74 protein-coding genes and 12 pseudogenes (2 of these 86 cut by a window edge) are annotated in these 115,343 nt (G+C 64.2%); 49 read left to right on the forward strand and 37 right to left on the reverse strand.

Going from position 1 to position 115,343, the window contains the following annotated elements; translation table 11 throughout:
* Window positions 1-916: pseudogene (locus KWO_RS00265) on the reverse strand (TonB-dependent receptor) (it extends 1,753 nt beyond the left edge of the window).
* 76 nt (window positions 917-992) lie between these two features.
* Between KWO_RS00265 and KWO_RS00270 the strand changes: the two are divergent.
* A complete protein-coding gene (locus tag KWO_RS00270; RefSeq protein ID WP_050560766.1) occupies window positions 993-2,177 on the forward strand; it encodes an ROK family protein in 1,185 nt (394 codons plus the stop codon).
* A gap of 144 nt (window positions 2,178-2,321) precedes the next feature.
* On the forward strand, window positions 2,322-4,514 hold the full coding sequence (avrBs2, locus tag KWO_RS00275) for a type III secretion system effector avirulence protein AvrBs2 (protein WP_026113119.1): 2,193 nt from the start codon (window positions 2,322-2,324) through the stop codon (window positions 4,512-4,514).
* A 333-nt stretch (window positions 4,515-4,847) separates the two neighbouring features.
* On the opposite strand, the gene KWO_RS00280 is transcribed toward avrBs2, so the two are convergent.
* Window positions 4,848-6,293: a ribonuclease H-like domain-containing protein gene (locus KWO_RS00280; protein ID WP_010375376.1), complete on the reverse strand. Its 1,446-nt coding sequence runs from the start codon at window positions 6,291-6,293 to the stop codon at window positions 4,848-4,850.
* A complete protein-coding gene (locus tag KWO_RS00285; RefSeq protein ID WP_010375377.1) occupies window positions 6,290-8,785 on the reverse strand; it encodes a DEAD/DEAH box helicase in 2,496 nt (831 codons plus the stop codon). Before KWO_RS00285 ends, KWO_RS00280 begins: the two co-directional genes overlap by 4 nt.
* A 177-nt stretch (window positions 8,786-8,962) precedes the next feature.
* Between KWO_RS00285 and trhA the strand changes: the two genes are divergently transcribed.
* On the forward strand, window positions 8,963-9,625 hold the full coding sequence (gene trhA / locus KWO_RS00290; protein ID WP_017113985.1) for a PAQR family membrane homeostasis protein TrhA: 663 nt from the start codon (window positions 8,963-8,965) through the stop codon (window positions 9,623-9,625).
* A 184-nt stretch (window positions 9,626-9,809) separates the two neighbouring features.
* Here the strand turns inward: trhA and KWO_RS23475 are convergent.
* From KWO_RS23475 to KWO_RS00310, 4 genes and pseudogenes are all read right to left on the reverse strand, one after another.
* Window positions 9,810-9,911: pseudogene (locus KWO_RS23475) on the reverse strand (ATP-grasp fold amidoligase family protein); the annotation flags it as partial.
* Between the two features lie 34 nt (window positions 9,912-9,945).
* Entirely contained in the window at window positions 9,946-11,343 is a 1,398-nt protein-coding gene (locus tag KWO_RS00300; protein ID WP_010375381.1) for an alginate export family protein, read from the reverse strand.
* A 5-nt stretch (window positions 11,344-11,348) separates the two neighbouring features.
* A complete protein-coding gene (locus KWO_RS00305; protein WP_010375383.1) occupies window positions 11,349-12,341 on the reverse strand; it encodes a VOC family protein in 993 nt (330 codons plus the stop codon).
* A 93-nt stretch (window positions 12,342-12,434) separates the two neighbouring features.
* Window positions 12,435-12,731, reverse strand: coding sequence for a XapX domain-containing protein (locus KWO_RS00310; protein ID WP_010375385.1), 297 nt, complete (start codon window positions 12,729-12,731; stop codon window positions 12,435-12,437).
* A gap of 546 nt (window positions 12,732-13,277) precedes the next feature.
* Between KWO_RS00310 and KWO_RS00315 the strand changes: the two genes are divergently transcribed.
* Window positions 13,278-13,982: a hypothetical protein gene (locus KWO_RS00315; RefSeq protein WP_017112498.1), complete on the forward strand. Its 705-nt coding sequence runs from the start codon at window positions 13,278-13,280 to the stop codon at window positions 13,980-13,982.
* A 204-nt stretch (window positions 13,983-14,186) separates the two neighbouring features.
* On the opposite strand, the pseudogene KWO_RS22790 reads toward KWO_RS00315, so the two are convergent.
* Window positions 14,187-14,803: pseudogene (locus tag KWO_RS22790) on the reverse strand (NAD(P)H-dependent oxidoreductase).
* Between KWO_RS22790 and KWO_RS22375 the strand changes: the two are divergent.
* A pseudogene (locus KWO_RS22375) lies at window positions 14,765-14,941 on the forward strand (SRPBCC family protein); the annotation flags it as partial. The pseudogenes KWO_RS22790 and KWO_RS22375 sit on opposite strands and share 39 nt — an antisense overlap.
* Before the next feature lie 300 nt (window positions 14,942-15,241).
* Here the strand turns inward: KWO_RS22375 and KWO_RS00325 are convergent.
* Entirely contained in the window at window positions 15,242-15,553 is a 312-nt protein-coding gene (locus KWO_RS00325; RefSeq protein WP_010364649.1) for a protealysin inhibitor emfourin, read from the reverse strand.
* Window positions 15,550-16,622 (reverse strand): annotated as a pseudogene (locus KWO_RS00330) (M4 family metallopeptidase). Before KWO_RS00330 ends, KWO_RS00325 begins: the two are co-directional and overlap by 4 nt.
* Before the next feature lie 178 nt (window positions 16,623-16,800).
* Here KWO_RS00330 and KWO_RS00335 point away from each other — a divergent pair.
* The 5 genes and pseudogenes from KWO_RS00335 to proP all read left to right on the forward strand — a co-directional run bounded on the left by KWO_RS00335 (window position 16,801) and on the right by proP (window position 21,695).
* Window positions 16,801-17,286 carry an NUDIX domain-containing protein gene (locus KWO_RS00335; protein WP_010364647.1) on the forward strand — a complete coding sequence of 162 codons (486 nt, stop codon included), beginning with the start codon at window positions 16,801-16,803 and terminating at the stop codon, window positions 17,284-17,286.
* Window positions 17,287-17,568: 282 nt separating this feature from the next.
* Window positions 17,569-18,704 (forward strand): annotated as a pseudogene (locus tag KWO_RS00340) (alpha/beta hydrolase).
* A gap of 103 nt (window positions 18,705-18,807) precedes the next feature.
* Window positions 18,808-19,206: a host attachment family protein gene (locus tag KWO_RS00345; protein ID WP_010364644.1), complete on the forward strand. Its 399-nt coding sequence runs from the start codon at window positions 18,808-18,810 to the stop codon at window positions 19,204-19,206.
* A 20-nt stretch (window positions 19,207-19,226) separates the two neighbouring features.
* Window positions 19,227-19,556, forward strand: coding sequence for a thioredoxin family protein (locus KWO_RS00350; RefSeq protein ID WP_010364642.1), 330 nt, complete (start codon window positions 19,227-19,229; stop codon window positions 19,554-19,556).
* Window positions 19,557-20,204: 648 nt separating this feature from the next.
* Complete coding sequence (gene proP / locus KWO_RS00360; RefSeq protein WP_010364635.1) at window positions 20,205-21,695, forward strand: glycine betaine/L-proline transporter ProP; 1,491 nt, start codon at window positions 20,205-20,207, stop codon at window positions 21,693-21,695.
* Between the two features lie 343 nt (window positions 21,696-22,038).
* Here proP and KWO_RS00365 read toward each other — a convergent pair whose 3' ends face one another.
* On the reverse strand, window positions 22,039-22,512 hold the full coding sequence (locus tag KWO_RS00365; protein ID WP_010364633.1) for an SRPBCC domain-containing protein: 474 nt from the start codon (window positions 22,510-22,512) through the stop codon (window positions 22,039-22,041).
* A gap of 169 nt (window positions 22,513-22,681) precedes the next feature.
* Between KWO_RS00365 and KWO_RS00370 the strand changes: the two genes are divergently transcribed.
* On the forward strand, window positions 22,682-23,476 hold the full coding sequence (locus KWO_RS00370) for an EcsC family protein (RefSeq protein ID WP_010375398.1): 795 nt from the start codon (window positions 22,682-22,684) through the stop codon (window positions 23,474-23,476).
* A 101-nt stretch (window positions 23,477-23,577) separates the two neighbouring features.
* Here the strand turns inward: KWO_RS00370 and KWO_RS00375 are convergent, their stop codons facing one another.
* Window positions 23,578-23,847: a hypothetical protein gene (locus tag KWO_RS00375; RefSeq protein WP_010375400.1), complete on the reverse strand. Its 270-nt coding sequence runs from the start codon at window positions 23,845-23,847 to the stop codon at window positions 23,578-23,580.
* Between the two features lie 221 nt (window positions 23,848-24,068).
* The gene (locus tag KWO_RS00380) at window positions 24,069-25,052 is read right to left on the reverse strand and encodes an IS5 family transposase (protein ID WP_017113471.1); all 984 of its coding nucleotides are present in this window, start codon (window positions 25,050-25,052) and stop codon (window positions 24,069-24,071) included.
* Between the two features lie 240 nt (window positions 25,053-25,292).
* Between KWO_RS00380 and KWO_RS00385 the strand changes: the two genes are divergently transcribed.
* The gene (locus KWO_RS00385) at window positions 25,293-25,940 is read left to right on the forward strand and encodes a DUF938 domain-containing protein (RefSeq protein WP_010379757.1); all 648 of its coding nucleotides are present in this window, start codon (window positions 25,293-25,295) and stop codon (window positions 25,938-25,940) included.
* 362 nt (window positions 25,941-26,302) lie between these two features.
* Here KWO_RS00385 and KWO_RS22795 read toward each other — a convergent pair.
* From KWO_RS22795 to KWO_RS00410, 4 genes and pseudogenes are all read right to left on the reverse strand, one after another.
* Window positions 26,303-26,761 (reverse strand): annotated as a pseudogene (locus tag KWO_RS22795) (PmbA/TldA family metallopeptidase); the annotation flags it as partial.
* Window positions 26,762-27,110: 349 nt separating this feature from the next.
* Window positions 27,111-27,500, reverse strand: coding sequence for a hypothetical protein (locus KWO_RS00400; protein ID WP_010379758.1), 390 nt, complete (start codon window positions 27,498-27,500; stop codon window positions 27,111-27,113).
* A 325-nt stretch (window positions 27,501-27,825) separates the two neighbouring features.
* Complete coding sequence (locus KWO_RS00405) at window positions 27,826-28,836, reverse strand: class 1 fructose-bisphosphatase (protein WP_010379759.1); 1,011 nt, start codon at window positions 28,834-28,836, stop codon at window positions 27,826-27,828.
* Between the two features lie 269 nt (window positions 28,837-29,105).
* Window positions 29,106-30,308, reverse strand: a complete 1,203-nt coding sequence (locus tag KWO_RS00410) for an amino acid aminotransferase (protein WP_010367069.1) — start codon at window positions 30,306-30,308, stop codon at window positions 29,106-29,108.
* Window positions 30,309-30,463: 155 nt separating this feature from the next.
* Between KWO_RS00410 and KWO_RS00415 the strand changes: the two genes are divergently transcribed.
* Window positions 30,464-32,602: a TonB-dependent receptor family protein gene (locus tag KWO_RS00415; RefSeq protein WP_017112434.1), complete on the forward strand. Its 2,139-nt coding sequence runs from the start codon at window positions 30,464-30,466 to the stop codon at window positions 32,600-32,602.
* 224 nt (window positions 32,603-32,826) lie between these two features.
* Entirely contained in the window at window positions 32,827-33,123 is a 297-nt protein-coding gene (locus KWO_RS00420) for a hypothetical protein (RefSeq protein ID WP_010379761.1), read from the forward strand.
* 418 nt (window positions 33,124-33,541) lie between these two features.
* On the opposite strand, the gene KWO_RS00425 is transcribed toward KWO_RS00420, so the two are convergent.
* Window positions 33,542-33,721 (reverse strand): hypothetical protein, encoded by a 180-nt coding sequence (locus KWO_RS00425; RefSeq protein WP_026112677.1) that lies wholly within the window; start codon window positions 33,719-33,721, stop codon window positions 33,542-33,544.
* 183 nt (window positions 33,722-33,904) lie between these two features.
* Between KWO_RS00425 and KWO_RS00430 the strand changes: the two genes are divergently transcribed.
* The gene (locus tag KWO_RS00430; RefSeq protein WP_256133518.1) at window positions 33,905-34,270 is read left to right on the forward strand and encodes a hypothetical protein; all 366 of its coding nucleotides are present in this window, start codon (window positions 33,905-33,907) and stop codon (window positions 34,268-34,270) included.
* Window positions 34,270-35,226 (forward strand): non-homologous end joining protein Ku, encoded by a 957-nt coding sequence (gene ku, locus KWO_RS00435; RefSeq protein WP_010379763.1) that lies wholly within the window; start codon window positions 34,270-34,272, stop codon window positions 35,224-35,226. Before KWO_RS00430 ends, ku begins: the two co-directional genes overlap by 1 nt.
* 100 nt (window positions 35,227-35,326) lie before the next feature.
* Here the strand turns inward: ku and lldD are convergent, their stop codons facing one another.
* The 4 genes and pseudogenes from lldD to KWO_RS00455 all read right to left on the reverse strand — a co-directional run.
* Window positions 35,327-36,493 (reverse strand): FMN-dependent L-lactate dehydrogenase LldD, encoded by a 1,167-nt coding sequence (lldD, locus tag KWO_RS00440; protein WP_017112436.1) that lies wholly within the window; start codon window positions 36,491-36,493, stop codon window positions 35,327-35,329.
* Between the two features lie 138 nt (window positions 36,494-36,631).
* The gene (locus KWO_RS00445) at window positions 36,632-38,149 is read right to left on the reverse strand and encodes a carotenoid oxygenase family protein (protein WP_010379766.1); all 1,518 of its coding nucleotides are present in this window, start codon (window positions 38,147-38,149) and stop codon (window positions 36,632-36,634) included.
* A 26-nt stretch (window positions 38,150-38,175) separates the two neighbouring features.
* Window positions 38,176-38,568: a DUF2141 domain-containing protein gene (locus tag KWO_RS00450; RefSeq protein ID WP_010379767.1), complete on the reverse strand. Its 393-nt coding sequence runs from the start codon at window positions 38,566-38,568 to the stop codon at window positions 38,176-38,178.
* Window positions 38,569-38,837: 269 nt separating this feature from the next.
* Window positions 38,838-40,924 (reverse strand): annotated as a pseudogene (locus KWO_RS00455) (winged helix-turn-helix domain-containing protein); the annotation flags it as partial.
* Window positions 40,925-41,834: 910 nt separating this feature from the next.
* On the opposite strand from KWO_RS00455, the gene KWO_RS00465 reads away from it, so the two are divergent.
* From KWO_RS00465 to KWO_RS00475, 3 genes and pseudogenes are all read left to right on the forward strand, one after another.
* Entirely contained in the window at window positions 41,835-42,188 is a 354-nt protein-coding gene (locus KWO_RS00465) for a hypothetical protein (protein ID WP_010379774.1), read from the forward strand.
* A 332-nt stretch (window positions 42,189-42,520) separates the two neighbouring features.
* Window positions 42,521-43,729, forward strand: a complete 1,209-nt coding sequence (fabV, locus tag KWO_RS00470) for an enoyl-ACP reductase FabV (protein WP_010379775.1) — start codon at window positions 42,521-42,523, stop codon at window positions 43,727-43,729.
* Between the two features lie 168 nt (window positions 43,730-43,897).
* Window positions 43,898-44,183, forward strand: a pseudogene (locus KWO_RS00475) (hypothetical protein).
* Window positions 44,184-44,359: 176 nt separating this feature from the next.
* Here the strand turns inward: KWO_RS00475 and KWO_RS00480 are convergent.
* Entirely contained in the window at window positions 44,360-45,382 is a 1,023-nt protein-coding gene (locus KWO_RS00480; protein ID WP_010367040.1) for a sugar kinase, read from the reverse strand.
* Between the two features lie 286 nt (window positions 45,383-45,668).
* On the opposite strand from KWO_RS00480, the gene KWO_RS00485 reads away from it, so the two are divergent.
* Entirely contained in the window at window positions 45,669-48,449 is a 2,781-nt protein-coding gene (locus KWO_RS00485) for a TonB-dependent receptor (protein WP_010379777.1), read from the forward strand.
* Between the two features lie 359 nt (window positions 48,450-48,808).
* Window positions 48,809-52,627 (forward strand): LamG-like jellyroll fold domain-containing protein, encoded by a 3,819-nt coding sequence (locus KWO_RS00490; RefSeq protein WP_017112439.1) that lies wholly within the window; start codon window positions 48,809-48,811, stop codon window positions 52,625-52,627.
* A gap of 36 nt (window positions 52,628-52,663) precedes the next feature.
* Here KWO_RS00490 and KWO_RS00495 read toward each other — a convergent pair.
* The 4 genes and pseudogenes from KWO_RS00495 to KWO_RS00505 form a co-directional block, all read right to left on the reverse strand.
* Window positions 52,664-53,778, reverse strand: a protein-coding gene (locus KWO_RS00495; protein WP_162832869.1) for an IS3 family transposase whose coding sequence is annotated in 2 segments (ribosomal slippage) — window positions 52,664-53,526 and window positions 53,526-53,778 — 1,116 coding nt in all. Because the reading frame shifts where the segments join, the coding sequence is not laid out codon by codon here.
* A 36-nt stretch (window positions 53,779-53,814) separates the two neighbouring features.
* On the reverse strand, window positions 53,815-54,936 hold the full coding sequence (locus KWO_RS22800; RefSeq protein WP_227479747.1) for a hemagglutinin repeat-containing protein: 1,122 nt from the start codon (window positions 54,934-54,936) through the stop codon (window positions 53,815-53,817).
* Window positions 54,827-61,141, reverse strand: a pseudogene (locus KWO_RS00500) (two-partner secretion domain-containing protein); the annotation flags it as partial. The pseudogene KWO_RS00500 and the gene KWO_RS22800, both read right to left, overlap by 110 nt.
* 20 nt (window positions 61,142-61,161) lie before the next feature.
* Window positions 61,162-62,904 carry a ShlB/FhaC/HecB family hemolysin secretion/activation protein gene (locus KWO_RS00505; protein WP_010379784.1) on the reverse strand — a complete coding sequence of 581 codons (1,743 nt, stop codon included), beginning with the start codon at window positions 62,902-62,904 and terminating at the stop codon, window positions 61,162-61,164.
* A gap of 990 nt (window positions 62,905-63,894) precedes the next feature.
* On the opposite strand from KWO_RS00505, the gene KWO_RS00515 reads away from it, so the two are divergent.
* The 5 genes from KWO_RS00515 to KWO_RS00535 all read left to right on the forward strand — a co-directional run bounded on the left by KWO_RS00515 (window position 63,895) and on the right by KWO_RS00535 (window position 74,439).
* The gene (locus tag KWO_RS00515; RefSeq protein WP_010379786.1) at window positions 63,895-67,011 is read left to right on the forward strand and encodes a maltotransferase domain-containing protein; all 3,117 of its coding nucleotides are present in this window, start codon (window positions 63,895-63,897) and stop codon (window positions 67,009-67,011) included.
* Window positions 67,008-70,358: a maltose alpha-D-glucosyltransferase gene (gene treS / locus KWO_RS00520; protein ID WP_010379787.1), complete on the forward strand. Its 3,351-nt coding sequence runs from the start codon at window positions 67,008-67,010 to the stop codon at window positions 70,356-70,358. The genes KWO_RS00515 and treS overlap by 4 nt, the downstream gene beginning before the upstream one ends.
* Before the next feature lie 11 nt (window positions 70,359-70,369).
* Window positions 70,370-72,553, forward strand: a complete 2,184-nt coding sequence (gene glgB / locus KWO_RS00525; RefSeq protein ID WP_010379788.1) for a 1,4-alpha-glucan branching protein GlgB — start codon at window positions 70,370-70,372, stop codon at window positions 72,551-72,553.
* A gap of 175 nt (window positions 72,554-72,728) precedes the next feature.
* Entirely contained in the window at window positions 72,729-73,223 is a 495-nt protein-coding gene (locus KWO_RS00530) for a metallophosphoesterase family protein (protein WP_017113223.1), read from the forward strand.
* Window positions 73,224-73,290: 67 nt separating this feature from the next.
* Window positions 73,291-74,439 (forward strand): aldo/keto reductase, encoded by a 1,149-nt coding sequence (locus tag KWO_RS00535; protein ID WP_010379790.1) that lies wholly within the window; start codon window positions 73,291-73,293, stop codon window positions 74,437-74,439.
* 50 nt (window positions 74,440-74,489) lie between these two features.
* On the opposite strand, the gene KWO_RS00540 is transcribed toward KWO_RS00535, so the two are convergent.
* On the reverse strand, window positions 74,490-76,112 hold the full coding sequence (locus KWO_RS00540) for a carboxylesterase/lipase family protein (RefSeq protein WP_010379791.1): 1,623 nt from the start codon (window positions 76,110-76,112) through the stop codon (window positions 74,490-74,492).
* A complete protein-coding gene (locus KWO_RS00545) occupies window positions 76,109-77,188 on the reverse strand; it encodes an alpha/beta hydrolase (protein ID WP_010379792.1) in 1,080 nt (359 codons plus the stop codon). Before KWO_RS00545 ends, KWO_RS00540 begins: the two co-directional genes overlap by 4 nt.
* A 139-nt stretch (window positions 77,189-77,327) precedes the next feature.
* On the opposite strand from KWO_RS00545, the gene KWO_RS00550 reads away from it, so the two are divergent.
* The 10 genes from KWO_RS00550 (at window position 77,328) to KWO_RS00595 (ending at window position 88,695) form a co-directional block, all read left to right on the forward strand.
* A complete protein-coding gene (locus KWO_RS00550; protein ID WP_010379793.1) occupies window positions 77,328-78,149 on the forward strand; it encodes a 2-keto-4-pentenoate hydratase in 822 nt (273 codons plus the stop codon).
* A gap of 37 nt (window positions 78,150-78,186) precedes the next feature.
* Window positions 78,187-79,185, forward strand: coding sequence for a TRAP transporter substrate-binding protein (locus KWO_RS00555; protein WP_010379794.1), 999 nt, complete (start codon window positions 78,187-78,189; stop codon window positions 79,183-79,185).
* A 10-nt stretch (window positions 79,186-79,195) separates the two neighbouring features.
* Window positions 79,196-79,717 carry a TRAP transporter small permease gene (locus KWO_RS00560; RefSeq protein ID WP_010379796.1) on the forward strand — a complete coding sequence of 174 codons (522 nt, stop codon included), beginning with the start codon at window positions 79,196-79,198 and terminating at the stop codon, window positions 79,715-79,717.
* Entirely contained in the window at window positions 79,717-81,003 is a 1,287-nt protein-coding gene (locus KWO_RS00565; RefSeq protein ID WP_010379797.1) for a TRAP transporter large permease, read from the forward strand. Before KWO_RS00560 ends, KWO_RS00565 begins: the two co-directional genes overlap by 1 nt.
* Window positions 81,004-81,198: 195 nt before the next feature.
* On the forward strand, window positions 81,199-82,782 hold the full coding sequence (locus tag KWO_RS00570; protein ID WP_017113220.1) for a family 43 glycosylhydrolase: 1,584 nt from the start codon (window positions 81,199-81,201) through the stop codon (window positions 82,780-82,782).
* Window positions 82,783-82,923: 141 nt separating this feature from the next.
* The gene (locus KWO_RS00575; protein ID WP_005989679.1) at window positions 82,924-83,982 is read left to right on the forward strand and encodes a LacI family DNA-binding transcriptional regulator; all 1,059 of its coding nucleotides are present in this window, start codon (window positions 82,924-82,926) and stop codon (window positions 83,980-83,982) included.
* A gap of 406 nt (window positions 83,983-84,388) precedes the next feature.
* On the forward strand, window positions 84,389-85,243 hold the full coding sequence (kduI, locus tag KWO_RS00580; protein ID WP_010379802.1) for a 5-dehydro-4-deoxy-D-glucuronate isomerase: 855 nt from the start codon (window positions 84,389-84,391) through the stop codon (window positions 85,241-85,243).
* Between the two features lie 191 nt (window positions 85,244-85,434).
* Window positions 85,435-86,190, forward strand: a complete 756-nt coding sequence (kduD, locus tag KWO_RS00585) for a 2-dehydro-3-deoxy-D-gluconate 5-dehydrogenase KduD (protein WP_010370777.1) — start codon at window positions 85,435-85,437, stop codon at window positions 86,188-86,190.
* Between the two features lie 284 nt (window positions 86,191-86,474).
* Window positions 86,475-87,131, forward strand: a complete 657-nt coding sequence (locus KWO_RS00590) for an RpiB/LacA/LacB family sugar-phosphate isomerase (protein WP_017113219.1) — start codon at window positions 86,475-86,477, stop codon at window positions 87,129-87,131.
* A 451-nt stretch (window positions 87,132-87,582) separates the two neighbouring features.
* On the forward strand, window positions 87,583-88,695 hold the full coding sequence (locus tag KWO_RS00595) for a GDSL-type esterase/lipase family protein (protein ID WP_010379805.1): 1,113 nt from the start codon (window positions 87,583-87,585) through the stop codon (window positions 88,693-88,695).
* A 215-nt stretch (window positions 88,696-88,910) separates the two neighbouring features.
* Here the strand turns inward: KWO_RS00595 and KWO_RS00600 are convergent, their stop codons facing one another.
* Both KWO_RS00600 and phhA read right to left on the reverse strand, forming a co-directional pair.
* A complete protein-coding gene (locus KWO_RS00600) occupies window positions 88,911-89,555 on the reverse strand; it encodes a DMP19 family protein (RefSeq protein ID WP_010370763.1) in 645 nt (214 codons plus the stop codon).
* Window positions 89,556-89,695: 140 nt separating this feature from the next.
* Complete coding sequence (phhA, locus tag KWO_RS00605) at window positions 89,696-90,586, reverse strand: phenylalanine 4-monooxygenase (RefSeq protein ID WP_010370761.1); 891 nt, start codon at window positions 90,584-90,586, stop codon at window positions 89,696-89,698.
* Between the two features lie 126 nt (window positions 90,587-90,712).
* Between phhA and KWO_RS00610 the strand changes: the two genes are divergently transcribed.
* Both KWO_RS00610 and KWO_RS00615 read left to right on the forward strand, forming a co-directional pair.
* Window positions 90,713-91,195, forward strand: coding sequence for an Lrp/AsnC family transcriptional regulator (locus KWO_RS00610; protein ID WP_010370758.1), 483 nt, complete (start codon window positions 90,713-90,715; stop codon window positions 91,193-91,195).
* A 293-nt stretch (window positions 91,196-91,488) separates the two neighbouring features.
* Window positions 91,489-93,701 (forward strand): annotated as a pseudogene (locus tag KWO_RS00615) (TonB-dependent siderophore receptor).
* A gap of 199 nt (window positions 93,702-93,900) precedes the next feature.
* Here KWO_RS00615 and KWO_RS00620 read toward each other — a convergent pair.
* Window positions 93,901-94,185 (reverse strand): hypothetical protein, encoded by a 285-nt coding sequence (locus KWO_RS00620; protein WP_010370755.1) that lies wholly within the window; start codon window positions 94,183-94,185, stop codon window positions 93,901-93,903.
* Window positions 94,186-94,622: 437 nt separating this feature from the next.
* Here KWO_RS00620 and KWO_RS00625 point away from each other — a divergent pair, with 437 nt between their 5' ends.
* Window positions 94,623-95,900 carry a lytic murein transglycosylase gene (locus tag KWO_RS00625; RefSeq protein WP_010379807.1) on the forward strand — a complete coding sequence of 426 codons (1,278 nt, stop codon included), beginning with the start codon at window positions 94,623-94,625 and terminating at the stop codon, window positions 95,898-95,900.
* A gap of 608 nt (window positions 95,901-96,508) precedes the next feature.
* Here KWO_RS00625 and KWO_RS00630 read toward each other — a convergent pair.
* Window positions 96,509-97,546, reverse strand: coding sequence for a patatin-like phospholipase family protein (locus KWO_RS00630; RefSeq protein WP_017113217.1), 1,038 nt, complete (start codon window positions 97,544-97,546; stop codon window positions 96,509-96,511).
* Between the two features lie 135 nt (window positions 97,547-97,681).
* On the opposite strand from KWO_RS00630, the gene KWO_RS00635 reads away from it, so the two are divergent.
* A complete protein-coding gene (locus KWO_RS00635) occupies window positions 97,682-99,094 on the forward strand; it encodes an amidohydrolase (protein ID WP_010370743.1) in 1,413 nt (470 codons plus the stop codon).
* A gap of 28 nt (window positions 99,095-99,122) precedes the next feature.
* Here KWO_RS00635 and KWO_RS00640 read toward each other — a convergent pair whose 3' ends face one another.
* Window positions 99,123-100,133 carry a TIGR00266 family protein gene (locus KWO_RS00640; RefSeq protein WP_010370738.1) on the reverse strand — a complete coding sequence of 337 codons (1,011 nt, stop codon included), beginning with the start codon at window positions 100,131-100,133 and terminating at the stop codon, window positions 99,123-99,125.
* Window positions 100,134-100,331: 198 nt separating this feature from the next.
* Window positions 100,332-101,177, reverse strand: coding sequence for an ABC transporter ATP-binding protein (locus tag KWO_RS00645; RefSeq protein WP_010379810.1), 846 nt, complete (start codon window positions 101,175-101,177; stop codon window positions 100,332-100,334).
* 146 nt (window positions 101,178-101,323) lie between these two features.
* Between KWO_RS00645 and KWO_RS00650 the strand changes: the two genes are divergently transcribed.
* The 4 genes from KWO_RS00650 to KWO_RS00665 all read left to right on the forward strand — a co-directional run bounded on the left by KWO_RS00650 (window position 101,324) and on the right by KWO_RS00665 (window position 105,169).
* The gene (locus KWO_RS00650) at window positions 101,324-102,529 is read left to right on the forward strand and encodes a DesA family fatty acid desaturase (protein ID WP_010379811.1); all 1,206 of its coding nucleotides are present in this window, start codon (window positions 101,324-101,326) and stop codon (window positions 102,527-102,529) included.
* A gap of 142 nt (window positions 102,530-102,671) precedes the next feature.
* Window positions 102,672-102,914 (forward strand): EF-hand domain-containing protein, encoded by a 243-nt coding sequence (locus tag KWO_RS23480; protein ID WP_425478880.1) that lies wholly within the window; start codon window positions 102,672-102,674, stop codon window positions 102,912-102,914.
* Window positions 102,915-102,962: 48 nt separating this feature from the next.
* A complete protein-coding gene (locus KWO_RS00660) occupies window positions 102,963-103,700 on the forward strand; it encodes an ATP-binding cassette domain-containing protein (protein ID WP_010379813.1) in 738 nt (245 codons plus the stop codon).
* A complete protein-coding gene (locus KWO_RS00665) occupies window positions 103,697-105,169 on the forward strand; it encodes an ABC transporter permease/substrate-binding protein (protein WP_010379814.1) in 1,473 nt (490 codons plus the stop codon). The genes KWO_RS00660 and KWO_RS00665 overlap by 4 nt, the downstream gene beginning before the upstream one ends.
* A gap of 274 nt (window positions 105,170-105,443) precedes the next feature.
* Here the strand turns inward: KWO_RS00665 and KWO_RS00670 are convergent, their stop codons facing one another.
* Complete coding sequence (locus KWO_RS00670) at window positions 105,444-106,625, reverse strand: aminotransferase class V-fold PLP-dependent enzyme (protein WP_010379815.1); 1,182 nt, start codon at window positions 106,623-106,625, stop codon at window positions 105,444-105,446.
* A 65-nt stretch (window positions 106,626-106,690) separates the two neighbouring features.
* Here KWO_RS00670 and egtB point away from each other — a divergent pair, with 65 nt between their 5' ends.
* The 3 genes and pseudogenes from egtB (at window position 106,691) to KWO_RS00685 (ending at window position 109,247) form a co-directional block, all read left to right on the forward strand.
* Window positions 106,691-107,980 carry an ergothioneine biosynthesis protein EgtB gene (gene egtB, locus KWO_RS00675; protein WP_017113554.1) on the forward strand — a complete coding sequence of 430 codons (1,290 nt, stop codon included), beginning with the start codon at window positions 106,691-106,693 and terminating at the stop codon, window positions 107,978-107,980.
* Window positions 107,977-108,963, forward strand: a complete 987-nt coding sequence (gene egtD / locus KWO_RS00680; protein ID WP_017113214.1) for an L-histidine N(alpha)-methyltransferase — start codon at window positions 107,977-107,979, stop codon at window positions 108,961-108,963. Before egtB ends, egtD begins: the two co-directional genes overlap by 4 nt.
* A 15-nt stretch (window positions 108,964-108,978) precedes the next feature.
* Window positions 108,979-109,247: pseudogene (locus KWO_RS00685) on the forward strand (DUF3253 domain-containing protein).
* A gap of 638 nt (window positions 109,248-109,885) precedes the next feature.
* Here the strand turns inward: KWO_RS00685 and KWO_RS00695 are convergent.
* A complete protein-coding gene (locus KWO_RS00695) occupies window positions 109,886-113,593 on the reverse strand; it encodes an indolepyruvate ferredoxin oxidoreductase family protein (RefSeq protein ID WP_017113213.1) in 3,708 nt (1,235 codons plus the stop codon).
* A 194-nt stretch (window positions 113,594-113,787) separates the two neighbouring features.
* Here KWO_RS00695 and KWO_RS00700 point away from each other — a divergent pair, with 194 nt between their 5' ends.
* Together KWO_RS00700 and KWO_RS00710 are read left to right on the forward strand one after the other, a co-directional pair.
* Window positions 113,788-114,423, forward strand: a complete 636-nt coding sequence (locus KWO_RS00700) for a tetratricopeptide repeat protein (RefSeq protein ID WP_017113212.1) — start codon at window positions 113,788-113,790, stop codon at window positions 114,421-114,423.
* A gap of 886 nt (window positions 114,424-115,309) precedes the next feature.
* Window positions 115,310-115,343, forward strand: partial view of an AEC family transporter gene (locus KWO_RS00710; protein WP_010370693.1) — the 5' end (the start) only. Its footprint extends 884 nt past the window's final position; 34 of the gene's 918 nt are visible here — the first part of the coding sequence; it begins with the start codon at window positions 115,310-115,312; its stop codon lies off the right edge, out of view.

Raw genomic sequence — 115,343 nt, forward strand, 5'->3', positions numbered from 1 at the left:
GCTGCCAATCCACGCGTGCGGTCACGCCGCGGCGTTCGCGCGTGTTGTCATAGTTGTACCAGCGCCGCTCGCTGGGCACTGCAGCGCCGGTGCCGCCATAGGCCACCGGTGCGCGCGTGCCATCGGCGTTGTACCAGTTCAGGGCGCCGCCGTTTTCCTGCTGCGGCACCGAAATGTCACGGCGCCAAACGCTGGCCGCACCCAGAAACGCAAACTCACCGTCACGCCCGAAGCGCTTGCCCCATTTCAGCTCGCCTTCGCCCATTGGCGTGCGGCCGCCATAGCGGCTCCCCATGAGGTTGGCGCCGCCTTTGGCCGAGGCGGTCAGCAGGCCATCGGGGCGGGCAAAGCCGCTCCCGGTGACCAGATTGGTGACACCACCGATCGCGCCGCCATCGTTTTCCGGCAGCAACGACTTCACCACGTCGATGCGGTCGACAAAGTTCGCCGGCAGCACATCCATCAGCGCCTGGCGGCTACCGATGTCGTTACTGGCAAACGCAAAGCCGTCGATCAGCATGCTGTTGTAGTTGCCGTTGAGGCCGCGCACCGTCACATAGCGCGGTTCGCCCTGGTACTCGACCGTGCTCACGCCGGTGACCCGGCGCAGCGCATCGCCCACATTGAAGTCAGGCAATTGCCCGATGCTGTCGGCGGCGACCGAATCCACGATGGTGGGCGCCGCCTGCTTGGTGGCGATGGCGCGCGTGTTCTGCGACTGGAACGGGTTGCGCACCTGCACCGTATCCATGGTCAGCGCGTCGGCTCCGCCGGACATGTCGGCAGCGGTGGACTGCCAGGGAAGCCAAGCGATCAAGGCCAGCCCCAGCGCAAGCGATAGCGCATGCGGATGCGGTGGGCCAGACAGGGCGGGGCGACGGGGGAGGGAATGGGGATAGGGATGCAACAGGCGCATGGCACGATACCAACGTCGGCTGGCCCCACCGTGGGGCCGCAGGCGGATTAAATTAAGCTGCTTAATTAAAACGATTATGACAACGACGGACGTTTCTCCCTGCAGCCCCTCTTTGTTCGCAAACGCAGCCATTCGTTCGCATTACCGCCGTCGCAGCGACGGGCAGGCCGCCAGCCCCCGCGAGCGCCTGCTGCTGGATCTGATCCGCCGTGCCGGGCAGTGCGAACGTTCGGATCTGCCGCGCGCCAGCGGGCTCAGCGTGCCCGGCATCAAGGGCATCGTCGACCCGCTCGTGGCACATGGCCTGCTGCAGTTGGGGCCCTCGTCGCGTCGCGGCCGCGGCCAACCCAGCGCGCAAGTGAGTCTGGTGCCGGGGTATGCATACAGCGTGGGGGTGTCGTTGATGGTCGATGGCATCGCGGTGGTGCTGATCGACTTCGCCGGGCAGGTCCGTGGCATGCGCCAGTTCACCGCCTTCCCGCTAACGTTGGCGGTGGTGCGTGCGCAACTGCCGGCATTGCTGGAGGCGTTGCTACTGGCGGCGGGCGTGGATCGGCAGCAGCTGTTCGGCGTCGGTCTCAGCATGACCGGGCCGCGCATCGGTGACGGCACCCGGGTCAATCCGCCCCTGTCGCTGGCAGCGGAATGGATGCAGGTGGAGCTGGACCGGTTTGTCGCCGGATGCCTGCAGCTCCCTGTCTGGATGGACAACGATGCCCATTGCGCCGCCTTGGCGGAAGCCGTGTATGGCATTGGCCGCCAATCACCGGATCTTGTGTATTTGTCGATCGCCGATGGCTTTGCTGCCGGCGTGATCGCTGCAGGCCACGTACGTCGCGGCGGGCACGGCAATGTGGGCGAACTGGGGCGCATCTCGGCCATTACCGGCATGGCGCGGCCAACACTGGAAAGCCTGCGTCAAGCGCTGGCGGCCGATGGCCACGTGCTACCGGACCTGCACACCATGCTGCAGCACTACGATGCAGCGTGGCCGCAAATCGACGCGTGGCTGGATGCGGTGCAACCGACGGTGACGCTTGCGGTGGCGGCAATCATTGCGTTGATCGATCCGCGTGTCATTGTTTTTGGCGCGCGCCTGCCAACCGATCTTGCGCACCGGTTGATCGCCCGCATTGCCTTCGAACCAGCGCCGCGACGTGGCGTTGCATTGCCGTATCCGGCGCTGAAAGTCGGGCAGGTGACGACCCACGCCAGCGTGCTGGGCGCGGCCATGCTGCCGTTCACGGAAACGCTGTTCTAGCAGGCGACATGCGCGCTGATGCGCGCGCCACGCGGTGCGAAACGCATCGAAACCAGGCATGCGTTGGCCGGCAGTACAGCGTGCGCACCGCAGGCAGCGTTTCGCATACAGGTGGCATATTTCGCCTCGGTTGCGAATTGTCATATGCCATGCGGTCTACTGGCCGCCCGCCGCGTTTTCGAGGTCATTATGCGTATAGGCCCTCTGCAACCGTCCGTCGCCCACACTGCCGCGCTGGAGATACCGACGCACACCAGTGCGAGCAGCCCGATGCAGGTGCCGCACATGCAGGGCGACACCCCGCCACTGCGGGAACGTCCGCGTCGCCGCGCCGGCAGCACACCTCCGCTGGTGCCATTGAACGACAGTGCGATGACCGGCAAGCCGGCCTTGGTGGCGCTCGACAGCGAATTCTCAGAGCAGCGCCTGGCCGAAGTGCAGGCGCGGCAGATCACCGTGCAGACACTGCAAGACAAGCTTGCTACGCATCTTGCGCAGGCCGGCACGGCGCTCACGCCCGACAGCATTGCCGCACGCTTCGCCGCCGGCACACTGGAGCCGGTGTATCTGGATACGGCTGCATTCAATGCCATGTCGCGCGGGTTGCCCGCACGCGCACGTGCGGCGGCCGGTCCCGTGCTGATCGATGCGCAGCAGGGTCGCATCATCTTCAATCTGCAGCGCGCGTTTGCGTCTGGCGACACCTTCAGCGACGCGGCGCTTACCGCGCTGGGCAAGGCGCTGGATCTACCCGGCCACGGGCTGGCAACGCCGGACTGGCTGCAGCCCGCCGCACGCACGCCGGCGGGGCGCAAAACCTTGGCGGTTCCACGGTATCGGGGACACCAGATCCCCGCCCAGGAAGGTGGCGCCGGGTTCTACAAGCCAGACGATCATCGTCTGCTTGAAGGCAAGACCAAGGAAGTCCAGGAGCACCTCAAGACCATCGTGCACGCGAACTATCTGCATGCCGACAGCACCAAGGCGATCGGCAAGGACGTCATGGTGCACCGTGGGTTGTACGACTTTCGCCATGGCATTCCGGAAAATTCGCTTTCTGCGATCGATAACGCGTATGCGAAGGGCTACCGCACCGTGGAGTTGGATGTCGAGGTGAGCGCAGACGGTGTACCGATGCTTTTCCACGACTTCACGGTGGGGCGAACCCTAGACCATCCCGATAATCGCCTGATCTCCGATATGCCGTACGCGGAATTACGCGATCAACCCATCGTGATTCGTAATCCCGTGGACGGTAATTTCGTCAAGACCGATCAACGCCTCGCCAGTATCGATCAGGTGCTGCGCCACGTGAGCGGGACCAAACCCGGCATGTCGGTCGTGCTGGACTGCAAGGAGAACACGCCTGAAGACGTCGCCTTGATGCTGCTGAGCCAACCGCAGATTATTCCGTTCACGGCAATCAAGGTGTATTCGAGCGCCTACAAGGGCGGATTCGATCAACTGTTTGCAAATCTCTGCAAGCGTCTGCAGATCAACCCGCTGCATTCCAGCGACGAACCGCGGCGGCGCAAGCTCAGAAACGATCTCAGCAAGATCAAGGTTGTGCCGATCCTGGACCAGTCCCACATCGAGAACCCGCAGATGCGCGCTGTCTTCCCCGGTGGCGACGGCGTCAGCGGATTGGCCGATACCGCAACGGGCTGGATGCAAAGCTGGAACGGCATGCATCCGGTGATCGCAGAAGTCACGGTTGCTCACCCGGACAGCAACGCCGGCAAGGCCATGCAGGAAGCCCGCGCACGTCTGCGGCAGCCAGGCTACGGTTACGAGGAGGCCGCATTCAGTGCTGCCTACCGTTTCGAAGACTTTTCGTTGGCGAAGTCTGATGGAGGGCGGCAATACTTCACGTGGGGGATGTTTGGCGAGATCAATCCGGTGAACGAAGACGGATTCGAGCCGAAACGCGGCACCGCCGGGACCTTTCGGGATCAGGGCGAGAGCGTGCTTACCGATGAGCCGAACGAAGAGGTGCTGGCATTGCGCGAAGACCGCACGTTGCCACGCGGACACACCGGCGTGGAGTTGAATGCTCCGCCCGGAACGACCATCGACACAAAGCGCGATGCGGCGCTTGCAAACTTGCGTCGCCAGGAGTTCGCCGCAAGCCAGCGGACGCTGGACAAGCAGAGCGTCGATGCAGTGCGTGAGGGCGCGCGCCTGGATCGCGGTGCCGCTGCGCAGCTGACGCCGGAAGCACGCGCGGCCATCGACACGCGTGCGGAATCGCTCGGCATGCTCACCGAGCGCTATCGCGGTGCGCCCGTGAGTCATTACCTCAACGAGCAGGCCAAGGATGGCAAGCTGGAGGAATGATGGCGGCGCAATGATGCGTTTGCTGACAGGCGCCGACCCGTCGCTGGCTTCGCCGGGGCGGCAGACCGGATCCAAAGCCAGCCGGGGCGGCGGAGAAGGCCGCGCCACCGACAGCTGCAAGTGCGAGGCTTTCTCTTGGGCGCTGTGTCCAGCACAACGGCGACGTCCGCACCGACGAGCCTTGTCATGCCGATGCGCGAGTGCCGGTGGTCCAGTGGGTTGCCACCGCTCGGCAGTCGCCGCTATTGCGATGTGCATGGCTGTGCGCGAGGACTGTGGTGTTCTGTTCGTCGCGCCAGCTGCTGCCCGCCTGCACCTCTGCATCCTGTCGTCCTACGGACTTTCTAGCAGCGGAATCACCTCCCGCTCCTGCGCGTCCACTGCCACCAGCCGTTGCATCAGTAGCGACAGCGTCACCACATCCTGGTGGTTGTGTTCTGCCACGCGGCGCAGGTTGCGCGCGCTGCCGCCGCGCAGGTAACTCAACCATGCGGCTGGCGCTTCGGAGCCGGGCAGGTCGTCTTCGCGCACAACGCGCAGCAGTTGCCGTTCGATGGTGGCCAGCTTGCAGTTCTCCCAGATGCCGCGATAGCGCCGGCGGGTAGGGAACAGCAGATCCACATGGTCCAGTGCAGAAATCGGTTCGCCACGGCGTGCCAGGCGGTAGCGTGTCTTCAGCAGCGGCGCGTCGTAGCAGCGGCCGTTGTAGCTGGAAAGCACGGTGCGCGGCGACAGCCAGGTGCGGAACAGATCGAGCATCGTGCCTTCGGCCGCCATCGTGGACATCATCAATTGACGCACGCGCAGGCCGCTGCCTTGCACGGCATCGACATACCAGTCGGCCACGCCGATCATGAAGGCGCGGGTACCGGTACCGCCGGCCAGGCCGGTGGTTTCGGTATCGAAAAACAGCAGGTCCATCGGGTCGACGGCATCGTCGCGTTTGGCGAAAGCCAGCGAGAGCGCCTCGGATGGAATCGCCCGCGGAAGGAACGCTTTGATCAGATGCAGGCCGGGTGCGATTTCGTTGCCAGGGAGATCCCGATCGGTGGATGGCGCACGGACTGGCGTGTGCGCCGCCACCGCGCGCTCGCGCAGGCCGATCATCTTGCGCAGGCCGGCGATATCGGTACGCCGTTGTGTCTGTGGTAGTCCCGACATCGATGCTGCCGATGTCCGCCAAGGACTTGCGCTAGTGGCATCCACACTGACGCTTTCACCGACACCGACATCCGACCGCACCGCCGATGTGTGCTGCACATCGTGCTCCACCCACGCAAATACCGATGCATCGCGCGCAGGCAGCGCCGAGGTGGGCGACTGCAAGGCGCGGCGCGTGCGTGTGGGCGCGCCGGTCTGCGCACGCGCGTCGTTAGAGCGACCGGAAACGGCGCCGTGACGTGCAGCCGCGCTATCTAGCGAAGGAGCGCGTGAACCAGATGACGCGGCGCTGGGGCTTGTTGCCCGCTGCGCACGCGTCGGCATCACCGCATCGTCCTTGTGCGCTGCAGGCGTGAGCCCGCCGACCTGACGGCGCAGCAACTGCAGGCGTTGCGCGCTGACACGCGGAGCATTGCCGGGCGCGGGCAACGTGCCCTGCGCGGCTGCGCCGGAAGCTGGCTGCGGCACCTCATCCACAAGCGCGGCACCCACGTCCTTCGCATCTACCGCCGCCGGGCCCTGCGGTACATCGCCACCATCAGCCATCACCGGCACAGGCGCATCCGCATGCCCAGCCTGACGCCGCAGCAAGCGCAGCCGGTCCGCACTCACACTCATGCAAGCACGTCCAGCGCCAGGTCGTCCTCCACCTGCGTGGCATGCCGCAGCGGTGCATCCGCATCGAACAACAATGCCAATACTGTCAATGCCAGCGACTTGGGCGACTCGCCTTTGCCTTCTTCGTGCGCGGCCAGCACCGGACCCACGCAGGCAGGGCAACCGGCGCTGCAATCGCACCGCCGTACCAACTCGTCCGCGCGCTGCAGCAACTCGGCCTGGCGCAGCCATAGCGGTTCGCTCAAGCCCACGCCGCCGGGGAAATTGTCGTACAGATACACCGTGGGCACAAAGGCCTGCTGCAATTCCACGGTAGCGGCATCGCCTGCTTCCACGCCGCGCAACTGCCCGCGCCCGGTCTGGTCGGCCACCGCAAACCACGCGCCGTCGCCATTGCCCACGGCCTTTTGCAGATCGCGCGCGTCGGCCATCACCGCCACCGTGGCCACCACATGCAGCGCATATGCAGCGCCCAGGAAACCATCCAACGCATCCTGCTTGGACGCGAACGCCTTGCCCAGTGTGGCCTGCGGCAACTGCCACCACACTGCGGTGGTGTGCAATTCCTGATCCGGCAGATTCACCGGCCCGTAGCCGATGTTTTCATGCGTGTAGTAACGAATCTTCTTGTAGCCGGAGACGCGCCGCACCACATGCACTTCGCCATGATGCGAGTCGCCGCGCCCGGCCACGCCGCCATCGAAGCGGTCCAGCACCTTCAACTTGGTGTAGTCGATGCTGTCGGTGTAGTAGTCCACATGCGTGCGCGTCACGTAGGCCTTGCGGCCTTCCCAGTCCAGCCGCTCCACCTGGTACGGCGTGCTCTGCACCATATGGATGGCGCCTTCGTACAAGGTCAGCGCAGCGGCCGAATAATCCACCTCGGCGATGATCTGCTGTTTGCCGTCGCTCTTGTCCACCACCACGAAGTTGCCATCGGCCACCGAGCGCAGGCTCACCGCGTTGGCCGGGTAGCTGTCGGCGATCCATTCCCAGCGGTCGCCTTCCTGATGGATCACTTCGCTTTCGGCCAAGGCTTCCAGGAATACCAGCGGGTCGATCGGTCCGAACGGTTCGCTGGCAATGAACGGCAATTCGAACGCAGCGCAACGAATGTGATCGAACAAAATCAGCGGTTGATCCGGCGCGGTGCGCGCATGTTCGGGCGAGGCATCGGCGAAGAAATCCGGGTGCCGCACTACGTATTGGTCCAACGGTTGCGAACTGGCAACCAGCACGCCTAGCGCCGGTTGCTGACGGCGCCCGGCGCGGCCGAAGCGTTGCCACGTGGCCGCCACGCTGCCGGGGTAACCGTTGAGGATCACCAGGTCCAGCGCGCCGATATCCACGCCCAGCTCCAGCGCGGAGGTGGAAATGATGCCGTCGATCGTGCCCGCACGCATCGCACGCTCCACCTCGCGCCGCTCGGTGGGCAGATAACCGCCGCGGTACGCGCGGATGCGTGGCGGCTTGCGCGGGTCGTGGTCGAAGATGTCCTTCAAGTATTTGGTCAGCACTTCCACCATCAAACGCGTCTGCGCGAACACCAGCGTCTTCAAGCCGCTCTTGATGGCGATGCGCGCAATGCGGTTGCTTTGCGAACGCGCCGACGCACGCAAGCCCAGATCTGCATTGACCACCGGCGGGTTCCACAACAGCACGTGCTTGTCGCCGGTGGGTGCGCCGGATTCGGTGATGGCATGCACCTGTTCTTCGATCAAGGCCTGCGCGTGCGCATGCGGGTTGCCGATGGTGGCCGAGCGCAGAATGAACTGAGGGTTGGCGCCGTAAAACGCGCAGATGCGCTTGAGCCGGCGCAGCACATTGGTGACGTGGCTGCCGAACACGCCGCGATAGGTGTGGATCTCGTCGATCACCACATAGCGCAGGTTCTCGAAGAACTGCGCCCACTTGGTGTGATGCGGCAGGATCGCCTGGTGCAGCATGTCCGGATTGCTCACCACGATGTCGCTATGCAGGCGGATCGCCTGGCGCGCATCGCCGGGCGTGTCGCCATCGAAGGTGAAGGCCTTGACGCCCAGCTCGCCGGCGCGATTCAACTCCAGCAGCTCGGCCACCTGATCCTGCGCCAGCGCCTTGGTCGGAAACAGGTACAGCGCCTTGGCACCGCTGGTCATCGCCGCACTTACCACCGGCAGCGTGTAGCACAGCGATTTGCCTGACGCGGTGGGCGTCACGATCGCCACATGCTCGCCGCGTTGGGTGGCCGCCCAGGCGTCGGCCTGATGGCTGTAGAGCTGGCTGATGCCGCGTGCGTGCAGTGCATCGGCCAATGCACTGGGCACATCGTCGGGGATCGGTGCGTAGCGGCCGTCGCGCCCGGGGATGGTGAAGCTGCCGGTGATGCGGTCGTGGTAGCGCCGTTCCAGGCGCTCGGTGAGCAGCGCCCCATCGCGGGTGGGCCGGCCGTCGGTGGTGGCCAGCGCGCGTTCGGCGGTTTCGGTGCGGGGAGCGAGGGCAAACGGAGGCATACGGCAAAGGCTCCCAAAGAGGGAGATCAAACGAAAAGGATGTCTCAGGGTATGAGACCGGCGCCGCCGCGCACAGCCTGCCTCACTGAGCGGATTCAGCAAGCCGGGTATCCTGTGCGCCCCACAGCGTCACGGCTGCCTTGCACGCTGTGGGATCCCCCACATCGAAGAAACGCCGTGCCCGTGTCCGCCAACGTCACTGATCCGCATTACAAGTCTGTCTCCGCCCGCCGTGCCGATATTGCGGTGCATGCCGCCGGCCTGTTCCTGGCCATCGTCGGGGGCGCCTGGATGGTGTGGCGCGCGCACGCCAGCCAGACCATGCTGCTGGCCACCTGCATCTATGCGCTGGGCCTGCTGGTGATGTTCGCCTGCTCGGCGGCCTACAACTTCGCCCCGCCGCAGCGCCAACCGATGCTGCGCAAGTTTGACCACGCCGGCATCTTCGTCATGATCGCCGGCTCCTACACGCCGTTTTTCCTGGTCGCGCTCGATGGCACCTGGCGCTGGGTGATGATCCTCAGCGTTTGGTGCGTGGCCTTGTTCGGCGTGTTTGCCAAGTTGTGCCTGCCCGGCATCGCCAAGGGCTTCTGGGTGGCGATTTATCTACTGCTGGGCTGGGCGGGCAGCTTGGTGGTCAACCAGATGATCGCCGGGCTGGACAGCGCGGTGCTCTGGCTCATCGTCGCCGGCGGCGCGTTCTACACCGTGGGCGTGGCGTTCTATGTGCGCAAATCCCTGGTCTACAACCGCGCCATCTGGCACGCCCATGTACTGGGCGGCGCGCTGTCGCATTGGTATGCCATCTGGCTGTGCCTGCGGCCATTGGGTGAAATGTAGGGCGCCGGCGCGATCCATCGCGCCAGCGACAAGTGCTCTCGCTGTTGCGTGACGCGGCATGCATCCGTGGCGCCGAGACCGGCCGCGCGTGATCCTTGGCGCCGATCTACGCCACAGCGCGTAGTTCTGGCCTGCTTACGCGCACTGCCAACCAGGCAGGTGTGCCACCGATGGAATGGGTAGGCGAACGCAGGTAGCCGAAGTCACTTGCCAGCATCTTGCTCAGTTCCAGCGCCTGCTCCAGCAGTTCTTGCGCACAAGGAGGCGCTCGCCAATCGCTCGCCAGGCACGGCAACGCCGCCGCGCGCTGCGGCGGCGAGCTACCACATGAACTTCATTTCGCAGCCAACGTAATGGCTGTCGTGACCGCCCGCCGCACGCACACTGTCGCCGGCCTGGTACTGCACTACTTCCAACGCGGTCTGCAGATGCGCGTTGAGCTTCCAGTCGCCACGCAGCTGCAGGTAATGGCCGGTCCAGCGCGTGCCGGTGCCCGCCGTTCCAGCCAGCGGAATGTCCGGTTGCACGTACACCGCATCGGCGGTGCGCTGGCGCCACAACAGCCCCACCGCCGCAGTGACGCTGAGTGTTGCGGTCGGTTGCACGGTGAGCATCGGTTTGACCAGCAGCAGGTTGGCGTAGCCCGTGTAGCCGGCCAGGTTGATGTACGCCCCATTCGGGAACAGCGGGTTGAAGGTCTCCACGCGGCCGTCGCCGGGATGACGGTCGCCGGACGCGGTATCCACCTGCAGGCCCAGGCGCCGAGTCAATGCGGTGGTATGCAAGGTATAGCCGGTCTTGATGCCCATGGCCCAGGCACGCGCACGGCTGCTGCCGACGCGTCCACGCTGCCCCATGGCCTCCACATCCCAATCCATCTGCCGATGCGCACCCGCAAAGCGCGCATCCAGGATGTGGCGACGTTCATCGCCGGATGCATCCACAAAACTGGCGGCGTCCTGTCGATACCGCGCGTAATACAGCGATAACTCGTTGGTGCCCAATACGTGGCGCTCCACACGCACGGTGTCGAAGCGAAGATGGTGGTTGGAAAAATCGTCGAAGTTGCGCGTGTTGGCGTACTGCGCGGGCTGACTGACGAAAGCGATCACGCGCCATGGGCCGGTTTCGTAGTCGACCCACGCCGCATCGAACGCCTGACGCACATTGGGCCCATCGCGCAGCGAGACAAAGCGCTGCAGGTCGAATGCAAACTCCTGCCGGCCCACGCGCCACTTCAATGCGCCGTTGCCCAACGGCGTGGTGTGGGCGAGGAACGCCATGCGCAAATCTGCGCGATTGGCATCGGCCGGCCCCTGCTGGCGTTGGTCGAAAGCACGCGCGTCTTCCACTTGGGTGAACAGCTGCCAGTGCTCTCCAACGCGCAGGTCAACATGCGCCTGCAGGCGCTGCAGCAGAGAGCTGTCGCGCGCACGGCCAATCCCCAGCGCCGACGCATGATTACTCTCAAAGCGTTCGCGCAGGTTGATGCCGAACGATGCGTAAGCCGCATCGCCGAGCGCCACAAACTTGAAACGATCGAACGGCTGTGTACGCAGCGCAGGATCGGCCAGCGGCGACCAATCTTCCTGCCAGCGATTGGATGCGATCTTGGGGTGCGCGGCTGCAGTGTCGCCGGCAGGCACCAGCGCTTGCGCGTAGGCTGCGGTGTGCGCGTAGACCAGCGCGATCAGCAGCAACGCCAGGCGTGCTGTCATGTCGATCAGAGCGGGGTATCGGCATGCAGCTCGGCGATATAGCCGCCGGGGAACCTCACCATCGCCGAGCGGCGGTGCGCACCCGCCACCGCAGGCACCAGTACCTTCGCCCCCGATGCGGTGGCCCGCGCAAGCGTCGCTTCCAGATCCTGCACCGCGTAGCCGGTGAGCTCGCGGCCGTAGGGGTACGGCAGGTGGCCATCGGTCACCAGCACGTGCACATCGCCGAAGCCGGAGCGGATGAGGATGCTGCGATAGGTATCGCCCGGCCGGCCGATCAGCACAGCGTCGGCCTCGCGGTCATCGCTAACCACCTTGCCGTGCGAGAACGCCAGCCATGCAGCGGTAAAGGCATCGGCACGGTCGCGCGAGACGTACACGCGATTTTCCGGAATGGTGGCCAGCGGCGCGTAGTGCGGTGCGGTGTCATGCCAATACAGCTGCATGGTGACGCCGCCCGGCCAGGCAATCACCGCGTCGCGGCCGATCGGATCCTTGAACGGTTCCACCAGCACTTCCGCCCCGGCAGCGCGCGCTGCGGCGATGGCCTGGTCCATGTCGGTTACCAGGTACCCGGTGCGTTCCAACCCGAACGGGTAGGGGATCGGCGTTCGGAAGCCGAACAACGACACCGTGCCGGCCTTGGTTTGCACCAGCTGCGAGCTGGTGCTGCTCGGCGTTGGCGTCACGGTGGCAATCACCTGACGGGTGCTTTGCCCTTCAAAGGTGGCTGCAAAGCTGCGCGCGAACGCATCGACATCGTCGGGTGCGACGTACACATGGGTGGTGTCGTATTGCGGGCCCACCGACACCGGCGGCGCCGCCTGCACGCATGCCGGCAGCAACAGGGCAGCAGACAGGCTCAGGGAGAGCATCAGGCGCATGGAAGTTCCTTGGAAAGTGGAGTGCTTAGGGCGCAGCCGCGCGCATGCGGCGCGCTGTTGCGTCAACGTGCTGGTGCTGCTGTGGCGGTCGCTGACAGCGACGCGCTCCAACATTGGGAATGGATGTCTGTGCAGCGATGGCGCGCCAACTTGCGCGTTGCACAGCAGATCGCATGTGCGCCATCGCCATGCATGCACGCAACGCGATCAGCCGTCGTGCCGCGCGTCTTGCGGTAGCGCAGCGCCATCAGCCTGCGTCGGTGGGCGCTGTGCCTTGGGCAGATGCCCAAACATATGCGGCGTGACCTGCTGCTGGAGCCATGACGTTTCGGTGTGGCTGCGTGTCAGCAGCTGGCGTGCCAGCGGCGGCAGCTGTTCGCCGATCAGGATGCCGAGCAGGCCGACCAACGCAACGATCGGCGGTGCCGGCGAGCGCACGTTGAGCAGGCTGTAGATTACGCCGACCAGCAGGCCGGCGGCGAGCGAGAGCAGATAGGGCTTCATGACGGGCTCCTGGCGTCCAGGCACGCCACGCCAGCGGCGGCGCCGTGCAGGCCTGCACCAGGCAGCCGCCGCCGCGCAAACAGCCGTGCACGACCGCAGGGCGGGGAAAGCACACAACCAGCCGGTGCTATGCGTTGCGTGGAGCAGTCGGACCATGTCATCGACGCGATCTCTCAAAAACGGGGAGCACTGGCCATGGCGTGTTGCGATGGCTGCGGTGTGCTCATGCTGGCCCCTTTGCTGCCAATCCAGAACACCGGGACGGGTCACCCCCCGATGACCCGAACGGGGGAGACGGGCAAGCATGCTGGCGATGCGTCAGCTGCAGCCGCCATCGCACCAGCGGGGCATGCTTGGCGTAGCACTGGTCTCAGCTGCCTCGGCGGCCCCGCCGACTACGCGAACACGGCGCTGCTGCCAAACACGCAGCCCGTTGCGGCGGTCTTGACCGCGTCATCGCTGCCACCCAAAGTGCAGGCTCCAAGGAGCAACGCAGCTGCGGCGATGTGCAACCCGGCACATCCCGCACGCCAACAGGACAGCCCTATGAAATTCGCCAGCATCGCGCTGACCGCACTCACTGCCGTGGCAGGCAGCAGCTGCACACATGCGTCGCCGCCTGCGCACTTAGCTGCAGCCATCACAGCCGCAGCCCACGCACGCACCGTCAGCGCCAGCGCTGCACCAGACAACGTGCCGCAGCCCGCGGTGACGCGCGCAGCGCCCACCCATGCCGACACCACACCGTATCTCTGCCAGCCCGGCACAGTTGCCTGCATCGCTGGCGGCCCGTTGCTGGCCAGCTCGCCGGCAGAAGCGCACTGGCTGATTGCCCACGGCTACCCATCGCCGGCCGAGCACGCACGCTTGAGCAAGATGGATCTGGCGCAGTTGCAGGCCGAATCGCAAGCGGGCAACCAGGCCGCCACAGTGCTCTACGGCACCACGACCGCGCTCAGCGGTCGCTTCTACAGTGGCGTGGCGATACTGAGGAAGGCCGCAGCCAGCGGAAATATCTACGCCTATTACGGGCTGTCCGAAGCCTACATCTGCGACACCCCGCAAAAGAATCTGGTCGACAGCGCAGCGTATCTGCGGCTTGCCTATCTGCTCGGCGATCGCAAGGCATCGGCCGCGATCGCACAAAGAGTCTTGAGCGATATCGAGAACGTCGTTGCAGACGAGCGTGCGGCAGTGCTGTACCAGATCTTTGCCAACTCCCCGCGTCCGTCTCCTCGGCCGTTTGAGTGATGTGTGGTGGTGGGCGACCCGGACGCGCGGCAGCATAGATTGCATGCGCCAACAGTAACGGTCATGCGGTGGCACGTCAGGACTAGAGCATGCATCATGCAAGCGACGTCATGACGTGCGAGCATCATCGGCAGCAGCCACGTAGGCACGCTGCGCAGCTGGGCAGACCTGCCAATCACAACGACGCAGCGCTGTAGCTTGGGGTCAGCTGGGTGCGCTACCAGCAAATGCTCTTGCGGCAAACAACCGCCCACCAATCGCACACGCTTTGTCGAAGTGAGATTGCGGAAAGCCCGCATCCGGCACTGTCAGCAACTCCGAGGTGCAAACCTGCGCATCGCAGAAATCGAAGATGCCGTGGTTGATCTGCGTCTCATTGCACCGAAGTAGCCGTGCTGCGCATAGGTGCGCTCGTCCGCACCGCCAATGGCCAGCATGTGCACATCAAGGTGCTGCAGCTTCTTCACGATCTTGCCATCCGGGCCTTCTTCAAACGCCTAGCCCAGCGTAAACATCCGATCGATCCGGCCTTTTAGCAGTGCAGGAAACAAGCACCAGTAAATCGGGAACACCAGCAGCAGCGCATCGGCGCCATCCAGCCGCGCGTGTTCAGCCGCCACATCTGGCGGCGGTGCAGGTTGCTGCTGAAACAGCGCGACGTCGGCCTGGGTAAAGCGCGGATCGAAGCCTTCCTGCGCCAGGTCGGCCAGCTCGACCGCGTGGTCAGCGGCGGCCTCCTCAAGTCCCGCGCTCACCTGCGCGGCAATGGCGTGCGTCAGCGAGCGCTGCCCGGCACCATGCTGACCACGGTGCAGCTGCATACGCTGCCGTGCGGTACCGATCTGCACGTGGCGCAGGAAGGCGTTCCCGAGCAGATTCCGCTGCATGCCTGTTATTTGGGCTGGCAGAATCCGTTGATGCTGCTGGCGCATCTGGTGGAAGCGCATCCAGAAAATTGACTGGGCGCCGCGCCGCGCGTGCTTGGTGCAGTGCAGCGATGAGGGAGGTGTCTTCAGACTGACCGCTGCGCTGCACGTCGCGCTAACGCGGTGGGCCCCACCATGCCTCACCAGCTGTGCAGCCCTAGAGCATCTAGGCAGCTTAAAGGGTGCAGGCATCCGCAGTTGGACCACATTCGCTTACCGACAGACACCGCGGACTGCGCGGTGTCTACGTTTGTGTCAGAGGTAAAGCGATACGTGGCACACGTGTCGCTGTAGAGCGATCCCTCCAAGCCACACTGCGGCAGTTAACCTACGCTACAGCGTGCCCTGCTTCCACAGCCGCACGATTTCGGCCGGGGCATGTTCTTCGGGGATGCGCAACGGCTCGCTGGCACCGTCCCACACGATGCTGAAATAGCGGCGGTCGCCACCAGCGGCCTGCGGGGTCGGCAGCGCGTGTGCCATGCACTGATCCAGCACACTGCGTAAGTGCAGCCGCTGCGCATCGTCCAGCGCGTCCATCGCCAGCTGGCGCTCGCGGCGCATGGCGGGAAACGCCGCCACGCCGCCTTCGCGTGCCAGGCGCAGGGTCACGCCTGTTTCCACCGGTGGCCGTTGCGGGCTCATGCGAGCACACCCACATCGCGCCAGGCTTGCTGCACGGCTGCGGTTTCGCTGCTGTTGGCGCCGTAGTCGGCGCTGGCCACCTTGACGGTCAGCGCAGCGAACGTAGCGAAGTCCGCGCCGGCGGCCAGTTCGCCGCCGGTGAGCGCGCGATACCAGATGCGCCCGGTTTTCTCCCACGCAGCACCGCCGATCGCGACCGCGGCGCGATAGAACGCGTGGTTGGGAATGCCGGAGTTGTAATGCACGCCGCCATCGTCCTCTTGCGTGTCGACATAGCCGGCCATGGTGGCCGGTTGCGGATCTTTGCCCAGGGCGGGATCATCATACGCGCTGCCAGGTGCCTGCATCGAGCGCAGGCCCACGCCCTTGATGCCAGGCATCAACAAGCCGGCGCCGATGATCCAGTCAGCCTGGTCGGCGCTCTGGTGCAGCGTGTATTGCTTGATCAGTACGCCGAACACGTCCGAAACCGATTCGTTCAATGCACCGGACTGGCCTTGATAGATCAGGTTGGCGGTGCGCTCGGTCACGCCGTGGCTGGTTCGTGACCGACCACATCGATGGCGATAGTGAAGCGGTTGAACACTTCGCCGTCGCCATCGCCGAACACCATTTGCTCGCTGTTCCAGAAGGCGTTGTCGTAGCCGCGCTCGTAATGCACGGTCCCGATCAACGGCATGCCCTTGGCATCGATCGAATTGCGTCCGTACACGGTCTGGAAGAAGTCGTGAGTGGCGCCCAGGTAGTCGTAGGCTTCAGTCACGGCCACGTCCTGCGTCGCCGCGGCACCTTCATCGCGCACCAGAGTGCCGCCGGGTAGGGCAGTGCCTTGCTGGGCATCGTAAATGCGTCGCTGCACCGCCTGGGCAGCCTGTTTTGCCTCGGCTTCTGCAGCTGGCGCATCGTCGCGCGCTAGCAGGCCGAGCGCGCGCTGCTGCCGGAGCTGCGCAGTGATTTGCCGCGACAGCGCCGCGCACTGGCGCGCATGCGTGGGCGCCGCCTGCGCCACGTGTTCGAGCAGATATTGCGGCAGAATCCCGGCGCGGCGCGGGTTGGCGAATGCGGACATGAGCGACCTCCACAATGGGCTTCGCCCGCGACTATGCGGGCGCCGACTTTAGGAATTCGTTAGCCGGCGCTGGATACTGCGTGCAGTGGGGATCGCGCGGGGTGCGTTCATTCCAGCTGCGACAGCGCCTGTGGAATTGACATTTGGCCGTCTATAAGTCGCATGCGCATGGTCGCTGATGGACCAGATCTGGGACACTGATGCGCCAGAGCCTGCGAGCGTTCCGATGCCGATGTCTTCCGAATTGCGTCCACGTGTTGGCTGTGGCGCCTTCATCCAGCGGGCCGATGGCCACCTGCTGCTGGTGCTGCGCGGGCGTGCGCCCGAGCAAGGCCACTGGGGCCTGCCCGGCGGCAAGGTGGACTGGATGGAAACGGTGGAACACGCGGTAGTGCGCGAAGTGCAGGAAGAAACCGGCCTGCACGTGCAGTTGCGAGGCGTGCTGTGCATCGTCAGCTACTTCGAGCCGGAGCTGACGCCGCAGCAGCATTGGGTCGCGCCGGTGTATGTGGCCGCGATCCGGGGCAGCGAGCATGCCGAGCGGCGCGAGCCGGAAGCGATCGCCGATATCGGTTGGTTCGCGCTGGACGCACTGCCGAAGCCGCTGACCACCTCCACGTTGCAGGCCTTGCAGCATCTGCCACCGACTGCGGCCGCCGGCTGAGCGCACGATGCACTTGATGCATGCATCCACCCGTCGGCAGGCGCAGGTCGGTGCCGGTGGTTGCGGAATCTCGATGTCCGCCTAGCGCTGGACGCGCATGCCCGCTGCGATCCCGAACGCTCACGCACGCTTGATGCGATGCTCCGATTGCACGCTGCGGTGTGCGTAGTTGCAGTATTTGCGTTACATCGCGTCGTTACATGCAACGCCGTTGTCTGCACGCGATGCCAGCCGGTCGCTGACGCTATCCTTGGCGGTTCGACTTGCCTGGGAGGGCATTGCATGACACGTCATTGGTTGAACAAAACGCTGGCGCTCACGTTGGCCTGTACCGCGTGCAGCATGCACGCAATCGCCGCCGAACCGGCACCACCGGCCGCTGCATCCGCCCCCGATGGCATCCGGCATGTGCCTGCCTTCGACCTGCCGGTGTCGGAGTATCTGAGCCCGGCTGCGCGTGCGCATGTGGCTGCCGACGTGGCCCGCGTCAATCCGCTGGACAAGGCCGATAACGCCAGCTTGCTCAAGCAATTACCGAGCATCCGCGCCGATACCGAGCGCTGGGCCGAGGGCGTGATTGCGCAGCTGCGCACGCGCTACGCGGTGGAGATCACGCCAGAAACCTGGAACGGTGTGCCGGTGCTGCGGGTGGAGCCGCGCACGCGCACACCCGAGCAGGCCAAGCGCATGTTGATCGAACTGCATGGCGGCAGCTTCGTGATGGGCAGCGCGGCATCGTTCGGATTGATGGAAGCCATTCCGCTGGCGGCGATGACCGGCATGACCGTGGTGGCGGTGGATTACCGGATGGGGCCCGAGCACCATTTCCCGGCCGCCAGCGAGGACGTGGCGGCGGTGTATCGCGCCGCGCTCAAGACCTACGCGCCCGAGCGCATCGGCCTGTTCGGCTGTTCGGCCGGCGGCGTGCTCACCGGCGAATCGCTGGCGTGGTTTGCCAAGGAAACGTTGCCGATGCCAGCGGCGGCCGGGCTGTTCTGCGCCGCAGGCGATGCGCGCTACCGCGGCGATTCGCGCACTGTGGTGGCGGCAGTAAACGATGCCTTGCTGCCGGACAAGGCCGGTGCGTTGCCGATCTGGGAAGACCTGTACTACGGCGACAATGTGGACTTCCACGATCCGCTGGTGTCGCCGGTGTTTTCCGATGCGGTGCTGCAGCAGTTCCCGCCAACGCTATTTCTCACCGCCACGCGTGCGGCCGAGCTGAGCAATGCCGCGTACACGCATGCGCGCCTGGTGGATCTGGGGCGCGAATCGGATCTGCATGTGTGGGATGGACTGGGCATGCCTTTCACCTCACCAACGCGCTGCCGGAGAGCCAGCAGGCGCTGGGGGTGGCCGCGCGTTTCTTCAGCAAGCACCTGGGTCTGCCGCCGCCGACGTTGGCTGCACCACGCTAACGCCACGCTGACATCGGCTAGGCGCGCTGCTTACATCTTCTCGCCTAGGTTGAGGCCGACTGGCGCTGCAGCTGCGGCGCCAACATTGATCAGGAGAAATCGGATGAGTCTGCAAATTCCTCAGGGTGCTTTGGTAGTCGTGGCCGACGGCGGCGAAGCGCGCTGGTTCACCAACACCGGCAACGAATCCAAGGTGGTGCTGCGCCAGCACGCGCGTACCGACGTGCAGAACGTCGACGACGATGGCCCGGCAGGGAAGGCGCCGCAGGATCTCACCGAGGCGGACCGCGACGAAATGACCTTCGCCAAGCAGCTCTCGCACGCCTTGAACGATGGCGCGCTGAAACACGAGTACACGCATCTGGTGCTGGTGGCCGACCCGACCACGCTGGGCCGCGTGCGCCCGCTGCTGCACAAGGAAACCCAGCAGCGTCTGGTGGGTGACCTGGCCAAGGATCTGACCAACCTGCCGCTGGAAGACATCCAGCGCGCCCTGTCGTAATCACGCGGAGTATCGAGACAATGGGGTTCGTTCGCGAGTACGCCACCCAGGCACCGGAACGCAGCGAGGTGGATAGACAGGCCGGGCTGCAAGTACTGGAATTCGGCATCGATTGGTGCGGCCACTGCATTGCCGCGCAACCGCTGCTGCAAAAGCTGTTGGGCGGATACGAGGCGATCGACTACCGCAAGATCGAAGATGGAAAAGGGCGGCCGCTGGGCCGCTCTTTTGGTGTCAAGTTGTGGCCCACGATCATCCTGCTGCGCGATGGCGAAGAACTGGCACGTGCCGTGCGGCCGCAGACGCGTGAGAATCTGCAGGACATGTTGTCGGTGCTGGACGCAGGCTGATTACCTCCTGTATTGCTGAGCTTGGCCTCGCGCTTGGACAGATGCATTGCTTCGTATTGCCGCACCTACGCAGAAGTTAAGCGTAGCCAAAGGAGCCTAGTGAGCATTGGTTAGGTGTGTGCGGACGGCGCGGCAGCGGCGGTACGCGAGCAGCGGAGTAGCGTTTCGAGCACTCGCCGCGCTCGACTCACAGCCGGTGCAGCAGTTGCCAGCCTTTCTGAAATAGGTCGACATGCCCGGCGTTATCGCTGATGCACTGACTGCTTCGATGCAGGCCGCACGCATCCATGACGGCACTGCGCACGCACACACAGAGCGGACGCGTCGGTGCACATCGTTTGCCAATGCATACAACGCAGCTGGACATACGGCCTTTTCCGGCACTGCACGCGGTCGCGCCTGCAATGATTTGCGTGCTGTAGTACCATAACGTGCCGATCAAGCCCCTGGGCATTGCCCACCCCTTGGTCGTCTGTCCTGCAGCGTCGCTGAATCCACGCGGCCGTCCGGGAATGCCTCCGGTGTCATCCAGTGCAATGCGTTGCCGTGCTTGCGTGATGTGCCGTGTCCTGTGCGTTGCCAGGGCGAGCGGGCAGCGATGGCCTGCGTCCGACGAGCAATCCGAGGCGCGACTTACGGAGACCACTTATGCACGATGCCCGCGCGATGCGTTCGCACTTTGGCTGGTTCAAACGCCGCCGCCAGCTGCAACTGGATGATGTCACCGTGGTGGACCGCGGCATGCTGCGCAAAGCCGTCGGCGCTGCGGCGCTGGGTAATGCGATGGAGTGGTTCGACTTCGGCGTGTACGGCTATCTAGCGGTGACGCTGGGCCAGGTATTCTTCCCGTCCAGCAACCCGACCGCGCAGTTGATCGCCACCTTTGCCACCTTCACCGTGGCCTTTCTGGTGCGGCCGATTGGCGGCATGGTATTCGGCCCGCTCGGCGACCGTTTCGGACGCCAGAAAGTCCTCGCAGCCACGATGATCATGATGGCGCTGGGCACCTTCAGCATCGGCCTGATTCCCGCCTACGAGCGCATTGGCCTGTGGGCGCCTGCATTGCTGTTGCTGGCGCGTTTGCTGCAGGGGTTTTCCACCGGCGGCGAATACGGCGGCGCGGCCACCTTCATTGCCGAATACGCCACCGACCGCAATCGCGGCCTGATGGGCAGCTGGCTGGAATTCGGCACGCTCGGCGGCTATATCGCCGGCGCAGCCACCGTCACCGTGTTGCACATGAGCGTCACCCCGGCGCAGATGCTCGACTGGGGCTGGCGCGTGCCATTCCTGATCGCCGGCCCGCTCGGCCTGCTCGGCCTGTACATGCGCATGAAGCTCGAAGAAACCCCGGCATTTCGCGCCTATACCGAACAATCCGAACAGCGCGAACGCCAGACCGCCGCGCAAGGCCTGATGACGCTGCTGCGCCTGCATTGGCCGCAACTGCTTAAGTGCGTGGGACTGGTGCTGGTGTTCAACGTCACCGACTACATGTTGCTGACCTACATGCCCAGCTATCTCAGCGTCACCGTGGGCTATGCCGAGAGCAAGGGCTTGTTGCTGATCATCCTGGTGATGCTTGTGATGATGCCGCTCAACATCGTCGGCGGTATGTTCAGCGACAAACTGGGCCGGCGGCCGATGATCATCGGCGCCTGCATTGCGCTGTTTGCGCTGGCAATTCCATGCCTGTTGCTGATCGGCAGCGGCAACGATGGGTTGATCTTCGCCGGGTTGATGCTGCTTGGTCTGGCGCTGGTGTGCTTCACCAGTTCGATGCCATCCACCTTGCCGGCGCTGTTCTACACGCCGGTGCGCTACAGCGCGTTGTCGATCGGCTTCAATGTTTCGGTGTCGTTGTTCGGTGGCACCACGCCATTGGTGACTGCCTGGTTGGTAGAGCGCACCGGCGACCCACTGGTGCCGGCGTACTACCTGATGGGTGCGGCGGCGGTTGGCCTGGTGACCATGTTGTGCGTGCGCGAAACCGCAGGATTGCCGCTACGCGGCTCGCCGCCGGCGGTGGCCAGCGATGCTGAAGCGCGTGCACTGTTGCAGGCCGACAGCCCGGTGACCGTGGATGCGCAGTTGCCGGTCAACACAGCATCATCGATGGGCCAACCGCGCACGGCGTGAGCGCTTGGCGTTTTTCGCACGACATGCGTCTGTTGCGACAGGCGCATTGTTGTGTTGTCGCAGTAACGGGTTACGTAGTGCGATACCCGATGCGGGCGATGGCGCTGTGCATCGCTGCCAACCGGAAGGCGGACCACGGCCGGAATCGTCGAAGATGGCGGCTAAAGAGCTAACGAAATGCCGCGAATAGCCGCTTGGCAGTTTACGCAGTAGTAGCCCTGTTGGCTGTTCTTGTTCGTCACACGCGCAATGGCTAGAAAGCTCGCTGTGTTTCAGGTCAAACACGCTGTTGCTGTGATCGACGCAGCGCGTTGAGCGATGCTGAAGCTCGCCGCAGCCGCCTTCAGCGCGCGCTGTGCGCATGCTGCTCCAGCAACTCGGGCATGCGCATATCGGCCGACGGCGCACCCTCGCCGGTTTCCACATAGCGTTTGAGGCTGCTGCCCAGAAAGAAGCGCCAACCACGCGCGCAGGCCTCCTTGCACGGCGAATCGCGGTAGCCGGACTGCACGAAATCGATCTGTGTGCCCTGGCTGGTGGGGCGCAGCTCGAAACGCATCACGGTGCCTTTCCAGGCGTCGGTATCGAGCATGTTGGAATCGTGGCAGCGCCAGCACACCAGTTGGTGATCGGCGCCTTCATCGATACTCAGTTCTACCCGCCAGCCCTGCCGGCTCCAATCCAGGCGCACCAGATCGTCGGCCAGGCTCACTTCGCGGGTCCACCAATACGCAAGCCGGCGGGGCTCGGACAATGCGGCAGCCACCACTTCGGGTGCGGCAGCAATGACGATGCTGTGGCGGATCTCGCGATTCATCTGGTGAGCATTCGCTGCCTGGACGCCGATGATCCAGTATTTTAACAGCCAATAGCGCTGCAGGCCCAGCAGTGTTCAGTTCGCTTGTGCGGCGCTCACATCGCGCTGGGTACCATCGCTCAAGTCCCAACCATGATGAGCAGGCATGACAACGCTTCCGATACCGGTGATGGACGCTGCCGCGCAGCGCGATTTGGCAACCGCCCACGCCTTGCTGGAAAACCCCGGCGTTGCGGCGCAATTGGCCAATGCGCTGGGTGCCCCGATCGAGAGTCTGATTACCAAGCGGCTCCCCAAGATGGTGACCCGCAGCATCGATGGCGTGACCCGCCGCGCGCTGCAGGTCGCAATGAAATCGGCGCTACTGAGTCTGCGTGGCAAGACCGATGCGCAGCAGCCTGCATCCACCGCGCGGCACACGCTGGCCGTGGCAGTGGCCGGCGGTGCAGGTGGCTTTTTCGGCCTGCCGGGCTTGATGGTGGAGCTGCCGGTGACCACCACGGTGATGCTGCGCTCCATCGCCGATATTGCCCGTGCAGAAGGCGAATCGCTGCACGAGCCGGAAACCGCGCTGGCCTGCCTGGAAGTGCTGGCACATGGCGGCCGCAGTGCCAGCGACGATGGCGCCGAATCGGGCTATTTCGCAGTCCGTGCGGCGATGGCGCAGCAACTGAGCGCTGCGGCCAGCTATGTGGCCGCGCACGGCTTCGCCAGCAAGGGCGCGCCAGCGCTGGTCTCGCTGGTGTCGCGCGTCGCGGCGAAGTTTTCGGTGAATGTGGGCGAAAAGCTGGCCGTGCAGGCCGTGCCGCTGGTCGGCGCGGTCAGTGGCGCCACGCTCAATACCGTGTTCATGCGCCACTTTCAGGCGATGGCGCGTGGGCATTTCATCGTGCGCCGGCTAGAGCGTCGCTTTGGCGAAGATGCGGTACGGCGTGCGTATGAGGCATTGTCGCCGCCGCGTTGAGGGCGATGCCTGGCACATGCGTTTCCCAGACGCGTGGTTGCGAGGCGAGGTCCTCGTTGCCTCGCCTCGCAACCACGTACGTCAGAGTCGTCGGCCGCGTGTCAGGGCGTATTCTTGCAGTCCCAGTAAGCAACGACATTGGGCCAATAACCGTTGCTTTGGCCTTGTCGGGCAACCACTCCCGTCAGCGCCAGCGATCTGGTTGCTGGATAAGTGGCCGTGCACGAGCTCCAGCCAGCATTCCACAGGTATTTGTAGACGGCCTTATTGGAAGGAGCGGTCGCGCTGGAGTTTGTATCATCCAGCACTGAACCGTAGACCGTGACATTGCCGAGCACTGCCGCGCTGGCAGGTGAAATGAAGCTGGACATCGCGGTAGTGGCGAGTGCGAAGAGAACAAGGGTCTTCCTAACGTTACGTCGGTTGCTGGTAGGCATGCTCAATCCCATCGTATTTAGTGAAGGACGTATCGAACTTAGGGATGGTCTGATCAACGCGACCGGAAAACGAAGCAACCGCATCCGCCGCGCTGAGGGCGCTCAAATCGCCGATTTTTTGCCGGTTTCGGCACGTTTGCGGGGTGTTGCCTGGATTACAGGCACAGCTTCCCCGCAGCAGGCATTAACGCTTTGCGCGTCAGCCACAGATTCGATAGTGCAAACAGCGTCAGCACCTGTGCGGTGTTCTTCGCCAAACCGCGATAGCGCACCTTGACGTAACCAAACTGACGCTTGATCACCCGAAACGGGTGTTCCACCTTCGCACGCAGGCTGGCTTTGGTGTGCTCCCAGCGCTTGGCCAACTTCAGTTCGCGCTTATTCTTGATCTGCTTCAGCTTCGAGGGCTTCTCCGCGATCAGGTAGCGCAGCGTGCGCTTGCCCTTCATCTCATCGCGCTTGTCCAGCCCGGTGTAGCCGCTGTCGCCGCTCACAGTGTCTTCCTTGCCGTGCAGCAGCTTGTGCGCCTGCGTGATGTCCGCTGCGTTGGCCGCCGTGCATTCCACGTGGTGCACCAGGCCCGACTCATCGTCCACCCCGATGTGCGCCTTCATCCCGAAGAAGTACTGGTTGCCCTTCTTGGTCTGGTGCATGTCCGGATCGCGCTCGCCATCCTTGTTCTTGGTCGAACTTGGCGCCGCAATGATCGTGGCATCCACGATCGTCCCGCCCCGCAGACTCTGCCCTTTACGCGACAGGTGCGCGTTGACCCGGTTGAACAGCTTGCGCGCCAAATCATGCCGCTCCAGCAAATGCCGGAAGTTGAGAATCGTCGTTTCATCCGGCACCTCATCCAGCCCGCCGATCTTCGCAAAACGGCGCATCGACACCGTGTCGTACAGTGCTTCTTCCGCCGATGGATCGCTCAGTGCGTACCACTGCTGCAAAAAGTGGATGCGCAGCATCGTCTCCAGCCGATACGGCTGTCGCCCCGGCTGCCCCGACTTCGGGTAGTGCGGTTCGATCAGTGCCAGCAGATCCTTCCACGGCACGACCTGGTCCATCTCGGCCAAGAACACCTCACGCCGCGTCCGCTTGCGCTTGCCGTTGTACTCCGCATCGCCGAAGGTCAGTTGCATCGTCGTTGTCCCGTTGCGTCTGTGTGATTGTCGCAGGATCAAGGGGAGTTGTTCAGAGTTTCCTTAGGGCTATTTTCTGTAGCGCGGCACTGTGGCATCGCATATCCGGCGACCGTTTCGCATGGCGGCCGGCGGCCGGCTGCCGATGCCAGGCGACCGCACGCCTGCAATGGTGCCCTGTCGCCACCCCATGGCCTTGAAGGCCGGCCGCAGTGCACACCAATCGCCCAGAGGTCATGCATGTCCAAGCCATTCTCGCCCGCATCCGCGCGCAATCGCGATCCGATCCTGCAAGTGCTGCTGCGCCACTTCGGTGACCGTCGCCATGTCCTGGAAATCGGCGCCGGCAGCGGTCAGCACGCGGTGCATTTCGCCGCCGCCATGCCGTGGTTGCAGTGGCAGGCCAGCGACCATCCGCAGCACTTGCCCGGTATACGGACGTGGCTGGACGAGGCGGCGCTTCCGAACGCGCCACCGCCTATTCCATTGCAGGCCGCGTTGACGCCCGCCCCCGGGCTTGCACCACCGCCCGGCTTGCCGGTGCTGCGTAACGGCCAGCGCGGCTTCGATGCGATCTACAGCGCCAATACCTTGCACATCATGGGCTGGCCGCAGGTGCAGGCCTTGTTTGCCGGCTTGCCGGCGGTGATGGCGCCCGATGCGGTGCTGGCGATCTACGGACCATTCAACCGCAACGGGCAATTCACCAGCGAGAGCAATCGTGACTTCGACGCGATGCTGCGCGAGCGCGACCCCGCATCGGGTATTCGCGATGCCGAAGCAGTGGATGCGTTGGCTGCATCGGTGGGATTGCAGCTGATCGACGACGTGGCATTGCCGGCGAACAATTATTGCCGGGTGTGGCGGCGTATGACGGCCACGAGTTGAATCACCGGCTTGCCGAGCGCAGCCGATGGAGAAGCAGCTGTCGATCATGCGAAGGCATGCAGCGTGTTCCTGCAGATAAACGCAGATTTGTCGGGTCAATGCCGGTGTGCAAAGAGTTGCTAGCCTTGCAGGAACCGGTAACGGCCTTGTGGCCGCGTGTGGTGTCCATGGAATGACAAGCCGACGCGTCTCCTGCAATTTCCAACGCGCGTGTTGAGATGCGATGCGGGAACGACGCCATCGTCAGGAGTGCCTGCTCTGGACCAACCCGCGATGCACATAGCCATGCGTTGCGTTGCCACGGCAGATTATTTCGTCCAGGAAAACGCCATCTGCAACCTTGCCTTGCGGAACTCGTTCACGTTCTTCTTGATCGGCGTCTTCCAGCTGACCTGCCTGGCCGGCGTCACTGGCGCCAATTGCACCGGCGCGCCGTCCAACCGCGCATTTGCTTTGGCAATGGCCACCGCCTGCAGCGTGGCGGTGCCCACGCCATCGCTGGTCAGCGTGTTGGTGGCCGCACAACCCCATGCGCCATCGGCCAGCACACGTACACCCACGCCGCTGGATTCGGCATTGACCACGTTCACCACCTGCGCCTCGCGCGTGATCACGAACTGACGCTAATAGCGCCCCACCCGCACATTGCAATAGCTGGCAGCTGCGGCCTTGGCGGTGGTGAGCGCGCTATCGGCCAGGCGCCGGTTGCGCGCGGCATCGGCCGGGGTGAGCAATTGGTCGGCTGCGATCAAGCGTGTGTGCGGCAGCAATAAGCCGGCGGCACCGATGCCGGACAAGGTGAGGAAGGTACGACGGTCCACGTGCGGTCTCTCCAATCGATGCGTGCAGCGCGAGAGGCGACGAGCGTTACCGCGCATACCGTGTGGTCAGTGCCGCTCGTTTTGATCCAGAAAATTTCTCGCCCTGCAAACCGTAATTAGGCTTGTAATAAGCGAACGCGAGCACGCGTGACTGGCGCGCATGTTGGCCCCGATGTCTACCAAGCTTTGGTCCGGCTGCAGAGACAGTTGCGCTTTAGCAGGGCGTGCGCTCTCTGAAGTGGGCAAGAAAACTCGGATGACACCCACGGATCACTTCGCTGCAAACGTCCGCATGCGCACTACCTGACAGTGTCCGCTTGAATGCTGAAGCCGGCACCTCAGCACAGTCTCAGTGCGTTGCGCTACGCCGGCGCCTCTGATCCAACAAATAGCCGAGTGCGCCGCCCACTGCGTTCGGCAGCAACGCGTATATCGGAATGAAGAGCAGCGCCAACGCCGACTGCGCATCGGCGTGCAAATCCAGCGTGGCATGCGCCCAGGCGAGCGCGCCGAAACCGATCAGGCACGGCACCAACAATGCAATCGGCCGCCGGTACAAGAAGCTGATGCCGAGCAGCGCGCCCCAGGCAATCGCATTGAACGCAACCAACAACAGCCAACCGCCTGCGCCGGTATCCGTATATTGCTGCAGCCACTCCAGCCCAAATGGCAAGCGTGCTGCATACGGCAACACCACGCCGGTGAGCACGAGCAGAAAGCGAGCACTCGCTAACGTCATACTCAGTTCCCCCAATTGTCGGCAAAAAGAAGACGCAGTATCCGATGCAGTGCGACAGCGCTGCCAGTATCGTTGGTCAAGTTGAGCTGTTAGCGATGAAAGTCGTTTGCAGCAACGATTGCAGTGGCCAGCGTGCAGGCCTGCCTGCACGGAGGTAGTCACTATATTCGGACGCTGTATTTCCAAGGCTGGTCCAGCGATGGAGTTGTCAGCCCCCGCCGCTTAATCGGCAACGCAGTCAGCCGGTGCCATAAACCAAGACACCCGCACTAGGCGGGTGTCTTGGTGGAATCGAGCTTGCGTACTGCTTGAGCTGCAACTGCTGTTACGCTTTATCCGCATCCAAGTGATACCGCGTCGCTTCAGCCACTTCGTTCTTCGAACCCAGGAACACTGGCACGCGCTGGTGCAGCTGTGTCGGTTGGATGTCGAGAATGCGTTCGCGTCCGGTGGTGGCGGCGCCGCCGGCTTGTTCCACCAGCATGCTCATCGGGTTGGCTTCGTACATCAGGCGCAGCTTGCCGGGCTTGGATGCGTCCCTCTTGTCCCAAGGGTAGATGAAGATGCCGCCGCGGGTGAGGATGCGGTGCACGTCGGCCACCATGCTGGCGATCCAGCGCATGTTGAACTCCTTGCCGCGCGTGCCGTCCTTGCCGGCCAGCAGGTCGCCGACATACGCCTGCATTGCCGGTTCCCAGTGGCGCTGGTTGGACATGTTGATGGCGTATTCGGCAGTGTCTTCGGGCACGCGCATGTTGGCCTGGGTCAGCAGGAAGCTGCCTTCTTCGCGCTCCAGCGTGAAGGCGTGGGTGCCGTGGCCCAGCGTGAGCACAAGCATGGTGCTGGGGCCGTAGATGCAGTAGCCGGCGGCCACCTGTTGGGTGCCCGGCTGCAGGAAGTGCTCGTCGCCCGGCTTTTCGGTGCCCTTGGGCGCGCGCAAGACCGAGAAGATCGTGCCCACCGACACGTTGACGTCGATGTTGGAACTGCCGTCCAAGGGATCGAACAACAACAGGAAATCGCCGCTGGGATATTGGTCGGGCACCGGTTGGCTGTGGTCCATTTCTTCGGACGCGCACGCGGCCAGATGGCCGCCCCAGGCGTTGGCTTCGAGCAGGATGTCGTTGCTGAGCACATCGAGCTTTTTCTGCGCCTCGCCCTGCACGTTGCCGGTGCCGGCATCGCCGAGCACACCGCCCAGGGCGCCCTTGCTCACGGCGATGGAGATGCGCTTGCAGGCGCGCGAGACGATGGTGATCAGCTGGCGCAATTCCGCATCGATACGGCCGGCGTGTTGCTCTTCGATCAGGAAGCGGGTCAGCGAGGGGCGCGACATGGAACGGGCAGCCTGTGTAGGAAGTGGGCCGCTATTGTCGCTATTGCAGCGTTAGATTTCGATCACTCGCTGCGCGGTTGCATCGCCGCTGATCGAATGTGTGTGGATAGCGCCTGTGCTGAGCGCGTGTCACGCGCCCAATCTGCATCCGACACGCGCTGCGCGGTCGGGGGCAGGAGATCAAATAACGAGCACAAAAAAACCGGGAGGCTTGCGCGCTCCCGGCTTTCTGACGCCGGCCGATATCGCCGATGACAGCTAGCGTTGACTCACACCCGGCTGACAGTGGCCACAGCCTGGGCCACGTAGTCCAGGTTGCGCTGGCTCAGTGCAGCCACGCAGATGCGCCCCGTACCGACGGCGTAGATCGCGAACTCGTCGCGCAGGCGGTCTACCTGGGTCTTGGTCAGGCCCGAGTAAGAGAACATGCCGGCCTGGCGTTGGATGAAGTCGAACTCCGGGGCGCCCAGCGTGGCGAGTTTTTCCACCAGCCCTGCGCGTAAGGAATGGATGCGCTCGCGCATTTCGGTCAGTTCCTGCTCCCACAGATCGCGCAGCTCCGGGCTGGTCAGCACGCCGGCCACCAAGGCGGCGCCGTGCGTGGACGGGCTGGAGTAGATGGTGCGGATGATGCGCTTGACCTGCGACTGCACCGCCTTGGCTTCGGCGGCAGTGGCCGAGACCACCGACAGCGCGCCCACGCGCTCGCCGTACAGCGAGAACGACTTGGAGTAGGAGCTGGCGACCACGTAGCTGTCGATGCCTTCGGCCGCCAGCAGACGCACCGCATACGCGTCGGCCTCGATGCCCTTGTCGAAGCCCTGGTAGGCGATGTCGACGAACGGGAACAGGTTGCGTTCCTTCAACAGGCCGGCCACCTGCTTCCACTGCTCTTTGCTCAGGTCGGCGCCGGTCGGGTTGTGGCAGCAGGCGTGCAGCAGCACCACGGTGCCCGGTTCGAGCTTGGCCAGATCGGCGAGCATGCCGTCGAAGTTCAGGCCATGGCTGGCGGCATCGAAATAGGTGTAATCCACAACCTCGAAGCCGGCCGCGCCGAACACCGCGCGATGGTTTTCCCAGCTGGGGTTGCTGATGGCGATAGTGGAGGTAGGCAGCAGCTTCTTGAGCAGGTCCGCACCGACGCGCAACGCGCCGCTGCCGCCGACGGTCTGCGAGGTCGCCACGCGGCCGGAAGTCACCAGCGCGGAGTCGGCGCCAAACAGCAGCTCCTGGGTGGCCTTGTCGTACGCGGCCAGGCCGTCGATGGGCAGGTAACCGCGCGGTTTGGCGTCCTGCGCGAGCTGCTGCTCGATCTTGTGCACGGCGCGCAACAGCGGGATGCGCCCGTTTTCGTCGTAATAGATGCCCACGCCCAGGTTGACCTTGTTGGGGCGGCTGTCGGCGTTGTAGGCCTCGGTCAGGCCCAGGATGGGGTCGCCTGGAACCTGTTCCACGTTTGCAAAGAAGGACACGGCATGACTCGCTGAAGGACGAAAGAGTGAGGGACTTCCGGGGAATGGCCGCTGCTGGGCCAAACCACTTCATCGTAGCAGCCCATGGCCGGCGTAGCATGCTTCGTTCCGTACGCAACAATGCGCGCGCAGTACGGATGAGGGACACTACGCCCATGCCCAGACTCACCTTGTTGGCCGCCGCCTGCGGCCTGTTCGCTATGAGCGCCACGCCGCTCGTCCTGGCCGCCGATCCGGCGCCGCCCGCCTCCACACCGATCCAGCGCTTGCCTGCCGTGCAGGTGGACGCTGCGCGCGTGCGCGGGGTGGAGGATTTCGATCTGCCGGCCTCGTTCACCGCGGTGTCTGCCGACGACGACGACCGCCGCGGCGCGCAGGTCTCCGAGTTGCTGGACGGCATCCCCGGCTTGGTGGCGCGCGACCGCCAGAACTACGCGCAGGACACCCAGCTGTCGATTCGCGGCTTCGGCGCGCGCTCCACCTTCGGTGTGCGCGGCGTGCGGCTGCTGGTCGATGGCATTCCGGCCAGCATGCCCGACGGCCAGGGCCAGCTGTCGCACTTCAACGTGCTGGGCGCCGAGCGGGTGGAGGTGCTGCGCGGGCCGTTTTCGGCGTTGTACGGCAATTCCTCCGGCGGCGTGCTGCAGTTGTGGAGCGCCGACGGCGCCCCAAACGACCCGTGGCGGCTGCGCGCTACCTATGGCAGCAACGCGACCGTCAACGTCGGCGCGCAATTGCTCGGCCAGCAGGGCGCGGTGCATTACAACCTGGCCGCCAATCATTTCGAAACCGACGGCTTCCGCGACCATAGCCGCGCCAAGCGCGACTCGGTCAATGCCAAGCTCGGTTTCGATCTGGCTGAGGGCCGCCGGCTGGACCTGGTGCTCAATTATCTGGATGCACCCGATGCACAAGATCCGCTCGGCCTGACCCGCGCGCAGTTCAATGCCAACCCGGCGCAGGCCACATCGGTGGCCACCCAGTTCAATACCCGCAAGTCGGTGCGCCAATCGCAGGCCGGCGCCATCTTCACCCAGCAATTCGACAACCAGACGTTGCGCTTGATGGCCTATGGCGGCCAGCGCAGCGTGGAGCAGTTCCTGGCGATTCCGGTGGCGGTGCAGCGCAACCCGCTGCATTCGGGCGGGGTGATCGATCTGGACAGCAATTACGAAGGCGCCGACGCGCGCTGGGCTTGGCAGGGCGAGGCGCTGGGCCGGCCCTTGCAGCTCACCGTCGGCACCAATGTCGACCGCCAGCGCCAGCACCGCACCGGTTACGAAAACTTTGTCGGCGACACACTCGGCGTCAAGGGCGCATTGCGCCGCAACCAGCGCGACCAGGTCGAGAACGTGGACCAGTTCGCGCAGCTGTGGTGGCAGTGGAGCGAGCGCTGGTCGGCGCTGCTGGGCGTGCGCCATAGTGAAGTGCGTTTCGAGTCGGACGACCACTACATTGTGGGCCGCAATCCCGACGACAGCGGCCAGCGCGATTATGCGGCGACCACGCCGGTGGTCGGCATCGTGTTCCGCGCCGACGAGGATCTACGCTTTTACGCCTCGGTTGGACGCGGTTTCGAAACGCCCACCTTCAACGAACTCGGTTACCGCAGCGATGGCGGCGCCGGCCTGGCGCTGGACCTGGGCGCGGCGACGAGCCGCAACTATGAAGTCGGCAGCAAGTGGCGTGCACAGAGCGGCGCGGCGGTAGAACTTGCGTTGTTCCGCGCTGACACCGACGACGAACTGGCAGTGGCCAGCAACACCAATGGGCGCAGCACTTATCGCAATATCGGCGCGACGCGGCGCCAGGGCGCAGAGCTCAGCTGGCAGCAACCGATCGGCGCCACGCAGCAGCTGCAGCTGGCCTATACCTTCGTCGACGCCACCGTACGCGATGGCTACCTCACCTGTGCCAGCAGCGGCTGCGCCACGCCCACCGCAGTGGTGGCCAGCGGATCGCGCCTGCCCGGCGTGCCGCGTCAGCAGCTGTTTGCGCGTTGGCTATGGCAGCCGGGGCAGTGGCAATTCGCCGCCGAATCGGTGGCCTCCGGCGCCACCGTGGTCAACGACCTGGCCACGGAGCGTGCACCCGGCTACGCGCTGGTCAATCTGGAAGCCTCGCGGCGCTGGACCACCACGCTCGGTGCATTGCGCACCTTCGCACGCATCGACAATGTGCTGGACCGGCAGTACGTGGGCTCGGTCATCGTCAACGACGGCAACGGCCGCTATGACGAACCCGGCCCGGACCGCACCTATACCGTGGGGCTGCAGTGGGATTTTGGCGGGTGAGCGTGTGGCGGCTGGGCGTTTGCAAAACGCGCATGCCGCTTGGTGACAATTGTCTCGCAACTCATCAGGCAAGCGTTTTTTGCGATTCAAACGGCGAGCGCGATTTGCTTACATTATTGATGCGCCCTCGGGCGCTATAAAGTGCCGTGGATAACGCGCATGTGTTCATCCGGTGGCGATAAGCCGCACGTAGTGTCTCTGCATCCACACGCCAGGCCACACCCATGGTCGTTGTCGATCACGCCCCAGCAGATTGGTTTCTCTTGCGCGATGACGATCGCTATTGGCTGGATATCAACTGCTCGATCTCAGCCGCCGGCTTCTCGATTCTGCTGGTATTGAACACAACCGAGCGTGCCGCCGTGCTGGCAGACCCACATGCTGCGTGCGCAACGGTAGCGGCCCAAGTTCAAGCCCGGCCACACGACTACGCCGCACGCGATAGCAGTGCGGCAGACGGCACCCGTGTGCTTGCGGTGGTACGCCAATGGCGTGCGGCAGGAAGTACGGCGGCCGGCTAGTGCGCTATTACGCGAGGCAAACGGTGATCGGGCGTGGAGCTAATCGCTGGATTGCCGCCGGGCGCTCCGACGTCGCTCTGCACTTGCCGGACGTCATCCTGATCGCGTCTAAGCAAATCAGCAGTGCGGCCAGATGTTGTCGAAGCGGAATGCTAGCCTCTGACACTCAGTCAAGGCATGGAGCGCGGTGATGATGGCTTGGAAACGAACGGTCGTTGTGGTGGCGATGGCAGCCAGTCTGCTGGTGTGCAACGCAGCGTGGGCAGACCACGTGGACATGCGCATCGTGCGCGATGATCCGGCCGGGCGTGAGCAAAGCGCACTGAGATCAGCAGCACCTGCTACGCAGCGACCTGACACCAGCCGGTTCGTCCTTCAACAACACGCTTCCAACGAGATACTTGCCAACCACATGCATTCAGTCGTCTGTCGTCGTTGACGGCGCGGTGCCTGGCTTCTTTGCCGGCGTCTGGCCATCGGCAGGAATCAGGCGCCCCGGTGCATCGCCGGCACCACGGTCTTCATAGTGTTCGGCGTCGCGCTTGCCGTGCTGCTCGCCTGGTTGGGTGGGCTGGTCGCGTAACGGGTCGCGGGACATGGCGTACTCCTGAAACAAGATGGAGTGGCAGTTCACCGCGCCTGCGGTGAAGAGCATGCAAATCGCAGAATGTGTGCGAATTTCTCACGCATGGCTCACGGCAGCGGCGTTACTGATGTCAGCCCCCATGCCGCACCGTGGAGCCGCTTTATGCGCCCCGAGGATCGTCGTCCCGACCGTCGTCTGCTCAGCGCCCTTGTCGAGCCCGCTCCGCCCACACGCGCGCATCGCAAATCGCGCGTGCCGGATACCGCTGGCGTGCCGCAGGATTTCCACTGCTACAGCCTGGCCGACTACCAGCGCCGCCGTCGGCGGGGTGGGCCAACCTGGCGCGATTTATCGCCGGCCTATGCATTCGCACGTATCACTCACGCCGCCGATTGGCCGCGCGGCGCCGATGCCAATTGCGAGCAGGCCCTGGCCGCGCAGTGGGACAGCATGCGTGGCGCATCGCGACTGGACTGGCCGCAGGTGCGCGACATTGTCGAGGACGCCTGGCTGGCGTTGGACCACATTCCCGAAGCAGCGATCCATGGAGCAGCGCACTGATGGCACGACCGATCTGGACCGGAACCCTTTCCTTCGGTTTGCTTAATGTGCCGGTATCGTTGATGTCGGGCGAGCGCAAGGTGGATCTGCATTTCCGCATGCTCGATTCACGTGACAAAAAGCCGATCCGCTTCGAGCGCGTCAATGCCGACACCGGCGACGAGGTGCCGTGGAAGGAGATCGTTAAGGCATTCGAATACGACAAGGGCAGCTACGTCATTGTCGAAGAGCAGGACATCCGCTCGGCCTCGCCGGAAAGCCATGAAACGGTGGAGGTGGAAACCTTTGTCGATGCGGCCGATATCGACCCGCGTTATTTCGAAAAGCCCTACATTCTGGTGCCTGGGAAAAAAGCCGAGAAAGGCTACGTGCTGCTGCGCGAAACCTTGCGCGATACCGGCAAGGTGGGGATCGCCAAAGTGGTCATCCGCACCCGCGAATATCTAGCGGCGGTGATGCCGCAGGGCCATGCCTTGATCCTGCTACTGCTGCGTTACCAACAGGAGGTGGTGGACCCGCAGGACTACAAACTGCCTGCCGGCGCGGTGGGTGAGTACCGCATCACGCCCAAGGAACAGGAGATGGCCAAGCAGCTGATCGAGTCGATGTCTGGCACGTGGCAGCCGGAGGATTACCACGACGAATTCCGCGGCAAGCTGGAAAAGATTTTACGCAAGCGTATTCAGGATAAGGGTGGCACGACCACGGTGGATGTGGAGCCGCCTCAGCACGAAGATGCCACCACCAATGTGGTGGATTTCATGTCGTTGCTGCAGAAGAGCCTGCAAGCGAATACGCGCACACCGGCCAAGAAGAACAGCGCCGACACGGCAGGCGCACCTGCAAAAAAGACCGCGGCCAAGAAGGCGGCAAAAAAAGCCGTCAAGAAGACCGCGAGCAAGGCGACCAAGAAGACCGCCACCAAGACGGCGGCGCCAAGGCGCAAGGCAGGGTAGGCAGGCTCGCAGAACGGACTGCATGCGTGGCATGCCCGCATATCGGCGCGCGCTTCACCGCCACTCACAGCAGTCGATTGCGCGCTACGTTTTAGCGGCTTTAAGGCGAGATCGCATCGGCCCGCTCGCGCGTCACCCGGCTCAATGCGTCGGCACTGATCTCAGCGATGGAATGCGTCCCGGTCAGCGTCATCGCCACGCGCATTTCCTTTTCGATCAGGGTCAGCAGGTTTTCCACGCCGGCCTGCCCGGCGGCCGCCAACGCGTAGACGAACGCGCGGCCCAGCAGCACCGCATCGGCACCCAGTGCGAGCATGCGCACCACATCCAGCCCGCTGCGGATGCCCGAATCGGCCAGAATCTTTAGCTCGCCCTTCACCGCATCGGCAATCGCCGGCAAGGCGCGCGCGCTGGACAGCACGCCGTCGAGCTGACGGCCGCCGTGGTTGGAGACCACGATGCCGTTGGCGCCGAAACGCACCGCATCGCGCGCGTCCTCTGGGTCCAGGATGCCCTTGATTACCATCGGCCCGGTCCAGAACTCGCGGATCCATTCCAGATCTTTCCAGGCAATGGACGGGTCAAAGTTGGCGCCCAGCCAGCCGATGTAATCCTGCAGGCCGGTGGGGCTGCCCCGATAGGCAGAAATATTGCCTAAATCATGCGGTTTGCCGAGCAGGCCCACATCCCACGCCCAGCGCGGATGCGTCACCGCCTGCAGTATGCGCCGCAGCGAGGCATTGGGCCCGCTCATGCCCGAATGCGCATCGCGGTAACGCGCGCCCGGTGTGGGCATGTCCACGGTGAACACCAGCGTGGTCACGCCCGCCGCCCTGGCGCGCTCCAGCGCATTGCGCATGAAGCCGCGGTCCTTGAGCACATACAGTTGGAACCACATCGGCCGCTCGATCGCCGGCGCCACTTCTTCGATCGGGCACACCGACACCGTGGACAGGGTGAACGGAATGCCGCGCGCGGCCGCCGCACGCGCGGCCTGCACTTCGCCGCGGCGTGCATACATGCCGGTGAGGCCGACCGGCGCCAAAGCCACCGGCATCGCCAAGGTTTCGCCGAACAGCTCGGTGCTCAGGCTCAGATCCGACATATTGCGCAGCACCCGCTGGCGCAGCGCGATATCGGCCAGATCCGAGACATTGCGCCGCAAGGTGTGCTCGGCATACGCGCCGCCATCGATGTAATGGAACAGGAAGGGCGGCAAGCGTGCTTCGGCGGCGGCGCGGTAGTCGGAAGCGGCGGAAATGATCATCGAAGACGGGACGGCAGCGGCGGGGAGCGGCCGAGTGTAAGACGATCCATACAAGACAGCACGGCACCGGGACCGCCAGTCAGCACTCTAGGTCCAGATTGGCTCGACGCAGTGCCATGCCCGTCGCTGTGCGCCCGCCTAGGCGGGCGCAAAATGCCCGTGAAACCCTAGCGGTAGCGCGTACGGGAGCCATGCCTGGGCCACCGGCCCGGCTTCGATATGTTGTGCGTCCAGCACCATCAGCCCGGTGCGGGCGCGGCGGGTGTCCAGCACGGTGCCGACCAACCAGCCATCGTCTGGGCGGTCGCTGCCGGGCCTGGGGACGAACACATGTTCCTCAGCCAGCACGTCCGGCCCGTAGCGATGCACCTGGCGGCGGTCGCGTTCCAGGTCATAGCCGGCCACGGCATTGAGAAACGGCGAGTTGTTGGGCCCATCGATGCATGGGGCATACAGGCGTGCGCCGGTGGTGGTCGGGGTGCGGCGGTCGTACAACGGCAATTCCAGGTTATCCACCGGATGCGGCTGCCAATGCGCGCGGCCGTTGCTCAGGTCCAGATGCAGACTGCGCAGTTGCACCTGTGATGGTGCGGCCGCCGGGTCGCCGTGCACGGCCGCACGCATTGGCGAGCGCGCCTGCTCCGGATCGTCGTACACGATGGCGCGCACCACGATGCGGTCGCGATGCGCATAGGCGTCGGCAAAGTGGTATGCCACCGCAAAGTCGGCTTCAAACCAGCGTGGTTGGTCCAACGCATCCTTGGGCACCACCGCAATCCGCGATGGCGCTTCGGGCGTAAAGCGCATTTTTTCGAAGAACGCGCCCTCGCCGTCCAGCCTGCGGTACGGCGCCATGACCAAAATCAAATGCCGATCTGTCATGGCAAAGCTGTGCATATAGCCGGGGGCGTCGGTGTGCAGCAACTGCACGTGACGCAACGTGGCATCTGCGCCCAGGTGCCAGAGCACCACGCCGCTGGCGCCTGCCGCATTGATTGAGCCGAAGTTCCATGCGCTGCCGTCGCGGTCGATCAATGGGTGTGCGGAAAACGGCATCGCAGCCAGATCGTCGCGCCAGGTCACCGGGCCGAGCGTGCGCAACGCATCCGGATCCAGCTCAATCGCCGATCCCGCTTCCCATAATGCGAACAACCGGCCATTGAGCATCGCCACCGAGGTATTGGCGGTGTTGACGTCGTCGTTATCGCGGGCCGGCTGCATGTCGGGCACGGAGGTGCCAGCGGCGCGATACAGAAAACGCCCGGCCTGCTGTTCCTGGGTGAATTTATGCGTAGCCACCATGCGCCCGAAGTGCTGTACCTGGGTGCCGCCCAGCTGCCAGCGATGCACCATGCCATCGCCATCGAACCAGTGTTCGTAGCGGAACCCGGCGCGCTCAGTCCAGGCCGGGCCATTGCGATACAGGCTGCCTGCCAGTCCTTCGGGAAGTTTGCCCTGCAGTGCTGTGGTGGTCGGCCCGAAGGTGGGGCTGGTCACGCTGCGCCAGCCCAGCAACCACGGCGTGCGTTGCAATTGAGTATGAAACGCCGCCGCTTCTGCGGCGTGTGCAGGCAGGCTGCGTAACAACGCCCAGCTGCCGAGCGCGGCGCTGCCGCTGGCGGCCAACAGGGATTGCAGAAAGCGACGACGGTGCATGGCAGTGCTCCTTTCGCGTGCCGGCGTCAGCGCATCTGCACGCTGATGCGCTTCCCGCTGGCCGGCAGGTCAAAGACGATCTCGTCGAAGCCAGGCTTGCGCATGCCGGTGGGGTTGTTGCTGAAGCCATACCCTTCCACCGGCACGCCGATCAGGTTGGTGTCCAGCTTACCGTTGGCGTTTTCGTCGTGATTGATCATCACGCCGTAACGGCCGGGCGGAAGATTCTTGAACTGGATGTGCGGTGTGCTGCTGGTGATCGGCAGCGTCTGCGCCTGCACCGGCGGCTGTGCACTGTCCAGTTGTGCGGCCGAGGCGATCACCGCGATGCGCAGCTTGCCTTGTTGCGAACGCAAACCGCTGACGTCCACGTTCAGGTCGGCGGCGTGCACGCCGGCGCTGCCAAGAGAATGCAGCAACGATATAGATGCGTGCAAGCATGCAACTCTCCTGGCAGCGATAGGGATGCGACGCGGTGGGACCGATCGTACTCAGCGTATCCACCTGGCTGCGCTGGCGGCCGTCGCAGATCGGACCGTGCGTGGCCGCCCACACCGTGCAGCAGCACGCCAGGTTGCATGTCGTGTGGGCCGAACCTGTGTGCAAGCAGAAGAAGCACTGCCTGGCATCCATGCGCGACGCCGCTGCCGTCTGCGCCGTCACCACACCAGCGGCAGCAGGCGCCGGCTCTGCGCCGCATACGCTGGGTAAGCCACCAGGAACGTGCAAAGAACTCGATCGCCGCAGTTGCGTGCCCTTCGCTTTTGGACAAGGTGCCCAGATTGTTGAGCGCATACGACAACTCCAGCTGCCAGCGCGGATCCTGCGGGGCTGCGCGTACCAGGTGTTCGCAAGCAGCAAGGTACTGCGACCAGTACTCGCGCGCTAACGGCAGCTGCTTGGCTTGATACGCCATATAGCCCAACCAATAGGCAGCCTGACCGGTTCGCATGCGCCTCCAGCATTTCGGGCGCCTGCATGCGCGCCTGTTCGGCAGTAGCGGCGGCACGCGTGAACGCGGCATGCGCCGCTTTCACCTTGCCCTGATTCATCAACACTTCGCCGGTGGTCCGCAGGGCGCGTGCGTGGTTGATCAGATCGCCGGTGTGCATGTCGGCACTGGGCAGATCCTCCAGATAACGCAGCGCACGGCTGCCCACGCTATCGAGCAATTTCAGATTGCCCACGGTGCGCAACTGCTCGGCCAGATCGCCCAGCATGTAGCCCACCAGTTGCTGTGCTCGATCGCGCCGCTGTTCGGCCACTTGCTGCGCCTGGCGTGCTTGCAGCCGAGCAGTAGCGAGGCGCTGGCCAGCACTACCAGCAGTGCGGCGGCGGCGTGCACGCTGCGGCGCTGGCGTTGCGAGCGTTCGCAGGCGCGCAGGATGGCATGATCCAGTGCGTCCAGATCCTGCGGCATGCGCCGCGCAGCTTCGCGTGCTTCGCTCAGCGGGCGGCCGCTATTGAGCAGATGATCGGTGCGCCGGCCTTCGGCGGCCCGGCGTTGTGCAGCCAGTTGCAACCGTTTGCGCGCCTGCAGCAGGCGGCGGTTTTCATGGATCCATTCGGCCGCGCGCGGCCATTGCCGCAACAAGGCTTCGTGCGCGACCGCAAAGCCCGGCTCGCCGGCCACCAGCTCGCTGACGAACAGGCGCGCATGCACGAACGCATCCACCAGCACGCGCGCTGCGCTGTTTGCCGGCAATGCCGACCACAGCGCACGCCGCGCGGTCACCGCATCGCTGTCGGGTGGATCACGCCAAACAGCGTCAGTACCTCGCCCAGCGCGGCCTGCGCATCGCCAGACAATGCGCGGAAGGTGTGCTCGGCATGATGCGCCGGCGCGCCTTCCAGCCCACCCAGGGCGGATATGCGGCAAACGTCAGCAGGCCGTCGTCGCTGCGTTGCGCGTGCAGGGCATGCAGGGCATGCAACAAGTGCTGCAGCAACGGCATCGCATCGGGCGGCGTGCGGTGGCGTCGCGCAACGCATCGTCCAGGCGGCCGGCGCTGTTGTGATCTTCTTCGAAGCGCAGCCCGGCCATTGCTGCCAGCGCGCGGATGATCTGGCCGATCTCGCCGTCGCGTGGCGGCAGCAGATCCACATGCCCATCGCCACGTTTGAGTTCAACGATGTCCGACAATACATCGATCAAGCGCGGATAAAAATCGCTGCGGGTCAGCATCAGCACCGCCACGTGCACGCTGCTGCACAGCGCCTGCAAGGCCGCAGCCGCTGGCACCGCTCACCAGCACCATCCCGCGCTGGCTGTGCACCTGCGCGCGCAACACACCCAGCACCTGCGCAATCGCATGGCTGCGGCCGAAGAACACGTCCGCATGCGCCGGATCGAATGCCTGCAGCCTCATGTACGGGTTGCCGTGCACCCACGCCTGCGTGCGGATCACTGCACCGCGGTAAGCGTCCGGAAACACCACCTTTGGAAGCAGCCGGTAGCCGCGCTTGCGGATGGTTCGATAAAGTGCGGCTGGAGGCTGTCGTCACCCAGCTTGCGGCGCAACTGGGCGATGGTCTTGAGCACCGGGTTGTCGCCGTCGAAGCTGCCGTGCCACACCTCGACCAACAACTGCTCGGCACTGACGACCTCACCGGCGCGCTCGGCCAGCGCGATCAGCACTCCATCATGCGCGGTTCCAGCGCGATGGTCTGGCCGTCGTCGATCAGCGTCAGCCGCTCCGGCTCCACCAGCAATGGCCCAAGGCGGAACCGCGGAACCGAGCCCAGCTGCATGACGCGCTCGCGTCGAAGAGACATCGCTGAGATACCGGTCGCACAACTGGAAGGGGCCTCGACAATCGCCAACAGGCGCGACCAAGCACGGCAGAAAAATAGCACAGCTCGCTGCCGCGTAAGGCGATTGTGGTCGCTGTTCGTCGCTGCGCACGCACGGCGCAGCAAGGTGTGCTCGGTATACGCGCCGCCATCGATGGAATGGAACAGGATGGGCGGCAAGCGTGCTTCGGCGGAGGCGTGCTAATCGGAAGCGGCCGAAACGATCATCGGCAACGGACAGCGGCGGTGGCCCTTGGATGTAAAGACAGGCGGCGAACGGGTGCCGCGATGATCGTTCAGCGGCCACAGCAAATGTTCGGCGCCGCGTCCCGGTCTGCTGCGGAGTGCGCCATGCGACCGATACCCAAGTCCCATTGCGCTGATCGTTGCCGCATCTGCAAAGTCAGGATGCTGAACTTTTCTTCGTCAAGCCGACACGCATTTCGGTCGAGGCATCACTTTTTCGCTGCTCGCCAGGGCATGGATTCGAAATCGTATTTTGATGGTGCCCCATCATTTGAATGAGGAGAAATAAAGTGCGTCGAATTGGACGTTTTTTTGGATCCAGCAGTTCTTCTTCAAGTTCTCGCCCGGCCGAAAACGACCAGCGCAGAGATGGAGATGCTGGCAGGCACGGCGCGGCTCCGACGTCAATCCGCGCCTTGCGGGATTGTCCAGCCGCCCTGTGTCGCCGCCTCCACGGGCGCTAAGCAACGAAGAGCATCGGAGCAATCGTGAAATTCAGAATGAGATACTCCCAAATCTGATCAATATAAGAGACCAATGTGCGAATAATCCCGCACTCGGGCGCACGTATCAGAGAGCCGTCGAAGGCGTGCAGAATGCGCAAGGTCGACTTGCAGGTGATACCAGGACTAGATCCAGAGATGAGTTGGCTAAAATTCTGGCGAAATGCAGGAGAGACCTCGAAGCTTTCACTAGAACGCAGTATCAGGCTGTCGAAGCTGAACAATCCTATAGGGGAGGGGAGAGCACCCTGCTTGGATCCCAGGCGCAAATCGCTCCCAATGTGATGGCGGAAGCGATGAATATATTGTACGGGTATCAGACGGTGATAAACCCGGTGCAAATGAATGAATGGCATAGGACGCAGGTGGGAAATCTACTCAAAGATATTAGCGATAACAAACCGGTAAGTCATGCAGCGGTCTATAATGCCTATCAGGTTAGGCATGATCCCCGTGCATTGATCGAAATACTTCTTGCGCACGTGTCGCGCGGCTAATGGCCTGCCACTCATCCACCGAGCCCCTGCAAGCGTGGATGGCACCGCAAGACGCCGCAGCCGACAATGCGCTGCCGCCTGCTGGCTGAGCCAGCAGGCGGCATGTGCTGGGTCTGGGTACTCACGCCGGTGGATGGCGGCTCACGGGCCGCCATGCATGGCGCTGTGCGGCAGGGGGACACCTGACGCACTGTGGGGAGCGTTGTCGTGGATGGCTCTAATGCTCGTCTGCCACGACTGCGGCACGCCTTTTTTTCGGCAGCACCGGGCCTCCCCAATACCTCGTCCAGGCACTAAGATGCCGCCAGCATCTTGCTGACCAGGAGTTCCCGTTGATCATCCATCCCAAAGTGCGCGGCTTCATCTGCACCACCACGCATCCGCTTGGCTGCGAGCGCAATGTGCTCGAGCAGATCGCCGCAACGCGTGCGCGCGGCGTCCGCAATGACGGCCCCAAGAAAGTGCTGGTGATCGGCGCGTCCAGCGGCTATGGCCTGGCCTCGCGCATCACCGCCGCCTTCGGGTTCGGTGCGGACACGCTGGGCGTGTTCTTCGAAAAGCCCGGCACCGCGACCAAGGCCGGCACCGCCGGCTGGTACAACGCCGCCGCGTTCGACAAACATGCCAAGGCCGCCGGGCTGTATAGCAAGTCGATCAATGGCGATGCGTTTTCTGATGCGGCGCGTGCGCAGGTCATCGAGCTGATCAAGAATGAAATGGGCGGCCAGGTCGACCTGGTGGTGTATTCGCTGGCCTCGCCGGTGCGCAAGCTGCCGGGCAGCGGCGAAGTGAAGCGCTCGGCGCTCAAGCCGATCGGTGAGACCTACACCGCCACCGCCATCGACACCAACAAGGACACCATCATCCAGGCCTCGATCGAGCCGGCCAGCGCGCAGGAGATCGAGGACACCATCACCGTGATGGGCGGGCAGGATTGGGAACTGTGGATCGACGCGCTGGAAGGCGCCGGTGTGCTTGCCAATGGCGCCCGCAGCGTGGCCTTCAGCTATATCGGCACCGAAATCACCTGGCCGATCTACTGGCATGGCGCACTCGGCAAGGCCAAGGTCGATCTGGACCACACCGCGCAGCGCTTGAACGCGCGCCTGGCCAAGCACGGTGGCGGCGCCAATGTGGCGGTGCTCAAGTCGGTGGTCACCCAGGCCAGCGCCGCCATTCCGATGATGCCGCTGTACATTTCCATGGTCTACAAGATCATGAAAGAGAAGGGCTTGCACGAAGGCACCATCGAACAGTTGGATCGCTTGTTCCGCGAGCGCCTGTACCGCGAAGACGGCCAGCCGGCCCAAGTAGACGACGAAAACCGCCTGCGTCTGGACGACTGGGAATTGCGCGATGACGTGCAGGACGCCTGCAAGGCGCTATGGCCGCAGGTCACCACCGAAAACCTATTCGCGCTCACCGACTACGCTGGCTACAAGCACGAGTTCCTCAAGCTGTTCGGCTTCGAGCGCACCGATGTGGATTACGACGCCGATGTGGCGACGGATGTCAGCTTCGATTGCATCGAGTTGGCTTGATTGCCGGGGTTAGAGATTGGGGATTCGGGATTCGCAAGAGCGGTGGGATTGCCGCATCGCTGATCTTCGGCAGCCCCGAACGGTTTGCGGCAAGGACAAGCGGCACGCGATGCTGGTTGCCCTTGCTGTGACGAATCCCCACTTCCTAATCCCGAATCTCTGCCTCCAATGGACAAACTCGTCGCCCATCTTGTCCTGACCTTTCTGGTCACTGGCGTCTGCGCGTGCTCTTGCGGTTATCCTTGTGCACGGTGCGCTTAAAATACCCGTCAATCTTGTGATCACCACGGCTGTGATGTGCGCCGTGGTGATGCAGGACGGCTCGGCACCGCCGTGGCAAAACGCGTTGTTGATTGCGGCGTTTTTCAGCGTTCCGGCATCGGTCTGCGTGGTGCTGGTGAGCACCCCACTGGCATGGATTATCAACAAACGCCGCGCACGCAGGCCGGCTTGAAACCGTGAGCGCTGCAAGCAAAACCTAGCGAGCATCTGCCCACTGCCCGCAGGCCACGCAACAGCGTGTTAGCTAAGTACACCGTGCTCTCTGATCAACAACTCTAGAAAAAGTGCCGAAAGCCAGCGCTCTCAGCTTTTACGATTTCCCAATCCCGATTCCCAATTCCCGGCCTTTCACCGCTTCACATCAAACCGCGCATCGCCCACGCACGCCTGCACATCGGCCACCGAAAGCGGATTGAAATCGCCCGGAATCGAATGCTTCAAACAGCCGGCGGCCAGGCCGAAGCGCACCGTGTCTTCTAGCGACCAGCCTTCGATCAGGCCGTGCAGCACGCCGGCCGCAAACGCGTCGCCGCCGCCAATGCGGTCGATGATGTAGGTGAGTTCTTCGATGGGTGCACGCGCCACCGCGCCTTCGCGTGGCACCAGCATCGCGCCCAGGCTGTGGTGGTCCACGTTATGCGCCACGCGCTGCGTGCACGCCATCAACTGCAACTGCGGGAAGGCGGCGAAGGCTTGCTGCGCGGCCGCTTCCACGCGCGCTTCCAGCGTGTCCTGCGCAAACTCTCCGCCCAGCACCACGCCGATGTCGCGGTAATCGGCAAACACCACATCCGCGCAGGCAAACAACTGATGCAGGATGCCGCGCGCATCGCCTTGCCAGCGTTGCCACAACTTCGGCCGATAATTGCCGTCGAACGATACCTTCACCCCGGCCGCACGCGCGGCACGCGCCGCCGCCAACGTGGCCTGCGCAACATCGGCACCCAACGCCGGGCTCACGCCGGACAAGTGCAGCCACTGCACGCCTTCAAGCAGACGCGGCCAGTCGTAGGCATCGGCCGGTGCCAGCGCAAACGCCGAATCGGCGCGGTCGTAGATCACTTCGCTGGGGCGATGGATGGCACCGGTAGTCAAGAAATACAGGCCCATGCGGCCATCCACACGCCGCACGTGGCGGGTATCCACGGCATGCCGGCGCAATTCGCCTAGCACCGCCGCACCGAGTGGGTTGTCCGCAACCGTGCTGACCATGGCCACTTCATGGCCGAAATGCGCCAGCGACACGCCGACATTCGCTTCTGCACCACCGCAGTGCACGTCCAGCCGAGGCTGCTGCAACAACAGCGCGTGACCAGGCGCCCCAAGGCGCAGCAATAACTCACCAAAACACAGGATACGGGCACGGCTCATGCGGCAATTACCTCGGCTGGGTGATCCGTGGCGGAGTGGGGGCGCCGCCACGCATCGAGATGACCATCGGTGTCATTGTGGCCGGCGTGAATTGCTGGCTACCACGGGCATGATGCGACGTGAGGTGACGGCTTGCACCCCTTTTTCGGAAATTTGGTGGCGTTTTGTGCTGCGCTGCAAGATGTTACAGGGCGATTCAGCTGGTAACGTCGTTTTGACCAACGGTGTCATTTCCGCTCGCAACCCGCTAATTCACATTGTTTATGGACCCTTGGGAGGGGAGGACATGCAATTTCGGACCACCAACCGGAAGACACCGGTTACCTTGCTCGCACTGTCGATCGGCCTGGTGCTGAGCGGCCACGTTGCCGCACAAGAAGCTGCCCCATCGCCGGCCGAGCCCGCAGTGGACCTGGACACCGTCACGGTGACCGGTTACCGCGCCAGCGTTGAGAAGGCGCTGGACATCAAGCGCGGCGAAGCCGGCGTAGTCGATGCCATTGTCGCCGAGGACATTGGCAAGTTCCCCGACCTCAACCTGGCCGAGTCGCTGCAGCGTATCCCCGGCGTGGTGATCACCCGCGATGCCGGCGAAGGCCGGGCCATTACCGTGCGTGGTCTGGGCCCGGAGTTCACCCGCGTGCGCATCAACGGCATGGAAGCGCTCACCACCGTGGGCGCCGGCGACCAAAGCGGCGGCACCAACCGCGGCCGTGGCTTCGACTTCAACGTGTTCGCCTCGGACCTGTTCTCGCAGCTGATCGCACGCAAGACCGCCTCGGCCGATGTAGAAGAAGGTTCGCTGGGTGCCACTGTCGACCTGCGCACTGCGCGCCCGTTCGACTACAACGGCTTCACCTTCGCCGCCAGCACCCAGGCGGCTTACAACGCCATGGCCGAGAAGGCCAACCCGCGTGTGGCCGCGTTGATCGCCAATACCTGGGCAGACAACACCTTTGGCGCCTTGCTGTCGGTGGCCTATACCGAGCGGCAGGTGCTGGAAGAAGGCTCCAACACCGGCCGCTGGGCCAATGGTCCGAGCAACGGTAACTTCAGTGCAGCATCGCCCTACGCCGCCGCGCGCTCGGCCGACGTGTACCACCCGCGATTCCCTCGCTATGTGCAGCTGGAACACGACCAGCAACGCCTGGGCGTGACCGGGTCGTTGCAGTGGAAGCCCACCGACCGCACCACCGTCTCGCTGGATGCGCTGTATTCCAAGATCGACGCCACGCGCGATGAGCACTATATCGAGGCGATCTCCTTCAGCCGCGCTCGCGACAGCGGCACGCCGCGTCGTGCCGATCGCGACGGCAAGCCGGCTACCATTGTGCGCAACGGCGAGATCCGCAACAACGCGCTGGTGTACGGCGAATTCGACAACGTCGATATTCGCTCGGAAAACCGCCACGACGAATGGAATACCGAATTCAAGCAGGTCAGCCTGGATCTGGAGCACCGCTTCAACGATGCCTTCTCCGTGTCTGGTCGTGTCGGTACCTCGCGCTCGGCGCACGAGAACCCGGTGCAGACCACCATCATCATGGACAAGTACGACGTCGACGGGTACAGCTACGACTATCGTGGCAACAACCGCGCGCCGGTGCTGAACTACGGCATCGACCCGACCAACCCCGCCGGTTGGGAACTGGCCGAAATCCGCCTGCGTCCGCAGACCGTCGACAACGATTTCGATACCGCGCAGATCGACTTCAACTGGAACATCAGCCCCGGCTTCCGCCTCAAGGGTGGCGTGCTGGCCAAGAACTACACCTTCAGCACGGTTGAACTGCGTCGCGCCAGCGAAGTGTCGGTGCCGACCTTTGCCAACGGCAGCCGCATCGTGCCGTCGGACCTGACCGAACAAGCTGGTCTCAAGGGCATCAATGGCAGCCCGTCCAACTGGGTCATTCCCAATCTGGATGCAGTGGCCGACCAGCTTGGCATCTACAGCAACAGCGGCACCTTCGCCGTGGCGCCGCGTGCCAACAACACCCGCAGTGTTGAAGAAAAAGACCGCGGCGTCTGGCTGATGGGCGAGTTCTCCACCGACCTGGGTTCCATCCCGCTGTCGGGTAACTTCGGCGTGCGCTATGTACGCACTGAGCAGGAGTCCTCCGGCTATGCGTTGATCAACAACGCACCGGCGCTGACCACGGTGGGCCGCAAGTACAACAACACGCTGCCCTCGTTCAACCTGGTGGCCGAGCTCGCGCCCGACCTGTTGCTGCGCCTGGGTGCGGCCAAGGTGATGTCGCGTCCCGGCCTGGGCAGCCTCACGCCTGGCGTGACCGTGGCCGTGGCCGGTGGCGCACGCACCGTCTCCGGCGGCAACCCGGATCTGGATCCGATCGAAGCCACCAATGTCGATCTTGGCCTGGAGTGGTACTTCAACGAAGGCGCGATGCTGGGTGTCGGTGTGTTCTACAAGGACATCGAAAGCTTCATCCAGACCGCGCGCGAAGTTCGCCCGTATTCCAGCAGTGGCCTGCCGGCTGCGTTGCTGGATGGCACCGGCGCCAGCGTCAACGACGATTTCACTTTCAGCATTCCGTTGAATACACCCGGCGGCGAGTTGAAGGGCGTGGAAGCGAACTATGTCCAGCCGTTTACGTTCCTGCCGGGCAAGTGGGCAAACCTGGGCGTGCAACTGAACTACACCTGGGTCGATTCGCAGATCCAGTACCTGTCCAGCACCGGCACACCGGTGATGAAAAACGATCTGACCGGGCTGTCGCGCTCCTCGTGGAATGCAACCTTGTTCTACGAAGGCGAGACCTTCGCCGGCCGTATCTCGGCCACCAATCGCGACGATTACCTGACCCAGGCCCCAGGCACGGAAGCAGGATTCAACGTGGATGGCGTGCACGGCATGACCGGCACCACCATGATCGACGCCTCGCTGCGCTACAAGATCAGCAAGCAGCTGGAGCTGAGCCTGGAGGGCATCAACCTCACCAACGAAGCGTCCGACGAATGGGTGTCGTCGCCGCAAACCGGTGAGTTGCCGCTGCAGTACACCGAAACCGGCCGTCAGTATTTGCTGGGCCTGCGCTACAAGTTCTAACAGGTGTCTGCCCGCTACGCACATCGCGTAGCGGGCGTGATCCCACGCTTCAACGCATTCGCACGGCGCGTTGCTGATCACGTAGTTCTGCACGCGATGCAGTGATGTGCGTTGCAGCCCGCCCGCACCACGCATCGCCTTGATCGCCAGCATGCAGACGTTGGCGATCACTACGCGACGCACGCGCAGACAGGCACCGCGTAGTCTATACAGACCATCGCTGCGCCGGGCAAGACAGGTGGCAGACCCCGGCCGGCGTGGGGCTGCCAACGCCATGCAGTATCGAATATTCGCCGCGCGGTGACCCCGTGCGGCGATGCTTTTTGAGGAGTCAGGCAGTGAGCGTGTTGAAGGCTTGGATGGGTGTGCTGTTACTGATAGCGCTGCCGGTGAGTGCGGTCGCTGCCGATGCACCGGAGTTGTTGTTCCGCGTCTCGGCCGACCGCAGTCTGGAAGCCGATGTCGCCCGCGGCGATGGCGTGCCCAACTTCCGCGACAAGATCGCGCTGGTGCCCACAGGCAAACGCGGCAACGCCATCGAATGGGCCGACGACGGCGTGCTGTCGTGGAATGCGCCCGGCAACCTCTACACCCAGCGCGGCACGCTCAGCTTCTTCTGGCGTTCGCGTTACCCGGTCGGCGAAGCGCCGTTCGTGATCTTCCGCGTTGGCTACGCCGACCACACCAGCTGGGACATGGCCTGGCTGCGCATCGACTGGAACGGCCACGGCTTCGATGCCTTCGTCACCGACGCCAACCTCGCGCGCACCCGTGTCTCCTTCAAGCTCGACAAGAACCCGGCCGCCAGCGACTGGACCCACATTGCGTTTGCCTGGGACGAAACCCGCGGCGTGCGCCTGTATGTCGATGGCAAGGAAGCCGCACGCGTGGATTGCGGCCAAGCCTGCGCCAACGGTGGCGCGCTCGACTTCGACGCCGCACTCGATCAGTTCGGCCTCGCCGGCCGCGTGATGTCGCCGCATCAAGTGCAGAGCCGCTACAACTTCCTGCGCGGCAGCGACTTCGACGAGATCCGCATTTACGACCGCATGCTCGACAGCGCGGGCGCCAGCGCACTCGCACGCCTGCAGGAACCCACCACCGCACCCGCCACGCCTGCGGATGCGCAATACGCCGCCTTCCTGCATCGCTACGGCTGGGACAACGGCCACGCACCGCCTGCACTCACCGCGCCGGTCACCCGCATCCGCAAGGTTGAATTCAGTGATGCGCGCGATCTCAAGCAATGGATGTGGAAGGCCACCGACGGCATCGCCGAAACCACCTGGCCCGGCGTCTACAACCGCTCGCGGCTACCGGGGCGCAACGACTACTTCCAACTGCCCGACTGGAACACCTACGTTGAAGGCGGCAAGGCGCTCGACCTCACCCTGCCGGACGAGCCCTTCAACCGCATCGAACTACGCGGCGCCGCCTACGGCCAGGCCACCTACGCCGCGCCCAATGCACAGCTGCAACCCTTGTTCGCACGCCAGCAAGGCGTGGTGCGCAGCGTCGACCAATTTGAAGAACGCCGCGGCGGCACGCTGCGCTTTGCCAACACCGCGCAGGAAACCCCCATCCAGGAAATCTGGGCCTACGACGTGCAGCCGGGCGAAGTCCCCAAAGGCAGCGTGCAACTCAGCTATACCGTGCGCAGCGACATCCAGCCCGACTACGACAACCTCGCCGAGCTGCGCGCTGTCATCGCCGGCCGCTACCCAGCGAGCGAGCGCCAGACCGTCATCGCACTGCCCACCAAGGCGCCGGCCCGCAAGCGCCCCAGCGACAAGGCCGCAGCCAACATCACGCAGCACCCCATCGTGCACATCCTGGTGCCCTCCAGCCTGGGCAATCCGCCGCCGGATCAAGCGCTGATGCGCAGCTGGTCCTACGGCTGGGAAAACATGCACGACGGCCTGGACGGCATCGCCATCACCTTGCCGGCGCTGAACCTGCCGGCCACCCACAACGGCAGCATCCCGCTCAATATCCGCATCAAGGACCCCATCTGGCCCGCACGCGACATGATCGATGTCTCGGTCGCCGTCGCCCCCGGCCAGGCCCGCACGCTGTGGCTGGACCTGCGCGACAGAATCCTCAGCAACGAAAGCCTGATGCTCAGCATCGCCGCCGCCGCGCCAGGCTTTAACGCCAACGTGCTCGACGGCACCCAATTGCAGCTGGTGTTCAAACCGCGCGCCGAGGCCATCAAGGAACACATCGCCGACCGCTTCAACCAGGTCAAGGACAACTGGGGCTTCCTGGTCGAAGAACACACCACCTCCAAGCGTCAGCTGCTCTACAAACGGCTAGATGCCGACATCACCGACCTATTACGTGTCTACCCGGACAACGCGCTTGGCCGCCAATACTGGAACGACATCAGCTACGGCAACCAGAGCGAGTTGCCCGTCGATATGCCGACCGTGCCCAAGGGCGTGCCTGCCTGGGCGTTCTGGCAGCTGGAAGACCTCAAGGCCACGCGCCGCTACATCCGCTGGTGGATCGAGCAGCGCCAGGTGGCCTACGGCGATTTCGGCGGCGGCATTTCCGACGACTCGGATCTGGTGCAGCAATTTCCCGGCGTCGCGCTGATGGGCGTGGACCCGGACATCATCAACGCCTCCATGCTGGCGCTGTCCGATGCCAACTACCGCAATGGCATGTTCACCAACGGCCTGTCCACCATCGAGACCGACGAGCTGCATTCCTACGAGGAAGGCATCAACATCAACAGCGCCCTGCTGTATCTCAACTGGGGCGACCCGCGCACCGTCGAGCGCCTGATGCAAACCGTCAAAGCCTTCGACGCCATCATCCAGGTCAACCCGCAGGGCCACCTGCTGTTCGCCAGTAACTGGTTCGGCGGCCGCAAGGTTTACCGCGAACCCAACTGGCAATGGCAAAAACCGTACTCCTTCCCCATCGTGCACCCGGCCATCCTGCTGGGTGGCTATAACGCCGACCCCAACAGCCGCCGCATCGTCACCGGATTAGCCGACGGCTACCTCGCCCATGCCTACACCAATACCAAGGGCAACTGGGCCCTGCCCAACGAGATCAACTGGCAAACCGGCAAAACCCGCGGCGGCGAACTCTTCGAAGGCAGCGGCGGCGCCGACACCTTGCACACCTTCTGGGCCGCCTACCGCTTCACCTGCGAAGACCGCTATCTCAAACCGATTAACTACCGCGTCGCCAACAGCGGCCCCAATGGCCTGTCGCTGCTCAACGAAAACTTCCTCGACGTCATGGGCAAGCGCAATGACTGGGCCAGCAAGTTAATCGACGCCGCAAACAAAGACGACGGCAGCGCCCCGGACTTCCCGCACTTTGTTGCCTGGGAACAAACTGGCAACCTCGATTATCTCGCCAGCATTTACCGCAGCGAAGCAAGAGAGAAGCTGCAGAACTTCTACATGAACACCGAAGGCCACTGGTGGAGCAATCGCGTCGAATCCCCCACCGTCAACCTACAACGCGCACGCCTTGGCGGCGTTGCTCTCAAGCGCAATCAAACCTACCCCGGGCACACCGTGAGCTGGCGCTTCGCCGACCCAGAAGCCGCCACCCAAGTGGCCATCGCCATCCCCGCGCCACAGCAAGACCGCTTCACCGTCATTGCCTACAACACCTCCAGCAAACCTCAGCGCGCAAGCATGACCGGCTGGAACGTCGCCCCAGGCCAATGGCGCATCACCCAGGGCGTGGACCGCGACGGCGAAGGCAAGATCGACAGCACCGGCACCACGCGCGAGGTGGCTTTCGAAAAAAGCGCTTCCCTCGATATCGATTTCCCCGCAAGCCGCACCACAATCTTGCAGTTCGAGCGCATCGCAGCCACCACCCCGGTCGAACTACGCCCGGACCTTGGCATCGGCCACGGCGACGTACGCGTGACCGCAGACGCCATCGAAGTGACAGTGCACAGCCTCGGGCATGCTGATGCACCAGCTGGGTTTGTGGTGCTGGAGGATGCACGTGGGGAGGAGCTGGCGCGGGCAGGGTTTCCGGCGCTTGCCGCGCCGCGCGATTTGACGCCTAGAACGGCGGTTGTGCGGTTGGCGGTGCCGTCTGCTAGTACTGGCAAGGACGCGCGTTTGCGTCTGGTAACGGAAGGCGAGGTTGCTGAGGTGACTCAACGTAACAACATGCTGGCGGTACCGAAAAAGTAGGCAACGGGCTCAAGCGGTGAGTCGTAAGCTCCCCCGTCAAGCAGTCACTTTAAAAGTAGAACTTCCGGCGTGTTGGTTGCGGTACTCGACAGGCGCCAGCCCGCCGAGTGAATCGTGTGGTCTTTCTTCGTTGTAGTCGATCATCCACCAATGCGCGGCCTCGCGAACATCATCGAGTCGGGTGAACAGGTGCTGGTCGAGCACTTCCTCGCGAAAAGTGCGGTTGAAACGCTCGATGAAAGCGTTCTGGTTCGGTTTGCCGGGCTGGATGTATCGGATCGCCACGCCATTGATCTTTAGCCAGCTGGTCAATGCTTCGCCCAGGAACTCGGGCCCGTTGTCGGAACGCACGACCTGCGGCAGGCCACGGTCGTGCTTGATCTGCTCGAACACGCGCACCAGACGATGCGAGTTGATCGACGTATCCACCTCGATGTGGAGCACCTCGCGGTTGAAGTCGTCGACCACGTTGAAGGTGCGGAAGCGCCGGCCGCACGCCAAGGCGTCGCTCATGAAGTCGACCGACCAGACGGTGTCAGGCAACCTCGGGACATACAGCGCGACACGCTCGCGCTTCGGAAGACGCCGCTTCGCAGCGCGGCGCAGGTTGAGCCGCATGGCCTTATATACGCGATAGATTCTTTTCGGGTTCCAGTCAGGACGCACCCTGCGTAGCACGTCGCTGCATTTCCAGAAGCCGCGACTCGGTCGATCTTCGACGACACGTGCGATCGCCGCAATCAACTCGGCATCGCGCACTGTCCAGTCGAGCGGTGGCGCATACCACGCCGCACGCGCAAGCCCGACGCATGTACAGGACCGACGCAGTGGCCGCGCGTGCACCTCGATCAGGTACCGCACGGCCTCGCGCTTGCGCGCCGGCCCTAGAGTTTTTTTGCGATGAGATCCTTCATGGCCGCGTTGTCGAGCGCCAACTCGGCGTACATCCGCTTGAGCTTGGCGTTCTCGGACTCGAGCTCCTTGACCCGCCGCAACTCCGAAGCCTCCAGGCCTCCGTCCTTGCTCTTCCACTGGTAGTACGTCGCTGTGCTGATACCGACCTGGCGACAGATGTCCTTGACGGACACGCCGGCGTCGGCCTGCTTAAGCGTCGCGACGATCTGCGTCTCGGTGAACTTTGATGTGCGCATAGAACCTCCTGGCTGAGGAAACAATGCCAGAAAGATCTACTTATGCGGTGTCTGCCAGGTGGGGGAGCTTACGCTCTTGCTGGAGTAGCCCGCACTCGCACCTTGCGCGCCGCTGCCCTGGTTCTGCCATGACCAGCTGCTGCCCTGGTTGGTCGTCGGCGGCGTTTGTGTCTTGGCGCCGTCCTTGCCGTCGCTGCCGCCGGCGGCATAACCGCCCGAGAGGCTGATGCCGGTGGCTTTGTAGTTGTTGGTATTGGTGATGTCGCTGACTGTCAGCGTGCCGGTCTGCAGGCGGTTGACGCCGGCATCCACCGCCGCCTGGGTGCTGGCGATCACGCCGCCCTTCAGATCGGTGTTGCCACCCACGCGCAGGTTGAAGCCGCCATCGCCGGCCTGGATGCCGCTCTGCTCGGTGACGCTGGCAAAGTCGCCATTGACCTTGTTGCTGCTGTAGCTGGCGCTGGCACTGAAGCCGATGCCGAAGGTGACGCTGCCGCCCACCGCCTTGTCCTTGCTGGCGTAGGTGCTGGTGTCCTGCAGGCTCTCGATGTTGAGGTTGCCGCCGATGTCGGCCAGCACCGTGTTGGCCGAGAGCACCGCGCCTTTCAGGGTGGTGTCGTTGCCGCTGATCAGGGTGGCGGTGTTGCCTGCCGACAGCTGGCTGTTGCGCTGGGTGACATCCATACCATCGGCCTTGCCGCGCGATCCGCTGGCACTGGCGGTCACGCCGGCGGCAAAGCCGTCTGCGCCATAAGTGATCGCCACGCCAACGGCTGCACTCTTGCTCTTGCTGGTGCTGTGTTGCTCGAACGTGTCCTGGGCCGCTTCCAAGGTGATGTTGTTGTCCGCAGCCAGCAGCAGGTTGTTGCCGGCCTTGATGTTGCTGCCGCGCACCAGGATGTTGCTGTCTTCGCCACCCCCGGTGGCGATCAGGTTGACGTTGCCGCCGGCCTGCAGGGTGGAGCCCTTGGAGGTGGCGCTGCGCTGCTTGGTCTCGCTCTCGCTCTGGCTGCCGCCCACGGTGACGGCGATGCTGACATTGGCCGCTTGTGCGGTACAGCGTGTAGGCCAGGTTGGTGATATCGGCGTTGTGGGTGAGCCCGCTGATGCCCAGGTCGCCGCCGGCCGCGATGCGTGCGTATTCGTTACGCAAGGCATCGGTGCCGATGCGCATTGCACCGCCGGCATGGATCACGGCTTCCGGACCCGCGCCCGGCTGCAGCACGTCTTCGACGATGGTGCGGGTGGCCATGCGATAGCGTTCGTTGTCGCCCAGCTCACCGCCGCCGGTGCCCTGCGGATTCAGCAGGATGTGATCGGGATCGGTATAGGCCCACTGCGCCCACAGCTGCACGCAGTTGGTGGTGCAGGTGCCGTAGGCGTTGGAATACCGGAGCGTGTCGCTGGCATAGTGAAACGCGGGCGAGCCGGGTTGGAGTTGCGACACCTCGACGAACGGATCGTCAGCGCCGACGGCCACTTGATCGGGGTTGGCCTGGTTGTCCTGGCGTCCGATGTAGTAGAGGGTCAGCGTGCCCGATTGCGGGTTCAGGCGCGAGCGCTGGCCGGTGGCACTGTACAAGGCGCCGCGTTCAAAAAAATAGGCGCTGGTCTGTGGAGTGACGCGGATGACCGCGCGCCGCACGTGATACCCATCCGGGGTGATGTAGGGACTGTCTTCCAGGATGTCATCAGGGTTGAGGTAGTAGATCTCGCTGGCGCTGTAATGGCTGGTGGAGCGGATATCGGACCTGCCGTTCGGGCCATTGTTGCGCCAGCTCGGCTGATCCAGGCGCACCGGTGCCAATGTAGTGGTGGTCTGGGTGACCACGACGTTCTGGCGGATGTTGTTGATGGTGGTGGCGTGTAGATCGAGATCGCCGGCTACCTCGATGGTGGAACCGAGGTTGTCGATCTGACGCGCGATGCCGGTGGCCAGGCGATTGCCATCCAGCGTGCCACCGATGGCAGCGTCGCCATCGCTATAGATCAAGCCACGATCGGTATTGCTGAGCTGGCCGACGCCCAGGTCCAAGCGGTCGCGCGCCGCCACGGTGGCGACACGGGTGACGCCGGCGATGGTTTCGGCACGGTTGAGCAAGTTGCCTGCGGCAATCGCAACGTGGTCGCCGTAAATGCGCCCGGTGCCCACGTTGTCCAGCGTGGCTGCTTGCAGATGGGTGAGGCCACCGTCGATCAGGCCGCGGTTGACCAACTGGCCGCCGGTCGCAATGTGGGTAATGCCTTGGCTGGTGATCTGCCCGTTGACGGCGTTGTCGACGTTGCGTGCCGCAAGATCGATGTTGCCGGCACGCAGGACGCCCTGATTGGCGATGTCGCCGTCGGTATGGATGGCGAGCGTGCCATTGGCGATCATTTCGCCGGTGTTGGTCAGGCCCTCGCGCAGGGTCAGGGTGAGATCGCTCTGCGACTGGACCTGTCCATCGCCGCTCAGGTTGCGCGCGGTGAGGCTCTGGTTGCCGTCCGAGCGCAGCAGCCCTGCGGTATTGGCAACCGCATCGGCACGCATGTCCAAGCTGCCGCCAGACGAAATCTGGCCGCCGGTATTGTTGAGCGAGGTGGTCACCTGCAAATTGCCTGCGCCGTCGGTGACGACTTGTCCCTGACGGTTGTCCAGCGCCTGCGTTTGCAACTGCAGCTGGCCTGCTTGCAGGCCGAGCGGGTTTGCGCCGTTGCGCGTGTTGCGGTTGTCTACGCTGGATGCGTTCAAGGTCAACAAGCCGCCGGCAGCGACCAGGCCGCCCTGGTTGTCGAGCGCACCTGCCAACGTGAGGTTGACGGCCTGGCTGCCCTGCACTCGGCCGCCAGCGTTGTTCAGCGCCGCTGCGGTGAGGGCAAGGTTGCCTGCCGCACTCAATACACCGGCGCCGCTGTTATCGACACTGCTCACAGCTACGCGTGCATCGCCTTGGGCGAACACCGCGCCGCCGCGATTGTCCAGCGCGCCGCCGTCCACCTGCAGGCCTCCGCCAGCCAGGATGCCGCCATTGGCACCTGAACCGGTGTTGGTGATGGATTGGCCATTGGTCTGCAGCAGCAATGCAGCCTTCGATTGCAGTCGCCCGCCTGCGTTATTGAGCGCTCCGCTGCGCACATCGAGTGCGCCGACTTGGCTGCCAATGGTGCCGCTGGTGTTGTCCAGCTGCTGTGCCCGCGTGTCGACCACGACGTTACCGCCGATGATGTTGCCGGCGCGGTTGGACAGACCGGCGCTTTCCAGACGCAAGGCATTGGTGGCCTGGATGGCGCCATTGTTGTTGCCGATCGCAGTGTCGGTGATTACCGAGAGGTCGGTGCCTGCAACGACGGTGCCTGCTGTGTTGTCGAGTGTGCCGGCCTCAAGCTCCAGCTTTCCAACGCTGGACACCACGCCTTGAGCGCGGTTATCGAGCACGCCGTCCACGTCCAGCTGCAACACGCCACCGGCCGCATGCAAGGTGCCGGCCTGGTTGTCGACGCTGGCGGCGGTGATGCGCCCGTCGCCGCCAAGCAGGATCTTGCCTTGCTGGTTCTGCAGCGCCCGCGCAATGGTCAGCGACGACTGCCCGCTGCCGGCAGCCTGCACCGTGCCTTGGGTGTTGATGAGATTCTGCGTGTCCAGCGCCAACAGCCCGTTGCCGCCAATGGTGCCGCCGCGATTGTTCAGCGTGCCGGAGACGTCGAGTTTGAGGAGCTGGTCTCCGCTGGCCGACAGTTGCCCGCCCGCCGTGGTGAGGTTGCCGGTGGCGACCATGATGGTGCGTGCCGAGGTGCTGGCATTGGTCAGGTCGGTGTTCTGCCCGGTCACGCGCAGCGTGCCGTTGCTGATGATCTTGCCGCCAGTGCCGGCGAGTGTCTGCGCGGCGATCTGCAGTTGCCCGATGCCAGCATGTTGGATGGTGCCTAGCGTGTTGTCGAGCAGGGTGCTGCTCAGCAACAGGTCGCCATTGCCGGCAAGTGTGCCGCCCGCGTTGTTCAACGCGTTGGCCTGGACACTGCTGGCGCCGGTGCCGCTGGCGACGATGCGCCCGCCGCGGTTGTCCAGTGTTTGCACCTGCAGATCCATGCGATCGGCGCCGATGGTGGCTTCACGGTGGTCGACATCGGTTGCTGTCAAGGACAGCGCACCGCTGCTGGCGATGGTGCCTTTGCTGCCATCCACACGGCCGGCGACGATGTCCATGCCTTGCGTGCCGGAGTGGCTGAGCGTGCCTTGCTGGTTGATGAGATGGTCTGCGCCAACGTACAAGGTCGCGCTGTTGCTGGCGATGCGACCACCGGTATTGTCCAGTTGCCCGGTGACATCGAGACGGCTGTCGGCGGTGCCGGCGGCACTGAGCGTACCGGTGCGGTTGGAGAGGGCGCCTGCTTGCAACGCGAGCGCGCCATTACCGGCGATGGTGCCGCCGTCGTTATCCAATGCACCAGTGACATGCAGATGCATAATGTCGTTGCCGGTGGCGCTCAGAATGCCGCCGGCGGTACGCAAACTATCCGCGCTGATGTCGATACGCTGCGCCTGCGTGGTGCTGCCGAGGCCTAGATCGAGCGCGCCGCCGCGCAGTTGCAAGTTGCCCAGGCTGAGCACCTTGCCGCCAGCGCCTTGTAGCGCATCGGCCGTTACGGTCAGTGCACCGCTGCCGGCATGCTCGATGGCGCCGGCACGGTTATCCAGTGTGGATGCGCTGACGTTGAGGTCACCGCTGGTCGCGAGGCGGCCACCTTGGCTGTTGTCCAACACGGTGGCTGCACGGACCTGCAGCGCCGCGCCGTTGGCTGCGAGAATATTTCCGCCGCGATTGAGTAGGCTGCCAGCCTGCAGCAGGACTGCAGCATTGCCGGAGATGGTGCCGGCGCTGTTGTCCAGGGTGCCGCCCACGGTCACGCTTGCGGCCTGGCTACCTGCTGCCAGGACCGAGCCACCCTGATTGCCAAACGATCCAGCGTTGATGGTGATGCCGGCATTGCTGGCAAGGCTGCCGGCACGGTTGTCCAGGTGATCGCGCACGCTCAACAGCAAGGCCTGATTGCCCTGCGAGACGAGGCTGCCGCCGGCGGTGCTGAGCGCATTGGCGTCGATGCGGATCTGCTGTGCAGAGGTGCTGCCTGCGGCGAGATCGATGTTGCCGCCTGTCACCGTCAATTCGCCGTTGCTGATCAGACGGCCACCGCGTCCTTCAAGCGCGTCGGCAGCGATGCTCAGCAGGCCGGTGCCGGCGTGTTGAATCTGGCCACCGGCATTGCCGAGCGTGCCGGCGCGCAGGGTCAGATCGCCATTGCTGGCGATGCTGCCGTTATCGCCATTGTCCAGACGACCGGCAACCTGCAGCGTAGCGGCCTGTGGCCCGGTCGACAGCAGCGCGCCGCCGCGGTTATCGAACGTGTCGGCCTGCAAGGTTAGCTGCGTGGCGCTCACTGCAGCATTGCGATGATCCACCGTACCCGCGCGCCAGGTGAGCGCGCCCAAGGTAGCGATGCTGCCACCGGCGCCGGACCAGTCTTGCGCGGCCAGTGTCAGCCCCTGCGTGCCCGCGTGCTCGATGCGGCCGGCCGCGTTGACGACACTCTGCGCATCGAGCTGCAGTGCTGCGGCATTGCTGGCGAGCACGCCCTGCGTGTTGTCCAGTAAGCCACGCACCTGCATGGCCAGGGCGCCAACACCGCTATGACGCAACTCGCCACTGCGATTGCTTAACGACTGCGTGTCCAATCGCAATGCATTTGCCACGCTGAGACGGCCGGCATCGTTCACCAATGCGCCAAGCTGCAGATCTGCGTCGCCATAGACATTGAGCGTGCCGGCACGGTTGAGCAGATCGCCGCGTGCGCTCAGTGCGGCCACGCCGAGCCGGCCGCCGCTGTTGTCCAGGCCATTGGCCGCCGACAGCGACACGTCGCCGCCCGCGGTGATGCGACCGCCATCGTTGTCCAGAAGACCTGCGATCGTCAGCGCGCCAGCCGCCAGCGGTGCAACTATTGGAGCCTGGCCGCTTGAAGGAGGCGTGACGCTGCCGCTTCCTCCATTGCTACCGTTATTATCGAGCGTTCCGTTTCCGGTGTTGCCGCCTGTTCCGGGTGTTGTCCCGCCACTGGTCGGCACAGTGGCAACCGCACCAAGGCTGCCGTCTGCGCGGTTGGTGACGCTGCCAGCAGTCATACCCAGCGCCTGGAGACCGGTTTGCTCGATGTTGCCGCCCTGGTTGCGTGCCGATGACGCATCGACCTGCAGCCGCTGCGCATTCAAGGTGCCGCCACTGTTGTCCAGATCGGCTGGCGTGGTGAGGTGCAACTCGCGCTTGGCACTGAGCGTGCCGGCGTTGGCGATGCCGCCACTGGCCGCGACGCGGGTGTCCTGCTGCGACTGCAATGTGCCGGTATTTTCAAGCCGTCCGTCGACCGTGACTTCCAATTCGCCGGCGCGCGCGCCGATGTTGCCGGCGTTGCGCACGCCGACGCCATTTTCATTGCCGACCAGCCAGATCTTGTTGGCGAACATGCCGCCAAGCGCGCCCACATCTAGTGCGAAAGTGGGGGCCGGGCCGCTGGCAGCCTGCGGCGTGACACGGGCCTGGTCTGCACTGACCACGTTGTTGCCCAGGCTTGCCTGCAGCTGGTTGGCCCAGATGCCGGCATTGACCTGCAGCGAGCGGGTGATTAGATCGGTGTAGTCTGCACTGCTGGTATCCAGGCCAGCACCAGCGACCTGGATGGAGCCGCCATTAACTCGATAACCTTCCAGCGCGCCGTTGGACAGGATCGGCGTGCCGGTGGTCAGCGTCACCCGGCTGGCGTTGAGGAATCCGCCGCCATCGACCTGGATGCCGGCAGGATTGGCGATGATCACCTCGGCACGCTGGCCGGCGACTTCGACATAGCCATTGAGTCGACTGGCCGGCCCATTGACCTCGTTGAGGATGACCCGCGCGCTGCCGGTGGCCAGCCACGGATTGCCCTGCACCCAGCCGCCCAATTGGGTCTGGGTCTGACTGCGGGCGTTGTTGAGAATGGCCCCTTCGCGGCCCACATCGAACTGCGAGTAGCGGTTGCGCGAGATGCCTGCGGCAGAGGGCGTGGTGATGTTGACCAGCGGCACGCCGTTGGGCGCGGTCATGACCGTCGGGCGCTCGCTTCCGGGCGCTGCGGGATCGGCGACGATGCGCCCAGCCGACTGCGCCTGTGCGGCGCCGACCAGGCTGACAAAGCCGAGCGCGCAGAGCATGGCGAAGCGCAGCGGTGCGATCGTGGCGTGATGCGCGCGGGGAGCACTGGCACCTGTACTGCCAGCTGGAGCACGTACCAGCTCCGACGCCACTTGCCAGACGCGCAGTGCGCGGTTGAAGACCAGACGGTAGACGCGATTCATGTCACTAATCCTTGTGGATGTTAATAACGCCAGGACAGGCTGAAGCCGAAGGTGGTGTAGTCGGTCGGGAAATTGGCCGGTTTTTCGAGTGCGGACCCTACAAAGGTGTCCAGCGAAAAATGCTGCCAGCCACCGCGCAGGCCCAGACTCATGCCGGCCAAGTAATCGCCGGCCTGAAAGCGCGTGGATTGACCGCCGATGTGCCCGTAATCGGCACCCAGATACGCCTCCAGACCGCCGCCGACCGCCAGGCCGATGTCATTGCGGAGTGACCAGCCGCGATCACCGCTCAAGGTCGTCTCGCCATCGAAACCACGCACGGTGAAGCGCCCGCCGATCGCGAAGCTATCCTGCGGTGCCATCGGTGTGCGATTCCATTGCGCGCGCCAGGACGCGCTGTAGCGCAGGCGCTGATTGCCAAGCTGAAACGGCACTGTCAGCTGTGCATCGGCCACGATGAGCTTGATACGCGAGGTGCCCTCCAGCGGGATCGACGGATCGAACGCGTGGGCGAGTTCTTCCGGAGCGCGTAAAGCGTTGAATGCACCGGTGCCGCGCCGATAAGCCAGGCTGGCGTCTAACGTGATCTTGCCGAGAAACTGGCGATGGTTCAGGCCCAACTCCCAACCGGCGGTGCGGCGCCGTTGCACCTGGATCTCGGTATCGTCGATTGCGCTCGTCGACTGCCGCCACCAACCGCGGCCATAGGCCCCCAACTTGATGGCCGCGTTGCGGAACAACAGGCGGTCGATGCGCGCTTCTGCATTGCGGCTACGCCCGCTGTAATCGTAGGTTTCGATGGCACCGGCAACGGTCTGGCTGTAATCGTAGGAACTTGCAGTCGCGCCGAACAACCAATAGCCGTATGGAATGTCGTAGTGCACGGTCCAGCTGTCGGTGTCTTTGCCGGCGCCGTTGAACACGCCTTTGCCGACGCTGACGTAGAACAACTCGTTGAGACCGAGCGGATTATCCAGCGAGAGCGTGCCGTTGGCCTGCAGTTTGCCGGTCGCATCGCTACCGGCATCGTCCAGGCTCAGGCTGGCGCGGATGCGTGAACGTTGCTGCCAGGCGATGGCCAGATCGCTGTCGCCTGGCCCTGTGCCGCTACCTGCGGCGGGCGCAATCTGGATATCTGCGGTGACCGTCGGCACGCGCTGGAAGTTTTCCAGGCCTTGCTCGATGTCGCGCAGGTTGAGCAGCTCACCACGACGTGCTGGCACTGCATTGGCAATCGCTGCACGCGCCGAGTCAGGCGCGCTGAAGCGCGCGGTGTGCAGACGCCCTGGTACCAGCGACAGCGTCAGCGTGCCGCCGGTGAGGTCCTGCGGGGCCGCCAGTACCCGCGTGGTGACGTAGCCGCGCGCAATCACCGCGTTCTGAACCCGCTTCATCACCAGATTGATGCCGTCGGTGCCGAGACAGTGCCCGGTTGCCGGATCATCCTTGGTGTTGGCCGAGGTCAACGCCCAACGAAAGTCGTCCGCGCCGGGACCATCAAGCACGATGCGCTCGATCAGGAAACAGGGCGTTTCGTTTTTGGGCAAACGTTCGATGCCGTCGTCTGGGGCACGTTCGAGGCGCACGTCCGGCCGCGCTTCCTGTTGTTCACGCAAGACGCGCTCACGTTCCTGCTGGCGCAATAGTTCTTGCGCTGCAGGGTCATTGATCTGTTGAGCCGAGACCTGTTGTGTGGCGCCCGCGATAAGCACAGCACACCACGTGGCGCGCAAGCGCACCTTTCCCTTTATGCCGCTATCCATTTGTAAATGACCGCCTGACTCGTAACAGCTATCAGCGACGCTGACGCGCCACCCCTAACGATATTTTAATGGGCAGGACCCGCTGTGGCTGTAGGGGGAATCCCTACGTGCTGGCCAGAAAGAACTGGTTCCAGTCGATGAACGACAGAGGATGTATGTCCCTAAGGGTGCAACAAGCGCGGTTTATATTTAGAAATATACCGAGATTAAAAAAGAGGTCGGGGTTCTAAGTAAATTAGAAGCCTTTTTAAAAAAGCCATAGAGATAATTTTTATTTTTGGTGCAGCAACTTGAAGGGACTACGACGGTGAAAGCAGAGGCTGCCGGACCCCAGCTCGAAGATGTTGCGTCCTTGGAATGAACGCCGCGCGTGCAGCGCCTGAGCGTCGTGGCTTCTTGTGTAACGTCACGGCTTGTTGAGTCGAGTGGTATCAGCCCGTGCAGCAGCCGATGTCGTCGCTTACATCGTGTCTGTCGTCACTGCTGGGCGCAGGAAGTGCTATGGGGCGCGCACCGGCATGTGGAGGTATGGCTGCCATGCGCATCCAAGAAACATCGCTGAGCCCGCAGCCACAGTCTGCATCGCCACCTGATTCAACGTGCACCAATGCAGTGCTTGCACGACATGCTTGCGGTGGCGCTTGTCACGCGACGGTGCATGCGATGGCTGGCGGCAAGCCTTCGTGCTCTGCTGACGCCACCACAGCCGCGCTTGTTTGATTTTCGTCAATTCCACCGACACATGAAATTCGCAGTGGGGATGTTTGACTGCATCGGTCAAGAATCGTTGCGGAGTTGCGCATGAGTGCAGTCACGGGTGGCAAGGGCGGTCGGGTGTCTTGCCGGCAAGCGGCAATACGGCAAGGTTCGGTACATGTAGGTGGTGCGGCGTGTAGCGAGCGGGGGCTTGCGTCACTGCTACATGACAAGCGTGCGCTGGCTTGCCACGTAACGGTGCGCTTGCGCGCCGCTGCCTGCTGAGGGGGCGCCATGCGGATCTGTGTTCTCAACGAAGCAACCAAGACATCTACCGGGCTGGAGCAGCGCTGCGTGGCGGCGCGTGAGGCTGGCTGCGATTACGTGGTAATGCCGGCGCCCTTCGAGCGCGACGCGGAAGGTCGCTTAGTCGAGCCCTCGGCTGGCGCCGATACGCATGCCGAGCGCCTGCAGGAGGCGGTGCAGGCGGCGCGGCGTGCAGGCGTGAAGCTGTTGATCGATGTGCGTCTAGACGAAGTCGGGGGTGCCAGCGCAGTGGTGCGCGACAACCCGCAGTGGTTCCGGGCGCGTAGCACGGCGGTGCCGGATCCGCGTCAGCCGCGTGCCACGCCGGAAGTGGCGGAGGCCCGTTTCGCCTATGCGCAAGAAGGTGCGGCGCTGGTGGAGTGGTGGAGCGCGCGCTTGTTGGAGTGGGTCGGGCAGGGCGTCGGTGGTTTCCGTCTGTTGCAGCCGCAGCAGGTGCCGGTGCAGCGGTGGCGCGAGTTGATCGCTCTGGTGCATGCACAGGCGCCGGAGGTGGTATTTGCCGCGTGGACGCCAGGATTGGGGCTGGAGGCGTTGCAGCAGCTGGCCGGTGCCGGGTTCGACGCGGCGTTCTCGTCGCTCGCCTGGTGGGACGGCCGCGGCAGCTGGTTCTTCGACGAAGACACCGCGTTGCGTGCGCTGGGGAGTCAGGTCGTTGCGGTGCTGGATGCGCCCGACGGCAAGCGTGCTGCAGCGCCGGAGCAGCATTGGCAACTGGCGTTGGCGCTGGGCGGTGCCTGGTTGCTGGACGATGCGCAGTTGGATGCATTGCCGCTGTCGATGCGCGCAACCGATGGCCTGCCCACCAGCAATGCCGGCATGCGGCTTCGCCCCCTGCTGCGTGAGGCGACCGGGCTCACTGCCGTGGCAGTCGAGCCGCTGGGTGGCTTGCCCTCCTTGTTATTTATCAATGGCGCCACGCGCCACGTGGTGCCGGTGCCGGCCTCTGATTTGCTGCGGCTGCTCGGCGATGCTGAAGCCTTGGTGGCCCAAGACGGGCGCAGCCTGTCCGGCGCCACGCTGGATGCGCTGGAGCCGGGCGAGGTGCGCGTGTACCGCAGCGTGCCGGCGCGGCATGTGCTGGCGGTGCCACGCATGCGCCCGCGCGCGCAGACGGCCGGTGCCTGGCCGCGTGTGTGCATCGAGTCGGTCACGCCGTCGGTGGATAACGGCCGTTTTCCGGTCAAGCGCACCGTGGGCGACCGCATCTGCGTGGAGGCTGACGCGTTTTGCGATGGTCACGACCGCATTGCGGTGGCGGTGCTGTGGCGCCCGGCCGATGCCAAGACCTGGGCCAGCGCGCCGATGCGTGCGCTGGGCAACGACCGCTGGCGTACCGAGTTCCCGTTGGAGCGCATCGGCACCTATGAATTCCGTGTCGAGGCTTGGCGCGATGTCTTTGCCACCTTGCATGCGGATCTGGAAAAGAAGCGCGCCGCCAATACGGTGTTGCCGGTCGATGTGCAGGAAGCGGTCGCGGTCGTGCAGGCCGCCCAGGCACGCAGCGAGGGCACGCTCGCTGAGCGCTTGCAATCAATACTTACACGCATCGGTGCGCAGAGTGAACCCTTGCAGCAGCTGGCCATCGTGCTGGAGCCGGACACCGCGCAGGCAATGGCGCTGGCCGACGACAAGCCGTTCCGCTCTGAATATCCGGTCACCTTCCGGGTCGAATCGGAACGCCGCGCGGCGCACTTCGCCAGTTGGTACGAGTTGTTTCCGCGCTCGCAGAGCGGTGATGTCAACCGGCATGGCACCTTTGACGATGTGATCAAACGGCTGTCGCATATCCGCGCGATGAACTTCGACGTGTTGTACATGCCACCGATCCACCCGATCGGTTTGAACAACCGCAAGGGCCGCAATAATTCGGTCACGGCGGTGGAGGGCGAGCCGGGCAGCCCATACGCGATTGGCGCAACCGATGGCGGTCATACCGAAGTCCATGCCGAACTCGGTGGGCTGGAAGGTTTCCGTCGTTTGATCCAGGCAGCACGCGCGCAGGGACTGGAGGTGGCGCTGGATTTTGCGATTCAGTGCGCGCCGGACCATCCGTGGTTGAAGGAACACAAAGACTGGTTCACCTGGCGCGCGGATGGCTCGATTCCGTACGCAGAAAACCCGCCCAAGAAATACCAGGACATCGTCAACGTCGATTTTTACGCCAGCGGCGCGGTGCCGGATTTGTGGAACACACTGCGCGACGCAGTGCTGTTCTGGGTCAATGAAGGCGTCACGCTGTTCCGCGTCGATAACCCGCACACCAAGCCGTTCCCGTTCTGGGAGTGGCTGATTGCCGATGTGCGCGGGCGCCGCCCGGACGTGGTGTTCCTTTCGGAAGCCTTTACCCGGCCGAAGATGATGTACCGCCTGGCCAAGTGCGGTTTTTCGCAGTCGTACACCTATTTCACCTGGCGCAACCACAAGCACGAGCTGCAGGCGTACGTGGAGGAGTTGAACGAAGGCGTGCCGCGCGAATGTTTCCGCCCGCATTTCTTCGTCAATACGCCGGATATCAATCCGCTGTTCCTGCAGACCAATGGGCGTAACGGGCACCTGATCCGCGCGGCACTGGCGACCACGCTCTCAGGCTTGTGGGGCATGTATCAGGGCTTCGAACTGTGCGAAGCCACGCCGTTGGCGCCTGGCAAGGAAGAGTATCTGGACTCGGAAAAATTCCAGTTACGTGCCTGGCCTGAGCGTGCGCCCGGCGACATCGTCGACGAGATCACCCGCTTCAATCAGCTGCGCCGCATGCATCCAGAGCTGCAGTCGCACCTGGGCACGCGCTTCTACCAGGCGCATAACGACCAGGTGCTGTATTACGGCAAGTTCGTGGATGCCGGCTACCTGTCGCGTAGCCGCAGCATGGTGTTGGTGGCAATCAATCTTGACCCGCATGCCGGGCAGGACGCCGATATCGAAATCCCGTTGTGGGAACTGGGCCTGCCCGATCACGCCAGCGTTGCCGTGGACGATCTGTGGGACGGGCACCGCTTCGAGTGGCATGGCAAGAATCAACACATCCGTCTAGAGGCAACGCGACCGTTCGCGTTATGGCGCATCCGCGCAGGAGAGGTCGCATGAATGCAGTGGCATCGTTACAAGCCGACGCGGAGCAATCCGCTGTGGTCGCCGACCAGCTTTGGTACAAGGACGCGATCATTTACCAAGTGCACGTCAAGTCGTTCTTCGACTCCAACGACGATGGCATCGGCGATTTTCCGGGGCTGATTTCCAAGTTGGATTACATCGCCGAACTCGGCGTGGACACCATCTGGTTGCTGCCGTTTTACCCCAGCCCGCGCCGTGACGACGGCTACGACATTGCCGAATATATGGCGGTGCATCCGGATTACGGCAGCATCGAAGATTTCGAGCAATTGGTGGCGCAGGCGCATGCACGTGGCATCCGCATAGTCACCGAACTGGTAATCAACCACACCTCCGATCAGCATCCGTGGTTTCAGCGAGCACGCAACGCGCCGGCCGGCTCGCCCGAGCGAGACTTCTACGTGTGGTCGGACACCGACCAGGAATACGAAGGCACGCGGATCATTTTCTGCGATACCGAAAAATCCAACTGGACCTGGGACCCGGTGGCTGGGCAGTACTTCTGGCATCGTTTCTATTCGCATCAGCCGGATCTGAACTTCGACAACCCGGCAGTGCTGGAAGCAGTGTTGGAGGTGATGCGCTTCTGGCTGGATCGCGGTGTCGACGGCCTGCGTCTGGACGCAGTGCCGTACTTGATCGAACGTTCCGGCACCTCCAACGAAAACCTGCCGGAAACGCACGCGATTTTGCGCAAGATCCGCGCCACCCTGGATGCCGAGTACCCGGACCGCATGCTGCTGGCCGAAGCCAACATGTGGCCGGAAGACACCCAGCAATACTTCGGCCAGAACGCCGACGAATGCCACATGGCGTTCCACTTCCCGCTGATGCCGCGCATGTACATGGCGATCGCGCGCGAAGACCGCTTTCCCATCACCGACATCATGCGGCAGACCCCGGAGATTCCGGGGAGTTGCCAGTGGGCAATCTTCCTGCGCAACCATGATGAGTTGACGCTGGAAATGGTCACCGATTCGGAACGCGATTATCTGTGGCAGACCTACGCCGCCGATCGCCGCGCGCGTATCAATCTCGGCATTCGGCGGCGCCTGGCGCCGCTGCTTGAGCGCGACCGCCGCCGTATCGAGTTGATGACCTCGTTGCTGCTGACCATGCCCGGCACGCCGGTGCTGTATTACGGCGACGAAATCGGTATGGGCGACAACATCCATCTGGGCGACCGCGATGGTGTGCGCACGCCGATGCAGTGGTCGATCGATCGCAACGGCGGTTTCTCGCGCGCCGATCCCGCACAACTGGTGCTGCCGCCAGTGATGGACCCGCTGTACGGCTTCCAGGCGGTGAATGTGGAAGCGCAGATCCGCGACCAGCATTCGCTGCTGACCTGGACCCGCCGCGTGCTCAGCGTGCGCAAGCGCTACCAGGCCTTCGGCCGTGGCGCGCTGCGCTTTCTGTACCCCGGCAACCGCCGCATGCTGGCCTACCTGCGCTGCTATCAGGACGAAACCGTGCTGTGCGTGGCCAACCTCTCGCACACGCTGCAGGCGGTGGAGCTGGATCTGTCCGAGTTCGAAGGCCGCGTGCCGGTGGACATCATCGGCGGTGGCAGCTTTCCGCCGATCGGCCGGTTGACCTACCTGCTCACGGTGCCGCCGTTCGGCTTCTATGCGTTCCAACTGGTGAGCGAAGGCACCTTGCCGGATTGGCATGTGCCTAGCCCGGTGCCGTTGCCGGACTACCGCACGCTGGTGCTGCGTAGCGATGCGGATGAAAGCGCCGCGCTGCTGCCGCATCTGCCTACCTTGGAAGGGGAAATTTTGCCGGCGTGGTTGTCGGCACGGCGCTGGTTCTCGGCCAAGGATCAGGCACTGCGCAGCGTGCGCATCGCGCGCCGCACACCGCTACCGGGCGATGAGCCGATGACGCTGCTGGAGTTGGAGGTGGAGCTGGAAGACGGCCGCCACGAGCGCTACATGCTGCCGGTGGGCATCGTGTGGGAACGCGAGCAGCCCAGCACGCTGGCCGAGCAGCTGGCGCTGGCGCGCGTGCGTCAAGGCCGCGAGGTGGGCTATCTCACCGATGCGTTCGCGCTCAAGGCCATGGTGCGCGGCGTGATCGATGCGTTGCGTAACAATGCAGCGCTGGACTTCCGCGATGGCGACGAGGCATCGCAACAAGGCCAGGTGCGTTTCGAAGCCACCCCGGCGCTGGCAACACTGGATATTCCGCAAGACCCGGAAATCCGCTGGTTGTCGGCCGAACAGAGCAACAGTTCGCTGGTGGTCGCCGACAAAGCCGTGTTCAAGCTGCTGCGGCATGTTGCCGTGGGCGCGAACCCGGAGATCGAGATCGGCCGTCGTTTGACCGAAATGGGCTACGCCAACGCCGCGCCGCTGCTGGGCAGCGTGAGCCGCGTGGATGGACAGGGCACGATCACGACCATCGCGTTGTTGCAGGGCTTTATCCGCAATCAAGGCGATGCCTGGCGTTGGACGCTGGATCATCTGGCGCGCAGCTTCGACGAATACGCCACCGCGCAGACCGACGAAGCGCGTGCCGAAGCCGTCGCTGGCTACGACGCGTTTGCCGCTGTGGTCGGCAAACGCCTGGCCGAGTTGCATGAAGCACTCTCGCGCGACACCGAGGATGCCGATTTCGCACCGCAACGGATCGACCTGCCTACCGCCAACGATGTGGTCGCCGGTGTGGGACGTCAGGTCGAAGAGATGTGGGATACCGTCAATGCACGCCTGGCCGGCAGCGAAGACAGCACTGAACGCGAGGCGCTGGAAGCAGTGCTGGCCGAGCGCCCGCAGCTGGATGCCTTGCTCGCCAAGGCGCCGAGTGTCTTGGCCGACTCGCTGCTCACGCGCGTGCATGGCGATTTCCATCTGGGCCAGATCCTGGTTGCCTTCGACGATGTGGTGCTGATCGACTTCGAAGGCGAGCCGGCCAAGCCGCTGGCCGAACGCCGCGCCAAGGCCAGCCCGCTGCGTGATGTGGCCGGCTTCCTGCGCTCGCTCGATTACGCCAGCGAAGTGTCGGCACGCGGCGAGGAGGGCACCGCCGCCCGTGCGGGCGTGGGTGTGGACACGCATCTGGACGAATTTCTGGTGCAGTTCCGCCGCCGCTCCACAGAGGCCTTCCTGGACGCTTACCATGCCGTGCTCGACGCCAGCGCCCATCCGTGGATTGCGCCGGCGGCGTTCAACGCAGCCACCTTGCTGTTCCTGGTGGAAAAGGCTTGCTACGAAGTGCGTTATGAGGCCGCTAATCGTCCGGGTTGGTTCATGGTGCCGATCGAAGGCTTGCGACGCATCCTGCAACGCGCACGCGCCGGTGCAGGGGACACATGATGAGTGGAGTAATGACAGCAGTGAGTAATCGATGGGATCCCGGCGTGGTACGCGCCCTGGCCGAGGCACGCCACGGCGATGCATTCGCCGTTTTGGGCGCACACCCAACTGACAGCGGGCGCGTCTTGCGCACCTATCTGCCTGGCGCCGAGCGCGTCAGTGCGGTGCTCGAGGACGGACAGGTGGTTCTGCTGGACGCCGGTCCCGAGCCGGGCCTGTTCTCCGGTGATTTGCCGGCGCAGGGCCGGTATCGGCTGCGCATCGGCTGGCCCGGTGGCGAGCAGGAGACTGCCGACCCGTACGCGTTCGGTCCGCAACTCAGCGACTTCGACCTGCATCTGATCAGCGAAGGCCACCATCTGCAGCTGGCCGACGCACTGGGCGCCAACGTGGTCGAGGTGGATGGCGTCCGCGGTACGCGGTTCGCGGTGTGGGCGCCGAATGCCTCACGCGTGGCGGTCGTGGGCGATTTCAATAGCTGGGATGCGCGGCGCCACCCGATGCGGCTGCGGCATCAGTCCGGCGTGTGGGAGTTGTTCGTGCCCGACGTCGGCCCCGGCGCGCATTACAAGTATCAGCTGCGTGGCCCGCATGGGCACGAGTTGCCGGCCAAGGCCGACCCGGTGGCCCGCCGCGCAGAGCTTGCGCCGGGTACTGCTTCCATTGTGGCCGATCCAACGCCGCACCAATGGAGCGACGACGGCTGGATGGCGACGCGTGCGCGGCGTCAGGCGCATGACGCACCGATGAGCATCTACGAGATGCATGCCGGCTCGTGGTTGCGCGAAGAAGGCGTGGATCTGGACTGGGATGGCCTGGCCGATCGCCTGATTCCGTATGTGGCCGATATGGGCTTTACGCATGTCGAGTTGATGCCGGTGACCGAGCATCCGTTCGGCGGCTCGTGGGGCTATCAGCCGCTGGGCTTGTTCGCGCCTACTGCGCGCTTCGGCACGCCCGATGGTTTCGCACGCTTTGTCGACCGCTGCCACCGCGAAGGCATCGGCGTCATCGTCGATTGGGTGCCGGCGCATTTTCCCACCGACGCGCACGGCCTGGCGCATTTCGACGGCACCGCGCTGTACGAACATGCCGACCCGCGCGAAGGCTTCCATCGCGACTGGAACACGCTGATCTACAACCATGGCCGCCGTGAGGTGTCCGGGTTCCTGATCGCCAGCGCGATGGAATTTCTGCAGCGCTACCACGTCGATGGTCTGCGCGTGGATGCGGTGGCTTCGATGCTGTATCGCGATTACAGCCGTAACGCCGGCGAGTGGGTGCCCAACATCCACGGCGGGCGCGAGAACTATGAGACCATCGCGTTCCTGCGCCGGCTCAATGAGGTGGTGCGCGAGCACACGCCTGGCGCAGTGATGATTGCCGAAGAATCCACCGCGTTTCCTGGCGTGACTGCCGATGTCGCGCATGGCGGTCTGGGCTTCCACTACAAGTGGAACATGGGCTGGATGCACGACACCCTGCATTACGCCGGGTTGGATCCGATCTATCGCCGTTACCACCATGGCGAACTGACTTTCAGCATGGTCTACGCGTATTCGGAGCGCTTCGTGTTACCGATTTCGCACGACGAAGTGGTGCACGGCAAGGGCTCCTTGCTCGGCCGCATGCCGGGCGACGATTGGCAGCGCTTCGCCAATCTGCGTGCGTATCTGGGTTTCATGTTCACCCATCCGGGCCGCAAGTTGCTGTTCATGGGTTGCGAGTTCGGCCAGCCAACTGAGTGGAACCATGACAGCGGTCTGCCATGGCACTTGTTGGACGACCCACGCCACCGCGGCGTGCAGACACTGGTACGCGATTTGAACCGGCTGTATGTCGAATACCCGGCACTGCATGTGCACGACGACGATCCGTCTGGGTTCGCGTGGGTGGTGGGCGACGATGCCGGCAACAGCGTGCTGGCATTCCTGCGCAAGGGCAAACGCGGCGATTCGCCGGTGCTGGTGGTGATCAACTTCACCCCAGTCGTGCAGCACGGCTATCGCATCGGCGTGCCACAAGGCGGCCAGTGGCGCGAGGTGTTCAATAGCGACGCCGGCATTTATGGCGGTGCGAACATGGGCAATGGCGGCATCGTCACCGCAGAGCCACAGTCCATGCACGGCCACGCGCACTCGGTGCCGCTGTTGTTGCCACCGCTGGGCGTCATCGTGCTCACGCCGTACGGCTGACGCGTCCTGCACATCCAACCGGGCAACTCGCCCGGTTGGATGCGGCAGCTAACTCATGCATCAAGCCATCGTTGGCAAGTTGCCTCATGCGCCCCGCATCGATTGCATACCGGGTGTCGTCATTCGACCATGACGAAGCTGATGTCTCCTGGTCGAGACGGTTGCAACAGGTCAGATGGTCGTGCTCAAACGAGATAATGGCGAGATGGGCACTGGCACGCGTATCGGGGTGATCTCCGACACGCATGGGCTGCTCCGGCCGCAGGCGCTTGCCGCGCTCGATGGTTGCACGCAGATCATCCATGCCGGCGATGTGGGCAAGCCCGACGTGCTTGAGGCGTTGCGTGCACTGGCACCGCTGCATGTCATCGCAGGCAATATCGACGACAAGCCCTGGGCCGCGGGTTTGCCGCAGACGCTGGATCTGCAGATCGATGGTGTGCGCATCCATGTGCTGCACGATCTGAAAACACTGGCGCCGCAGGTGCAGGCCGACGTCATCATCAGTGGTCATTCGCACAAGCCGCTGGTGCACGCGCGCAACGGGGTGCTGTACATCAATCCAGGCAGTGCCGGCCCACGCCGCTTCAGTCTGCCGATCAGCGTGGCCATGCTATGGCTGGGCGATGGTGTGCCACGCGCGCAATTGCAGCAGTTAGCGGTGGGCTGAGTCCGCTGACTTGGCATGCACACCGGCGGGGCCATGCTAGTGGACCACGTTGTTCCAAGGAATCGCCATGAATACACGTCGCCAATTTCTTTCCGCTGCCGCTGCCGGCACTGCGGCATTGGCCGCTGCGCCGTTGATGGCGCAATCGTCAGCACCTGGCAGCGTGATGCCGACGCGCGGAAAAACCGATGCGAGCGCATTGCCGACCAATCCCGTCCTCAAGGGCGAACGCTACCGGCCACGCAGTCGTCTTGGATTTGGTGGCGTTGCGATCGGTAACGGGTTTGCGCCAGCGAGCGACGCACAGGGTGAGCAGACATTGGCAGCCGTGTGGGAATCGGGCGTGCGCTATTTCGATACGTCGCCGTGGTACGGGCTGGGCTTGTCCGAGCGACGCACCGGCCATCATCTGCACACTCATCCGGCCGACGATTACGTGTTGTCGACCAAGGTCGGGCGCCTGCTCACCGCCACCGACAAACCGCCAAAGACGATGTGGCAGCAGCCCTCGCCATTCGACTATCGCTACGACTACAGCGCCTCCGGTGTGCGGCGCTCGATTGAAGATAGCCTGCAGCGTCTGGGCGTGTCGCAGATCGACATCGCGTACATCCACGACCTGTCACCGGAGAACGAAAAAGACCTGGGCATGCCGTGGGAGCAGCGTTTCGCCGAGGCAGTGAAGGGCGCCATGCCGGAGCTGACCAAGATGCGCAAGGAGGGCTTGATCAAGGCCTGGGGCTTTGGCGTCAATCGCCCGGAGCCGGCATTGCGGGCAATCGAAGAAGCCGACCCCGACATCTTCCTGCTGGCCTGCCAATACTCGCTGCTCGATCATGCGCAGGCGTTGCATGACACCTTCCCGAAGATCGCAAAACACGGTGCCTCGGTGGTGGTCGGTGCACCGTTGTTGGCTGGCTATCTGGCCGGGCGCGAGCGTTATCTCTACGACGGCACCATCCCGAAGTGGGCACCAGCCAAGCGGCAGAAAGCGCTGGCCATTTGCGACAGGCATGGTGTGGATCTCCGCACGGTGTCGCTGCAATTTGCCGCTGCGCCGCAGGTGGTGTCGGCCGTCATCCCCGGCGCGCGCACGGCCGAGCAGGCGCACGCCAATGCGGCGTCGATGCGGGTGGCCATTCCATCGGCAGTGTGGGAAGAGCTCAAGCGCGAAGGCGTGATCGAGGCAGATGCGCCGGTGCCTGCTGCGCGCTGACCTGTGAGGCCGCGCGCAGCCATGCAAGGTGTTCATGCATTGCCAAGCAATCAGAACGTTCCGCGTTGAATAAACGGCGCTTGTTGATACAACAAGCGCTCACCGCCGCGCGGATCCAATTCCAAGCGGCTTGGCGTATCGAACACCAGTGTTTCGCGCCGCTTCAACGAGTACGTCTGCCAGTGTGGCGCACCGCGACGATTGGGGTCGCCATGCCACGCAAATGCAATCAGCGCTTCGCTCATCTGCTCGGCCATGCGTTGTGCATCGGCGCTGTCGCCGGTGCGCGAACCGGGCTGGCGTATGTTGTCGAACACCAGCGGAATATCCAGCGTGTGAAAGGCGCCGAACTTGCCGCCATCCAGTGGCGAGCCCCAATCCAGTTGGTAGGCCCAGGTAGGTGCATCCTGCCGCGCACGCGCTTCGGCCTCTTCGACAGCGCCGCGCCACGAGCGACCGGCCGTGGTGGCTGCGAAGAACACCTGGGACGGCGTGTACTGCGGATAGAGCCGCCGGTATTCGGCAATGACCACCTGCGGCAATAGATCCACGTATTGCTGCGCTTCCAGCTTGGCCGGCAACTCGTCCCAGCTCAACGCGAAGTTTTTTGCATCGTTGCCGAGAAAGCCGCGTGTTTCATCGCGCGTATTGCCGATCACCATCGGAATACGTGCCGATTGCAGCGGCGCGGTGGGCCAGAACGGATGCACCGGCACGTTGCGCGCATCCAGCACCGGGCCGAGATACAGCGCGCTGTTTTCCACCCGCGACGGGTCGCGGACTTGCGCGGCTGCCAGCAGCTGCGCCACCGGCAGCGTGCGCAGGCGTGCGATCTCGCCTGGCGACACCTTCAACGCATCCAGCAGCAGCTGCGCGCGCTGGGTGGCTGCACGCGGGCCGGCCACGGTGACTTGTTGCCCGCTCATGGTCCAGGCGCGATGGAACAGTCCGCGTGCGGCGGGCATCGCCATCAGCGTGGCGATTTTGGCGCCACCGCCGGATTGCCCGAACACGGTGACGTTGCCGGCATCGCCGCCGAATTCGGCCGCATGCTGGCGTACCCACTGCAGCGCCTGGACCAGGTCCAACTGCCCGGCATTGCCGGAGTCGGCAAAACTGGCATCGCCCAACTGCGCCAACGACAAATAGCCGAACAGATTGAGCCGGTGATTGACGGTGATCACCACCACGTCGCCGCGCTTGCACAGGCGCACGCCATCGTAGAGCGGGTCGCTGCCAGACCCGGTGGTGTAGCCGCCGCCATGGATATAGAACAGCACCGGCCGCTTGCCGCCATCGCGCAGACCGGGCGTCCACACATTGAGGAACAAGCAGTTCTCGCTGGTGGGTTCGCTGGCTTTGAGCTGTGGCGCGGCCGCACCGAAACCGTTGGCATCGCGCACGTCTTGCCACGGTGTTTCCTGCAGCGGTGCCTGGAAGCGCCGCGCGGCGGTATCGCCGCCATACGGAATGCCCTTGAATACGCAGATGCCCTGATCGCGATAGCCGCGCAGTGCGCCGCTACGCACGCGTGCCAGTGGCGCGCTGTCGTCGCGTGGCGGCGGCGGTGTGGCCGCGACAGCGAAGCCGGGAAGTGTTGCCGCAGCAGTGGCGAGCAGGCCGCCGCGCAGCAGGGTGCGGCGTCGGGTGTCGGGGGAGGCCTGCATTGTCATCGCGCCACCTCCTGCTTCGCGGGCGCAGCTGGCGATGCGGGTTTAGATACAGACGGCTGCGGCTTGGTGACATGCGCAATCCAGGCTTGCGCCAGCTGCGGCCACGCGGCCACGGTAAGGCCGGTGCCGCTGGCGGTACCGAAACCATGGCCACCCTGCGGGAACACGTGCAGCTCGCTCGGCACCCCGGCGCGCAGCAGCGCGTCGTGCATTAGCAGGCTGTTGCGCACCGACACCACAGTGTCGTCCTGCGCATGCAGCAGAAAGGTGGGCGGCGTGCGTGCATCCACATGCAACTGTGGCGAATAGGCCTGTACCTGCGCCTGGCTCGGCGCGCTGCCGATCAGGCGATCGCGCGAGCCCATATGCGCGTTGGCGCTATCCATGTCGATGACCGGGTAGATCAGGAGCTGGAAGTCCGGTCGCGCGCTCAGCGCATCGGCCGCGTCGACCTGCGGATACACCTGCGCGGCGTAACGCGTGCCAAGGCTCGCGGCGACATGGCCGCCGGCCGAAAAGCCCATCACGCCCACGCGCTGCGCATCGATGCCATAGCGGGCCGCATTGGCGCGGATCAGTCGCAACGCACGTTGCGCATCGGCCAGCGGCACGTCGGCGCCGTTGGGATGGCCTTCGCCCGGCAGCCGGTAGCGCAGCACGAACAAGGTGATGCCGGCCGTACCGACAAAGCTGGGCACCAGCGCGCTGCCTTCGTTGTCCAGCACGATGCGCTGATAGCCGCCGCCGGGCGTGACCAGCAGGGCAGTGCCATTGGGCCGCTTGGGCCGATAGACCACCAGATACGGCGCGCTGACCTGCTGGATGTAGCGATCCGGCTGCGCCGGGTCGCTGCTGCGATCGACGATGCGCTGCGGTTGCGGCAATGCCGTGTCCCCCGGCGCCAACGGCGTGGGCCATAGGGCGATCCGGCTGGCCTGTTCGGCGGCGGTGTCGCCACTGGGTCGCTCGGCGGCCTGCGTGGTGCCGGCCAGCGTGCCGAACACAAGCATGACCAGGCCGCGCCGTGCAGCACGCGAAAACGCAGCAAGAACGCGCAGATGGCGTGTCTGTTTCATTCACCCCTCCCAGGGCCACTTCGCCACCGCGACCACAATTGCCGCAGTGCACATTGCCAATGACACCGGTTTACCATATACAGCACACCGTGCCGCTGTCGATTGGCAGTGCAACAAAACACCTATCGGGGAGACACCCTTGAGCAACGACGCCGCCACTCAGCCATCGTCCACATCCACGCTGTCCGACATCGCCCAGCGCTTTGTGGAGGCACGCCGTGCAGGGGCATCGCTGCCCGACTTTCCCGGGCAGATCCCCGACGATCTGGTCACCGCCTACCAAGTGCAGGACATCGCCATCAGCCAATGGCACGACCAGGTGGTCGGCTGGAAGGTGGGCTATATCGCTGCCGAGCGCCGCGATGCCTCCGGCGACGAGCGTCTGCTCGGGCCGATCTTCTCGCAGAAAGTCTGGAATGCTACCGGTGGAACAACCGAGTTCCCGGTCTTTGTCGGCGGCTTCGGTGCGGTGGAAGCCGAATACGTGCTGGTGCTCGGCGCCGATGCCCCGGCCGAGCAGACCCACTTCACCCCGGAGCAGGCCGCGCAGCTGCCGGCCACGCTGTTCATCGGTGTGGAAATCGCAAGCAGCCCGCTGGCGACCATCAACCAGTTGGGTCCGCGGGTGGTGATTTCCGACTTCGGCAACAACAACGGCTTGATTCTGGGACCGGAAGTGACCGATTGGCTGGCACGCGACGAGGCGGCGCTGACGGCCGAAACCTTGATCGACGACCAGGTGGTTGGCACCGGCGGCGCCACCACACTGCCCGGCGGCCTGCGCGCGGCCTACGCATTTGCGCTCAGCCGTTCGGCACAGCGCGGGCGTCCGCTCAAGCGCGGTGATCTCATTGCCACCGGCAATGCCACCGGTATCCATGACATCGAAGTGGGGCAGCGTGCCCTGATTCGCTTCGCCGGCATCGGCGATATTTCCTGTACGGCTGTGTCCGCCAGTTAACGGCGGTCCCCGTGACCAGACGCTTGGGAGGGCGCCAATGATCACACGCAGACATTTTCTCGGTGCCGGGCTCGGTGCCGCCGCCGCTGCCCCCTGGTTGGGTGCCGGCGCCACCACGCCGATTCCCGGCGGGCAGTTGCTGACCGCCACCGACGTGCACGTTGGCGACTATCCCACCGTGGAAGCGGTGCGCTGGTTCGGCAAGCAGCTCGAAGAGCGCACCAACGGCCGGCTCAAGTTGCGCCAGTACCACTCCGGCCAGCTGGGCCGCGAGTCGGAGGCGATCGACATGGCGCGTTTCGGCGCCATCGACATCACCCGCGTGTATTCGGGCGCGTTGAACAACACCTTCCCGCTCACCCAGGCGCTGTGCCTGCCGTATGTGTTCGACTCGGTGCCGCATCTGCGTCGCGCCATCGACGGACATGTCGGCGACAGCGTGTTGCGCAGCTTTGAGCAGCGCGATCTGGTGGGTCTTGCCATCTACGATTCGGGCGCACGCTGCTTCTACAACACCAAGCATCCGCTGCACCGCCCGGAAGATCTCAAGGGCCTGAAACTGCGGGTCGCCTCGTCGGACATCTTCCTCAAGTTGATGCGCATGCTGGGTGCCAACCCGACGCCGATGTCACTGGGCGAAACGTTTTCGGCGATGGAAACGCACATGATCGACGGTGCGGAAAACAATATGCGCAGCTTCCAGTCCAGCCGGCATTTCGAAGCCGCGCATTACTGGTCGCAGAGCGAGCATTCCTACGCGCCGGACATCCTGGTGATGTCGCGCAAGAGTTTCGAATCGCTGAGCCCGGCCGACCGTGGCCTGGTGGTGGAACTGGCGCGTGCGTCGGTGCCGGTGATGCGCAACATGTGGGATGCCTCCGAGACAGTCGCGCGCAAACAGGTGATCGACTACGGCGTGAAGCTCAACCAGGTCGACATGCCGGCGTTCCGCGCCGCCGCCGCTCCACTGCTGGCCGAATACCGCAAGCAGCCGGAGATCGAAGCGCTGTACCGCCGCATCCGCGATTTTGCCTAGAGGTGATTCAATGACCGAACCCGAGACCCTCGCCGTCCCGGTCGCGCCGTTGCAGCGCGCGCTGGACCGCGTTTCCGATATCGCCGTTGGCGTGGCCTCGCTGGCGCTGCTGGGCCTGGTGGTCGTGCAGGGCTGGCAGGTGTTCACCCGCTACGTGCTCAACGACTCGCCCAGCTGGACCGAGCCGGTGACCTTGTTGTTGCTGAGCACCGCACTGAGCCTGGGCGCGGCGGCCGGCGTGCACACCAACCGCCATTTCGGCTTCTATCTGCTGGGCGAACATGTGCCGCCGCTGATGCGCAAGATTTTTGAAGTGATTCGCCCGCTGATGATCATGTCCATCGGTGCGGTGCTGGCGTGGTGGAGCGCGGTGCTGCTGATCAATGGGCTGGATATCAAGATGGCCGGCGCGCAGATGCCGCAGAGCATCAACTACTTGCCGCTATCGATCGGTGGTGCGCTGATGGTGGTGTTCGCCTTGTTCAAGTTGTGGCGTGTGCTGCGCCCGGTCCATGTCGGAGGAGTGCGCTGATGGGCATCGCCATGTTGTTGGGAACCTTCGTGGTGCTGCTGCTGATCGGCGTGCCGGTGGCTTACGCTTTGGGCGCGGCCGCACTGGCCACGCTGCTGTATCTGGACCTGCCCACGGTGGTGCTGGTGCAGCAGATTTCGGCCGGCAGCGGCTCGGCGTCGTTGATTGCGATTCCGCTGTTTATCTTCGCCGGCGAGTTGATGCTGCGCGGTGGCATTTCCGAACGCTTGATCGCGTTGGCCGCCTCGTTGGTGGGGCGTGTGCGCGGCGGTCTGGGTCAGGTCAGCGTGTTGTCGTCGCTGTTCTTCGGCGGCGTCTCCGGCTCGGCAATTGCCGATGTCTCGGCGGTCGGCGGCACCATGATTCCGCAGATGATCAAACGCGGCTACGACCGCGATTACGCGGTGAACGTGAGCATGACCGCTGCGCTGGTGGCGCTGCTGGTGCCGCCTTCGCACAACCTGATCCTGTTCTCCGCGGCGGCCGGTGGCGGCTTGTCGATTGCCGATCTGTTTGCAGCCGGCATCTTCCCCGCGTTGTTGATGACCGCCGCGATGATGGTCACCGGCTATGCAGTGGCGCGTCATCGCGGCTACGGCACCGAGCCGTTCCCCGGCTGGCGTGCCGTGGCGCTGCGCTTGATCGGTGCGTTGCCGGGCCTGGGCTTGGTGGCGTTGATCTTCATCGGTATTCGCGCCGGCATCTTCACCGCGGTGGAGAGCGCCGCCATTGCGGTGGTGTACGCGTTGATCGTCACCGCATTGCTGTACCGGCAATTGCGCTGGGCCGAGTTCTTCGCCGCGGTGACGCACGCGGCGCGCACCACCGGCGTGATTCTGTTCGTGATCGCCACCGCCGCGGTATTCGGCTGGCTGCTGGCGTATTTGCAGGTGCCTGCGGCAGCGGTGAAGTTCCTGCAAGCCATTGCCGACAGCAAGAACATGGTGTTGTTGATGATCGTGGTGATGCTGCTGTTGCTGGGCATGTTCATGGACCTGGCACCGAAGATCCTGATCTGCACGCCGATCTTCCTGCCGGTGGTCAAAGCATATGGCATCGACCCGATCCACTTCGGTCTGGTGATGGTGTTGGCCGGCGGTATCGGCCTGATCACCCCGCCGATCGGCTCGGTGCTGTTCATCGGCACCTCCATCGGGCAGATCACCATCGCGCAAAGCATGCGCTCCATCTGGCCGTTCTGGCTGGCGGCGTTGTGCGTGCTGTTGATCGTGTCGTTTTTCCCCGAATTGTCGCTGTGGTTGCCGCGCGCCCTGCGCGCCGGATGACCTGAGCGACTGCATGACTTGCAGGCGAGTGATCGCTACGGCGCGCCGCGTCGTAGCGATCACTCCCGACTACACGCGGTGCCTTGCGAATGCGTCAGGCACCGCTGCCGGCGGACACGTTCTGCCGCATCTGGTTAACCGGTGGCATTAACCGCCGCTCGTGGTAACGCCCGACATCCGGGATCAGGAGAAAGCATGCGTGTGCGTACCACTTCATCCAGATGGCGTTGGCTGCTTGCTGGCGGGTTGCTGCTGTGCGCCGGCCTGAGTGCTGCGGCGGACTGGAAGCGCGGCATCGAACACCAGCGCATTGCCGACCAGGGCGATGGCACCTTTCTCAATCCGGTGCTGGCCGGCGACCACCCCGACCCATCGGTGCTCAAGGATGGCGACGACTACTACCTCACGCTGTCTTCGTTCGATGCGTACCCGGGCCTGCCGATCTGGCACTCGCGCGATCTGGTCAACTGGCAGCCGCTAGGCCACGCCATCACCCAGAACGTCGGCGCAATCTGGGCGCCCGATCTGATCAAGCACGGTAAGCGTTACTACATTTATTTTCCGGCGCGGCGCGGCGACCAGGGCGAGCGCAGCAACTTCGTGGTCTGGGCCGACAACATCAAGGGCCCGTGGAGCGCGCCGATCGACATTGGCCTGGGCAAGTACATCGACCCCGGCCATGCGGTGGGCGAAGACGGCAAGCGCTATCTGTTCCTGAGCGGTGGCGATTACGTGCAGCTGTCCGACGACGGCTTCAAGGTGGTCGGCAGCCCCAAGCACGTTTATGACGGCTGGAAATACCCGGAAAGCTGGGATGTGGAAGGCTACGCCCAGGAAGGCCCCAAGATCACCCGCCACAACGGCTGGTACTACATGACCACCGCCGTGGGCGGCACCGCCGGCCCGCCGACCGGGCACATGGTGATCACCGCGCGCGCGCGCTCCATCCATGGCCCTTGGCAGAACGCGCCCAACAACCCCATCACGCGCACCAACAGTGCCGACGAGCCATGGTGGTCGCGCGGCCACGCCACCCTGGTGGAAGGCACCGACACGCGTTGGTGGATGCTCTACCACGGCTACGAACACGGCTATTGGACGCTGGGCCGCCAGGCCTTGCTCGACCCCATCGAGTGGACCGCGGACGGCTGGTTCGTCGCCAAGGGCGGCGACCTGGGCACCCGGCTGAAAAAACCCAGCGGCCAAGCGTTGCAGCATGGGATGGCGTTGTCGGACGACTTCCGCGCCGCCACGCTCAGCCCGCAGTGGGCGTTCTTCAACCCGGCCGCCGACGAAGCCAAGCGGCTGCAGGTGGGCGATGGCGTGCTGCGTCTGCAGGGCAAGGGCACCGCCCCGCGCAATGCCTCGCCGCTGACGGTGATCGCCACCGACCCGGCCTACCAGTTCGAGGTGCAGATGACCGTAGCACCGGGCGGGCAGGGTGGGGCGCTGCTGTTTTACAGCGACAAGCTCTACGCCGGCGTCGGCAGCAATGGCGAAAACTTCGTCATGCACCGCTATGGCGAAGAACGCCCGGGCACGCTGGCGCCCAGCACCAACGGCGGCACGCTGTGGCTGCGCGTCACCAACAACCGCCACATCGTCACCATTCACAGCAGCAGCGACGGCAAGACGTGGACCAAGTACCCGGTGCAGATGGAAGTGTCCGGTTACCACCACAACGTGGCCGGCAAGTTCCTGGCCCTGAAGCCGGCGCTGTACGCCGCCGGCACGGGCCAGGTGGAATTCCGTAACTTCCGCTACCGCGCCCTGGACTGATCGTTCTGCATCGGCGGGCATGGCGTGGCGCTGCCCGCTGTGGCAGGCCCGACCTGGCGCAACCGGTGCAGCGGCAGGCGTCGCTCAGGTCTACCGCCCCCGGGGCCGGTAGAATCCAATCAACTTCACTGGTTGACCGCTATGCCCGCCCGCAAGATGCCTGAAGAGGGAATGCCCGGCCTGCCGAAGGGCAAGGTCGCGACGATCAACGACATCGCGCGCATGTCGGGCGTGTCCAAGAAGACCGTCTCGCGGATCATCAACAATTCGCCGCTGGTGCGGCAGGACACCCGCGAGAAGGTCGAGGCGCTGATGCGTGAGGTCGGCTACGCGCCGGATCCGCTCGCGCGCGGGCTGGCGTTCCGGCGCTCGTTCCTGATCGGCATGGTCTACGACAACCCCACCGCGCAATACATCGTGGACATGCAATACGGCGCGCTGGACGCGCTGCGTGGCTCCAGTTTCGAGCTGGTGGTGCACCCCTGCGACAGCCGCAGCCCCGGCTACATCGAAGGCGTGCGCCGCTTCGCCCAAGCGCAGAAGCTGCATGGAGTGATCCTGGTGCCGCGTGCCTCCGAAGACCAGGCGCTGGCCGACATGCTGGCCGAGATCGGCTGCCGCTACACGCGCATCGCTTCGATCGCGCTGGACACCACTTCGCAGACAGTGATCACCCACGACCGCGACGGCGCCGCCGAAGCAGCCGATTACCTGCTCTCGCTCGGCCACCGCGACATCGCCCTGGTCACCGGCCCCAGCGCCTACCGCTCCTCGATCGAGCGCACCTCCGGCTTTGCCGACGCGCTGACCCGGCGTGGCATCGAACTGCCGCCGGAGCGTATTGTGGAGGCCGGCTACACCTTCGAATCCGGTGTGGCCGCGGCCGAAAAGCTGCTGCTGGGCAAGAAGCGCCCCACCGCCATCTTCACCGGTAACGACGAAATGGCCGCCGGTATATACAAGGTCGCCCTGCGCGCCGGCATCAACATCCCGCGCCAACTTTCGGTCATCGGCTACGACGACAGCTCGCTGGCCTCGCGCCTGTGGCCGCCGCTGACCTCGGTGCGCCGCCACACCCGCGACACCGGCCGTACTGCCGCCGCAATGCTGATCCAGCCCGACAACGCCCCTCAGCTGCCCACCGCCAGCGTGCGGCCGCACCTGATCGTCAGAGATTCCTGCCAACCGCCGGAGGATTGAGCACGTAAAGCCCTCCCACTCGGGAGCGCGCGCAGCCGCGTACCCTCATCCGGCCTGCGCGCCACCTTCTCCCGACGGGGGAAGGAATCAAAGCCCCTCGCCCGACGGGAGAGGGGTAAGGGTACGGCGGCAGACCGCCATTTGAGAACGCTCAGCCGTGATCTCAGAAGGAGGCGCATATAAGCGGCCACCCGACCAACCAAGCCGCGCTCCCAACACAGCGCGCAGCCTCGTACCCTCGTCCGGCGCTTGCGCGCCACCTTCTTCCGGCGGGAGAAGGAAGCAGGGGGCCCATCAGCCCCCCATCCCAACTATCGTGCACTGCGCAATGACACCGGTTAACCAGAGCCGGTAGACTACCCCCGTGCAAGCCCATGTTCCCCCTCGCTTGCCTCGGAGATGTGCCATGTCCCTGTACTGCAAAACGCATTACGCCACCCATCCCGGCGCCATCAAGGGCGCCAGCAACGATGAGCTGCGCGAGCTCTACCTGCTCGACGGCCTGTTCGTCGACGATGCGGTGACGCTCAAATACACCCACTACGAGCGCTTCGTGCTCGGTGGTGCCGCGCCGTTGGGCAAGACGCTGGACCTGCCTAAACAAACCGAGCCCGCCTCTGCCGCCGGGCATCCGTTTCTGGAGCGTCGCGAGCTGGGCATTCTCAACGTCGGCGCAGGTACCGGCACGGTGACCGTGGACGGCACCGCCTACACGCTGGAGCCGAAGGACGGCCTGTACGTGGCGATGGGCAGCACCGATATCAGTTTCGCGTCCGACGATGCCACCAACCCGGCCAAGTTCTATCTCGCATCTACCCCTGCGCATGCGCGCTTTGAGACCAAGCAGCTCTCAATTAAGGATGCGGTGGCACTGGAGCGCGGCGCGCTGGAAACCAGCAACGAGCGCACCATTTACCAGTACATCGTGCCGGCCACCTGCCAGTCGTCGCAGCTGTTGCTCGGCCTGACCGTGCTCAAGCCCGGCAGCGTCTGGAACACCATGCCGCCGCATCTGCACGACCGCCGCAGCGAGGTGTATTTCTATTTCGACCTGGGCGCCAACGACCGCGTCTATCACTTCATGGGCGAGCCCGACGCGCAGCGCCATATCGTGATCCAGAACAACGAAGCGGTGGTGTCGCCGCCGTGGTCCATCCACATGGGTGCCGGCACCAGCAACTACGCCTTCATCTGGGCGATGGGCGGCGAAAACCTGGATTACACCGACATGCATGTGCTGGATATCTGCCAGCTCAAGTAAGGCCTGCAGCAACGCGCCTGCACCGACGCGGCCGGCAGTCGTCATGACGCCGCTGTGTTCAAGCCGGCGCCAACAACGCCAGCGAGATTCAGACGGGCGCCGGCGCTGCATCAATTCGTACAACGCACTCGGCCGCGCACTGCGCGGCTTACTCAGCACACCACGGCACATCCAGCAGGAGCGATAAGGTAATGAGCAATCCGTTCAGTCTCGAAGGCAAGGTCGCACTGGTCACCGGTGCCAACACGGGCTTGGGGCAGGGCATCGCGTTGGCGTTGGCCGAGGCGGGCGCCGACATCGCCGCCGCCGGCATCCAGGCACCCATCGAGACCGAAGAAAAGGTCAAGGCGCTGGGCCGTCGCTTTATCGCCATCGAAGCCAACCTGATCAGCATCGAGCCGGTGCAGCGCATCATCGACGAGACCATCGCCGGCCTCGGCGGGCTGGATATCCTGGTCAACAACGCCGGCCTGATCCGTCGCACCGATGCAGTGGATTTCAGCGAGCAGGATTGGGACGACGTGCTCAACGTCAATCTGAAGTCGGCGTTCTTCATGGCGCAGGCGGCGGGCCGACATTTCATCGCGCAGGGCCGCGGCAAGATCATCAATATCGCCTCCATGCTGTCGTTCCAGGGTGGCATCCGCGTGCCGTCTTACACCGCCAGCAAGTCTGGCATCGCCGGCATCACCCGCCTGCTTGCCAACGAATGGGCCAGCAAGGGCGTGACCACCAACGCCATTGCGCCGGGCTACATGGCCACCGACAACACCGCGCAGTTGCGCGCCGACGAAGACCGTAACAAGTCGATCCTGGACCGCATTCCCGCCGCGCGCTGGGGTGTGCCGGCCGACCTCGGCGGCACTGCGGTGTTCCTGGCCAGCAGCGCTTCGGACTACGTGAATGGCGCGATCATTCCGGTCGATGGTGGTTGGTTGGCGCGCTGAGTCAACGCGCTTAGCCGAGTGCATTGCAGCACTCCTCCTCCCTCCGGAACCTTGGGCCCTTTATGGGGCGAAGGTGCCTGAAAGGCGGATGAGAGTCGGCGACGACGCATCAACCAGATGCGCACTTCCTCTCCTGCAATTGCTCTTCCGTTCTGCATCAGCGCGTTGGCCGCTTCAGCAAACAACACGCGCGCAGTCCAAAAAGACCGGCAACCCAACGCACGCATCATCGCTATCTAGCAACAACTTTTTAAAAAACTTCCCCAACCAATCGGAGCATTCCCATGAAAATCGCACTCATGAATGAGTTTAGTCAGGCCGCCAAGAACCCGGTGATCCTGCAGCAACTCAACGACGTCGCCAGCGAGCAAGGCCACAGCGTATTCAATGTTGGCATGGACGGCGACAACGACCATCGCCTGACCTACATCCACCTGGGCATCGTCGCCAGCCTGCTGCTGAACTCCAAGGCGGTCGACTTCGTGGTCGCCGGTTGCGGCACCGGCCAGGGCGCGATGATGTCGCTCAACGCGCACCCGGGCGTGTTCTGCGGGTACTGCATCGAGCCGACCGACGCGTACCTGTTCGCCCAGGTCAATAACGGCAACGCGCTGTCGCTGGCATTCGCCAAGGGCTACGGCTGGGGCGCGGAAATCAACGTGCGCTACATCTTCGAAAAGGCCTTCAGCGGCGAGCGCGGTCTGGGCTACCCGGCCGAGCGTCGCGAATCGCAGGCGGCCAACGCCGACATCCTGACCCAGGTCAAGCAGGCCACCGCCAAGTCCTACCTGGACGGCCTGCGCGCCATCGACCCGGAACTGATCAAGCAGGCGATCGGCGGCGAGCGTTTCCAGCAGTGCTTCTTCGACAACGCGCAGGATGCAGAGATCCGCAACTTCGTCGCCGGGCTGCTGGGCAAGACCGAAGCTGCTGCTGCGTAATCAGTAAACGCGTTTGAGCCCCTCTCCTGCCGGGCGAAAAGGCAGGGCTAGCGCGCCATCGGCGCGCCTGCCTTTGAGCGCCCACGCTGCAAGGCGTGGGCCGGGGCGCGGAGTGGGGCTGGGGTGAGGGTGCGGCGGAAGACCGCCCTCTTAAACGAAGAGGCTTGAGGCAACGGCAGCATGTTCAACATTGCTGATACCGACGCATCCTCATCCGCTCTTCGGCACCTCCTTTCCCCATGAAAAGGACAACATTCCGATGGAAGAAGGCAATAGCGCCCAGCATCTGGTGCGAATAACAAAGCGACTGCGCAGTCGCCAAGCGCGCGCGGCCGGTGTCCTCAATCGGCACAAACAAGTCGGATGTCGTGCTTCCTCCGCACCGTCCGCACCCACCTGACGACTGCTCGCTACGTTTTTTTCCCGCTCAGCATCCACGCCGGAGCCCATCATGCGTCTGCTGCTGTTCGCATTGCTGTTGCTCTCCGCATGCATCGCCCACGCCGCGCCACACCACATCTTCATCGCCGGCGATTCCACCGCTGCCGAGTACAGCGCCGAGCGTGCTCCACAGGCCGGTTGGGGCCAACTGCTGCAGGACTGGTTCGATCCGGCGCAGTGGCAGGTGCATAACCATGCCAAGGGCGGGCGCAGCGCGCGCAGTTTCATCGCCGAAGGGCGGCTGGATGCCATCGCAAGAGAATTGCAACGCGGCGATGTGTTGCTGATCCAGTTCGGCCACAACGACGCCAAGCGCGAAGACCCCACGCGCTACACCGATCCCACGACCGACTACGTGCAGTTCCTGCGCCGCTACATCGCCACTGCGCGAGACAAGGGCGCTACGCCCATCCTGATCACTCCAGCTGCGCGGTTGTTGTACGACTTCGGTGCGCTGCTCGACACCCACGGCCGCTACACCCTGGCCATGCAGCAACTCGCCGCGCAGGAACGCGTGGGTCTGATCGATCTCAACGCCAGCTCCAGCGACTGGATCCGCGTGCTCGGCGAACAGGCGGCCAAACCGTATTTCCTGTTCGTGCCCGACCAAGGCAAGGCCGACGGCACTCACTTCAGCCGCGCCGGCGCCACCGCCATCGCCTGCCTGGTGGTGCACGGCTGGGTGCAGCTGCAGCCAGCGCTCAAACCGCAGCTGCGTCGCGACGCCGATTGCGGTGCCGCGCCCGACATCGGCGCCCAACGCGCTGCACAGGCGCATCCCTCGCTGATGGTGCACGAGCGCGATCTCGCCCGCGAACAATCCGGCCCGCATGGCGGCGCCGGCCCGACCACGGCGTATCCGTTCTTCGCCGACGCACCTGGGTTGAAATTCGTGCTGCGCAAACGCGTGCTGCACAAAGGCGCCGGCATCGGCCTGCACCTGCACAACAAGGATGAGATCTATTACATCGTCAGTGGGCGCGGTTTATACGCGCTGGACGGCAAGCAATACGATGTCGCCGCCGGCGATGCATTGTTGACGCGGCCGGGCAGCACGCATGCCTTGCAGCAAACCGGCGAAGAGCCGCTGGTGCTGTTGCTGGCATATACCGCATCCAAGTAACCGTCGCGCCTCATACGGCGCAGCTGTAATGAGGCGACGCCATATCTTTCATGCGCGCCGCTCTGTCACTCGGAACGGCCTGACTGCAGTGACCTGCTTCCACTTGCAGATTAGCGCGCCGGTGGATCGGCGAAGCGTGGCCGTTCGTATGAGTACCGTATTGTGGCAGTCGCCGCCGCGGCCGGGAGCAAACAGCTGCAAGCGTTTCAACAGCGTCAGGCTTTATCCACCCCGTAATGTGTCAACCCCAGGCGCGCCAGGTCGCCCGAGCGGCGGTAGTAAACCTCTTCCCAGCCATCCACGCGCTGGCGGTCGGTTTCGTTCATGGCATCGAGAATGTCTTCGATGCTGAGCAGGTTGGGATCTTCTTCCAGTCGCTCGAACACGGCGCCCAGGCCTTCGATGGCTTGGCGCAGTTGTGCCGCGCCCATCGCGGCCAGCCCCCGCACCGCATCCTCGCGGGTGGCGGCATCCCAGCGGTCGAAATAGCGCGCGTAGCCGCTCTGGCGCATGTCTGCGTCCAGGCGCGCCAACGCCACCAGTTCGCGTTCGCCAGGCGATAACGCGTCCAGACGTCCGCGCAGGCTGGTGAGTTTTGCCAGCGCCCGCGCGCTGCGGCGTCGCCACAGCAGCTCGGGCATGTTGAGCAGGCCTTCCGGGGTGGGCGGCGCTACTGCTGGCCAATTCACCCCGAAGCCGTCTTCGGTGATCTGCCACTGCGCGCGCTGCGGCGGCAATGCCTTGAGCAATAACCGATGCGCCTGGATGGGCTCGTCGATGCGGATGCCGTTGGCCAGGGTGAACAGCAGGCGGGTGTCGTCCAGCTCCAAGCGCCGGATGCGCAGATGCGTCAGGTCCATTGAGCCAAGGCGGTGTGGGGAGGTTTGACCTTAGTCTGCGTTGGCAACGGTGTCGAGTAGGCGTATGTCACATCGCAGCTTCACCACCGCGCGGCGTTGCAGCTCGCAGCGGCCGGCGGTGCGTTATTCCATCAGTTGCCTCACACGTCGCCGTCACGGCTCCACCCCTCGCCGCTGCCGCGCTGGATCACCCGATCGGTCGGCAGCACATCGCCGGCCGGCACCTGCGTCTGTTGCGCAAGATCGGCATAAATCGGCGTGAAGTCCGGCGCGGTGGCCTCCATCAGCTGCGCAAAGCTGTCGATGACGAAATAGGTCTTCTGGAAGCTGTCGATGCGGTAACGCGTGCGCATGATGCGTTGCAGGTCGAACCCGACGCGGTTCGGTGCTGCCGATTCCAGTGAATGCAGCGATTCGCCCTTGGACGATACGATGCCCGCGCCATAGATGCGCAGGCCGTGCGGCGTGTCGATCAAGCCGAATTCCACCGTGTACCAGTACAACCGGGTGAGGTTCTGCAGCGCATCCGGGCCGATGCCGTGCGCCTTGACCCCGCCGCGACCATAGGCCTGCATGAAGTTGGCAAACAGCGGATTCATCAACAACGGCACGTGCCCGAACAGGTCATGGAACAGGTCCGGTTCGGCGATGTAATCGATCTGATCGGGGCGGCGGATCCACCACGTCACCGGGAAGCGCTTGTTGGCCAGGTGATCGAAAAAATCCAGCTCCGGCAGCAGGCCCTGCACGCCGACCAGGGTCCAGCCGGTGGCGGCTTGCAACACCTCGTTAAGCGCATCGAAGCGCGGAATGTGCGTCTGGCCCATGCCCATCGCGTCCTGCGCCTGCAGGAATTCGTCGCAGGCGCGACCGACCAGCAACTCGCGCTGGCGCCGATACAAGGTGCCCCAGGTGGCGTGATCGTCGGCGCTGTAGCTTTCCCACGGCTGCTCCACCACGGCGGTGGTGTAGACCGGCACATAGCCTTTATCGGTGAGCTGGTTTTCAACGCGTTGCGGGGCGGTATTCATGCGGCGGCACTTCCGATGATCAACGCTCACCTTAGCCGGATGTGTACGCAACGGGATTGCGAATCTTGTGTGGCGCGGCCGTAATAGCGCAAGATTCGTGCGTCATCGCCTGCTGCTGCGCAACATATGAATCAGCCCATCGCTCTGGACCGCTCCGATTTGCGCTTGCTTGCCTTGCTGCAGAGCCAGGGGCGCACGAGCAATGCCGAGCTGGCCGTGCAGGTCAATCTGTCGGCATCTGCGTGCCTGCGACGTACCCAGCGGCTGGAGGCTGCCGGCATCATCGCCGGCTATGGCGCGCGCCTGGATGCCCGCGCGCTGGGGCTTGGCTTGCAGGCTTTCGTGCGTGTGCAGCTGGAGCAGCACGGCCAGGCCGATATCGAACATTTTGCCGAAGGCGTGCGCGGCTGGGATGAGGTGGTGGCGTGTTGGGCGCTCACCGGCGACATGGATTATCTGCTGCAGGTGCAGGTGCGCGACCTCGAACATTTCTCGCGGTTTTTGCTCGATCGCCTGCTCAATGCCACTGGTGTGTCGGATGTGAATTCCAGCTTCGTGTTGCGCACGGTGAAAGCGCCGGAAGGTCTGCCGCTGTCGCATCTGGCATAAGCGGGCCGAAGGGCTGAAGACGCATTGCCTTGCGCGGGTGATGCAACGCTGCAGGCAGCCGCCGCATGTGGTGCGACGTCTCGCTGGCATGCAAGAAATGTCCGGTTGCTTGCCCCGCAAACGATAACGATTTACATTTAACTCACATCTTGGCCGCGTCCGGCCATGTCGTTCGTGTCGCATCGCCAGCCCCTGCAGGGTCAGCCAGTCGGTTCGAGTGGACGCCCGCGTGTGCCTGTGCCTTTCCCTGTTGCGTGACGCATTGCGTCCGCAGCGATCGACGAGAACGCCCCATGTCTGCTGCCATTGCTCCCCTTGGCCTGTTGTCTGCCGCGCTGCTATGCGCGCTGTCGACCTTGGCTTCCACCGCGTACGCCGACGAGGTCGCCGATGCGACCAACGCCAAGACGCTCGACCAAGTCAGCGTCAACGGTACGGTGAGCCGCGCGCAACCGGCTACCACCACGCGCTTGCCGCTGACCCTGCAGGAAACGCCGCAGTCGGTCAGCGTGATCGGGTTGCAGCGGTTGGAAGAGCAATCGCTTTTCAGCATCGACGATGTGATGCGTCACGTCACAGGCGTCAACGTGTCGTTCTACGACACCCAGCGGCCGTTGTATTTCGCGCGTGGCTTCCAGATCACCGATTTTCAGGTCGATGGCTTGCCGACCTACAGCGGCGCCACCAATCAGGAATACGACACGGTCTTCTACGACCGCATCGAAGTGATCCGTGGTGCCAATGGCCTGCTCAGCGGTGCGGGCATTCCCTCGGCCACGGTCAACCTGTTGCGCAAGCGCCCCGGCAAGGACTTCGACGCCTCGTTTGCAGTGAGCGCGGGCACCTGGGACTTCCGCCGCATGCAGGCCGACGTCAACGCGCCGCTGACCGAAGACGGGCGTTTTCGCAGCCGCGTGGTGGCCGCCTGGCAGGACCGCGATTACTACTACGACCGCTACCACGACAACAAAATGTCGGGCATGGCGGTGCTGGAAGGCGACCTGACCGAGAGCAGCACGCTCACCGTGTGCTACCAGCGCCAGGACAACACCCCGGTGGGTTCGACCTGGGGCACGGTGCCGTTCTTCGCTGCAGACGGCTCCTACGCCAACCTGTCGCGCTCGACCAACATGGCGCCGGAATGGACGCGCTGGCAGCGCGAGACCAGCACCGCGTTCGCCAACCTGGAACAACGCATCGGCGAGGACTGGTTACTGCGCGTCAATACTGCCCACACCAAGGGCACGGTGCAGAGCTTGCGCGTGTACGGCACCGGTTACCCGGCCGCCGATGGCAGCGGGGTGTTTCTACGCACCGGCGCCGGCCAAACGCAGGACACGCGCGACAGCGTCGACGTGTATCTCTCCGGCGGGTTTGCGCTGTTCGGCCACCAGCACGATGTGGTGATCGGCGGCAGCTGGCAAGACCTGCAATCGACCACGTATAGCGTGGCGCAGCGCTATCCTGCCGATTGGGCGAGCTGCCCCAATGCGTTTGGCCCGCCCGAGCGCTGCTATTTCATTCCCAACATCCGCAACTGGAATGGCGATGCGTCCGAAGTGACGTATACGCGCACCGGCGCGCGTGGCGAGGCACGCACGACCCAGCGCGGTGTGTATGCATCCACACGCTTTCGGCTGGCCGACCCGCTGTCGTTGATTGCCGGCGCGCGACTGAGTTCGTGGGAAACGCGCACCCAGGCTTTCGATGCCAGCGGCACGTACACCGGCACCAGTGGCCGCTATGAAGTGAGCGACGAAGTCACCCCGTACGTGGGGCTGGTCTACGACATCGTGCCGGATGTGTCGGTTTACGCCAGCTACACCGAAATCTTCAACCCGCAGAATTACCGCGACAAGGACAACAACCTGCTTGCACCGGTGGAAGGCTCCAACCTGGAAGCCGGCATCAAGGCGCAGTTGTTCGATGGTTATGCGATGGCCACCGCCGCCGTGTTCGAGGCCAAGCAGGACAACTACGCAGTGCGCGACATGACCCAGCCGGAGGCCTCGCTACCGGATGGCAGCTCGGCGTACATCGGCGTGGACGGCACCAAGAGCCGCGGCTGGGAAGTGGACTTCAATGGCGAGGTGCTGCCCGGTTGGACCATCAACGCCGGCTACACCCACGTCAAGGTGACGCGCGCGCCGACCGATGCGATCTACGCCAATCTGCCCGAAGACTACCTGCAGCTTTCCACCCAGTGGCGCCTGCCGGGCGCATGGGACCGGTTGAGCATCGGCGGCGGCGTGAGCTGGCAGAGCGCGGTGCGCGGCTTCAATATCGAACGCCCCACCGGTGACGGCAGCGGCGCCACACGCCGGTCACCGTGGTGCAGAACCCGTATGCGCTGGTGCATTTCAATGCCAACTACCGCATCAGTGAGCAGTGGACCGCATCGCTTGCGGTGCGCAATGCGTTCGATAAAACCTATTGGGCGAATCTGGATTATCAGAACTACGGCGAACCGCGTTTTGTCAGCGTGTCGCTACGTTGGCGTTACTGAGGTCGATGGCGATGCAGGCGCCTGATGAGGCATGGCGCCGAGCGATGACAATTGGCAGAGTCTTTGTGCCGTTGCAGTCGTTCCAACGCCCCGCTTCACGCGGAGCTTTCTTGTGCTTGCGCCAGTCGCCGGCGACGCGTAGCAGCGCGCCGATCAACGTTTTGTACGATGACGGTGTACCCAGACCTCGCAAAGGCGATCAACTGAGACGTCTGCGGCGGATCTGCTCGCGTTCGTCTGCCGTCAGATCATCAATGTGGATGTAGTGGACGCCTAGACCGCGTGGTGCGCTCAGAAGCTGCGATTCGCTCTCGTCCTGGCTATTGTCGGGCGAAGAGATCAGGCCAACGATCGTTCCATGCGGGGCCACCCGCCATAGCGCCACGCGCTGGAAGACGCGTGGCTCATCGGCCTCGGCAGCTTGTGGATAGATGGCGTACCAACCATCGGCAGGCAGGTAGCGATAAGAACCGTAGTCGTTCATAGCGTCTCTAGGCGGATGAGGGATGACGCTCTGATTGTCGATATACGCGGGTAGGCGGGATGCGGGAGTTTCTGATTTGGCGCTGCAGCTACGCATCGGGCCATCTGGGCTTCGCTGCTGCGAGAAGGGTTTCGCGTATGACGCTCAGAGCACCGGATGGGCTGCGAGAGCTAACAGCTACGTGTGGCGGGGCGTTGGGACGGCCAAGCCGCACCTGAGCGGTCGACGCTGGCACCCTGCTCGCAATGCCATTGCGAGCGTGCCGATCGACTCCTCCCGGAGAATTCTTACGGCGACAACGCGTTAGGACGCAATCAGCTGTTTTTTACCGGGCGAATCCTGCCTTCCCCTCGCGGTCAAAAACGCATAGCTACAATAATTATATCCTGCGAACAGGAGGACTAGAGTGGCCGCTCAACCACCACCTCGGGTATCTCATGATCATGCCTTCGCGCCTTTTGCGTTTAACGCTTGGTGTCAGCGTCTGTGTGGCCGCAACCAGCGTAGCAGCGCAAGCCATCGCTCCCGAAACAACCGCATCCTCCGTAACCGACGCCGGTGGGCAACAGCAGGATTCCGCACCCACTGCGAGCTTCGAACAGTGGCTGGCCGACTTCCGCCAGCGTGCGCTTGCCGCCGGCATTGAAGCCACCACGCTGGATAATGCATTCGCTGGTGTCACACCCGATCCATCGGTGCAGAAACTTGATCAACAGCAACCCGAATTCACCAGCTATCTATGGGACTATCTCGACGCGCGTGTTACACCTTCCGCCATCCAGGAAGGACAGCAGCTGCTGATCAGCCAGCACGCCCTCTTCGAGAAGTTGCGGCAGCACTATGGTGTGGATCCGGGCATTCTGACCGCCATCTGGAGCATGGAAAGCGGGTACGGCACGCAGATCGGGGACTTTTATGTCATTCGCTCGCTGGCGACATTGGCGCATGAGGGGCGGCGCACCACATATGGCAACACGCAGCTGCTTGCGGCCCTGCAAATCCTGCAGACGGAAAAAAGCATTGCTCGCTCACAACTGGTGGGTTCGTGGGCCGGCGCCATGGGACAGACGCAATTCATTCCGAGCACCTATCGCGACTACGCCGTCGACGAGGATGGCGACCAGAAGCGGGATGTCTGGAATTCCAAGGCGGACGCGTTGGGCTCTGCGGCGAATTATCTCAAGCAGAACAATTGGACCAGCGCTGTTCCCTGGGGCCAGGAAGTCCATCTGCCAGCCGGCTTCGACTACGCGCAGGCCGACCTGACGATCAAGAAGACCGTCGCCGAATGGCAGCGCCTGGGCGTGGCGTCCCGCAAGCCGATTGCACCCGCACTGGCGCAGCAGCAGGCATCGGTGTTATTGCCCACCGGATACCGCGGCCCGGCCTTCCTGGTGTTCGATAACTTCCGCAGCATTCTGCGCTACAACAATTCCACCGCCTATGCCCTGGCGGTCGGCTTGCTGGCAGATGGCTATGCGGGCAGGGCCGGGGTCGAGCAACCCTGGCCTAAAGACGATCCGCCGCTCAATAGCACGGCCCAGATCACCGAGCTGCAGCAGAGACTGACCGATAAGGGATTCGACGTGGGCGGCATCGACGGTGTGCTGGGGGCGCAAACTCGCCAGGGAATCCGTGCATTCCAGCGTAGCCAGCAGTTGCCGCAGGACGGTTACGCCAGTACGTCGCTGCTGGCGCGGCTGCGGGCCGCCTGATCGGGGGATGTACGTCAGAGAAGACGTAGGCGACCCGGTGCTGGGCGGCCCCGCTCGAGCGGCGCAGGTAGTGCGTGGCCCCTCGCGTCGGCCGTACTGCACCCGGGTTGCAGCTGCAGGTCGCCAGCGTCGCCCCCCCTGTACCAGGCTAGTACGGGCGCTCGAGAGTCGACGCCGACTTGGTGTGGCCGCTAGGCTACGCACGGCGCCCTGCAGGCACCGCTGACCAGCAGGGGCTACTGAGAGTTGCATCCTCGTTGCCTAGTTGCACTGACTCTGCCAATTCACACGCGACACGCATTGCAGTGCGATGCGTGCGGTGTGGTAACCGGGACGGCATCGCGGCCAGAGCCGCTCCTACAAGAGCGGCGCTGGCCGTGCCGACGTCGCCGATACACCCAAAGACCCCCGCCCCGGTAGGAGCGGCCCCGGCCGCGACCTTGTGCGGCCACCCTCAGTGCATCAACACAAGGCATCAACAACGCAGTCGCTCTACGCATCTGGTTTGAATGCGCGCGTCTCGAAACAGGTGCCCCACGCCCGCTCAGCTCCGCATGAACTTGTGCGGCACCCGCATCAACTGCGCATCGCCTCGCACCGCAGCCGCATCACGGTGCTACGCAGGCCTCTTCCTTGCCGCGCAATTTTTCCCAACGCGAACGTTGTTCCAGGCAGCGCTCGTAAGCCTGCTGCTTTGCCGCTTTCGCCTGGTCGGCGGCGGTCCGTGTGGCGCTGCTGCGCGCCGCCTGCAGCTGCGCGATCTTGGCGCGAATCTGCGGCATCACCGCCATTGCAGCGCGCTCGCCTTCCAGGATTGCCGCCGCACGCTGGTTGAAATCGGCCGAGCCGATCTCGTTGACCTTCGGGCGAACGACCACATCGGCACGTTTGAGTTCGGCCTCGCCCAGGCGCTGGCCCATGATCGAAATCGACTGGTTCACCGTGCCCAGCAGGTCGCCCGGATTCTTGCCGCTGGCTTTGCTGGAAATATCCACCGCCACCACGAATTCGGCACCCAACTGGCGCGCCGCATCCACCGGCACCGGGCTGACCACGCCGCCATCGACGAAGTGATAGTGGCCGATGGTCACCGGCTCGAATACGCCCGGGATGCTGCTGGACGCGCGCACCGCCTGGCCGGCATTGCCGCGCACGAATACGGTGCGTTCGCCATCTTCCAGCCGCGTGGCGACCGCCGCGAACGGCTTGCGCAGTTTTTCGATCGGCTTGCCGCCCAGCTGTTCATTGACGTAGTCCTGCAGTTTCTGGCCCTGCACCAGCCCACCGGAAAACAGCCGCACATCGCGGATGCTGGTCTGGTCGAGCGCGACGGCCTTTTCTTGCATTTCGAACGCATCCATGCCGCTTGCATACAACGCGCCCACCACGCTGCCGGCGCTGGTGCCGGACACCACCACCGGTGCGAAGCCGTTGGCCTCGAGCATCTTGATCACCCCGATATGCGCAAAGCCCTTGGCCGCACCGCCACCGAGCGCGACGCCGATCTTGATGGGCTTGGGGGCTGCGGCCGAAGGCGCCTGCACCATCGGCGCCGGTGTCGCCGAGCGCGGCTCGCCCCCGCAGGCGCTTAGCAGCCAGGCCACTGACAGGGACAACAGGACACACTTACTAGGAAAGGCGGTCATGGCGAACGTGCACAGGGCGCGATGTGGACAGCGGCGCAGCATACACGCCGCAGCCCTGGCCGCCCTCTGCATCGGCGACGGGCGACGAGGCGTCGATGCGCAGATATTGCGCGCTGCGCGCACACCTCGCCTGTCATGATGGTATCGGGCGCCCTTGTGTTGGTAGCGTACGGCATGAATTCGGCCAACCCCACAGTTTGCAGAAGCATCATCTTCAATCACGTATCGGCGCGGTTTCCGCTGCGTGCACTGGCGCTGTTCCTGCTGGTAGCCGCATCGCCCTGTCATGCGCTGGACGCGGTAGCGGTCAAGCGGCAGGTCGATGGCATTCTGGATCGAGACTATCCACGGTGGGAGGCCCTATACCGGACCGTACACCAGCATCCCGAACTCGGCTTCGAGGAAACCGCGACTGCGCAACGGCTGGCCAAGGAAATGCGCGCGCTGGGGTTTCAGGTCAGCACGGGCATTGGCCGGACCGGGCTGGTGGCGATGTACCAAAATGGCCCCGGCCCCACGATCATGGTACGTACTGAACTGGATGCGTTGCCGATGCGCGAAACCACGGGGCTGGCGTACGCCAGCGACGTCCATCTGCAGTCCAGGGAACGCGATACCTATGTGGCGCATACCTGCGGTCACGACATTCACATGGCGGCCTGGGTCGGGACGGCCGCAACCTTGGTGCAGCTGCGCGCACAATGGCGCGGCACGCTGATGTTCATCGCCCAACCGGCGGAGGAAAAGGGTCGTGGTGCGCAGGCGATGCTTGACGATGGCCTGTTTGCCCGGTTCGGCAAGCCGGACTACGGCTTTGCGCTGCATGTCGGCCCGGACGCCTACGGCCATGTGTTCTACAAGGCCGGGGCGGTGACTTCCAACTCCGATGCGCTGGAGGTGGTGTTCCAAGGCAAGGGCGGGCACGGCGCGATGCCCGCCGCGACGATCGATCCGATCCTGATCGCCGCACGTTTCGTGGTCGACGTGCAGAGCGTGATCAGTCGCGAAAAAGACCCGGCTGCGTTTGGCGTGGTCAGCATTGGGGCATTCAATGCCGGCACTGCCGGCAACGTCATCCCCGACCGCGCGCAGCTGCGCGGCACCATCCGCAGCCAGGACCCCCAGGTGCGCGACAAGCTGCTCGACGGCGTGCGACGTACTGCGCTGGCCAGCGCGCAGATGGCCGGCGCGCCGGCGCCGCAGATCGCCCTGGGCGAGCGCGGGTCCAGGGCGGTGATCAACGATGCAGCGCTGGCCGAGCGTACCGGGGCGGTGTTCGCGCAGGCGTTCGGGGTCGACGCGGAGCGCCAGCGCGAACCGAGTGCCGCCAGCGAAGACTATTCGGCCTTCGTCGCTGCCGGCGTGCCGTCGTTCTACTTCGGCATCGGTGGACTCGATCCGCAGTGGCTGCAGCAGGCCCGGCAAACGGGCGAGCGCATTCCGGTGAACCATTCGCCGGACTTCGCGCCGGTGCCGCAGCCAAGCATCCGGACCGGCGTGGAAGCGATGACACTGGCGGTGATGAACGTGATGCCGCCGCCGTCCTGATCTCGGTGCGGCCGCGCCGGGATGGTGGTCAGAAGTTGTTATCGCCATCCAGCAAGCGGCCCAGGCCGCCCAGCACCGAGCCTTCGCCGCGCTGTTGGCCACCGGCTTGCGGGGCGGCCTGCAACATGCGGCCGGCCATGCGCGAGAACGGCAGCGATTGCAGCCAGACCTTGCCCGGGCCGGTGAGGGTGGCCAGGAACATGCCTTCGCCGCCGAAGAACATGCTCTTCAGGCCGGCGACACGGCGCACGTCCATGTCCACGCCGGCGTGGTAGGCGACCACGCAGCCGGTGTCCACGTCGATGCGCTCGCCGGGGCCCAACTCGCGTTCGACGACCGTGCCACCTGCATGCACGAACACCCAGCCGTCGCCTTCGAGTTTCTGCATGATGAAACCCTCGCCGCCGAACAGGCCGGTGAGGATCTTGCGCTGGAACGCGATGCCCAGCGACACGCCGCGGGCGCCGGCCAAAAAGCTGTCTTTCTGGCAGATTAGCTGGCCCCCATGTTCGGACAAACGCAGCGCCAGCACCGTGCCCGGGTAGGGTGCGGCGAACGCGACCTTGGCCTTGCCGCTGCCGGCGTGCGTGAACACGGTGGTGAACATGCTTTCGCCGGTGACCACGCGTTTGCCGGCCGACAGCAACTTGCCCATCAGCCCGCCGCCGCCGCTCTGGCCGGCATGCGAGCCATCGCCGAACACGGTGTCCATTTGCACCGCGGCGTCCTTGTACATGAGTGCACCGGCCTCGGCGATGGCGCTTTCGCCCGGGTCCAGCTCGACTTCGACGAACTGCATGTCGTTGCCGACGATGCGGTAGTCGATCTCATCGGCGCGCCCGGCCGCACCGGTCAGCGGTGGCGGCGCGCTGCTGCTGCCCTGCAGCTCGGCCAGCTGACGGGCCGGGGTCCAGCCATCGAGCCCATCGCGCCAGGCCAGCGCATTGGGCTGGCGCTGCGCATGCGCGCGGGCGTTGGCATCGTCGAGCGGGCCGATACGCTCGGCCTGTCCGGGAGTATGGAAATACCACTGCGCCATCGCAACGACTCCTGTCTGTGTGTGCGGCGAGTCTAAGCGCAACCGCGGCAGGTGCGTCCCGTGTCCAAGGTCATGTCTGAAGCGCGTGGTTGGGACGTGGTTGCGGCCCGTCCGGAGCGCTTCGCCGTCGCGATGCCGAGCGTCGGCGAGCAACGCGTGCAAGGACACGGCCTGTGCGCGCTGCGGGTGGGGCTGCCCTTAGTCGCCCACCGTCGCCCAATAACGCTCGCCATCGCGCTGCACTCGCACTGGGCCGTCGAACACCGCCGACAGGCTGGCATCGGTGAGCAGCGCATCGCGCGTGCCATCAGCCACCACCTTGCCGGCGCGCAGCAGGATCACCCGCGCGATCTCCGGCACGATTTCTTCGATGTGATGGGTCACCAGCACCAGCGTGATGCCTTGTTGGGCGAGATGCCGCATCGTGTTGAGCAGGTGCTGGCGCGCGACCAGATCCAACCCGGTGGACGGCTCGTCCAACAGTAGCGCCTGCGGGCGATTGACCAGCGCACGCGCAATCAGCACCCGTCGGGTTTCGCCGGCCGACAACTCGGCAAATTGCCGGTCCACTAGCGGCAATGCGCGCGCCAGCGTCAGCGCTTCGCGCGCGCGTGCACGCATGTCGTCGCTGATCTCGCGATGTGGCGGCACCACGTAGCTGGCGAAGAAGCCCGACAGCACCGCACTTTCCACATCCAGCCCGGGCATGTCGGCCAGATTGACGCTCAGATCGCCGGTGACGATGCCCAATTGCGAGCGCAGACGATCCACCTGCCAGCGCGTTTGTCCCAGCACTTTCACGGCCGGCTGGCCATCGGCACGCGCCAGCGGGTACAGCTCGCGCGTGATCAATTTGATGAAGGACGATTTGCCGCAGCCATTGGGGCCCAGGATCGCAGTGTGCTGCCCCAGCGCGATGCGTAGACGCAGCGCATGCAGAACACGGACCTGGCCGCGCATCACACTGGCTTGGTCGAGTTCGATCAATGGGGTGGCGTTCGCAACGGCAGCGGAATCGGCAGCATTCTCGGTAGCAACAGTCATACGGGCGACATCAGGCGCAATGGGGAGGGAACGTGCGAACCGCTTTAGAAATGTAGGTGCAACTCTACGCATCCGGAGGGTGAAGTTTGCCGCGATCGCCCCCATCATGTCTGCATCACCCCGAGAGCGCTGCTGTGGAGATGCCGATGTTGTCCGAACCGATCATCGACTTTTTGACGTCAGGCGTTGCGGGGCTGGGGGTGTGGGGCATGCTGGCAGTGCTGCTGGTGTTCACCCAGCTCACCATCTTTGCGGTGACCTTGTACCTGCATCGCAGCCAGGCGCATCGCGGTGTGGATTTCCATCCGGTCATTGCGCATTTCTTCCGCTTCTGGACATGGTTAACCACCTCGATGATCACCCGCGAGTGGGTAGCGATCCATCGCAAGCATCACGCCAAGGTCGAGACCGAGGAAGACCCGCATAGCCCGCAGACCAAGGGCATTTCGCAGGTGTTCTGGCGCGGCGTGGAGTTGTACCGCGAGGCACGCACGCAGCGCGCCGATATCGAGCAGTACGGCAAGGGTGCGCCGACCGACTGGATCGAGCGGCATCTGTACACCCCGCATGCCAACGCCGGCCCGATCGCCTTGCTGGTGATCAATTCCTTGTTGTTCGGGTTGCCGGGCATTGCGTTGTGGGCGATCCAGATGGCGTGGATTCCGTTCTGGGCGGCCGGTGTGGTCAACGGCCTCGGTCACTGGTGGGGCTACCGCAATTTCGAATCGGCCGACACCTCCACCAACCTTACGCCGTGGGCGCTGTGGATCGGCGGCGAAGAACTGCACAACAACCATCATGCCTTCCCGAGTTCGGCACGCTTTTCGATGCGGCGTTGGGAGCTGGATATCGGTTGGGTCGCGATTCGTGGCCTGCAGGCACTCGGCCTTGCCAAGGTGTTGCGGGTGGCACCGTCGCTGGATATCCGCCCCAATATCGCCGTGCCCGATGCCGACACGCTCAAGGCGCTGTTGTCGCACCGCTTCCAGGCCATGACCGACTATCAGCGCAACGTGCTCAAGCCGGCGCTGTGCGAAGAAGCGGCCGCCACCGGCGCCAAGCTGCGCGAGTTGCTGCCGCGCCGCCTGCGCAAGGGCCTGGTCGACGACGGGCGCTGGCTCAAGCCGCAGGCACGTGCGCAGTTGCAGACGTGGGTGGCGCAGCGTCCGCGCATGCGCACGCTTGTCGAGTACCGTGCGCGGCTGACGGCCGTGCTGGAAGCGCGCAGCCACGATGCCTCCGAACGGCTCAGGCAGTTGCAGCAGTGGTGCCACGAGGCCGAAGCCAGCGGCAATGCAGCCTTGCAGTCATATGCGGCACGGCTCAAAGGGTATGCGTTAAGTGGTGCGTAACGCGGGTGGCAGGCGCGCCGTGGTGCGTGCACGCGGCGCGTGCGGCGTGATCGTGCGGACTGGGCTGATCGCATGTCTTGCGTCCTTGCCTGCAGTTGCAGCGCATGCCCAGGTGCAGGACAGCCAGCAATATCTGCAACGCATGGACACCGATGGCGATGGACGGGTGAGTCTTGACGAGTATCTGGCCTGGATGAGTTATGCCTTCGACCAGCGCGATACCAATCACGATGGCGTGCTGCAAGGCGATGAACTGCCCGGCCGTCGCGGCAAGCCGATCACCCGCGCGGCGCATCGCGCCACCTTGATCGGGCGTTTCGCGCGGCAGGATGCCAATGGCGATGGTTACCTGAGCGCGCGCGAACTGCTGGCGCCGCCACGCTGATGCGCGCCTTCGCGCGCGTCTGACGCTGCGTTCGGCAAGCTCGGCCGCATGTTCACTCTCGATCAGGTCAGCCGCCGCTACGGCCAAGCCATCGCGCTCGACGCGGTCACGCTGACGTTCGCCAGCGGCGTCACAACTGCGTTGATCGGCCCCAGCGGCGCCGGCAAATCCACCGTGGTGCGCATGCTGGTCGGGCTGGAATGGCCGGACAGCGGCACGGTCGCCTTCGACGGCAGGCCGTTGCAGCGCGCCAACCTGCAGGCGCAGCGGCAGCGCATCGGCTACGTGATCCAGGAGGGCGGCTTGTTTCCGCATCTGGACGCGCGTAGCAACGTGAGCTTGCTGGCACAGACGCTGGGCTGGACGCGTGAGCGCATCACCGCGCGCCTGGAGACGCTATGCGCGCTGTGCCAACTGCCAGCGGACTTGCTGGCGCGTTACCCGGCCGAACTCTCCGGTGGTCAGCGCCAGCGTGTCGGACTGATTCGTGCGCTGATGCTGGACCCGCCGGCCTTGTTGCTGGACGAACCGCTCGGCGCGCTCGACCCCATCGTGCGCTACGACCTGCAGGCGCAGATGCGCGAACTGTTTGCGCAGCTGGGCAAGACCGTGGTGCTGGTGACGCATGACGTCGCCGAAGCCGCCTATCTGGCCGATAGCCTGGTGCTGATGCGCGCTGGCCGCGTCGTGCAGCAGGGCAGTGCGCGCGACTTGCTGGAGCAACCAGCCGATGCGTTCGTGCAGCGCTTTCTCACCGCGCAGCGCAGCATTGGCGATGCCGCATGATGGCGCGCGCGCTCATCGCCGTGGTGTTGCTGATCTGCAGCCTCGGCGTGCAGGCCGCGCAAGTCACCATCGGTTCGAAGAACTTCACCGAAGCGGTGATCCTGGGAGAAATCGCCACCGCCGCCGGCAAGCGCGACGGTGTGGATGTCCAGCACCGCGCTCAGCTCGGTGGCACGCGCATTCTGTGGCGCGCGCTGGAGACCGGACAAATCGATGCGTATGCCGAATACACCGGCACGCTGGCGCAGGAACTGCTGCAACTACCCAACGCCAACCAAGCCGAACTGGGCGCCGCACTCGACGCGCGCGGGCTGGCGATGACCGATTCGCTGGGTTTCCAGAATACCTACGCGTTCGGGATGAAGCGCGAACGTGCGCAGGCGTTGGGCATCGCCGCGTTGTCGGATCTGGCACGGCATCCCACGCTCAAGATCGGTTTGAGCAATGAATTCATGCAGCGTGCCGATGGCTGGCCGGGTGTGCGTGCGGCGTACGCGTTACCGCAGAGCGCGACCGGGCTGGATCACGACCTGGCCTATCGCGCGCTGCAGAGTGGCGCGATCGAAGTTACCGACCTGTACAGCACCGATGCGGAAATTCCGTATTACCAACTGCAGGTGCTGCGCGACGACCAGCATTATTTCCCGGACTACCAGGCGATTTTTCTGTATCGCAAGGATCTGGCGCAACGCTCGCCGGCGATGTTGCAGGCATTGCAGGGGCTGCAAGGACGCATCGATGAAGCCACCATGCAGCGGCTCAACGCACAGGTAAAACTGGAGCGGCAGTCCGAAGCGGCGGTTGCCGCGCATTGGTTGGGCGTCACGCCGGCCTCTGAAACGGACTCGCGTGTGACGCGGTTGCTTGTGCATACGCGCGAGCATCTGGCGTTGGTCGGCAGTTCGTTAGGGCTGGCGTTGCTGCTTGCGCTACCGCTGGGCGTGCTGGCAGCACGGCGTCCACGTCTGGGGCAGGTGGTGTTGTCGTTGACCGGTGTGCTGCAGACGCTGCCGTCGCTGGCAGTGTTCGTTTTCATGATTCCAGTGTTCGGGATCGGCGCAAAACCAGCGATTGCTGCGCTGTTTCTATATAGCCTGCTGCCGATCGTGCGCAACACCCATGCCGGGCTGACCTCAATCCCGCGCGAGCTGCGTCAGACCGCGCACGCCATTGGGTTACCGGCGTGGACACGCCTGTGGCGTGTGGAACTGCCGCTGGCCCGCCGCACGATTGTGGCCGGCATCCAGACCGCCGCGGTGATCAACGTTGGCACCGCCACGCTGGGCGCGCTGATCGGCGCAGGCGGCTACGGCCAACCGATTCTCACCGGTATCCGCCTGGACGATATTGGCTTGATTCTGGAAGGCGCCATTCCCGCCGCCGTGCTCGCGCTGTTGGTGCAGGCGGTGTTCGAAGGACTGGAGCGCTGGGTAACGCCGCGTGGGTTGCGGATGAGTCAGCGGCAGTGACGTGCTGTGGGCATCGGTGGCCGCAGGTGTGATGGACATGGGCACGAATGCCCGTCGAACGAGCCCGCTCCTACAAAGGCTGGCCCAGTGGGCTTGCTAAAGGTCCTGGGCACTGCATCGCTGTTACCACCAACAATTGCGCGGAATCATCACCGGTCAGAGCGCGCTGGCGCGCGATGAAGCTCTACCGGTAATGCCTCATCGCGTGCGTTCGCTGCTACGCATGCCGGGCAACATACGCCAGATGCGCGTTATTAACCCTAGCGCGCCTCTCTCACCTACCCGGAAGCGCTGCAATCACCCGTGACAACGCCTCGTTGGTGACGCTCAAATGCGGCGCGATCCGCAAGCGTCCGTGCCGCCGGGTGCAGATCACACCGAGCGTGCCGAATAGGGTCGCCACTGCGTCCAACGCAGCTGCCGGTGGCCGCAGCGCAGTGAGATGCGGTGCATGACCAGGCGTGCACCAGCTGCCTAGACCACGCGCCTGCAAGGCCGCGTCCCAGTGCGTGGTCAATGCCCCCAACGTGTCCGCGATACCCACCGGCTGCCACGCATTGATCTGCTGCAATGCCACTGTGGCCATCGCGATCCGTAGCGGATCGGCGACTCCGCCGGCATCGAATCGCCGTGCACCGCTGCGATACAGCGGCGCGGTGGCAATCGGAAATTCCCAGCTGCTGCCGGCATCGCGGCCGATCCAGTGTTCTTCGATCGGCAGCCCGTCTGTGCGCCACTGCGGTGCCACCCAGAGCCACGCCAACCCCATCGGCCCGAGCAACCATTTGTGCCCGACGCTGACCACGAAATCCGGTTGCCAGCGCGGTAGATCAGGCGGCAACACGCCCAAGCTTTGGCTCAGATCCAGCACCAGCGCTGCCCCGCGCGCGTGCACGGCGGCGCTGATGCGGTCCAGATCCAGTGCCCGCCCGTCCAGCCAGTACGCATGCGGCAAGCTTGCGATACGCAGCGCAGGGGTCTCGGCAATGGTTTGCAGCACTGCATCGGTCAAGCTGCCATCGGTGCCCGTGGAGACCGCCACAAGATGCGCACCGGCCTCTGCGCAGCGGCGCTGCCAGATCAACAGATTTGAAGGGAATTGCCCTTCCAGCACCAGCACTGCGTCGCCGGGTTGTACGGGCAGATTGCGTGCGGCCGTCGCCAAGCCATGCGCAGCGGATGGCACCATCGCCACCGCGTGGGCATCGCCGTCGAACAGCGCGGCGGCAAGCACGCGCAATTGCTCGATCTGCTGTAACCATGTATCGAATGGCAACCGCCACGGCGCGGCCATCGCATCGACCGCCTGGTGCGCCACCGTCTGCACGGCGCGCAACAATGGACCGCGCGATGCTGCATCCAGATAAGTGACCTCGGCAGGCAGCGCAAATGCGTGATGGCGCTGGCTCCAATCCAGGGGAGTGGGAAGCGTGCTGGACAGAGAAGGCAATGACATTCCAACAGCTTACCGCTGGCTGCCACGCTGCCGACACGGCACGTTCACGGGCGCTCCCCAAGCATATGGGGATGTCTGCACTCTCCCCTCTGCTGGGCCACCACCAGCAACAGCAGTTGACGCTGCTGGAACGCTACGCGCAGACCCGCGCGCTGAGCGATCGTCTCGCCGCACCCTTGAGCGCCGAAGACGCGATGGTGCAGAGCATGCCCGATGCGAGCCCGAGCAAATGGCATCTGGCGCATACCACCTGGTTTTTCGAACGCTTCGTATTGCAAGCCGACCCGGCGTACCGCGTGTTCGACCCGTCCTGGGATTTCCTGTTCAACAGCTACTACCAGAGCGTGGGCCCGATGCATGCGCGCGCGCGGCGCGGGGTGCTGTCGCGCCCCTCGTTGCAGCAGGTGCGCCATTACCGCGCTGCGGTCGATGCGCAGATGCAGCAGCGCCTGCGCGATGGCCTGCTCGATGCGCAGGCTTGCACCATCGTGCAGCTCGGCATCCAGCACGAGCAGCAGCATCAGGAGTTGCTGCTTACCGACATCAAACATGCGTTGTGGAGCAACCCGTTGCAGCCGGCCTATCGTGAGGCGGCAACGCCGCCCGCGGCTGTGGCAAGTACGCTGCGCTGGCATGCGCGCGACGAACAGATTGTCGAGATGGGGGCCGCAGCATGGCCGCAATCGGACACCTTTGCCTACGACAACGAATCGCCGCGCCACCGCGTGCTGGTCGGTGCACATGCGCTGGCAAGCCGCGTCGCGACGAACGCCGAGTTTCAGGAATTCATCGATGCCGGCGGTTATCGCAGCGCCGGTGCCTGGCTCAGCGATGGCTGGGCGATGGTGCAGGCGCAAGGTTGGCAACATCCCTTGTACTGGGATGCCGATGGCCGCGAGTTCACGCTGGACGGTTGGCGCACGCGCGATCCGCATGCGCCGGTCTGCCATTTGAGTTTGTTCGAAGCCGATGCGTTCGCACGCTGGGCCGGCGCGCGCCTGCCCACCGAAGCCGAGTGGGAACAGGCCGCTGCAGGCGTGTCGGTGCAGGGCAATTTCGTCGACAGCGATGCATTGCATCCGCGCGGCGCTGAAGCAGTCGACACCGGTATCCAGCAGCTGTTCGGCGATGTTTGGGAATGGACCGGCAGTGCGTACCTGCCGTATCCAGGCTTTACGCCATGGCCCGGTTCGCTGGGCGAATACAACGGCAAATTCATGAATGCGCAGTGGGTGCTGCGTGGCGGCAGTTGCGCTAGCCCAGCCAGCCACCTGCGTGTCAGTTACCGCAACTTTTTCCCCTCCGATGCACGTTGGCAATTTGCCGGCGTGCGCCTTGCCAAGGATCTGCCTTGAACGCCGCCGCCCATGCCATGCAACGCGCGCACGCTGCGCTGACCGACCTGCGCCCACAGCCGGACGACATCACCGCCGATGCATTGGCGGGGTTGTCGCAAACGCCTAAGACGCTGCCGTCGAAATATTTTTACGATGCGCGCGGCTCGCAGTTGTTCGAAGCCATCACGCAGCAGCCGGAGTATTACCTCACTAGCACCGAGCTGAGTTTGCTGGAAGCCAGCATGACCTCGATCGCGCAGGCGATCGGTGCCGGCGTGCATGTGGTCGAATACGGCAGCGGCAGCGGCCGCAAGACCGAGTTACTGTTGCAGGGCCTGCGCGATGTGGTGGCCTACACGCCGCTGGAAATCTCGCGCACCGCGCTGCTGGAAAGCACCGCGCGGCTGACCCAGCAATTTCCAAAGATCCAGATGTTGCCGGTGTGCACCGACTTCACCAAGCCGTTGCGTCTGCCCGATGCGCAGCGCCCGGCGCGGCGCCACGTGGTGTTCTTTCCCGGCTCCACGTTGGGCAACTTCACCGACGCTGCGGCGATCGAATTGCTGGATGCGATGCGCCAGACCATGGGCAGCGACGGCAGCGCGCTGATCGGCATCGATCTGGACAAGGATGCCGGGCTGATCGAAGCCGCCTACAACGATGCGGCCGGTGTCACCGCCGAGTTCACCCTGAACCTGCTGGCGCGGCTCAACCGCGAGATCGGCAGCAATTTCGATCTGGACGGCTTTCGTCACCACGCGATGTATGCACGTGAGCGCGGCCGCATCGAAACCTTCCTGATCAGCCAACGTGCCCAGCGCGTGCAGGTCGGCGACAAGGACGTTGACTTTGCCGAAGGCGAAGCGATGCAGGTCGAATACAGCTACAAATACACCGATGCGCGCTTTGCCGACCTTGCTGCCGCAGCCGGGCTCAAGGTCACGCATGGCTGGAACGATGCCAAGGATTGGTTCGGCCTGCGCCTTCTGCGTCCACTGTGATCACCCGGGGCAGGCGTGCAGCCGCCCGATGATGCGCAAATTGCCGCGCTGATCCGGCATTTGCTTGCGCAACGGCAGCCTGAGCAATCGATCTGCCCCTCCGAAGTGGCGCGCGCATTGAGCGATGACGCTGCCGTGTGGCGCAACCTTATGCCGCAAGTGCGTGCGGTGGCCGCAGCGGCCGCATGTGCTGGTGTCATTCGTGTCACCCAGCAAGGCAGAACAGTGCAATTGCCTGATGTTCGCGGGCCGATCGCCTGATGCGCGGGCCGCGTTTCGGTTGAGGTTCGGCCTGCGCACTCAGGTCCCGATAGGACGACTTCGCATTGATCCATTGCAGAGCAGATGATCTCGACCCGCTGGTCGAAGATCGGTCGATCTGAAGCTTGGCTGCAGGGCCCTTGTCCGCCCACCATCGCAGGACACGCTGCAAGTACGTCCTTGTAAGCTCCTTGGCGGCATCCATGCCGCCAAAGAGCCCGCGGCGGTGAGCGGGCAAGGACCAGCCAAAGTGGTCGGTGTGTCAGTGCAGGCAACCAGCGAAGTTCGCTCTATGGAATAGACGCGGTCAGCTTGCAGCGCCCGAGCGCGAGGTCGTGCCGCCCTCGTATGGCGAGCTACTCCTTTGAGCCGCCGACCAACAACCTGGTGCGGTGTCCTTGCCGCTTGCGGGACCGTTGGCGGCATGGATGCGGCCATCGAGCCCCATGGACGGGTTTACGGCGTGTCCCGCGAGCGGCGAGGGCGCAGCGCGCTCGATTCAGCACGCTTTGCTCCAATCATTGAGTACATCCGAACGACGCAACGGTTTACCTGCCGCTCGCCTTGCGCCGATAGAGCAAACAGCAAAGCGGCGAAAAGGCCACCTCCTCTTCAGAAAAAGTCGCAACCGTCCGCGCTAAAACGCTCGCCGAGCGCGGCCTCAGGCCGCCTGCACCACATGCAACGCCTTCGGATTGCGCCACTGCGCCAGCAGCGCGGCTTCGCGCGCCTTGGCTTCCTGCAGATGCGCATGTTTGACGTGGCCATAGCCACGGATATGTTCCGGAATGCTGGCAATCTGCGCTGCCAGGCCGACGGTATCGGCATCCAGACGTTCCAGCAGCATCTCGACCGTTGCACTGTAATCGGCAATCAACTGGCGCTCGCCACGCCGCTCTTGGCTGTAGCCGAATACGTCGAGCTTGCCGCCACGCAGGAACTTCAACCGCGCCAGTAGCTTGAAGGCAGTGAACATCCACGGCCCGTATTCGCGTTTGATCACGTTGCCGTGCACATCTTTCTTCGCCAGCAACGGCGGCGCCAGATGGAAGCGCAGCGTGTAGTCGCCTTCAAACTGCTGCTGCAACCGGCGCTGGAAGTCGCCACGCGTGTAGAGCCGCGCCACTTCGTATTCGTCCTTGTAGGCCATCAGTTTGAAGGCGTAACGCGCCACCGCCTCGGTGAGTGCGCTGCTGCCAGGCACGCGCTGCAGCTCGTGTGTGCGCACGCGTTCGACCAGGCTGCGATAACGCTGCGCATAGGCGGCATCCTGGTAGTCGGTCAAGAAACCAACGCGACGCGCGATGGCGTCGTCCAGCGATTGCGCCAGCTGCTCGTCGTCGAGCGGATCGGCCGGTGCAGCGACTTCGCCATGCAGCGTGCTGCCATCGGTCTGCGCCAGCGCACGCGGTGCGCCCTGACCGCTAAGGTCGTGCTCTTCCCAGCTGCCTGGGTCGCGCGCTTGCGGTATGTCGCCGTGCAGGTGTGCAGGCGCGTCGGTGCCGGCCAGACCCGCGGCGCGTTGCACCGCCGGCAGATCGATCGCAGCCAAGCGGCCCCAGGCAAATGCCTGCTGATTCATCGCAACGGCCGCGCCATTGAGCTCGATTGCACGCATCAATGCTGCATGCGACAACGGCACCAACCCGTGTTGCCAAGCGTAGCCGAGCACGAACAGATTGCTGGCGATGGCATCGCCCAGCAACCCAGTTGCCAGCTGCGTGGCATCCAGCAACAACGGCTCCTTGCCACCGAGTGCGGTGCGCACACCGGCGATGATCTCGGCAGCGGGAAACTGCAGATCCGGTTGCGTGGTGAAGCTGCCTGGCATGGCTTCGTAGGTGTTGAGCACCACCTGGGTGCGGCCGTCGCGCACCTTGGACAGCACCCAATAATCGTTGACCACCACCATGTCGCAACCCAGTACCAGGTCGGCTTCGCCGGCAGCGATGCGCACGGCGTGGATGTCGTCAGGCTGGCGTGCGATGCGGATATGCGTGGTCACCGCACCGCCCTTTTGCGCCAGGCCGGTCTGGTCCAGCACCGTGGCGCCCTTGCCTTCCAGATGCCCGGCCATGCCGAGCAGCGCGCCGATCGTCACCACGCCGGTGCCGCCGACGCCGGTGATCAAGATATTCCAGGGCCGCTCCAGCGAGGTGCGCTTGGGCGGTGAGGGAAGCGTGTCCAGCAGCGTGCTGGCATCGCGCCGCTTACCCTTGCGCGGCGCGCCGCCATGCACAGTGACAAAGCTCGGGCAGAAGCCAGAAACGCAGGAATAATCCTTGTTGCAATTGGATTGATCGATCTGCCGCTTGCGCCCGAATTCGGTTTCTTTCGGCAACACCGACACGCAGAAACTTTTCTCGCCGCAATCGCCGCAGCCTTCGCACACCAGCGAATTGATCATCACGCGCTTGGGCGGATCGATCAGTTTGCCGCGCTTGCGACGGCGGCGTTTTTCGGTGGCGCAGGTCTGGTCGAAGATCAGGATCGACACGCCTTTGACGGTGCGCAGATGCTGCTGCACCGCATCCAGCTCAGCACGATCGTGAAACGCGACCTCGGCAGGAAACAGGTCGCGTCGCCGCGTCCACTTGCCGATGTCGTCGCTGACCACCGCAATGTCGTGGATGCCTTCGGCGCGCAGTTGATGCGCGATGTCCGGCACGGTGAGCGTGCCGTCCACCGGCTGGCCGCCGGTCATCGCCACCGCATCGTTGTAGAGAATCTTGTAGGTGATGTTGACCCCGGTGGCGACCGACTGCCGGATCGCCAACGAGCCACTGTGGAAATAGGTGCCATCGCCCAGGTTCTGGAACACATGCGGTGTATCGGTGAACGGCGCTTGCCCCGACCATGTCACGCCTTCGCCGCCCATGTGGGTGAAGGTGTCGGTGGCGCGATTCATCCAGGTCACCATGTAGTGGCAACCGATACCGCCCAGCGCGCGCGAGCCTTCCGGCACTGCGGTGGAGGTGTTGTGCGGACAGCCCGAGCAGTAATGCGGCACGCGCGGGAATTGCGCGCGCGGCAAGGCCATTTCCGTTTCCTTGGCATCCATCCAGCGCAGACGCTGTTCGATCGAATCGGTATTGATCGTGCTCGATTGCAGCAGGGGCTGGATGCGCCTGGCGATCACCCCCGCAATGGTTGCCGGCGTCAGCTCGCCGGTGGAGGGCAAGATCCACGCGCCCTGCTCATCGTACTTGCCGACAATGCTCGGCCGCGCGCCGGCACTGACCGGCCAGTTGTAGAACAGCTCCTTCATCTGGCGCTCGATGAAAGCCTTTTTCTCTTCCACCACCACAATGTCTTCCAGACCCTGCGCAAATGCGCTGATGCCCACCGGCTCCAGCGGCCAGCTCATGCCGACCTTGTACACGCGGATGCCGATCTGCGCGCAAGCCTGCGCGTCCAGGCCCAGGTATTCCAGCGCCTGCAGCACGTCCAGATAGCTCTTGCCGGTGGTCACGATGCCCAAGCGTGCGTGCGGCGAATCCAGCACCACCTTGTCGATGTGGTTTGCTCGTGCGAAGGCTTGCGCTGCGGCAATCGCATACCGGTGCAGGCGCATCTCCTGATCTACCGGCGGGTCTGGCCAACGGATGCTCAAACCGCCCGGCGGCAGTGCGAAATCCTCTGGCAGCACGATCGTGCGTGCGAACGGATTGATGTCCACCGACGCGGACGATTCCACCGTTTCGGCAATCGTCTTGAAGCCGATCCAGCGCCCGGTGTAGCGGCTCATCGCCCAGCCCAGCAGGCCCATGTCCAGGATGTCCTGCACCCCGGCGGGGTTGAGGATGGGCATCATCGCGCTGACGAATTCCTCTTCCGACCCATGCGGCAGGGTCGAGCTGCGGCAGGCATGGTCGTCAGCGGCCAGCGCCAGCACGCCGCCGAAGGGAGAAGTGCCGGCGGCATTGCCGTGCTTGAACACGTCGCCGCTGCGGTCCACGCCCGGGCCTTTGCCGTACCACATGCCGTACACGCCCTGCACTTTCGCGCCGGGGAACAGGTTTGTCTGCTGGGTGCCCCACACCATGGTGGCGGCCAGGTCCTCGTTGAGGCCGGGAGTGAACGTGACCTTGGCCGCGTCGAGGTGTTTGCGCGCACGCCACAGTTCCAGGTCCAGCCCGCCGAGCGGGCTGCCACGATAGCCACTGATGAAGCCGGCGGTTTGCAGCCCGGCGGCGTCATCGCGCAGCCGCTGCAGCAGCGGCAGCCGCACCAGCGCCTGCACACCAGACAGGTAGATGCGCCCATCGGTGCGCGTGTACTTGTGGTCCAGCGTGTAATCCGTATCCACCTGGCCGAGCTTCGGCGTGTTGGCAGAGTCGGGAGAAGAAAGCGCAGCGGTACTGGTCATGGCGTGCCCGGAAAGGTGGCTGGGCCCCGGTGCGTGTCATCTGAAACTATCTGACGCACCCGACGGATTCCAAAACGGCGGCGCAAAGTGTAACAGTCAGCTTTCACGCACCCGTCCCCGTGCGGATGCGCAGCCGACGCGCTGCAGGTAGGATGGGGACGGGAAGGAGTCGTTTGCTGTCAGGGGAAAATACAGTGAAAAGGAAATACGCGTGGGCCGCTCTGGCCCTGCTCGGAGGGGTGTGGTCGTTGGCGCAGGCGCAGAGCCTGCCCAAGCCCAAAGAGTTCTATTTCGACGAAGACCGCAGCACAACCAAGGCCGTGGTCGCCGTACAAGGCCAGGGCGATGCAGTCGTCGATCGGCTTGCGGCGATGGTGCAGCGTGATGCCCGTGCGGCCGATCCGCGCGCGCAGCTGGCGTCGCTGGCCTACGCCGGCGGGCGCACGCAGTTAGGTGATGAGCTCTACCAAGGCGCGCTGGCGCTGGTCTCCAACGGCAGCCAGCAGTACCGGGCCATTACCTGGAACTACGGATGGGATCTGCTGCGTGCCGACCAGCCTGACAAGGCGCTGCAGCAATGGGCCAACCTGGCCAACGGCCGTCCGGCGACGGCGGCCTGGTTGCCGACGACGGCTGCACTCGCGCTCTGGCGCACAGGGCGCAAGCAGGAGGCGGTCGAGTGGTATGCGGCAGCCGTGCGCACCTGGCCCGACCTTTGGAGCAGCACCGCCAACTACGCAACACTGTTGCCGGAATGGCGCGAAGCAGAGCGCGCCACCCTGGCCGAGGTCTTTGCCGCCTGGCAGGCCAAGCCGCCCGCGTTTCCGTAACCGCCGTGCCGCGCTGCGGGGATCTCCTGCAGCGCGGGTTGTGCACCGGATCGACGGGTTGCCGTGTACCTGATGGCTCGCTATCGATCTGGTGCGTTGCCTGCCGCTTACCTGCAGCGAAGGCTGGTAACATCGATCCGCTAGCTCAGTGAAAGGCTGATCAGGTCTGCGCCTGATCGCGCAATCACGGCTGAGAACTTTGGCTTCCTGACATTGTGAGGTCGATGCGTGAGATGCAGCGCATTGGTCTGCAGCTTTCTGCAGGGCCCTTGCCGCCTACCATCGCAGGGCACGCTGCAAGTACGTCCCTGTAAGCTCCGTGGCTGCATCCATGCCGCCAAGGGTCCCGCGACGGTGAGCGGGCAAGGACCAATTGAGATGGTCGGTGTGTGAGTGCGGGCGACAGGTGGCGCTTGCTAGTTATGTAAACAAGCGCGGCCAGCTTGCAGCGCCCAAGCGCGAAGCCGCACTGCCTCCGCACCATGAGCAGCTTCTATAAATCCACCGACCAACTGTCTAGTGCGGTGTCCTCGCCGCTTGCGGCATGGATGCCGCCATCGGTCCCCCATGGACGGGTTCAAGGCGCGTCCCGCGAGCGTGAGGCCACCGCGCACTCGACGCTGTGGGTCTGCTGCAGGGCCTTGTCCGCTGAGCATCGCCAGACACGTTGCAAGGATGCGCTTGTCCAACTAACTGGCTGGAGCGATAAGGGCATCGCCCCTTCGATATGCTGGCTTCCGCATAGCCAAACAATGCCGTTGGAGCTTCACGGTGACCGGAGCTTGGGTGGCGTGCGCCTCGCATCAGCCAAGCCAACAGATTCAACGATGCGCGCCACGCACGCTATGCGATCCTGTGCATCGCTTTCCAACGGACACGATCACGCATGGCGGTAGATGCATTTGCCTTGATTCTGGCCA

Source organism: Xanthomonas vasicola pv. musacearum NCPPB 4379 (assembly GCF_000277895.2).
In the GTDB taxonomy this organism is placed as follows: domain Bacteria; phylum Pseudomonadota; class Gammaproteobacteria; order Xanthomonadales; family Xanthomonadaceae; genus Xanthomonas; species Xanthomonas vasicola.

What these genes read in the sequence shown, in the direction of transcription:
- KWO_RS00270 (WP_050560766.1), top strand. Translation starts at nt 993, where the DNA reads ATGACAACGACGGACGTTTCTCCCTGCAGCCCCTCTTTGTTCGCAAAC.
- avrBs2 (WP_026113119.1), top strand. Translation starts at nt 2,322, where the DNA reads ATGCCATGCGGTCTACTGGCCGCCCGCCGCGTTTTCGAGGTCATTATG.
- KWO_RS00280 (WP_010375376.1), bottom strand. Translation starts at nt 6,293, where the DNA reads ATGAGTGTGAGTGCGGACCGGCTGCGCTTGCTGCGGCGTCAGGCTGGG.
- KWO_RS00285 (WP_010375377.1), bottom strand. Translation starts at nt 8,785, where the DNA reads ATGCCTCCGTTTGCCCTCGCTCCCCGCACCGAAACCGCCGAACGCGCG.
- KWO_RS00300 (WP_010375381.1), bottom strand. Translation starts at nt 11,343, where the DNA reads ATGACAGCACGCCTGGCGTTGCTGCTGATCGCGCTGGTCTACGCGCAC.
- KWO_RS00305 (WP_010375383.1), bottom strand. Translation starts at nt 12,341, where the DNA reads ATGTTGGAGCGCGTCGCTGTCAGCGACCGCCACAGCAGCACCAGCACG.
- KWO_RS00310 (WP_010375385.1), bottom strand. Translation starts at nt 12,731, where the DNA reads ATGAAGCCCTATCTGCTCTCGCTCGCCGCCGGCCTGCTGGTCGGCGTA.
- KWO_RS00315 (WP_017112498.1), top strand. Translation starts at nt 13,278, where the DNA reads ATGAAATTCGCCAGCATCGCGCTGACCGCACTCACTGCCGTGGCAGGC.
- KWO_RS00325 (WP_010364649.1), bottom strand. Translation starts at nt 15,553, where the DNA reads ATGAGCCCGCAACGGCCACCGGTGGAAACAGGCGTGACCCTGCGCCTG.
- KWO_RS00335 (WP_010364647.1), top strand. Translation starts at nt 16,801, where the DNA reads ATGGACCAGATCTGGGACACTGATGCGCCAGAGCCTGCGAGCGTTCCG.
- KWO_RS00345 (WP_010364644.1), top strand. Translation starts at nt 18,808, where the DNA reads ATGAGTCTGCAAATTCCTCAGGGTGCTTTGGTAGTCGTGGCCGACGGC.
- KWO_RS00350 (WP_010364642.1), top strand. Translation starts at nt 19,227, where the DNA reads ATGGGGTTCGTTCGCGAGTACGCCACCCAGGCACCGGAACGCAGCGAG.
- proP (WP_010364635.1), top strand. Translation starts at nt 20,205, where the DNA reads ATGCACGATGCCCGCGCGATGCGTTCGCACTTTGGCTGGTTCAAACGC.
- KWO_RS00365 (WP_010364633.1), bottom strand. Translation starts at nt 22,512, where the DNA reads ATGAATCGCGAGATCCGCCACAGCATCGTCATTGCTGCCGCACCCGAA.
- KWO_RS00370 (WP_010375398.1), top strand. Translation starts at nt 22,682, where the DNA reads ATGGACGCTGCCGCGCAGCGCGATTTGGCAACCGCCCACGCCTTGCTG.
- KWO_RS00375 (WP_010375400.1), bottom strand. Translation starts at nt 23,847, where the DNA reads ATGTCCAGCTTCATTTCACCTGCCAGCGCGGCAGTGCTCGGCAATGTC.
- KWO_RS00380 (WP_017113471.1), bottom strand. Translation starts at nt 25,052, where the DNA reads ATGCAACTGACCTTCGGCGATGCGGAGTACAACGGCAAGCGCAAGCGG.
- KWO_RS00385 (WP_010379757.1), top strand. Translation starts at nt 25,293, where the DNA reads ATGTCCAAGCCATTCTCGCCCGCATCCGCGCGCAATCGCGATCCGATC.
- KWO_RS00400 (WP_010379758.1), bottom strand. Translation starts at nt 27,500, where the DNA reads ATGACGTTAGCGAGTGCTCGCTTTCTGCTCGTGCTCACCGGCGTGGTG.
- KWO_RS00405 (WP_010379759.1), bottom strand. Translation starts at nt 28,836, where the DNA reads ATGTCGCGCCCCTCGCTGACCCGCTTCCTGATCGAAGAGCAACACGCC.
- KWO_RS00415 (WP_017112434.1), top strand. Translation starts at nt 30,464, where the DNA reads ATGCCCAGACTCACCTTGTTGGCCGCCGCCTGCGGCCTGTTCGCTATG.
- KWO_RS00420 (WP_010379761.1), top strand. Translation starts at nt 32,827, where the DNA reads ATGGTCGTTGTCGATCACGCCCCAGCAGATTGGTTTCTCTTGCGCGAT.
- KWO_RS00425 (WP_026112677.1), bottom strand. Translation starts at nt 33,721, where the DNA reads ATGTCCCGCGACCCGTTACGCGACCAGCCCACCCAACCAGGCGAGCAG.
- ku (WP_010379763.1), top strand. Translation starts at nt 34,270, where the DNA reads ATGGCACGACCGATCTGGACCGGAACCCTTTCCTTCGGTTTGCTTAAT.
- lldD (WP_017112436.1), bottom strand. Translation starts at nt 36,493, where the DNA reads ATGATCATTTCCGCCGCTTCCGACTACCGCGCCGCCGCCGAAGCACGC.
- KWO_RS00445 (WP_010379766.1), bottom strand. Translation starts at nt 38,149, where the DNA reads ATGCACCGTCGTCGCTTTCTGCAATCCCTGTTGGCCGCCAGCGGCAGC.
- KWO_RS00480 (WP_010367040.1), bottom strand. Translation starts at nt 45,382, where the DNA reads ATGAGCCGTGCCCGTATCCTGTGTTTTGGTGAGTTATTGCTGCGCCTT.
- KWO_RS00485 (WP_010379777.1), top strand. Translation starts at nt 45,669, where the DNA reads ATGCAATTTCGGACCACCAACCGGAAGACACCGGTTACCTTGCTCGCA.
- KWO_RS00490 (WP_017112439.1), top strand. Translation starts at nt 48,809, where the DNA reads ATGGGTGTGCTGTTACTGATAGCGCTGCCGGTGAGTGCGGTCGCTGCC.
- KWO_RS22800 (WP_227479747.1), bottom strand. Translation starts at nt 54,936, where the DNA reads ATGCCTTGCGTAACGAATACGCACGCATCGCGGCCGGCGGCGACCTGG.
- KWO_RS00505 (WP_010379784.1), bottom strand. Translation starts at nt 62,904, where the DNA reads ATGGATAGCGGCATAAAGGGAAAGGTGCGCTTGCGCGCCACGTGGTGT.
- KWO_RS00515 (WP_010379786.1), top strand. Translation starts at nt 63,895, where the DNA reads ATGCGGATCTGTGTTCTCAACGAAGCAACCAAGACATCTACCGGGCTG.
- treS (WP_010379787.1), top strand. Translation starts at nt 67,008, where the DNA reads ATGAATGCAGTGGCATCGTTACAAGCCGACGCGGAGCAATCCGCTGTG.
- glgB (WP_010379788.1), top strand. Translation starts at nt 70,370, where the DNA reads ATGACAGCAGTGAGTAATCGATGGGATCCCGGCGTGGTACGCGCCCTG.
- KWO_RS00530 (WP_017113223.1), top strand. Translation starts at nt 72,729, where the DNA reads ATGGTCGTGCTCAAACGAGATAATGGCGAGATGGGCACTGGCACGCGT.
- KWO_RS00535 (WP_010379790.1), top strand. Translation starts at nt 73,291, where the DNA reads ATGAATACACGTCGCCAATTTCTTTCCGCTGCCGCTGCCGGCACTGCG.
- KWO_RS00540 (WP_010379791.1), bottom strand. Translation starts at nt 76,112, where the DNA reads ATGACAATGCAGGCCTCCCCCGACACCCGACGCCGCACCCTGCTGCGC.
- KWO_RS00545 (WP_010379792.1), bottom strand. Translation starts at nt 77,188, where the DNA reads ATGAAACAGACACGCCATCTGCGCGTTCTTGCTGCGTTTTCGCGTGCT.
- KWO_RS00555 (WP_010379794.1), top strand. Translation starts at nt 78,187, where the DNA reads ATGATCACACGCAGACATTTTCTCGGTGCCGGGCTCGGTGCCGCCGCC.
- KWO_RS00560 (WP_010379796.1), top strand. Translation starts at nt 79,196, where the DNA reads ATGACCGAACCCGAGACCCTCGCCGTCCCGGTCGCGCCGTTGCAGCGC.
- KWO_RS00565 (WP_010379797.1), top strand. Translation starts at nt 79,717, where the DNA reads ATGGGCATCGCCATGTTGTTGGGAACCTTCGTGGTGCTGCTGCTGATC.
- KWO_RS00570 (WP_017113220.1), top strand. Translation starts at nt 81,199, where the DNA reads ATGCGTGTGCGTACCACTTCATCCAGATGGCGTTGGCTGCTTGCTGGC.
- KWO_RS00575 (WP_005989679.1), top strand. Translation starts at nt 82,924, where the DNA reads ATGCCCGCCCGCAAGATGCCTGAAGAGGGAATGCCCGGCCTGCCGAAG.
- kduI (WP_010379802.1), top strand. Translation starts at nt 84,389, where the DNA reads ATGTCCCTGTACTGCAAAACGCATTACGCCACCCATCCCGGCGCCATC.
- kduD (WP_010370777.1), top strand. Translation starts at nt 85,435, where the DNA reads ATGAGCAATCCGTTCAGTCTCGAAGGCAAGGTCGCACTGGTCACCGGT.
- KWO_RS00590 (WP_017113219.1), top strand. Translation starts at nt 86,475, where the DNA reads ATGAAAATCGCACTCATGAATGAGTTTAGTCAGGCCGCCAAGAACCCG.
- KWO_RS00595 (WP_010379805.1), top strand. Translation starts at nt 87,583, where the DNA reads ATGCGTCTGCTGCTGTTCGCATTGCTGTTGCTCTCCGCATGCATCGCC.
- KWO_RS00600 (WP_010370763.1), bottom strand. Translation starts at nt 89,555, where the DNA reads ATGGACCTGACGCATCTGCGCATCCGGCGCTTGGAGCTGGACGACACC.
- phhA (WP_010370761.1), bottom strand. Translation starts at nt 90,586, where the DNA reads ATGAATACCGCCCCGCAACGCGTTGAAAACCAGCTCACCGATAAAGGC.
- KWO_RS00610 (WP_010370758.1), top strand. Translation starts at nt 90,713, where the DNA reads ATGAATCAGCCCATCGCTCTGGACCGCTCCGATTTGCGCTTGCTTGCC.
- KWO_RS00620 (WP_010370755.1), bottom strand. Translation starts at nt 94,185, where the DNA reads ATGAACGACTACGGTTCTTATCGCTACCTGCCTGCCGATGGTTGGTAC.
- KWO_RS00625 (WP_010379807.1), top strand. Translation starts at nt 94,623, where the DNA reads ATGATCATGCCTTCGCGCCTTTTGCGTTTAACGCTTGGTGTCAGCGTC.
- KWO_RS00630 (WP_017113217.1), bottom strand. Translation starts at nt 97,546, where the DNA reads ATGACCGCCTTTCCTAGTAAGTGTGTCCTGTTGTCCCTGTCAGTGGCC.
- KWO_RS00635 (WP_010370743.1), top strand. Translation starts at nt 97,682, where the DNA reads ATGATGGTATCGGGCGCCCTTGTGTTGGTAGCGTACGGCATGAATTCG.
- KWO_RS00640 (WP_010370738.1), bottom strand. Translation starts at nt 100,133, where the DNA reads ATGGCGCAGTGGTATTTCCATACTCCCGGACAGGCCGAGCGTATCGGC.
- KWO_RS00645 (WP_010379810.1), bottom strand. Translation starts at nt 101,177, where the DNA reads ATGACTGTTGCTACCGAGAATGCTGCCGATTCCGCTGCCGTTGCGAAC.
- KWO_RS00650 (WP_010379811.1), top strand. Translation starts at nt 101,324, where the DNA reads ATGTTGTCCGAACCGATCATCGACTTTTTGACGTCAGGCGTTGCGGGG.
- KWO_RS23480 (WP_425478880.1), top strand. Translation starts at nt 102,672, where the DNA reads ATGGACACCGATGGCGATGGACGGGTGAGTCTTGACGAGTATCTGGCC.
- KWO_RS00660 (WP_010379813.1), top strand. Translation starts at nt 102,963, where the DNA reads ATGTTCACTCTCGATCAGGTCAGCCGCCGCTACGGCCAAGCCATCGCG.
- KWO_RS00665 (WP_010379814.1), top strand. Translation starts at nt 103,697, where the DNA reads ATGATGGCGCGCGCGCTCATCGCCGTGGTGTTGCTGATCTGCAGCCTC.
- KWO_RS00670 (WP_010379815.1), bottom strand. Translation starts at nt 106,625, where the DNA reads ATGTCATTGCCTTCTCTGTCCAGCACGCTTCCCACTCCCCTGGATTGG.
- egtB (WP_017113554.1), top strand. Translation starts at nt 106,691, where the DNA reads ATGGGGATGTCTGCACTCTCCCCTCTGCTGGGCCACCACCAGCAACAG.
- KWO_RS00695 (WP_017113213.1), bottom strand. Translation starts at nt 113,593, where the DNA reads ATGACCAGTACCGCTGCGCTTTCTTCTCCCGACTCTGCCAACACGCCG.